Genomic DNA, 115,343 nt, shown 5'->3' on the forward strand with positions numbered 1-115,343 from the left:
GCGGTGCTGTTCGTGCCGATGTTCGTGCAGAGCCCCTACGTGCTGGTGGTGGTGATTGCGCTGTGGACCGGCACGCTGCTGTTTCTGTCCCTGCATTTGCGCACTGCGAACAACTACGCCTTGATGCTTGCCGGTTATACCTTGCCGTTGATTGCCCTGCCGGTGGTGAACAACCCGCTGGGGGTGTGGGACGTGGCCGAGGCGCGGACCGAAGAAATCTTTCTCGGCATCGCCGTGGCGGCAGTGGTCGGTGCCATGTTCTGGCCGCGGCGCCTGGCGCCGGTGTTCAATGATTCGGTGAGCAAATGGTTTACCGATGCATCGACCTACAGCCTGCGTTTCCTCAGTCGCAACGTGCAGCCGGAAGAAGTCAGTGCGTTGCGCGCATCGATGGTCGCCACCTTCAACTCCCTGGAGTTGATGATCGGTCAGTTACCCCACGAAGGTTCGCGTCCGCAGACGGTGCGCAATACCAAGGAGTTGCGTGGGCGGATGATTCATCTGCTGCCGGTAGTCGATGCCCTCGACGATGCGCTTTATGCCCTGGAACGACGTACGCCCGAGCTTGTGGACAAGTTCGCGCCGTTGCTGACGGCCACCACCGAATGGCTCGCGCACAAGGATGCCGACCTCGACCGCTGGCAAGCACTCAAGGATCAACTGGAAGCCCTGCAACCCGCCCCCGAAGCGCTGGATGACCGCAAGCAGCTGCTGTTCTCCAATGCCATCTACCGTCTCGGCGAGTGGATCGATTTGTGGCAGGACTGCCGCAGCCTGCAATACGCCATCCAGTGCGAAAGCCAGGACAGCTGGCGCGCGGTGTATCGGCACTGGCGGCTGGGGCGGCTGTCCCCGTTTCTGGATCGCGGCCTGATGTTGTATTCCGCGGCCTCCACCGTCACCGCGATCATCGTGGCCTCGGTGTTGTGGATACTGCTCGGCTGGACCGATGGCGGCAGCGCCGTGATCCTGGCAGCGGTGGCGTGCAGCTTCTTCGCCTCGATGGACGACCCGGCGCCGCAGATTTACCGGTTCTTTTTCTGGACGGCGATGTCGGTGGTGTTCGCCAGCCTTTATCTGTTTCTGGTGCTGCCCAACCTGCATGACTTTCCGATGCTGGTGCTGGCGTTTGCCGTGCCGTTCATTTGCGTCGGCACCCTGACGGTCAAGCCGCAGTTTTACCTGGGCATGCTGCTGACCCTGGTCAACACCTCGTCCTTCATCAGTATTCAGGGCGCCTACGACGCCGACTTCCTCAGTTTCGCCAACTCCAACCTCGCCGGTCCCATGGGGCTGTTGTTCGCGTTCATCTGGACCCTGATCGCCCGGCCGTTCGGGGCCGAGCTGGCAGCCAAGCGCCTGACCCGTTTCAGCTGGCGTGACATTGTCGGCCTCTCCGAGCCGGCCACGTTGTCCGAACATCGGCTGCTGGGCATAAAGATGCTCGATCGGCTGATGCAGCACCTGCCGCGCCTGGCCATGACCGGCCAGGACTCCGGCGTGGCACTGCGGGAAGTGCGGGTGGCGCTGAATCTGCTGGACCTGCTCGCCCATACGCCGCGGGTCCTCGGTGTGCCGCAGGTGTTGCTGCGCCAGGTAGTCGCCGAGGTTGGCGAGTACTTCAAGGCTTGTCTCAAGGCCGGTGAACGCTTGCCGGCACCGAGCCCGCTGCTGATGACCCTCGACCGCACGCGTCGCGCCCTCAGCGGTGCCGGCGATGACGAAACCCGTCGGCACCTGCTGCACGCCCTGAGCGGCCTGCGCCTGGCACTGTTGCCCGGCGTTGAATTCGTCGGTGCCGCCGAGCCCGAAGAACCGCTTCCCCATGGCATTGATGGAGCGCCTTTATGATCGGTGACCTGGATGTCAGCGGGGTGTTTCTGCCCACGCTGCTGGTGCTGATGGGCATTACCTATGTGTTGTACCTGTTGGTGCACGGGGTGCTGACGCGCCTGCACTTTTACCGTCTGGTCTGGCACCGGGCATTGTTCAACGTGGCCCTCTACGCCCTGCTGCTTGGCGCCGTGGACTCACTCAGTCGATACCTGATGACATGAAAAAACCCTTTCTAACCCTTGGTCGCGTGGTGTTGACCCTGCTGATCGTGAGCTTCGCCGTGGTCGTGGTCTGGCGCATGGTGATGTATTACATGTTTGCGCCCTGGACCCGCGATGGGCACATCCGTGCCGACATCGTGCAAATCGCGCCGGATGTATCCGGGCTGATCCAGCAAGTGGAGGTACGCGACAACCAGTTGGTCAAGCGCGGCCAGGTGCTGTTCAGCATCGATCCGGACCGCTTCAAGCTGGCACTGCGCCAAGCGAAAGCGGCTGTCGCCGACCGCGAAGAAACCCTGGCCCAGGCCCAGCGCGAGGCCAAGCGAAACAAAGGTCTCGGTAATCTGGTGCCGGCTGAGCAACTGGAAGAAAGCCAGTCGAAAGTGGCCCGCGCCCAAGTGGCCTTGATGGAGGCCCAAGTGGCGGTGGACAGCGCGCAGCTGAACCTCGACCGCTCGGTGATCCGCAGCCCGGTGGACGGCTACGTCAACGACCGTGCGCCACGGACCCAGGAGTTCGTCAGCGCCGGGCGTCCGGTGTTGTCAGTGGTCGACAGCAATTCGTTCCACATCGACGGCTATTTCGAAGAAACCAAACTGAACGGCATCCATATCGGCCAGAGCGTCGACATCCGGGTGATCGGCGACAATGCGCGCTTGCGCGGGCACGTAGAAAGCATCGTCGCCGGTATCGAAGACCGCGACCGCACCAGCGGCAACAACCTGCTGCCCAACGTCAACCCGGCCTTCAGCTGGGTGCGCCTGGCCCAACGGATTCCGGTGCGCATCGCTTTCGATGACGTGCCGGAAGATTTCCGCATGATCGCCGGGCGTACCGCCACGGTATCGATCATCGACGATCAGCAACGGGAGCCGGCGCAATGAGCAAGGCCTCGGGTTTGGCGGTCGCCGGTTTGGGTTTGCTGCTGTCGGCGTGCCAGATGGTCGGGCCGGATTATCATTTGCCCGAAGAGGCGGCTGTCCATCGTCCAGATATCCAGGGCGATCTGTCGGTCGATGGCAAAACGGTGGTGTCCGCACCGGTGCCAGCCGATTGGTGGCGCCTGTACAAGGACCCGCGACTCGACCAGCTGGTACAGCAGGCCATGGCCTCCAACACCGATTTGCGCGTGGCGGCAGCCAGCCTGTCGCGGTCTCGCGCTCAGGTGGATGAGGCTGAAGCGGCGGGCGGTTGGAGCGGCGGCGTGCAGATGGGCGCCCAGCGCTTGCAGGAGTCCGGCCAGGCGTTCCTGCTACCGGAAAAAGTGCCGGTGGCCAACATTGGCGATATTGGCATCAGCGCGTCCTATCAGTTCGACCTGTTCGGGACCTTGCAACGCGGTATCGAAGCGGCCAAGGCCAATGCCGATGCGACGCAGGCCGCCGCCGATACGGCACGCATCACCGTGGTGGCCGACGTGGTACGGGCCTACACCCAGGTGTGCGCGGCCAATGAAGAGCGGGAAATCGCCCAGCACTCCCTCGACCTGCAAGCGCAAAGCACCACACTGATCCAGCGCCTGCGCGATGCCGGGCGTGGCGACGAAACCCAGGTCACCCGCTCGCAAACCCAATTCAAATCCCTGCGCGCCGACATGCCGCGCTATGAGGCCTCACGTCAGGCCGGGCTGTATCGCCTGTCGATGTTGCTGGCCAAGCCGGTGGATCAACTGCCGGCCGGCACCGCCACCTGCGACGAGCTGCCGAAAATCGCGCAATTGGTCCCGGTGGGCGATGGCGCCGCGTTGCTCAAGCGTCGCCCGGATGTGCGGCAGGCCGAGCGGCGACTGGCGGCCGCGACGGCCGGTATCGGTGTCGCCACGGGTGAGCTGTACCCGAATATCAGCATCGGCGCGACCATCGGTACCGTCGGTATCCTCGACGATCTCGGCGACCCGTCGACCAACCGCTGGGGCTTCGGCCCGTCGCTGACCTGGAAGGTGCCGACCAACGGCGCCCGGGCGCGCATCCGCGAAGCCGAAGCGGTGACCCAGGCGACGCTGGCGCATTTTGATGGGGTGGTGCTCAACGCAATTCGTGAAACCCAGACCAGCCTTGCCCAATACACGGCATTGTTGCAACGCCGCGACGCCCTGGCCGATGCCGAGCAATCGGCCAAACTGGCGGCTGAACAGACCCATCGCTTCTTCCAGGCCGGCCGCGAATCATTCCTGGCGGACCTGCAAGCGACCCGCACCTACACGGATGTCACGGCGCAATTGGCCGCTGCCAACACCCAGGTGGCCGCCAGCCAGATCGATTTGTTCCTGGCGTTGGGCGGCGGATGGGAAAGCGGACGAACGCAAGCGTCGAACTCCGGCAAACCCTGAGGCCGTTGCTATGCTTTGAAGTGTTGGAAGGGCGCCTCGTGCAAAGCGCCCTTTCTTCGCACAAGGCTCGCGCAGGTCAGGGGGAAACCAACAATGAAAAACCCTTATGCTCTCGGCTTCTGGTGCGCCATCGTGGCGTTGGTGCTGCTGTCGGCCACCTATTTCTACGGCGTCATGCTGGCCCACCAGATCGACAAGGCTCTGGTGTTCCTCGACAGTGCCGTCGCACTGATAGCCGTGATGTCCGTTGCGGTGGTCGCCTGGGCGTCGGTCCAGAATCAGCGCATCAAAAAAAGACAACTCGAACAAGGCAAGACCCTGGTCCTGATCTGGGATACCAAGGTGGCGTTGCGTCGTGTCGAAACGGTGTTCGACCGTTATTTCTGGGGCAGTTACTGGCAACCGGGGCGCACGTTTCAGGAAGTCATGGGCGAATTGACCGGCACGCCGCTGGAAAAAAGCCTCGAAACCCTGAAAAAACAATGCCTGGCGCTGGACCGGCAAGTGGCTGACGACGGTCGGCACTGGCTCAGCAATGCCCGGGAGCTGGCCGATGTCGCTACGGCCATGGCCCGCGAACGCTATCAACTGGACGTCTGCGACCCACGCGCGGAAGTGACGGGCGGAGCGGTGATCAACCGCGACTTCGAAGTGCTGGTGTACACCTGGACGGCGCGGCTTAAAAGCTTTGATCATCAGCTGGATGAGATCGAAGTCCAGTATTCCTGATTTTGTGGTGGCTGTTCTGACGCCTTCGCGGGCAAGCCCGCTCCCACAGGGATCACGTCATACCTGTGGGAGCGGGTTTGCTCGCGAAGGCGATTGAATGCACAGCGAAAATTTCGAACCCTGCGCCCCCCCAAGACACTCTTTCACCTTTAATCATTGGGCCGTTCGTCGCGCCTGATGCTAATCTGCATTCCACTTTCAGCGCAGTCGAGCCGCAACCCGTCATGGGTTCAGGGAAGACGACCACACTTTCAACAACGGACATTGAACGGGTCATACATGAACAAATCAGCAGGCGTGCTACTGGGAATTGTTGTCGCAATCGGTGCCATTAGCGCAGGCGGAGCCTGGTTCACCGGCACCAGGCTCGAAGGTGTGCTCAATACCTCGATTGCCGATGCCAACAAGGAGCTGCAAGCGGCCATGGTCGGTTCCAACGGCACCGCGTCGCTGGAGCTGGTATCGCTGGAGCGTCATGTATTCAGCAGCACCGCGCACTATCGTCTCAAGGGCGAAGGTGAAATGTTCGGCGAAGCGCCGGTCGAACTGCTGTTTGTCGATCACATCGAACACGGCCCGTTGCCGTTCTCGCGGCTGATGTCGCTGAAGTGGCTGCCAGTCCTGGCGACCAGTCACTACGAACTGGAAAAGACCCCGCTCACCGAGAAGTGGTTTGCCGCCGCCAAGGACAAATCCCCACTGACCGGCGTGGTCAACATCGGCTATGACAATGCCACCAACGGCACCTTCGAGTTGCAGCCGCTGGAAATGGCGCTGGATGACAAGTCGAGCATGAAATTCTCCGGCCTGAGCATGGACGTCGACGCCAGCGCCAAGGCGCAGAAGGTCAAGGCCAATGGCTACATGGACAGCCTGAAAGTGACCACCGTTTCCGAAGACCAGGCACCGGTTCAGGTTGAGTTGAACGGCCTGACCCTGGCCAGCAACCTGACCAAAAGTACCTACGGCTTCTATGTCGGCGAGAACGTCCTTGAACTGGCCAGCGGCAAATCGACTTTTGGCGTCAAGCAGTCGGTGCTGGACTTCAAGAAGTTCGAGATGAAAAACCTGACGGAAGAAAAGGGCAGCAACGCTTCCGGGCGTGCCGATTACAAAGTTGGCGAAGTGTCCCTGAACGGCAAGACCATCGGTTCCGGTGCGCTGGCCATGAGCGTGAAGAACCTCGACATTCCGGCCACGATGTCGTTGATGCAGGTCTACCAGAGCAAACTGCAGCCATATGAGCGTGAGGCGGCCGAAGCGACGGCAGCGGGCCTGCCGGCACCGGAGCTGAAACTGACCGAAGCCGAAGAAGCGCTGCTCAAGTCCAGCCTGGAAAAACTGCTGGCGGCCGGGCCGCAAGTGGCTCTGGAAAACTTGTCGTTCAACACCGCCAACGGTGAGAGCCGCGCCAACATGGTGCTCGACCTGACCAAGCCACAAGCCATCGATCTGCCGACCGATCAGTTGGTCAGGCAGTTGATCGCATTGCTGGACTTCAAACTGCTAGTGTCCAAACCCATGCTGGTCGACGTGCTCACCGTGCAGTCGCAAATCGACGGTCAGACCGACGCCAAGCTGATTGCCGATCAGGCCACCGCCACTGCGGACATGTTCAGCAGCATGGCGGTCGGCAGCCAACTGGCAAAACTGGACGGCAACAACATCGTCACCAACTTGCGTTACGCCAACAATCAGGTGGACTTCAACGGCCAGAAAATGACCGTCGAAGAGTTTGCCGGTTTTGTCATGAGCAAGTTTGCGGATACTGGCGCCACCGAATAACGGCGGCCGTTTACCCGGAAAGGCCCGGCCTCTGCATTGCGCAGGTGCCGGGCGTTTTGCTGTCCCTAGGGGGCGTCACGAATCAGGCGCCATGCCTCTTCCCAGGGCAAGGGTTGTTTCATCCGCTCGGCAAGCATCGCCATGGCCCGGTCCATCTCGCAGGCTAGCGCTGCGGACACCACGCCATTTTTTCCGAACAGGCCGATGAAGGGCGGATCGTAGGGGTCGCCCTTGAACTCGACTTCATCCCAGCCCTCGGCGTGCCCGAGGTAGTCGTAGGTCTTGCCGAAATGCCAGGTCCAGAAAAACGGCACGTCGAGGTAATGCTCGTCCCCGCCCAGCATATTGGCCGCTGCGATCCGCGCCTGCTGTTGGGCCAGTCGCCAGTGTTCGATGCGCACGTATTGGTTGTTCAGCGGGAAGGTGGCGATATCACCAGCCGCCCAGAGGCCGTCGGCCACGCGCATTGCGCCGTCGACACGCAGCGACTGATCCTGCTCTTTCGCCAACCCGGTGAAGGCGGCGGTGGCTGGCGTGACGCCAATGCCGACCAGCACCAGATCGGCCGCCAGGCGTTGGCCGTTGTCCAGGTGTACGGCTTCGACCTTGTCCGTTCCTTCGATCTGCGCCGCATTGCCCTGGGTATGAAACATCACGCCATGGGCTTCATGTCGCGCGCGAATGGCCTTGCCGACCGTTTCGCCGAACTGTTTGGCAAAAGGCACTGCGTGGCGGGCCAGCACAGTCACGTCCAGGCCAAGCTGGCGCAGGGACGAGGCGGACTCCATGGCAATGAAACTGTCGCCGATGATCACCACCCGTTGGCCGGCGCTGGCGCTGTGCAGAATCTGCTGTGCATGGGCTCTGGAGCGTAAAACGAACACCTGCGGCAAGTCGGCGCCGGGCAGCGTCAACAGCTTGGGTATGCCGCCGGTGGCCAGCAGAGCGGCGTCGTAGGTCAGTGATTGGCCGTCAGTCAGCCGCAGTGTGCGGTTTGATGCGTCCAGGCTGGCCACTTCGCCCTGCAGGCGCTCGATCCGCTGCTCCCGGTAAAACGCCTCGTCGCGCAGCGGAGGGACTTCCTGCGGCGGCATTTCCCCGGCGATCACGTATTTGCTCAGCGCAGTGCGGTCGTATCCGGCATCGGCTTCGCGGTCGATCAACAGCACCCGGCCACCGAAGCCTTTCTCGCGCAACGCCGCCGCTGCCGCCGTGCCTGCCGCGCCAGCGCCGATAATGATGAAGGTTCGTGGATCGTCGGCCGGTGGCGTGTGGGCGTCCGATAATGGCTGGTCGCCGACCCAGATGTCGCCGTCACGGATTTCGAGGGGATAGCGCTTGAGACTGTCCAGGGCTGGCGGTTCGCACAGGCCGCCATCCTCGATCCGAAACTGCGCCTTGTGCCACGGACAGGTCAGGCGTCCGTTGCATACCGCACCATCAGCCAGCGGGGCGCCGGCATGCGGGCATTCGGCCTGATAAGCGCGAAGTTGCTCACCGGCCCGCAACAGTAGAATCTTGCTGCCCTGGACTTGCACTTCCAGACCCCGGTCTTCGGGCACATTGGTGACACGCGCAACGCGATGCAGAGTCATGATTGCTCTCCAGACAGACGTTTACTTATGAGTCTGGTGCTTATCGCGAGGTTCAGCCAATTCCCCCCTGCCACGGCGTGAACGGTCCGGCTATAGTTTGCACGCCGACGACGGCCCAACACGCACAAGGTGCTCCGGTATGACCCGATTGACCTCAATCAACGCTTGGCTCGCAGCCGCCGCTGTCGCCCTTTGCGTGCAGTTTCCGGCGCAGGCTCAGGAACGCTTCACCCTGAATATTCCCGGAGTTTCCGATGACCGTCTGTTCACCTCGGCCGCTGCGAGCGATTCCGCGGGCTGTGGCGGACACAACATTTCCCCGGCATTGAACTGGAACGCCGGCCCGGCTGCCACCCAAAGCTACGCCATCGTCATGCACGACCCGGACGGCCAGAAAGGCCAGGGCATCGATCAGTGGGTGCATTACGGCATCAAGGCCGGCACCCACCAGATCCCGGCCGGTGCCGGAAGCAAACCCGGCCTCGAGGGCGTTGGCGGTACCAACAGCCAAAACACCATCGGCTACATCGGCCCTTGCCCGCCTGTTGGCGACAGCGCGCACCACTACATCATCCAGATCTACGCCCTGGACCTGGCCCCGGACGCCTTGCCCGCCGGCCTGACCCGTGCGCAGCTGCTGGAAAAAATCAAAGGCCACGTCCTGAGAAACAGCAGCGTGGTACGGCGCTATCACCGCTAAAGGCTGATTTGCAGAAAACTGAAGTGCGCCGCATGGCGGGGATTTGGCATCCGCCCCCGAAAGCGCGCACTATCAGGCTATAGCCGATGCGTTGGAGGATGCCGTGGCAAAAAAAATCGACCGCATCGCCCAAATGCTCAACTGCCCGCAAAAGGGTGAAGAACTACGGCGAGCGATTACCGAGAGTCGCAAGGATTTTCTGCTGAACCAGCCGGAAGAGGATGTTGTTGAAGACGACGACCTTGAGGAGGAGTTTTTCGATGACGACGAGGACAATGATGAGTACGACGAGTTCGACTGGACGACAGAATGAAAAAAAACCGCCTTTGGCGGTTTTTTTGTGAGCCAGAACAGCACCGGTCGGAGATTCGTTGACCCTTATGCAGAGAATGGAACACTATAAGGTACTTTTTTTCGTACCTTTGGAGCCGTCATGGAGCAGCTACTTGCCAGCCGCTCGGTCAGCATCACCGAACTCAAGCGCAGCCCGAGCACTGTCATCGAGCAAGCGGGGTCCGAGCCTGTTGCCGTGCTCAACCACAATCGCCCAGCTGCCTATCTTTTACCGCAAGCGGCCTATCAACAACTGCTGGATCGGCTGCAGGCTGCCGAACTTCGTGAAGCCATTGCGGCCAGCCGCAATGATCCGCGTCCGGCCATTGCTGCCGATACCGTGTTTGCCGAGCTTGATGCGCTGATTGACGAGGTGGCAGCCGAGCAAGGCCGTTCATGAGGCAATTGCTTTTCACTGCATTGGCACGGGACGATCTGCTGCAAGTCGCTCGTTTTATCGCCCGGGACAACCCTGAACGGGCCCGGACGTTTGTGGGCGAGCTACGCAGGCAGTGCATACGATTGGTCGAACAACCGAACCTGGGTGCTTCAAGGGACGATTGCGCCAAGGGATTGCGAATGCTTCCCCATGGCCGATACCTGATTTTCTACTGTTTGATGGACGACGGAATCAAGGTCGAACGCGTACTGCATAGTGCGAGAGACATCGGCCGGCTGTTTGAAAAAAACAGCATTGATCATTAGGCATCAAGCCTCCAAACACCCACAAAAAAGCCCCAGACCCATAAGGCCTGAGGCTTTCTCGTTACAACGTATGGTGCACCAGGCGGGATTCGAACCCACGACCCCTGCCTTCGGAGGGCAGTACTCTATCCAGCTGAGCTACTGGTGCAGCGGGCGCCATGATACTCATATGCACTGCGGGCGTCCATGCTGCTGAATCGCCTGCGTTTTTTTAAAGCTGTAACGGGCGTTTGCTACGTTGATCAGAAAATACGGGCAAAAGCGTCGTTTTCGTTCTTTTTTTCGAACAGCCTATTGTCCTTTACCCCCTTTGATCCTAGGATTCGTTTGAGATTTCAAACGCTCTTGTCTGGGTGCTGAACCGCACGATTTGAATCAGTGCGCTATTTATGTGCTTCAGCCCGGTGAATGATTTCCCTGACGGCAGCCTATCGAGGCGCCTTTCTACAATCATAATTTGCTCCGCGCGTGCGCGGTGCTGTTAAGGAAAGCCGACATGCAGCTTAAAGACACCCAGTTGTTCCGCCAGCAAGCCTTCATCGATGGCGCGTGGGTTGATGCGGACAATGGTCAGACGATCAAGGTCAACAACCCGGCAACGGGCGAAATTCTGGGCACCGTGCCGAAAATGGGCGCTGCCGAAACCCGCCGTGCGATCGAAGCCGCTGACAAAGCGCTGCCGGCCTGGCGTGCACTGACCGCCAAAGAACGTGCGACCAAGCTGCGTCGCTGGTTCGAACTGATCATCGAGAACCAGGACGACCTGGCTCGCCTGATGACCCTGGAACAGGGTAAGCCATTGGCCGAAGCCAAGGGCGAAATCGTCTACGCCGCGTCCTTCATCGAATGGTTCGCCGAAGAAGCCAAGCGCATCTACGGTGACGTGATTCCGGGCCACCAGCCAGACAAGCGCCTGATCGTGATCAAGCAGCCAATCGGCGTGACCGCTGCAATCACCCCGTGGAACTTCCCGGCTGCAATGATCACCCGTAAAGCCGGCCCGGCCTTGGCCGCCGGTTGCACCATGGTGCTCAAGCCTGCTTCGCAAACGCCGTTCTCCGCCTTTGCCCTGGCCGAACTGGCCCAGCGTGCCGGCATCCCGGCTGGCGTGTTCAGCGTGGTTTCCGGCAGCGCCGGCGACATCGGCAGCGAACTGACCAGCAACCCGATCGTGCGCAAACTGTCCTTCACTGGTTCGACCGAAATCGGTCGTCAACTGATGTCGGAATGCGCCAAGGACATCAAGAAAGTGTCCCTGGAGCTGGGCGGCAACGCGCCGTTCATCGTGTTCGACGACGCGGACCTGGATAAGGCCGTCGAAGGCGCGATCATTTCCAAATACCGCAACAACGGTCAGACCTGCGTCTGCGCCAACCGCCTGTACATCCAGGACGGCGTCTACGACGCGTTCGCCGAAAAGCTCAAGGCGGCTGTGGCCAAGCTGAAGATCGGCAACGGTCTGGAAGCCGGCACCACCACAGGTCCCCTGATCGACGAAAAAGCCGTGGCCAAGGTGCAAGAGCACATCGCTGACGCCGTGAGCAAAGGCGCAACCGTACTGGCCGGTGGCAAGCCGATGGAAGGCAACTTCTTCGAACCGACCATCCTGACCAACGTACCGAACAACGCCGCCGTGGCCAAGGAAGAAACCTTCGGTCCATTGGCTCCACTGTTCCGTTTCAAAGACGAAGCCGACGTGATCGCGATGTCCAACGACACCGAGTTCGGTCTGGCCTCGTACTTCTATGCTCGCGACCTGGGCCGTGTGTTCCGTGTGGCTGAAGCCCTGGAATACGGCATGGTCGGCGTCAACACCGGGTTGATCTCCAACGAAGTCGCGCCGTTCGGCGGCATCAAGGCCTCGGGCCTGGGCCGTGAAGGCTCCAAGTACGGCATCGAAGATTACCTGGAAATCAAATACCTCTGCCTGGGCATCTAACCCCGCAAGAGTATTGCTTCAAGCGCAAAGGGCACGAGAGCGCTGTCCCTTTGCGCCGCTTCAAACCGGAATTTTCTCTGTGGTCGGGAACGCTGTGGCAGTCGATCATCGCATGCTGCCTTAGTTACCTCCCCACCGCTTAATCCTTGAACCACGCCGACCGATGAGCGGCGAATGAGGAATGTAATGAGCAAGACTAACGCTTCTTTGATGGCCCGCCGTACCAATGCAGTTCCACGTGGTGTTGGCCAGATTCACCCGATCTTCGCCGAGTCCGCGAAGAACGCGACCGTGACCGACGTTGAAGGTCGTGAGTTCATCGACTTCGCCGGCGGTATCGCCGTGCTGAACACCGGCCACGTGCACCCGAAAATCATCGCGGCCGTGACCGAGCAGCTGAACAAGCTGACCCACACTTGCTTCCAGGTACTGGCCTACGAGCCGTACGTAGAAGTGTGCGAAAAAATCAACGCCAAGGTGCCAGGTGATTTCGCCAAGAAAACCCTGCTGGTGACCACCGGTTCCGAAGCCGTGGAAAACTCGATCAAGATCGCCCGTGCCGCCACTGGCCGTGCCGGCGTGATCGCCTTCACCGGTGCTTACCACGGTCGCACCATGATGACCCTGGGCCTGACCGGTAAAGTCGTGCCTTACTCGGCCGGCATGGGCCTGATGCCAGGCGGCATCTTCCGTGCGCTGTACCCGAACGAACTGCACGGTGTGAGCATCGACGACTCGATCGCTTCCATCGAACGCATCTTCAAGAACGACGCCGAGCCGAAAGACATCGCCGCGATCATCATCGAGCCGGTTCAGGGCGAAGGTGGTTTCTACGTCGCTCCGAAAGAATTCATGAAGCGCCTGCGCGCCCTGTGCGACCAGCACGGCATCCTGCTGATCGCTGACGAAGTACAGACTGGCGCTGGCCGTACCGGTACTTTCTTCGCCATGGAACAGATGGGCGTTGCTGCCGACCTGACCACTTTCGCCAAATCCATCGCTGGTGGCTTCCCGCTGGCCGGTGTGTGCGGCAAGGCCGAGTACATGGACGCCATCGCTCCAGGCGGCCTGGGCGGCACCTACGCCGGTAGCCCGATCGCTTGCGCCGCGGCCCTGGCCGTGATGGAAGTGTTCGAAGAAGAGCACCTGCTGGATCGTTGCAAGGCGGTTGGCGAGCGTCTGGTAACCGGCCTGAAGGCCATCCAGGCCAAGTACCCGGTGATCGGCGAAGTCCGTGCCCTGGGTGCGATGATCGCTGTCGAGCTGTTCGAAAACGGCGACAGCCACAAGCCGAACGCCGCCGCTGTGGCATCGGTTGTGGCCAAGGCTCGCGACAAGGGCCTGATCCTGCTGTCCTGCGGCACCTACGGCAACGTTCTGCGCGTCCTGGTACCGCTGACCTCGCCGGACGAGCAACTGGACAAAGGCCTGGCGATCATCGAAGAGTGCTTCGCCGAGCTGTGATCACCTAATGTGACCTGATCGACAAGAAAACCCGCTTCGGCGGGTTTTTTCATGCCTCTGGAAACACATTCCGCGCATTAACGTTGTATCGAATGGCCTGCATTGGCTAAGGTTCCTGCATTGCCAGGGAGAGCTGTATGACAACTGTCATTTTACCCGCGGTTCCGAGAGTACTGATTGCCGAGGCCGACCCCTGGTCCCGGGATCTTCTCAAGGAAGTGTTGTTGAACGTACGCTGCGATGCGCGGCTGGATTTGTGCGCCGATGGCCAGCAAGCGCTGGAGCTATTGGCTGCCAACCCCTATGACCTGGTCATCGCCGATTGGGAGTTGCCGGGTGTCGATGGCCTGAATGTCCTGCGTAACATCCGCCAGCGCAAACGCAACCCGCCGCTGCCCTTCATCCTCATGAGCAATCGCAACGACAGTGCCAGCGTGCGCGAGGCCTTGCCGCTAGCGCCGGCCGCGTACCTGACCAAGCCCCTGAACATGGAAAGCCTGACCCAACGGTTGCAGGGGTTGCTGCTGCACGCGGGGGAAGAAGTCTCGTGCGAAGTGCCGGCGCTGGCGCCGGGCATGACGTTGTCGGTGTTTCTGGAGCGTCGACGGGAGTTGGCCGACGGCGCGCCGCTGATGACCGACGTGCAAGTGGCGGTCAAACGCAGCCTCAATCCCAATGGCCTCGACCTGACGGTGCTGGAGGACGAAATCCGCACCGATCCGCAGGTTACGGCGGTGCTGATTGCCGCTGCCAACAGCGCGGCCCAGCACCACGGCGCCGGCGTGCAAACCCTGTCCCAGGCGCTGCATCGCCTGGGCACCGGACAGAGCATGAACCTGATTCTCGGCCTCGCGCTCAAGCGCAGTGCCCGGCTCAGCGATCCGCAATTGGCCGACTATGCCGAGCGTTACTGGGAGCTGTCACTGCATACCGCCGAGTACGCGCGAACCCTGGCGCGTTTACTCGATCTGGATCAGGAGCGTTGCTATTGCGCCGGCATGCTGCATCGTCTCGGCGATCTGGCGTTGCTGCGCTGTCTGCAGGAATGGCAACAGGCTGGCGGCGAACTGGACGAGTTGGAAGAAGTGGGTGAAGCGCTGGTTGAATATGGCGCAGCCTATGGCTCGGCCCTGCGTACCCGCTGGCGTCTGCCGCTGGAGTTGCGGGAGCTGATTGCGGCGGCCTACCAGCTCGGTGGCGGGGTTTATTCCCGCGAGGCGCTGGTGATGAACATGGCGGCGCAGATGGCGCGCCTGACCGAGCATGAGGGCATCGAGGAGCTGGCAAAGAGCCGGACGGCGCGGTTGCTCAAGATCGGCTTGCCGGAGTTGATGCGGTTGCGCAAGAAGTAAGTACACCACCAACCCCTGTGGGAGCGAGCTTGCTCGCGATGAGAGTCTGACATTCAACATCAATGTCGATTGACAGTCCGCTATCGCGAGCAAGCTCGCTCCCACAGGGATCCAAGGTGATCCTGTCAGGCAGTAACAATCCTGTTCTTGCCCTCGCGCTTGGCCTGATACATCGCGGCATCCGCCCGGGAAAACAGGTCCTCCACGTTTTCGTCCGAAGCGCTCAGGCTGGTCAGGCCCTGGCTGACAGTGATGCCAAACGTCCGGCCTTCATGGTTGAAACTCAACCGTTGAATCTGCTGATGCAAGCGCTCAGCCACTTGCAGGGCCATTTGTGGCGTGCACCCGGGAAACACCGCAGCAAATTCTTCACCGCCAATGCGCCCGAACAGGTCGCGACGGCGCAGCGCTGCGCGGCCGCTTTCGGCAATGCGTTGCAGCACGTTGTCGCCTTCCTGGTGACCGTAGGTGTCGTTGATCGTTTTGAAGTCATCAATGTCCAGCATCAGAAACGACAGCGGCTCGCCCTGTTGCCGGGCGTGTGCGAACTCGCGGTGAGCGCATTCGAAGAAATGATGGCGATTGCTGCTCTGGGTCAGGGCATCGGTGGTGGCCAGGCGATGCAGTTCGGTTTCCACTTGCTTTTTGTGGGTGATGTCTTCGGCAATGCCGACGATGATCACCGGTTGCCCTGGCTCGGCCTGGCGATTGATGAAGCATTTGTCGCTGAGCCAGCGCACCTGGCCGTCAGCGGCAATGATTCGATACTCGCGGTCTTCGATGGCGCCTTTGTCCAGCACTTCGGCCAGGCTGCGTTCGGCATAGTCGAGGTCGTCAGGGTGAATGCTGTCGCGCCATTGATTGCAGTCGGCCAGCAACTGGTCGGCTGAACGGCCAAAAATCCGTTCATAGGCCGGGCTGACGTAAAGCACCCGGCGGGTTTCCCAATCGAATGCCCACAGCACCGCATTGACGCTTGCCAGCAAGGTGTTGAGCAAATGTTCCCGTTCGCTCAGGCGTGCGACTTCGCCTTGGGCATGCATCAGCGCCATCAGGGTCTGCGCGGTCTCGGGGCAATGTAACGAAGATGAGTCTTGCAGGTTCTTTTGGGCCATCGACACAAATCTCAAAGGGCATGTGGCCAACACCAAGCCCGCCGGGGATGGCGAAGTGTCTTTGAGATAAGGGTTTGAAGATGAAGTTCCCGCCTTTTGTGGAGAGAGAGCTTGCTCCCGCCGGGCGGTACTGGCGACGCGTTCTTGCGGTCATAAATCAATGTGGGAGCGGGCTTGCTCGCGAAAAAGGAGTGTCAGTCAAATCGATGTTGACTGGCACTCCGCCTTCGCGAGCAGGCTCGCTCCCACAGGTATTGCGGCTGCGCGCTGCGGTCAAACGGCGGCAGGGCGCAGGGAGTAGGTTTTCAGCTGATCGGCGAAGTCGCGCAGGGATTGAATCCCGCTGGCTTCGGCTTCGTGCACCCAATCCTTGATCGCCGCGAGCATGTCGTGGCCATTTGAGCTGGTCTTGACCCAGATCTGTTGCAGGGCCAGGCGTTTCTCGTAGATTACCTTCAGTGCCTGACTGTGCTCGAGCATGTTCTGGATGCGTACTTGGTGTTTGTCATCCAGCAGGCTGGTCTCTCGCGAAAGCAGGCGTTTGGCCCGGCGGAACTGGTGACGTACCGAGTGATCGACTTTTTCCAGCTCTTGCTTGACCAGTGGGCCGATCACCAATTTGCGGTACTGGGCCATGATCTGGAAGCGGTTGTTGAGGATCGCCATGGCGGTGTCCATGTCCAGGTTGCCCTTGCCTTCTACGCGATGGGCAATCGGCGCAACCCGTTGAACCTTGGCCAGGCGCAGGAAGCTGAAGACCTTGATCCATGCCCAGCCGAGGTCGAATTCCCACTTCTTCACCGACAGTTTTGCCGAATTAGGGTAGGTGTGATGGTTGTTATGCAGTTCTTCGCCGCCAATCAGGATGCCCCAAGGCACCAGGTTGGTGGCCGCATCGCGGCATTCGAAGTTGCGGTAGCCGATGGCATGGCCCAGGCCATTGACCACGCCGGCGGCCCACACCGGGATCCACATCATCTGGATGGCCCAGATGGTGATGCCGATGGTGCCGAACAGCAGCAGGTCGATAACGGCCATGATCGCCACACCCAGCAGCGGGAAGCGGCTGTAGAGGTTGCGCTCGATCCAGTCTTCGGGGCAGTTCTTGCCGTAGATGCGCAGCGTCTCGGGGTTTTCCGCTTCGGCGCGGTACAGCTCGGCGCCTTTGCGCAGCACCGTGGACAGCCCCTTGATGACCGGGCTGTGCGGGTCATCGACGGTTTCGCATTTGGCGTGATGCTTGCGGTGGATGGCCGTCCACTCGCGGGTGTTCTGCGCCGTGGTCAGCCACAGCCAGAAACGGAAGAAATGCTTGAGGCCCCCATTCAGCTCCAGGGAGCGGTGGGCCGAGTAACGATGCAGATAGACCGTAACGGCGATGATCGTGACGTGGGTCATCAGCAGGGTGACTGCTACCAGTGACCAGGCCGACAAGCCAAGTAAACCTTCGTACCACATAGGCTGTAGGGCCCTCGATAAAGAAAAAAACAGCCGTTGCATTATCACTAAGCCCACACAGAAAACCAGTCGCCCTTTCAGATAAGAGTGGCTGGATGTGTCTTTAAACTATAATTGCAGCCTTTTCGTATGGACATGGATTGCCAGATGCCTGCCACCTATCGCGATGCCTTGCGTGCAGCGCTGCTCTATCTGTTGCTTTCTGTGGTTTGGCTGCAGATCAGTGGCTATTTATTAAACAGTTTCTTCGATAGCTCGGAAGAGCTATTGCGGTGGCAACTGATCAACGGTTATGCCTGGGTGGTGCTAAGTGCCGGGTTGATCTTCATCGCCCGTGCGCGACTGCTTCGTTGCCTCGGGGTCGGCGCCAAACTGCGTGAGCGCAGCGAAGATCGCGAGCGTTTGCGTCAAGCCGCCGCTGTGTTCGACTGCACTCGCGAAGGGGTGTTGGTCACCAACTGCGAAGGCTTGATTGTCCATGTCAACCGGGCGTTCATGGAGATCACCGGCTATCAAAGTGAAGAGGTCCTGGGCCAGCGCCCCAGTCTGTTCAAGTCTGGCCGTCATCCAGCGGATTTCTACCGGGCCATGTTCGCCACACTCGACAGTGTGGGGGAGTGGAGCGGGGAGATCTGGAACCGCCGTAAAAGCGGTGAAATCTACCCGCAATGGCAGACTATCCGCGTCATTCGCGACGATCATGGGCGACGTAACCAATACGTGGCAGTTTTTTCCGACATCAGTGCGATCAAGGACTCCGAGCATGAGCTGATGCACCTGGCTCACCATGATCCGCTGACCGATCTGCCCAATCGGCTGCTGTTCACCGACCGAGTCGAGCAGGCCCTGAAATCGGCGCAGATCCACAAGCGTGGCTGCGCGTTGCTGATGATCGATCTGGACCACTTCAAGATGATCAACGACAGCCTCGGGCACACCATTGGGGATCATTTGCTCAAGGCCGTAGCCGGGCGCCTGAAAGGCATGTTCGACCCCGGTATTACCCTGGCTCGGCTGGGCGGCGACGAGTTTGCCGTGCTGGCCGAATGCTGTCCGCAGTTGGTCCAGGCGGCTGCGCTGGCGCAACGGATCATCAACGGACTGAAAGAGCCGTTTGCTATCGATGGACATCAGCTGTTCATCAACACCAGCATTGGCATCAGCCTGTTCCCCAGCGATGCCTTGAGCGTTGAACAATTGTTGCGTAACGCCGATTCGGCGCTGTTCAAGGCCAAAAGCACCGGTCGCAATGACTACGCGCTCTACACCGAAGAATTGACCGCCCATGCCCAACAACGCGTCGAGATCGCCTTCGAATTGCGCCGTGCCCTGGACCAGCAGGAATTGCAGGTTTATTACCAGCCGGTACACGACCTCAAGACCAGCCGCCTGATAGGTGTCGAGGCGCTGGTGCGTTGGCAGCACCCGCAGCGGGGGCTGGTGTCTCCGGCGGAATTCATTCCGGTCGCCGAACGAACCGGTCTGATTGCCGAAATCGATGCCTGGGTCATGGCGCAGGCGTGCCGGCAGATGTGTCAGTGGCAGCGGGACGGTGTGGTGTTGTCGTTTGTGGCGGTCAACGTTTCTTCGCGCCTGTTCGCCCGTCGCGAGTTGTATCAGCAGGTGGCGCAGGTGCTGCACGAAACCGGGTTGGAACCGGCCTGTCTGGAACTGGAAGTGACCGAAAGCGCGGTGATGGACGATCCGGAAGTCGCGCTGGAACAGATGCATCGCCTGCGCGAGTTGGGTGTACGCCTGGCCATTGATGACTTCGGCACGGGTTACTCATCGCTGTTGCGGCTCAAGCGCCTGCCGGTGCAAAAACTGAAAATCGACCAGGGTTTCGTCGCCGGATTGCCGTGGGACGAGGATGATGCGGCGATCTCGCGGGTGATCATCGCCCTGGCCCAAAGCATGGGCATGCAGGTTCATGCCGAAGGGATCGAGCAGGTCGAACAGGCGGCTTTCCTCCTCGAACAGGGCTGTGATCTGGGGCAGGGCTACTGGTTCGGGCGGCCGGTGCCGGCAGGGCAGTTGAACTGGGCCCATGTGCCGGTGATCGCGTAGGCGCCCAGTTCAGTTGATGCCCAAACCCTGTGGGAGCGAGCTTGCTCGCGATAGCGGAATATCAGCCGACATTTCTGGCGACTGACACTCCCTCATCGCGAGCAAGCCCGCTCCCACAGGTTTTTGGTGCGCTTGAAAGAGGGTGAATCGCCTCAAGCCCTTGTCTGCTCAATTAATGTTTTCTGGTTATATAAACATTCTTAAATAGTCTTTTTAAGAATATCAAGACCTCACTAGTATTGCTCCCAAGCCGCAAGCAGTGCCGACACTGCGGGGCAATCTCTCAGTTGAAGGAGCAGCAATATGAGCGCATCCCTGCGTAGCGTCGACGGTCAAGACGAAGCCACCATCCTGCGTGAAATCCAGAGTGCCCTGCGCGACCTGCGGTTTGGTGCCGTGGAAATCACTGTGCACAACGCACAGGTGGTGCAGATCGAACGCAAAGAAAAATTCCGTTTGCAGCAGCCAGGCAACAAGCCGGGCTGAAGGGGGTCGCAGCCCCTGTAGGCGCTGCCGAAGGCTGCGATCTTTGAACCGGCAACGCGATTCCAGAAATCCATAAAAAAAGCCAACAAACCAAGAATTCCAGGAGCTTTCACCATGTCGTCGATTCGTCATTTCGCTTTGGCCGCCCTGGCCAGCGCCCTTTTCGCCGGTTCTGCAGTTGCCAAGGACTACGAACTGCTCAACGTGTCGTACGACCCGACCCGCGAGCTGTATCAGGACTACAACGCCGAATTCGTGAAGTTCTGGCAAAAGGAACATGCCGGCGACACCGTGAAAATCCAGCAATCCCATGGTGGCTCGGGCAAGCAAGGCCGAGCGGTAATCGATGGCCTGCGTGCCGACGTCGTGACCCTGGCCCTGGCCGGTGACATCGACGAAATCGCCAAGCTCGGCAAGTCCCTGCCGGCTGACTGGCAAAAGCGCCTGCCGGACGCAAGCACGCCTTACACCTCGACCATCGTGTTCCTGGTGCGCAAGGGCAACCCTAAAGGCATCAAGGACTGGGGTGATCTGGTCAAGAATGATGTTTCGGTGATCACGCCGAACCCGAAAACCTCCGGTGGTGCGCGCTGGAACTTCCTCGCGGCCTGGGCCTATGGCCTCAAAGCCAATGGCGGTGACGAAGCCAAGGCCAAGGAATACGTGCAAACCCTGTTCAAGCACGTGCCCGTGCTGGACACCGGCGCCCGCGGCTCGACCATTACCTTCGTCAACAACGGTCAGGGCGACGTGTTGCTGGCCTGGGAAAACGAAGCCTTCCTGGCCCTGAAAGAAGAGGGCGGCGCCGACAAGTTCGACATCGTCGTGCCTTCACTGTCGATTCTCGCCGAGCCACCGGTGGCGGTGGTCGACAAGAATGCCGAGAAAAAGGGCAACGAGCAGATCGCCGAAGCCTACCTCAAGCACCTGTACAGCCCGGCCGGCCAGGAAATCGCGGCGAAGAATTTCTATCGCCCGCGTGACAAGGACGTGGCCGCCAAGTACGCCCAACAGTTCCCGAAACTGGAACTGGTGAGCATCGACAAGGACTTCGGCGGCTGGAAAACCGCACAGCCGAAATTCTTCAACGACGGCGGGGTGTTCGACCAGATCTACCAGGCGCAATAACCTGGCTTAAGCTGCATAACATGTGGGAGCGGGCTTGCTCGCGAAGGCGGTGTATCAGGCGGCATTAATGTTGACTGACACACTGCTTTCGCGAGCAAGCCCGCTCCCACAAGGATGGGTTTAGTTGATCGCTTTTTAACCAAGGACTTTTATGTCGCGTCGTATCTCCCCCGTCATACCCGGCTTCGGGCTGACGCTGGGCTACACCTTGGTGTACCTCAGCCTGATTGTGCTCATACCACTGGCGGCGATGTTCGTGCATGCCGCTCAACTCACCTGGGATCAGTTCTGGGCAATCATCTCGGCGCCACGGGTGCTGGCGGCGCTGAAGCTCAGCTTCGGCACAGCCCTGTGTGCGGCAATCATCAACGGCATCATCGGCACGCTGCTGGCCTGGGTATTAGTGCGCTATACCTTCCCTGGACGAAAAGTGATCGATGCAATGATCGACTTGCCGTTCGCATTGCCCACGGCGGTGGCCGGTATCGCACTGACAGCGCTGTACACCCCTACCGGCCTGGTCGGTCAGTTTGCAGCGGATCTGGGTTTCAAGATCGCCTACACCCCCCTGGGCATCACCCTTGCCCTCACTTTTGTGACACTTCCATTCGTAGTACGTACCGTACAGCCAGTATTGGCGGACATTCCTCGTGAAGTCGAAGAAGCGGCGGCGTGCCTGGGTGCGAAACCATTGCAGGTTTTCCGCCATATCCTGCTGCCGGCACTGCTTCCGGCATGGCTGACCGGCTTCGCTTTGGCCTTTGCCCGTGGGGTCGGCGAGTATGGTTCGGTGATTTTCATCGCCGGCAACATGCCGATGAAAACCGAGATTCTGCCGCTGCTGATCATGGTCAAACTCGACCAATACGATTACACCGGCGCTACCTCCATTGGTGTACTGATGCTGGTGGTTTCCTTCGTCCTGTTGCTGCTGATCAACTTGTTGCAGCGACGCATCGAAACCCCATAAGGAGGCGCACCCATGTCCCAATCGTCTATTGCTGCCGCTTCCTCGAACGCTGCCCGCCGTGGCAGTGCGACTTCGCGGCGAATCCTGATCGGCCTTGGCTGGCTGATTTTTGCGCTGTTCCTGTTGCTGCCGCTGTTCATCGTGGTGTCCCAGGGCCTGAAGCTCGGCCTTGGTGCGTTCTTCACCGCGATCTTTGAACCGGACGCGTTGTCGGCACTGAAACTCACGGTCATCGCCGTACTGATTTCGGTGCCGCTGAACTTGGTGTTCGGCGTCAGCGCCGCCTGGTGCGTGAGCAAGTACTCGTTCCGCGGCAAGAGCATGCTGGTGACGCTGATCGACCTGCCGTTCTCGGTGTCGCCGGTGATCGCCGGTCTGGTCTATGTGCTGATGTTCGGCGCCCAGGGCCTGTTTGGCCCATGGCTGCAGGACCACGACATCCAGATCGTCTTCGCTCTGCCGGGCATCGTGTTGGCGACGATTTTCGTCACCGTGCCGTTCGTGGCCCGTGAACTGATCCCGCTGATGCAGGAACAAGGCACTCAGGAAGAGGAGGCCGCGCGCCTGCTCGGCGCCAACGGCTGGCAGATGTTCTGGCACGTCACCGTACCCAACATCAAATGGGGCCTGATCTACGGCGTGGTGTTGTGTACTGCGCGGGCCATGGGTGAATTCGGTGCGGTGTCGGTGGTGTCCGGGCACATTCGCGGGGTGACCAACACCCTGCCGTTGCACGTCGAGATCCTCTACAACGAATACAACCACGTGGCCGCGTTCGCCGTGGCGAGCCTGTTGCTGATCCTGGCGCTCTTCATCCTGCTGCTCAAGCAGTGGAGCGAAAACCGTATTAACCGCCTGCGCGCCAGCGCCGCGGAGGAATAATTCATGTCGATCGAAGTGCGTAACGTCAGCAAGAATTTCAACGCGTTCAAGGCGCTGGACAACATCAGCCTGGACATCCAGAGCGGCGAACTCGTTGCGTTGCTCGGCCCGTCGGGCTGCGGCAAGACCACGCTGCTGCGGATCATCGCCGGCCTGGAAACCCCGGACAAAGGCAACATCGTGTTCCACGGTGAAGACGTTTCCGGGCACGACGTGCGCGATCGCAACGTCGGTTTCGTGTTCCAGCACTACGCCCTGTTCCGCCACATGACGGTGTTCGACAACGTCGCGTTCGGCCTGCGCATGAAACCGAAAAACCAGCGCCCGAACGAAAGCCAGATCGCAACCAAGGTTCACGAACTGTTGAACATGGTGCAACTGGACTGGTTGTCGGATCGCTACCCGGAGCAACTCTCCGGTGGTCAGCGCCAGCGCATTGCCTTGGCCCGGGCGCTGGCGGTGGAGCCGAAAGTGCTGCTGCTCGACGAACCTTTCGGCGCCCTCGACGCCAAGGTTCGCAAGGAACTGCGCCGCTGGCTGGCGCGTCTGCACGAAGACATCAACCTGACCTCGGTGTTTGTGACCCACGACCAGGAAGAAGCGATGGAAGTTGCCGACCGTATCGTGGTGATGAACAAGGGTGTGATTGAGCAGATCGGTTCACCGGGTGACGTCTACGAAAACCCGGCCAGCGACTTCGTCTATCACTTCCTCGGCGATTCGAACCGCCTGCACCTGGGCGAAGACAACCACGTGCTGTTCCGCCCGCACGAAGTGTCACTGTCGCGGCATGAACTGGAAGATCACCACGCGGCCGAAGTGCGCGATATCCGTCCGCTGGGCGCGACAACGCGGGTGACGCTGAAGGTCGAAGGGCAGAGCGATCTGATCGAGGCCGAAGTGGTCAAGGATCACGACAGCCTGATTGGGTTGGCGAAGGGTGAAACGCTGTTCTTCAAGCCGAAGGTCTGGCAGAAGGTTGCCAACATCTGAAGCAAAAGCATCGCGAGCAAGCTCGCTCCCACAGGGATTTGGGTTGGCCACAGCTATTGTGTTCGACCCTGATCCACTGTGGGAGCGAGCTTGCTCGCGATTGCTATCTAGACAGCAGCACGCTTCGGATTGATCCGCACTTCACCCGCCCGCGCCTCGATCTGCTCTTTGAGCTCATGCCGCATGCCCAGCATGAACGCCAGTTCCGCCACCACAAACAATGGCCCGACAATCAACCCGGTCACGTCATCGACAAAGGCCGGTTTGCGCCCTTCGTAGTGATGGCCGACAAACTGGATCGCCCAACCGATCACGAACATCGCCACGCCGCTGCCCAGCCAGACCAGCGTGCTTTGCTGTGCCAGCGCATGACCGGCCCAGACACTCAGCCCGAGCAACAGGGTCATCAATACGCCCAGGCGCAATTCCAGGCGCAGGTAAAACCACGCCGACGCCAGCGACAAGAGCACCGCCGGTGACAGCCACACGCCACCCAGCGACCACTGCGGCCGGGACAGCAACACCGCGACGGCGACCACGATCAGCGGAATACCGATAAAGTGCGATGCAATATTGCGCGGGTCACGGTGGTAGGCGGCGTATTGACTGAGGTGGTCGACGAGGCTTTTCATTGTTGTTCTCCTGTGGGGTGATTGATCATGCCCCGGGGCCACTTCCCGCTCTGTCAGCCAGGCGACAATCTCTAGGAGTTTTCATGGATATGCAGGTCTGGCGCCCACGCCTGATGAGCGGTCAGTGGTTCAGCCATTTGCCTGTTTCCCTACAGGATAGCCTGCTGTCGGCGGCCAGGCTGCGGCGCCTGTCGCCGGGCCAGCGGCTGTTCAAGCGTGGCGATCCGCCCTGCGGCCTGTACGCGGTGCTTGAAGGCGCGGTACGCGTCGGTGCCGTGAGCGAGCAGGGCAAGGAAGCCTTGCTGAGCCTGGTGGAGCCGCCGCACTGGTTCGGCGAGATCTGTCTGTTCGATGGCCAGCCACGCACCCACGATGCCTACGGCGTGGGCCAGTGCACACTGCTGCACATTCCCCAGAACACCTTGCTGGCGTTGCTCGACGAGCATCCGCAGCACTGGCGACAACTGGCGTTGCTGATGAGCCAGAAACTGCGCATGACCTTCATCAACCTCGAGCAATTGAGCCTGCTGCCGGCCCCGGCACGACTGGCGCACCGCTTGCTGATGATCGCCGAAGGCTATGGCGAGACCGCCCCGCCGCGGCGCGTCCTGCAACTGCCCCAAGAGCAGCTTGCCGCCATGCTGTCGCTGTCGCGCCAGACCACCAACCAGATCCTCAAGGAGTTGCAGGGGCAGGGGGTTATCGGGCTGAGTTACGGCGAAATCGAAATTCTCGATGCCGAGCGGTTGCGGACACTGGCCACAATCTGAAACTCGACGCATATCCCTTGTGGGAGCGAGCTTGCTCGCGATGACGGTGTGTCAGTCTCCAGGTATGTCGACTGAAAGTCCGCTATCGCGAGCAAGCTCGCTCCCACAGGGGGGCTGGGTGAATCAGAGATTTGTGGTCACCGAAAAACCTGTGGGAGCGGGCTTGCTCCGGGCGGCGTTCCGACGATGGGGCCAGACCAGCCAACTCACCTTCCGAATCCATCAGCGCAACCCATCCCGAAACTGCCCCGGTGTCATCCCGGTCCAACGCTTGAATGCGCGACTGAAGCTGCTGGTATCGGCAAACCCGAGCAGATAACTGATTTCGCTCAGCGACACCTGCGGGTCCCGCAGGTGCAACAGCGCGAGGTTTTCGCGGCTTTCGTTGAGCAGCGTATCGAACCGGCAGCCCTCGTCCGCCAGGTGCCGTTGCAGGCTGCGCAGGCTCAGGTGCAGGGCCTTGGCGATGTGTTCGGCGCTGGGTTCGCCTTCGGGCAGTTGTTCTTCAATGGCGTCGCGGACCTTGCGCTCCCACGTCAGCGGCTTGAGTTGCGCCAGGGTGCGCTTGAGCACGGTTTCATTGTGTTCGGCCAGTTCCGGGTTGGCGTCATCCAGGTGGCTGTCGAAGTCGATGAGGGCGAACTCAAGCCGATCCTCATCGGCACCGAAGTGCACGGGCGAGCGAAAGACTTTATGCCATTGGTGCGCGTCTGCCGGCTCCGGGCGGCGCAGGTAAGTCTCCAGCGGTGCGTAGTCGCGGCCCAGGCGATTGCGGCAGGTGCGCACGTAAATCGCCATGAACGCATCGATGGCTTCGAAGGCCGGGGCGGGATTGCCAGCGGGGATTTTCAGGCGGAAACGGTAGCGATCCTCGTCGCGGGTCAGTTCCAGCTCCAGGGCATCGCTGACCACCTGGTGATAGCGCACGATGCGCTCGAACACTTCCCGCAGGCTGCCGCTGGCCACCAGCGCATAACCCAGCGCATGGAAGGTGGTCGGGCTGACGAAGCGCGAAACCCGCAAGCCGATCGCCGGGTCGCCGCTGGCCTGCACCGCCAGATTCCACAGATGTGTGGTGCCCGACAGCGGGTAGCGCGCGTTCGGGTCGTCCATCAGTTGCGGGTCGAGTCCCGATTGCTGGCACAGGGCGGTGCTGTCAATGCCCAGGGCATCGAGTTGCTTGCGCAGGGCGCGGGTCCAGCTGGCGAGGGAGGTCGGTTCAGTCATGCTGATTGGCGCTTCCAGTCAACAGGTTGGCGTTCACGGCTACCGCATTGCGAGGTTCCGCAAGGCAGGATGCAACCATCAATAACCAGAGGATGGAAGCATGGACCGTACTTCTGCAAGCCCCCAACGACTGAATGCAGCCCAACGATCAGCCCATATCCGTGAAGTGGTGCTGGCCAGAGGTGTCGAATTGCGTGAAAAATACCCGATTCTCAAGCATCAGGACGCCCTCGGCGCAGGCATTCTGACCTTCGCCATCGCCGGTATGGTCGGTTCGGCGGCGCTCTACATGAGCGGGCACATGGCCTGGTGGGCGTGCCTGTTGCTCAACGCTTTTTTCGCCTCGCTGACCCATGAGCTGGAACACGACCTGATCCACAGCATGTACTTCCGCAAGCAGAAGGTGCCGCACAACCTGATGATGGGATTGGTGTGGCTGGCGCGGCCGAGCACCATCAATCCCTGGATTCGCCGCCATCTGCACCTCAATCACCACAAGGTGTCGGGCTCTGAGACCGACACGGAAGAGCGCGCCATCACCAATGGCGAACCCTGGGGTTTTGCGCGGCTGTTGATGATCGGCGACAACATCATGTCCTCGGTCATCCGCATGCTGCGCGCCAAGACCTTGGCAATGAAGTTCAGCATCATCAAACGCACGCTGAAGGTCTACGCACCGCTGGCGCTGATGCATTGGGGTGCGTGGTACGTGTTTCTCGGTTTCCATGCAGCGAACGGCGTTGCGCACCTGATGGGCGCGCCGATCGAGTGGTCGGCAACGATGTTGTCGGTGATGCAGGTCATCGACATCGCGGCCGTCGTGATCATCGGCCCGAACGTGTTGCGCACCTTCTGCCTGCACTTCATCAGCTCGAACATGCATTACTACGGTGACGTGGAGCCGGGCAACGTGATGCAGCAGTGCCAGGTGCTCAATGCCCCGTGGCTGTGGCCTCTGCAGGCGTTCTGCTTCAACTTCGGCAGCAGCCACGGGATCCATCACTTTGTGGTGAAGGAGCCGTTCTACATCCGCCAGTTGACCGTGCCGGTGGGGCACAAGGTGATGCGCGAGATGGGGGTGCGGTTCAATGATTTCGGTACGTTTGCGCGGGCGAATCGGTTTAAGCGTAGGGAAGAGTTGGTCGCGGAAAAGGGGCGTACGGCTCAGGCTTAAGGGTTGTCTGTAAGGGCCTCTTCGCGAGCAAGCCCGCTCCCACAGTGATTTGTGTTGAAAGCAAATTTTGCATTCACCGCAGAAACCTGTGGGAGCGGGCTTGCTCGCGAAAGCGTTGTATCAGGCAACATCAATCCGGCTGAAACGGCGACTCACTCAAGATCACCCCAGTCTCATCCACATACCGCTGCCAATGCTCGATCAAGGCACTGAGCCGTTGCGGCTGGCTCGACGCCAGGTCATGAATCTCCCCCGGATCACTGCCCAGGTCATACAGCTGCCAGGTCGCTGGCCCCACCGGTCCCGGGATGTACACCGCCTTCCATTGCCCCTGCCGAATCGCCCGCCGACCGAACAATTCCCACCCGGTCACGGTGTGCTCGTCATGCACGTGCGCCGTCTCGCCCGACAGGAATCCCAGCCACGACTTCCCGCGAACTTGCGCCACGGGTTTGCCGTGCCATTGCTTGCCCGGATGGCGCACGCCGGCCAGGTCGAGAATGGTCGGCGTGATGTCCATCACCGTGCCGAACCCATGGCTGATCTGGCCCTTGAGCGGCAGCTGCGGGTAATGCACCAGCGCTGGCACGCGAATCCCGCCTTCGGTGGTGAAGGCCTTGAACAGTCGCGACGGCGCGGTCGCAACTTGCGCCCAGTTCGGCCCGTACCAGACGTAGGAATTGGCCCGGCCGATGTTGTCGAGGCTGTTGTCGTAGTGCTGGTTGAGATAGGTCAGCAACTGCGGGCCGAATTTCGGAAAGGCCTCCAGCAACGCCCCTTCGGCGCCGTTATCGGACATGAACAGGATGAAGGTGTTGTCCAGTTGTCCCTGCTGGCGCAAGTAATCGACGACACGCCCGATGTTCCAGTCCATGCGCTCGACCATCGCCGCATAAACTTCCATGGCCCGCGCGGAAATCTGCCGCTGTTCATCACTCAACGCATCCCACTGTGCGCTCAGCTGGATCAGGGGATGCGGCTCGACATCGGCCTCGATCAATCCCAGCTTCTTGAGCTTTTCCAGACGATCCAGCCGCAGCACTTCAGGGCCGGCGTCATAGCGCCCGCGGTATTTTTCCACCACCTCGGCCGGTGCCTGCAGCGGCCAGTGCGGTGCGGAAAACGGCAGGTAGGCGAAGAACGGTCGGGTCTGGTCGCGCTCCTTGAGGTATTGCAGCAGCTTGTCGCCGAAGGCGTCGGAGGAATAAAAATCCTTCGGCAGTTCGTCGATGAACTGGTCGTCTTCGATATACAGCGCCGGCGTGGATTTCAGCAGTCGTGGTGTCGTTTCATCGTAGGTCGGCTCGAAGCCGTAATGGTTGGCCGCACCGGGCAACAGCGAAAACGAACGCTCGAAACCTCGGGCGTGGGGTGCCAATTCGGCGGTCAGGCCCAGGTGCCATTTGCCGCTCATCAACGTCTGGTAACCCGCCTCGCGCAGTAGCTCGGGCAGGGCGACCACGCGGTCGTTCAAGTGCCCTTCATAACCCGGTTTGCCGATCAGGTCCGGGGTCAAGGCTTCGGCCATGGTGCCGATGCCGGCGATGTGGTGATCGGTGCCGGTGAGCAGCATCGAACGGGTCGGCGAGCAGGTCGGTGCGGTGTGGAAATCGGTCAGGCGCAGGCCATTGTTGGCCAGGGCATCGAGGTTCGGTGTATTGATTTCGCCACCGAAGGCACCGATGTCGGAAAAGCCCAGGTCATCGGCCAGGATCACTAAAAAGTTGGGACGTTGCGGCATCAAGTGTTTCCTTTTTCAGTAGGCAATGAAGGACAGCGGCAGATCGCGGACCTGCACCGGCACGGGGGGCTGGTAGTGACCGTCGCTGGTGAGTTCGTGAAGCAGTTCTTCGCGCAATTGGTGGAAGTCGAAACTGCTGCGCTGGCGCGGATGGGGCAGGGCAATGTCGACCACTTGCTTGATCCGCCCCGGACGCGGCTCCATCACCACCACGCGGTCGGCGAGGAAGATCGCTTCCTCGACATCGTGGGTGACCAGCACCGTGGTGATTTTTGCTCGCGCGCGGATCGCCAGCAGTTCGTCCTGCATCTGCTGGCGGGTCAGCGCATCGAGGGCGCCGAAGGGCTCGTCCAGCAGCAGAATCCTTGGGCTGGCCACCAGGCCACGGGCGATGGCCACGCGCTGCGCCATGCCGCCGGAGAGCTGATGCGGATAGGCGCGGGCGAAGTCGCCCAGGCCCACCAGTTCGATGAAGTCATGGATACGCTTGTGCTTTTGCGCGGCGCTCAATGGCTCGTTGACCAGGCCCAGACCGATGTTGTCGGCCACGCTCAGCCACGGGAACAAACGGTGTTCCTGGAAGACGATGCCGCGCTCGCCACCGATGCCGGTGACGGCTTTGCCATCGACCCTTATCTGCCCGCGAAATTGCCTGTCGAGGCCCACCAGCAGCCGCAGCAAAGTGGATTTGCCGCAACCGCTGGAGCCGACGATGGCGACGAACTCGCCCTCGGCGATGTCCAGGTTGAATTCGCGAATGGCCTCCAGTTCGAAGCCGTCGACGTCGAAGGTCTTGCCCACGTGATTGAAGCTGACAATCGGTGCGTTCATGCGTGTCTCCAGCGAGTGGCGCGGATTTCCAGGCGTTGGCCAATGAGGTTGAGCAGGGCGCCGGTCAGGCCCACCAGCAGCATGCCGGCCATGATCAGGTCCATGCGCAGCAGTTGCTGGGCGCCGATCATCTGGCTGCCGATGCCGCCGTTGGACGGCATGAAATATTCGGCGCCGATGGTGCCGAGCCAGGCGTAGATCAGGCTCAGCCTGAGCCCGGCGAAAATCCCTGGCGCCGCCCCCGGCAATATCAGCCGGCGCAGGCGCTGGGGCAGGTTCAGGCGCAACACCTGCGCGGCCTCGTTGAGTTGTGGCGAGAGATTGGCGACGCTGCGTTGGGTGGCGATGAACAGCGGAAAAAACGCGGCGAGGGCGACGAACACCCACTTGGCCAATTCCCCCAGGCCGAACCACGCGGTGAGCAGCGGCACCCAGGCGAAAATGGCGATCTGGCGGAGGGCGGCGAGGGTCGGGCCGAGCACGCGTTCACTGGTGCGCGACAGTCCCAGCAGCAGGCCCAGAGCAAAGCCGAGCCCGCCACCGAGCAGTAACCCGCCAAGGGTTCGGCCCAGACTCAGGGCCATGCCGCCAATCAGCGTGCCGTCGAGCAGGCCATGCCAAGTGGTGTGCAGGACGGCCAGCGGGCTGACCAGAATGTTCCGGTCGATCCATTGCTGATCCGAGCTCAGTTGCCACAACGCCAGCAGCGCCAGCGGCAGCAGCCACGGTTGCAATCGCTGCCAGCCTTGATAACGCGGCCCGCGACGGATTTCGGCGGTGGCCGGGTGCGGCCAGTGCACCAGCTTCCTGTCCAGCAGGCCGATGCCGCGGTCCATCGCCACGCCGATCAAGCCGATCACCACAATGCACACGAACACGATGTCGAGCATGAACAACTGGCGTGCCCAGACCATCAGGTAGCCGATGCCTTCGCTGGACGCGAGCAGTTCGACAGCGAGCAGCGAGGTCCATCCGGCGGCCAGCGCAAGGCGCACACCGGCCATGAAGGCCGGCAGTGCGGCAGGCAGCACAAGACGGCGGATCAACAGGTGCCTGGGCAGGCGCAACACGGCGGCGACTTCGCGCAGCCTGGGTTGCGCGTCGCGCACGCCGACCAGTGTGTGCAGGGTCACCGGCACCACGATGGCCTTGATCAGCACCACCAGTTTCAGCACTTCACCGATGCCGAAAAACACCATGAACAAGGGAATCCAGGCCAGGGTCGGGACTTGCGCCAACCCGGCGAAGGTGGGAAATACCAGGCGCTCCAGTCGACGACTGAAACCCAGCGCAGCACCCAAAACTGCGCCAGCGCTGATCCCGGCCAGCAGCCCCCAGAACAAGCGTTGCAGGCTGATCCACAAATGGCTCCACAACTCGCCTTGGGACAACTCAACGGCGCTGCTCCAGACCAGGGTCGGTGCCGGCAGGATCTGCTCGCTCATCCAGTGGTTGCGGCTGGCGAGCCACCAGAGTGCAAACAGGCTGAAGGGCAGCAGCCAGGGCAAGAGCCGCTGGCTCAGTGTCGGCCAATGCCGTCGACCATCAAGCCGGGGTGAGGCCAGCGGCAGGCTCAGAAGGGAAACACGGGCCATGGGTGACCTCCGTTGTCGGGTTGCAATGCAAGCCTGCTTTTTGTGGGAGCGAGCTTGCTCGCGATGAGGGTGTGTCAGGCGACTTATGTGCTGGAGACACACCGCTATCGCGAGCAAGCTCGCTCCCACAGGGGTTAAGGTGTATGCGAAATTGATCTATAAAAATTCAAATAAATGCTATTGAGAGATAAGCGAGACCATTTAAGGCCTCGATCAGCCGCCGCATCCAATGCATTCGAAGAATATTTTCAATGCTGCCAAGGCATACCCGGCGGAGAGGTCCGCCGCTGTTGATATAGATCTATATGATCTAAAAATGTGAATTTATAGTATTTAAGTGTTGGTTCTGATTCGGCCTACTTTCGGCTCATCAACGCCCGTTGCCCCAAGGAGCCGCACCCATGAACCTTCCCTTCAAACGTGTCATCAGCCTGTTCGCCGCGCCGGCCCTGGCGGGGCTGCTGGCCTTCACGGCCAACGCCGGTGAGCTCAAGGAAATCCGCATCGCCGTGCCGGACCTGAGTGCCGGTACCCAGCACAGCGGTGGCGGTGTAGTGGATGTGTTGCGCGATCAACAGATCTTCGAAAAGGCCTTTGCCGATCAAGGCATCAAGATTCAGTGGAGCTTCTTCAAGGGCGCAGGCCCGGTGATCAACGAGGCGTTCGCCAACGGTCAGGTGGACCTGGCCTACCTCGGCGACCTGGCAGCCATCATCGGCAAGTCCAATGGCCTGGATACGCGATTGCTCAGCGCCTCGGCGCGCGGGGTCAAGCATTACCTCGGCGTGGTACCGGGTTCGGGGATCAAGACCCTGCAAGACCTCAAGGGAAAACGCGTGGCGATCTTCCGTGGCACGGCCAGCCAGTTGTCCTTCGATGCGGCGCTGGCCAGTCAGGGGTTGAGTGAGAAGGATGTGAAAGTCATCAACCTCGACTTCAACGCGGCGGTGGCGGCGCTGGCGGCGAAGCAGATCGATGCCTCGTGGGGTGGTTCCGGGCTTACCGCATTACAGGCCAAGGGATTGGCCGAGCTGCCTCTGACCACCAAGGACCTGGGCGGCGCCGGTAGTGTGCAGGCCGTGTTGGTGGGGACCGGGAAGTTCGTCGATGAGCACCCCGAGGCGGTCGCCACACTGCTCAAGGCTCAACAGCAAGCGGTGGCGTGGCTGACCCAGGATAGCAACAAGGATGCTTATGTTCAGTTGGTGTCGGGGTTGGCGAGTTACCCGCCGGTGATTCTCAGCCAGGACCTGAAGGATCAGAAATTGAGCGAGGTGTTCCCGTCGACACTTGATCCGGTGTTCCTTGGCAAATTGCAGGATGCGGTGGACCTGGCATCGCAGCAGAAGCTGATTCGCAAGTCGTTCAAGGTGACGGATTGGGTGGCGCCGGAGTTGGCTGCGGCAAAACTTTGAATTTTCAGTGAGCTCACTGGCCCCATCGCGAGCAAGCTCGCGATAGGGCCATCAAACCGCAACGCTGATCTGCTGCCTGTCCACCGCCACCAGCGTCTCGATCATCGCCCGCGCCGCCGGCGACAACCGGAACCCGGTGCGGCTGACAATCCCGCACCGCGCATTCATGCTCTCGATGTTCTGCGGCAAATTGCGCCAGTGCAGCAGCACCAGCGCACCCTGGGCAATGTCTTCGATGAACGCCTCTTGCGTGCCCACGCCGATGGCGTTGGATTGCAGCACCACCTTCACCAGCGCCGGAAAATGTTCGGTCTCGAGGGTCGGCGAAAAATCCACCCGCCCACTGAGATTCGCCAGCAGTTTGCGAATGCCTGGCGGGATCTTCGTGGTCGCCAGCGGGTAATCGAACATGTCGTTGGTCGACAGGCTCTCCTTGGCCAGCAGCGGATGCCCGGGGCGGCAGAAAAACACACCGCGCTTGGGCGTCAGCGCCTGGGTCTGGAAGTTCGGGTCGGACTCGAAGTGGCGGATGTCGGCGATGAAGAACTCGATCTCCTCACGGCTCAGGGCGCGGCTGAGTTTTTCCCAGTTATCCACTTCGAAGCAGGTGCGCACTTTCGGGTGCGCATTGATGAATTGTGCCACCGCATCCGGCACCAGTTTTACCGCCGGCGCCGGGCCGCAACCGAAGCGCAGTTCCCCGGCATCGAGCTTGGTCATCTGCGTCACTTCCGAGCTGAGCAGCGCCGCACCCTGCACCAGGCTGCGGGCATGTTGCAGCACCACCAGGCCCTCGGGGGTGGGGCGCAAATCCTTGTTGCCACGGTCCACCAACACGCAGCCGAACTCTTGCTCCAGCCCCTGGATGCTGCGGCTGAAGGCCGGTTGGGTAATGCCCATGGCCTCGGCCGCGCGCACGAAACTGCGGTGTTCGTCGAGGGCGATGAAGTAACGCAACTGGCGAAGATCCATATGCTTTTCCGGCATCCTAAAAATAGCTCGAAGGCATTTGCGACGAGGGTTGACTGAGGTTTTAAATGCAACCTCTTATTCCGTCAACGAAGCATGTTGATATCTATTAGATCTAAATTGAATATAGATAGAGCAATGTTTCGCGGCCGGTTCAACCGCAAGCAGTCTGATGAGGGTCTACCCATGAGCAATGCCGCTTTCGCAGTACAACCCGCTGTTCACACGCTTGAAATCCATCCGGTGGCCGGTCGCATTGGTGCCGAAATCCGTGGCGTACAGCTTTCCGGCGAGCTGGATGCCGCCACTGTTGAAGCCATTCAACAGGCGCTGCTGCAATACAAAGTGATCTTCTTCCGCGAGCAGACCCAACTCGACGATCAGCGCCAGGAGGCGTTCGCCCACCTGCTCGGCGAACCGGTGGCCCACCCGACCGTGCCGGTGCGTGAAGGCACGCGTTTTCTGCTGGAACTGGACGGTGCCGAGGGCCAGCGTGCGAGCTCCTGGCACACCGACGTGACCTTCGTCGAGGCCTACCCCAAAGCCTCGATCCTGCGCTCGGTGGTGGCCCCGGCTTTCGGTGGCGACACCCTGTGGGCCAATACTGCCACCGCCTACAACGGGTTATCGGAGGAGCTGCGTGAACTGGCCGACAAACTGGTCGCCGTGCACAGCAACGAATACGACTACGCCGGGACCCGGCCGGACGTTTCGGCGGAGAAGCTGGAGCGCTATCGCAAGGTCTTCACCTCGACGGTCTACGAGACCGAACACCCGGTGGTGCGCGTGCACCCGATCAGCGGCGAGAAGAGCCTGTTGCTGGGGCATTTCGTCAAACGCATCAAGGGCTATTCCCAGGCCGATTCGGCGCACCTGTTCGGGTTGCTGCAAAGCCATGTGATCCGCCAGGAAAACATCGTGCGCTGGCGCTGGAAGGCCGGTGACGTGGCGATCTGGGACAACCGCTCCACCCAGCATTATGCGGTGGATGACTACGGGACCCAGGACCGGATCGTGCGTCGTGTGACGCTCAAGGGTGAAGTGCCGGTGGGTGTGAACGGGCAGGTCAGCCAGACGGTGAAAGGGCCGGATATCGGCGGCGTCTGAGCCGACGCCTTCGCGGGCAAGCCCGCTCCCACAGGGGATCTCCAGTGTTCACACGGTCAGTGTGGGAGCGGGCTTGCTCGCGAAGGCGGCCTGGCAAGCAACAAAGAACTTTTTTTGATCGGGAACCCGCCTTATGAGTCCGTTGCATTTCGCCCCAACCCACTCTCCACAACGGCTCAAACGCCTGCCCCTGGCCCTGCTACTGGCAGGCAGTGCCAGCTGGACCCAAGGCTATGCGGCCGAGAGCGCCACCCCTGAAACCACCCCGGCAAAAACCGCCACGGCCGACAATACCCAACTGGCAACCGTGACGGTCACGACTCGCCGCCGCGAAGAAAGCTCGCAGGACGTACCCACCCCGATGAGCGTGGTCAGCGGCCAGACCCTGGAAGCCCAGCGGGTCTATCGCATCCAGGATTTGCAGCAACTGGTGCCCAGCGTCAACGTTGCCTACATGCATGCGCGCCAGTCCAGCGTGTCGATTCGTGGCCTGGGCAACAACCCGGCCAGCGATGGCCTGGAAGGCAGTGTCGGCCTGTACCTCGATAACGTATACCTCGGCCGGCCAGGCATGGCTGTGTTCGACCTGATGGACATCGAGCAGCTTGAAGTGCTGCGCGGTCCGCAAGGCACCTTGTTCGGTAAGAACACCACCGCCGGCGTGATCAACATCAGCACCCGTGCGCCGACCTTCACTCCGGAACGCAGCATCGAATCTTCGGTGGGCGAGGATGGCTATTTCCAGACCAAGGGCACGATTTCCGGCCCGCTGAATGACCAGCTCGCCGGGCGCTTTTCTGCGTATCGCACCCGCAGCGACGGTGATATCAAGAACGAATTCGACGGCCACGATTTGAACGGCGGCTCGCGCGATGGCTTCCGTGGCCAGTTGCTGTTCAAGCCGAACGAATCGTTCAACCTGCGCTGGATCGGCGACTACAACGAAGAAGATTCCAGCGCCGGCACCCGGGTGTTGTTCAACACCGGGCCGACCATCAATGGCACCAACCTTTACCAGACCCGGGCCAATGCCACGGGCGCGACACTGGTCGACGGCACCCACCGCAAGGTCAACCTGAACAACGACCAGCATGTCACCGTGCATCAGGGCGGCACATCGGTGGAGGCCAACTGGACGCTGCCGAGCGACTTCACCCTGACGTCCATCAGCGCTTACCGCTGGTGGAATTTCACCCCGCGCAATGATGACGGCCTGAATGCAACCGTCTTCTACAACGCCGGGGTTTCGGTGGAGGACAAGCAGTACTCCCAGGAGTTTCGCCTGGCGTCGCCTACCGGCGGGTTCTTCGATTACGTGCTCGGCGCCTATTACTTCGGCTCCGACCTGGACAACAAATCCTTCACCTTTTACGGGCCGCAAGCGGATATCTGGAGTGGCACGCCCACCGGTGCGCTGAACAACATCGACAGTGTCGGCAACGGTCATATCGAAACCAACAGCTTCGCGCTGTTCGCACAGGGCACCTGGCACCTGACCGAACGCCTGGATTTCACTGCCGGCCTGCGCGGCACCTATGAAGAGAAAAACGCCTGGGTGACCCGCAATGCGCCCGCCGGTGGTGCCACAGTCACCGGCGCGGCGGCCGCGGCACGACGTGCTCGTGCGGGGGCCTACGATTCCGGCGATCTGAACCAGTACAGCTCCAGTCCTTCAGGCCTGTTGAACCTCAGCTACCACCTCACCGAGGACCTGCTCACCTACGCCACGTTGTCCCACGGCGAAAAATCCGGTGGGGTCAACCTGGCCGTCGGTATGGCGCCGGTGGCCGGGGCCGACTCATTGCTGATCGGCACCGAGCGCGCCAACAACGCCGAGCTCGGTTTCAAGAGCACCCTGTGGGACCGTCGCCTGCAACTCAACGCCAACCTGTTCTGGACCCAGGTCAACGGCTATCAGACCAACGCCTATGACGACGTCAATCGCGTGCAATACCTGACCAATGCCGGTTCCGTGCGCTCCCGTGGCGTGGAATTCGAAAGCACCCTGATCCCGCTGCGTGGCCTGACGCTGAACATCAACGGTTCGTACAACGACGTCAGCTACCTCTCCTACAAGGATGCGCCGTGCCCGCCGGAAGTCAGCCTGGCGCCGGGCGCTCCGGCGTCTTGCGACCTCACTGGCCATCAAGTGGTCGGCGCCTCGAAATGGATCGGCAACGCCAACGGCGAATACAAGTGGAACCTGAGCAACGGCTTCGAGGAGTACGTCACCGCCAGCTATGCGTTCCGCTCCAAAGCGGTGGGCACGGTGGAAGACTCCGACTTCGGGCAGATCCCGAGTTATGCGGTGGTCAACCTGTCCACCGGCCTGCGCGGCGACTTCAACCAGGGGCAGTGGGACGTTTCGTTGTGGCTGAAAAACGCCTTCGACAAAACCTACTACACGACGCTGTGGACGGCCGCCAATGGTGGTTATGAAGGCCTGCTCGGTACGCCACGCACGCTGGGTGTGACCGGCCGATACGACTTCTGACGGCGAAAAAGCATGCTTCGAATGAATACTTTCAATGCCCGAAAAGCATCGGATTTTTTCCACTACGCCGGAGCCCTTGAACGACGGGCTCTGGCGGTGGATTGAGGGTTTTGTTTATTCGTATTGGTTCTAAATATAAGCTTAAACATTACTTTAAGAGCTAAGCGTTCAAGCCAATGATTGCTCTACCGGGGCGTCGTCGGGGGATGTTCAGCACGACGTTCCGGTTATCCGCAAAGAGACCGCAGGGAGTTAAACAATGGGCAATGTCCAGATCGCCGCCGGTGCACATGAGGTGCTTTGGCGCCAGGCACCCGGTGGCGAATTGGTCGACCTCGGCCGACCGCACCGGGTGCCCTTGGGGCAGTTGCGTTTGCAGCGAACCCCCAAAGGCGTCCTTCGCCGGCGTGAAGCAATCGTGCTGGGCGTGCTGGCGTTGCTGGTGCATGGCGCGGTGATCTATTGGGTCAATCAGCAACCGACCCCGGTGCTGCCGATCGTGCCGCCAGAAGTCCCGCCCATGACCATCGAATTTTCGCGTCCAGCGCCTCCGGTGGTCGAGCCGCCGCCACCGCAACCCGTACAACCCGTGATTGAGCCACCACCGCCTGTGGAGGATGAACTGGCGGTGAAGCCGCCTCCACCGAAGCCGGTTCCCAAGCCCAAGCCGGTCGCCAAACCGCTACCGAAACCGGCGCCAAAAGCCGTTGAGCAGCCACCGGCGCCGCCACAACCGGCAGCACCTGTCGCGGCCCCGGCGCCACCTGCACCACCGGCCCCTGCGCCCGTAACACCGGCCTCCGCCACCGCCGGCTACTTGAAAAACCCGGCGCCGGAATACCCGTCGCTGGCCCAGCGTCGCGGCTGGGAAGGCACGGTGTTGTTGCGCGTGCATGTGTTGGCCAGCGGCAAGCCCGGCGAGATTCAGATCCAGAAAAGCAGCGGTCGCGATGCGCTGGATGACGCCGCGCTGAACGCGGTGAAACGCTGGAGTTTCGTGCCGGCCAAGCAAGGTGATGTCGCCCAGGACGGCTGGGTCAGCGTGCCCATCGATTTCAAGATTCATTAAACAGAAACCAATTTCGCGCGAAACGTTTACACGAGGAATACATCATGACGTTACTGGCCTCTCCACTTGAATCCATCGAAAGCGCGGTGATCTGGCTGCTGGTGGTTTTTTCCGTCGCGACCTGGGGCCTGGCATTGCTCAAGGGCGTGCAGTTCGGTCGCCTGAAGGTACAGGATCGAAAGTTTCATCAGCAGTTCTGGGCCGCTTCGAGTCTCGACTCGGCGGCCGAACTGAGCGAAACCCGGCCCGGTGCGGCAGCCCGGGTGGCGCAGGCCGGTTATGCGGCCATCCAGGTGGGCGAGACGCCACAGGCGGCTGACTTGAGCCAGGCGATCAACCATCAGGATCGTCTGGAGCGAGCCTTGCGCCAGCAGATCGTGCGCGAGCGCCGGTCGCTGGAAACCGGGTTGGCCGTGCTCGCCAGTATTGGCAGTACCTCGCCGTTCATTGGCTTGTTCGGCACGGTGTGGGGAATCATGGAAGCGTTGAAAGGCATCAGCGCGGCGGGCTCGGCCAGCCTTGAAACGGTCGCCGGACCGATTGGCGCGGCACTGGTCGCCACGGGTGTGGGGATCGCCGTCGCGGTGCCGGCGGTGCTGGTTTACAACTACTTTTTGCGTCGCTTGAAACTGACGGCGGCGGACCTGGATGACTTCGCCCATGACTTCTACAGCCTGGCGCAGAAGAGTTCGTTCCGCGTGCTGATCCACCCGACGGCGCACAAGGTGGCAGCCCAGGGTAACGCGCAGAAAGTGAAGGAGGCGTCCTGATATGGCCTTCTCCACGCAAGACACCGATGAGGTGCTCAGCGAAATCAACGTGACGCCGCTGGTGGATGTGATGCTGGTGTTGCTGGTGGTGTTCATCGTCACCGCCCCGCTGCTGACCAACGCCATTCCGATCAACCTGCCCAAGACCGAAGCGGTGGCGCCGGTGGAGCAGAAGGACCCGTTGGTGGTGAGCATCGACGGTGCCGGCAAACTGTTTATCAACAAGGACGAGATACAACCGGACTTGCTGGAGTTCAGTCTCAAGTCGGCGAAGGCCAAGGATCCGGAGGTGCGCGTGCAGTTGCAGGCGGACGACGGTGTGAATTACGGCGAGGTGGCGCGGGCCATGGCATCGATTGAACGGGCAGGGATTACCAAGTTGTCGGTGATCACTGCGCGTTAACAGGTTTTCGTTTTCCGGGGCCGTCTCCTTGGCAGGGTGCGGCCCTTTTTTTTGCTTCAACTTTCGCGAACACACTGTTCTCTGTGGGAGCGAGCTTGCTCGCGATGGCGGTGGATCAATCGACATCGATGTTGAATGTCCGGGCCCTATCGCGAGCAAGCTCGCTCCCACAGGTTATATGTTTCATATTCGATATGGGTCTTAATAAATAGCTTCTTATTCCTTAACGAATATAACTCTCCTCCCTATACTCGACCGGGAACAGACACGCAGCAGGAGAGCTCCCCCATGCGCAACGAATCAATTCGCTACCTGATTGTGCCGGGCTGGCAAGGATCGCCAGAAGATCATTGGCAAAGCCACTGGCAGAGCAGCCTGCCGAACAGTGCGCGGGTGGAGCAGGCCGACTGGCTGACGCCGCGCCGTGAAGACTGGGTCGCGGCGCTGGCCGAGGCGATTGCCGCCGACAGCACGCCGGTCATCCTGATCGCCCACAGCCTGGGTTGCATCACCGTCGCCCATTGGGCGGCCACCGCGCCTGTGCAATTCCTGCGTCAGGTGCGCGGTGCCCTGCTGGTCGCACCGGCGGATGTCGAGCGCCCGGCCTGTGCACCGGCCTTGCGCAACTTCGCGCCGATCCCGACGGACCTGCTGCCATTTCCGAGCCAGGTCGTCAGCTCCGACAACGACAGCGCCGTCAGTGCGCCGCGAGCCCTGGAGCTGGCGCGCAACTGGGGTGCCGAGGCGGGGATTCTGGCGGGGGCGGGGCATATCAACGTGAAGTCCGGTCATCAGCGTTGGGAGCAGGGTTTTGCCTATCTCTATCGCCTGCAAAACCGCATGGAACACCACGCCCTGCGCCGCGCTTGAACACTTTCTTTATTTAACGCCCCCGTCTCCCGGCGGTTTTGGGCGGGAGTCTGCCATGAGCTTTGAAACCTTCGGTCAGCCACTGCTGACCTTTCCCGACGCCGAAAAAAGTCCCCTGAGCATCCGCGCCAAGGCGCTGGTGTTTGTCGACCCGCGTTCGCGGCAATTACGTGAAGACCTTGAGCAACTGGCCACGCGTTCAGTCTCGGTGCTGATCCGTGGCGAAACCGGCACCGGCAAGGAGTTGCTGGCACGTCATATCCACCGCGCCAGTGATCGCGGCGGTTTGTTCGTGTCGGTCAACTGCGGCGCCATCAGCCCGACCTACGCCGATGCCGAGCTGTTCGGCTATGCGGCGGGCAGCTACAGCGGTTCGGCGAGCAGTCGTGCCGGCTGGTTCGGTTCGGCCAACGGCGGCACGCTTTACTTGGACGAAATCGGTGACCTGCCGCTGCCGATCCAGATCAAGCTGCTCGCCGCCCTGGAGAACCACGAAGTCACCCGCGTCGGAGCTCAGCAGCCGAGCCCGGTGGATGTGCGGCTGGTCGCGGCCACCAGCATTGATCTGGCCCAGGCCATGGCCGCCGGAAAATTTCATGAGCGGCTCTATCACTACCTCAGCGAAGGCCCGCTAGAACTGCCGGCACTGCGCGAGCGTACGGGGGACATCCTGCCGCTGGCCGAATACTTCCTCGGCATCTACAGCCAGCGCCTCGACCTGCCGGTGCCGCTGATCAGCGAAGCCGCGCAACTTGTGCTGGAACGCCACAGTTGGCCGGGCAATACCCGGGAGCTGGAAAACATCATTCACTTCGCGCTGCTGGTGAGTACGGGCGACGAGATTCTGCCGGAGCATTTGAATTTGCCGGAACCCTCGATTTCGCTGGAGCAGATCGGGAGCCAGATCAGGCAGATTCTCGACAATGGCTCTGTTGCTGACAAGGCAGCCCTGAAACAACTGCTCAAAAACACCGCGCTTTTGTAGGAGCAAGCTTGCTCGCGATCCAGGCGCCAAGGTTTCCGGGCGGACGCCATCGCCGGCAAGCCGGCTCCTACAGGGAATAGTGTGCGAGTTAGAGCTGTACGAACAAAATGGAATATGAAGCTGAATAAACGTTATTGTTCGGGAATAAAAAATCCCGGTATTGTCCGCTTCACGCCAGCGATAGCACTTCACTGGCACTCTCATCTTCAAGCCGTCGCCACAAGCGACTGTGATTTTCGATAAGGACACTGCATGAAAAAGGTTCTGTTGTTCACCGCACTGGCGGCTGCCCTGACCGCGGGCCTGGCCCAGGCTGGCGAAAAACTGGTGGTTGCCGCGACCCCGGTTCCACACGCCGAGATTCTTGAACTGATCAAGCCAACCCTCGCCAAAGAAGGCGTGGACCTGGAAATCAAAGTCTTCACCGACTACGTTCAGCCGAACGTGCAGGTCGACCAGAAGCGTCTGGACGCCAACTACTTCCAGACCCTGCCGTACCTCAAGAGCTTCAACGAAGGCAAAGGCACTCACCTGGAAACCGTGATCGGTGTGCACGTCGAACCTTTCGGTGGCTACTCGAAGAAAGTCAAAACCCTGGCTGAGCTCAAAGACGGCGCGACCATTGCCATCCCGAACGAAGGCAGCAACAGCGGCCGTGCCCTGATCCTGCTGCAGAAGGCTGGCCTGATCGAGTTGAAAGACCCGAAAAACGCCCTGGCCACCCCGAAAGACATCGCCAAGAACCCGCACAACTTCAAGTTCAAGGAGCTTGAGTCCGCGATGTTGCCGCGTGTGCTGGATCAGGTCGACCTGGACATGATCAACACCAACTACGCGCTGGAAGCGGGTCTGAACCCGGCTAAAGACGCGCTGGTGATCGAAGGTGCCGACTCGCCTTACGTGAACTTCCTGGTGGCCCGTCCGGACAACAAGGACAGCGTTGCCATCCAGAAACTGGCCAAGGCCCTGACCAGCCCGGAAGTGAAGGCCTTCATCGAGAAGAAGTACAGCGGCGCGGTGTTGCCAGCGTTCTGATTCGCGAAGCACACCCCTTCAAGGTTTCAAACGCCGACGGCTGAATTAGCGTCGGCGTTTTTTTGAGCGTTCGATTTGCCTGTGGCGCGGGAGCTTTTGTGGCGAGGGGGCTTGCCCCCGTTCGAATGCGCAGCATTCGCCCAAGGGAGCGCGGGAGATCTGTTTAGGGCCGCTTCGCAGCCCAGCGGGGGCAAGCCCCCTCGCCACAAAGAGCCTGTTGACCATGGAGTTGATCAGGCCGGCCTGGCCTTCAACGCCCTGCGCAACGCCATCAGTAATTTCAGAATGTCCTGCGGATCCAGCCGTTGCGGCGGTTGTTCGTCTGCCATGTTCTCGTCCTTGTGAGATGTTGGCCGGGAGTCTGGCCAAAAGTGGTTCGTCCTTGGAGCTGTGTTTCGAAAAAAAGATCCTTCCTACGCCGCAAGGGAAAATAGACGTCTTCCTTCAACCCGGCAAATCACGCGCCGTTCAATCCGGCCAATACCATGCCGGCTCATCCAGCATGCGCTGGCCCACGATCCCGGTCTGGCCAAGATTTTTCTCCAGCACGATGCAGTTGCAGTCCGGGTCCTCCTGCAACGCCGAAATCAAGCGCCGGGCATGGGACACCACCCACACCTGGCACTGCGCCGAGGCACGGATGATCAGGCGTGCCAGCGCCGGCAGCAGATCCGGATGCAGGCTGGTTTCCGGCTCGTTCAGCACCATCAGTGTCGGCGGCCGTGGCGTCAGCAGCGCCGCGACCAGCAGCAGGTAACGCAAGGTACCGTCCGACAGCTCGGCGGCTGAGAGCGGCCGCAACAGACCTTCCTGAAAAAATTCGATGGCGAAGCGCCCACCTGGCAGAGGTTCGATGTTCAGTCGTGCGCCGGGGAAGGCGTCGCTGATCGCCGCCCGCAAGGCGTCGGGATCACCGATTTCGATGATCGTCTGCAAGGCCGCCGCCAGGTCGCGTCCGTCGTGATGCAGCACCGGCGTGCGAGTGCCCAGTTGCGGTTGACGCGCCGGGGCGTCGGCATCGCTGCGAAAATGATCGTAAAAGCGCCAGCGGCGGATGAACTCGCGCATCTCCAGCACTTCCGGCGAACCGCGCAGGCTGCCGACCTGATCGAACAGGCTGTCGAACGTCGGCGTGTGCTGCGCCAGCACATCCCACTTGCGCTCGGTGCGGGCACGGATCATCGGGCCGTCACGATCGACCAGTAGACTGGCCGGGCGGTAGAACGCGCCTGCCCACAGGCATTCGCGCTTGATCTGCGGGTCGAGGCTGAAATAGGACGGAATCGGCGAGCTGTGTCCAGGCAGCATGAAATGACCATTGGAATCGGGAAGGCCGAGGCTGATCGAGTAGCCGAAATCCTCTCCCGCAAACCCCAGGCGCAGGCGCTTGACGCCTTGGCGCACGGTGGGCTCGATGGCGACTTCGCCGGTGCGCATGCGTCGGGAGAGGGTTTCCGGGCCGGCCCAGAAGGTCGAATCCAGTCCGCCTTCACGGGCCAGGGCATTGACCACGCCGCCGTGGGCGGTTTCCGCCAGCAGGCGCAGCGCACGGTACAGGTTGGACTTGCCGCTGCCGTTGGGGCCGGTGATCAGATTCAGTCGGCCCAGCGGGATCACCAGTTTGTTGATCGAGCGGTAGTTGGCTACCGCGAGCGTGTTGAGCATGTGGGTTCCTGTGGCGGGGTCGCGCGAGGCCCATTGTCCGTTACGGGCAGGTGTCTAGCGCAAGTGTTCTGGACGTAAGGCAAGGAGAATTTTTTCTTCATAAGACGCTCGTGCAAGGTTGCTATCCTGTTCTAAGCTCTCTGTCGTGCTGTACATGAAAAAGGCCAAGGAGTTTGCATGGTGGTTCCCGGATTCAAAGTAGTCATGGCCTTGAGTGTCGTCACCCTGCTGACGGCTTGCGAGCAGAAAAAACCCGTGCAGGAATTCCTGCCACGGGTGTTCGTGCAAGTCGTCAAGCCGACGGACTACGCGGCCCCGGTTACCCTCACCGGTGATATTCAGGCGCGGATACAGACGGAGCTGTCTTTCCGTGTGGGTGGCAAGATCATCCAGCGTTCGGTTGACGTCGGCGATCGAGTGACCGCCAAGCAAGTGTTGGCCCGGCTCGACCCCAAGGACTTGCAGAGCAACGTCGACTCGGCCCAGGCCCAAGTGGCCGCCGAACAGGCGCGGGTGAAGCAGAACGCGGCGGCATTCGTACGCCAGCAAAAACTCCTGCCCAAGGGTTATACCAGCCAGAGTGAATATGACTCGGCCCAGGCCGCCTTGAACAGCAGCCAGAGCGCCCTGAGCGCCGCCCAGGCGCAGTTGGCCAATGCCAAGGATCAGTTGAGCTATACGGCGCTGATCGCCGATGCGCCGGGGATCATTACCGAGCGTCAGGCGGAAGTCGGCCAGGTGGTTCAGGCGACAATGCCGATCTTCAGCCTGGCCCGTGACGGCGACCGCGATGCGGTGTTCAACGTTTATGAATCACTGCTGGCCGAGAAGCCGAGCGATGACACCATTGTCTTGAGCCTGCTCGACAACCCGGCGATCAAAACCACCGGTACCGTGCGCGAAATCACCCCGGCGGTGTCGGCGCAATCCGGTACCGTGCAGGTCAAGGTCGGCCTCAACAGCCTGCCCGACGGCATGCAATTGGGTTCGGTGGTGAGTGCCACGGCCAAGGGGTCGGGCAAGTCGGTCATCGAGTTGCCGTGGTCGGCGCTGACCAAAAACATCAGTGAACCCGCTGTGTGGATTGTCGACGACAAGGGCAAGGCCCAGTTGCATTCGGTCACTGTCGGCCGCTACCTGACCGGCAAGGTCATCATCAGCGGCGGGTTGAAAGACGGCGACAAAGTCATCATCGCGGGCGGCCAACTCTTGCACCCTGACATGGAAGTCGAGATTGCCGAAGACACTTACAAGGATCTGACGTGGGGAGCCAAGCCATGAAGCCTTTATGGGCGTTGTCCATCGGGCTGGTGCTGAGCGCCTGTTCCAAAAGCGAGCCACCGCCGGCACCGGTACGGCCGGTGTTGTCGATCAAGGTCCAGACCTTGAACGAAGAAGACCTGGGCCGCTTCGCCGGCAGCATCCAGGCGCGTTATGAAAGCAATACCGGTTTCCGCGTGGGCGGGCGGATCGCCAGCCGTAACGTCGATGTCGGCACCGAAGTGGAAAAGGGGACGCTGCTCGCCACCCTCGATCCTTCCGATCAGCAGAACCAATTGCGTTCGGCCCAGGGCGACCTGGCGAAAATCCAGGCGCAACTGATCAATGCCAAGGCCAGTGCCCAGCGTCAACAAGCCCTGTTCGATCGTGGGGTCGGCGCGCAAGCGCAACTCGACGCGGCCAACACGGACCTGAAAACCACCCAGGCCTCCCTCGATCAGGCCCGGGCGGCCGTCAGCCAGAGCAAAGACCAATTGGGCTACACCGAGCTGCACGCCGACCATAAGGCCGTGGTCACCGCGTGGAGCGCCGAGGCCGGGCAAGTGGTGACGGCGGGTCAGCAGGTGGTGACCCTGGCGCAACCGGACATCAAGGAAGCAGTGATCGACCTGCCCGATACCCTCGTTGACCAGTTGCCCAGCGATGTGGTGTTTCAGGTCGCTGCGCAACTCGATCCGAGCATCAACACCACCGCCATCATCCGTGAAATCGAACCCCAGGCTCAAAGCGCAACACGCACCCGTCGCGCCCGCCTGACCCTGGCCGAAACGCCACAGGGCTTCCGCTTGGGCACGGCCATCAGCGTCACCCTGAGCACGGCGATCAAGCCGCGCATCGAGTTGCCGGTCACCGCGCTGCAGGAGGTCGATGGCAAGCCGCGCATCTGGGTGATCGATGCACAGAATAAAACCGTCTCTCCCCGCGACATCACCGTGATCAGCCGCACCGACAGCACCGTGGTGCTGGCCGGCGGCGTGAAGAACGGCGAGCGGGTGGTCAGTGCCGGAGTCAACAGCCTCAAACCGGGGCAGCAAGTGAAAATCGACGAGGACAGTCAATGAAAGGGCCTTTCAACCTCTCGGAATGGGCCCTCAAGCATCAGTCGTTCATCTGGTATCTGATGTTCGTCGCGTTGCTGATGGGTGTGTTCTCGTATTTCAACCTGGGGCGCGAAGAAGACCCGTCGTTCACCATCAAAACCATGGTGATCCAGAGCAAATGGCCGGGGGCGACCCAGGAGGAAACCCTCAAGCAGATCACCGACAGGATCGAGAAAAAGCTCGAAGAGCTCGACTCCCTCGACTACGTGAAAAGCTACACGCGCCCCGGCGAATCGACGGTGTACGTGTACCTGCGCGACACCACCAGTGCCAAGGACATCCCGGAAATCTGGTACCAGGTGCGCAAGAAGATCAACGACATCAAATACCAGTTCCCGCAGGGCATACAGGGGCCGTCGTTCAACGACGAGTTCGGTGACGTCTTCGGATCGATCTACGCCTTCACCGCCGACGGCCTGACCCTGCGTCAGTTGCGCGACTACGTGGAACAGGCGCGCATGGAAATTCGCGGTGTGCCGGGCCTGGGCAAGATCGAAATGGTCGGCCAGCAGGACGAAGTGCTGTACCTGAACTTCTCCACGCGCAAACTCGCCGCGCTGGGCATCGATGAGCGTCAGGTGGTGCAGAGCCTGCAATCCCAGAACGCCGTGACCCCGGCGGGTGTGATCGAGGCCGGGCCGGAGCGGATTTCGGTGCGCACGTCAGGGAAGTTCGCTTCGGAGAAAGACCTGGCCGAGGTCAACCTCAAGCTCAACGACCGTTACTATCGCCTGGCCGACATTGCCGAAATCAGCCGCGGCTACGTCGATCCGGCCTCGCCGGAATTCCGCTTCAACGGCAAACCGGCTATCGGCCTGGCGATTGCCATGCAGAAGGGTGGCAACGTCCAGGCATTCGGCAAGGCCTTGCACGCCCGTATTGACGAGTTGACCGCCGACCTGCCGGTGGGTGTCGGCATTTACAACGTGTCCGACCAGGCCGTGGTGGTCGAGGAGGCCGTCGGCGGCTTTACCAGCGCGCTGTTCGAGGCGGTGGTGATCGTGCTGCTGGTCAGCTTCGTCAGCCTTGGGGTGCGCGCCGGGCTGGTGGTGGCCTGCTCGATCCCGCTGGTGCTGGCGATGGTGTTTGTATTCATGGAGTACAGCGGCATCACCATGCAGCGGATTTCCCTCGGTGCACTGATCATCGCCCTCGGCCTGCTGGTGGACGATGCGATGATCACCGTGGAGATGATGGTCACGCGCCTGGAATTGGGCGAGACCAAGGAGCAGGCGGCAACCTTCGCCTACACCTCCACGGCGTTCCCGATGCTCACTGGTACGCTGGTGACGGTGGCGGGCTTCGTGCCGATCGGCTTGAACGCCAGCTCGGCCGGTGAATACACCTACACCCTGTTTGCGGTGATTGCCTGCGCGATGCTGGTGTCGTGGGTGGTGGCGGTTCTGTTTGCGCCGGTGATCGGCGTGCACATTCTCAGCACCAAAGTGAAGCCCCATGAAGGCGAACCCGGGCGCATCGGCAAGGCGTTCAACGGCGGGTTGCTGTGGTGCATGCGCAATCGCTGGTGGGCCATCGGCATTACAGTGCTGTGTTTTGTGCTGGCGCTGTTTTGCATGCGCTTTGTGCAGAACCAGTTCTTCCCGTCTTCGGACCGGCCGGAAATCCTGGTGGACCTGAACCTGCCGCAAAACGCCTCGATCGATGAAACCCGTCGGGCTGTCGATCGCCTTGAAGCCACGCTCAAGGACGACCCGGACATCGAGCGTTGGAGCACTTACATCGGGCAGGGCGCCATTCGCTTCTATCTGCCACTGGACCAGCAACTGCAGAACCCCTTCTACGCGCAGTTGGTGATCGTCAGCAAAGGCCACACCCGTGAGGCCATGATGCAGAAGCTTCGCGAGCGCTTGCGCAACGACTTCGTCGGCATCGGCAGTTATGTCCAGGCGCTGGAAATGGGCCCGCCGGTAGGGCGTCCGATCCAGTACCGGATCAGCGGCAAGGACATCGACCAGGTGCGCCGACATGCCATCGACCTGGCCACTGAGCTGGACAAGAACCCGCATGTGGGCGAGATCATCTACGACTGGAACGAACCGGGCAAAGTGCTGCGCATCGACATCGCCCAGGACAAGGCGCGGCAGTTGGGGCTGTCTTCCGAGGATGTGGCCAACCTGATGAACGGCATCGTCAGCGGCCAGTCGGTGACCCAGGTCGATGACGACATTTACCTGATCAACGTGGTCGGTCGTGCGGTGGATTCCGAGCGCGGAACGCCGGAAACCTTGCAGAACCTGCAAATCGTCACGCCGAACGGCACGTCGATTCCGCTGCTGGCGTTCGCCACGGTGCGCTACGAACTGGAGCAGCCGCTGGTGTGGCGTCGCGATCGCCTGCCGACCATCACCATCAAGGCGGCGATCCGCGACGAGATCCAGCCGACGGACCTGGTGAAAATCCTCAAGCCGTCCATCGACGCGTTCGCTGCCAAACTGCCGGCGGGCTACAAGGTCGCCACCGGTGGTACGGTGGAGGAAAGCGGCAAGGCCCAGGGCCCGATTGCCAAGGTTGTGCCGCTGATGCTGTTCCTGATGGCGACCTTCCTGATGATCCAGTTGCACAGCGTGCAGAAACTGTTCCTGGTGGCCAGCGTCGCGCCGCTGGGGCTGATCGGCGTGGTGATCGCGCTGGTGCCTACGGGTACGCCCATGGGCTTCGTGGCGATCCTCGGGATTCTCGCGTTGATCGGTATCATCATCCGTAACTCGGTGATCCTGGTGACCCAGATCGAGGAGTACGAGCAGAAGGGTTATGCGCCGTGGGATGCGGTGGTGCAGGCCACCGAACATCGGCGTCGTCCGATCCTGCTGACCGCAGCGGCGGCGAGCATGGGGATGATCCCGATTGCCCGGGAAGTGTTCTGGGGGCCGATGGCCTACGCGATGATCGGCGGGATCGTCATCGCCACCTTGCTGACGCTGCTGTTTTTGCCGGCGCTGTATGTGGCCTGGTACAAGATTCGCGAGCCGAAGAAAGAGGCTGTTTAAAAAGCGAGCGCTTCGCGCTCATCGCGAGCAAGCTCGCTCCCACAGGTGTACGCGGTCAACTGTGGGAGCGAGCTTGCTCGCGATGGCGTCGGGACTGACTACACAGCTTTACGCCACACACTCGCCAACCAAGGCTGCTGCTCCCGCGGCAGCCCGACCGGCCGGTAGTAATGCTCCAACTCCACAAAACCCGCCTCGATCAGCAACTGCTGCCAGGCCGCCAGGTCGTGATACGACCCATAACGCGGCCCGTTCCAGCCTTCCTGATTCTCACCCCGGGGATTGGAGCTGAACAACACCCCACCCGGTTTCAACGTTCCCCACAACTGCTTCAACACCCGTGGTAGTTCCTGACGCGGAACGTGAAACAACACCGCATTGGCAAAAATTCCGTCGAAACGCTCGGCCGGCAGATTGAGCTTCAGGAAGTCCTGCTGCCACACCTCGCAACCGCTGTCGTCCCGGGCCATCTGCGCGAATTTTTCCGAACCGTCGAGGCCGACGGCTGTGTGGCCCATGCGGGTGAAGGTTTGCAGATCACGACCGGGTCCGCAGCCGAAGTCGAGAATGTCGAAAGGCGCCTCACCCTGGATGTGCCGCAACAGGGCATCGATGTTCTGGCTGACGTCGTGATCGCGCGTCCCTTCACGGAAACTTTCGGCCACCGCGTTGTAGTGGCCCAGGGTGGTGGCGGTGATCTGTTCGAGGTCGTCGGGTGTTTGCTTCATGGTTGGCTGCGCAGGCAATTTGGATTCACCGAATATACGCCATGGCGCCGGGGGCTGCTGCGCAGCCCATCGCGAGCAAGCTCGCTCCCACAGATTTCCACGGTCAACTGTGGGAGCGAGCTTGCTCGCGATGGCGGTGGCACAGACAACCGATGATTAAAGTCAGACTCAGCCCTTTTTCATCCCCAAACACTCAATGGAGTGATCCACCATCGCCTTGGCAATCTCCAGCAAATGCCAGATCGAATACACCATCGCCCGGTCGGCCCCCTTGAGCTGGTCGCCACATTGAAACGCCGTGACCGAAGCACAGCGCAGCAGGTCGGCGACATAGAGTTGGGTGTCTTCGAAACTCACGTCCTTGCTGACGTTGTAGAAGCGCATTTCATCGGGTGGTGCGGGTTGCTTGCCGGTGAGGTGGAAATCGATGGCGCGGTAGAGCGCTGAGCGATCCCTGAGTGGATCTTCGGTGGAGGTTTCGGGCGGCGGATCGGGAACGGATTTTTTCATTGGTAAAACTCCTAGAGCTAATTGGAGCCAACCGATGTCGCGACTAAACGAGCAGGGGTGGCGGCTGCACGCAGGTTAGTCGACCGGTCTCTAGGCAACCCGGCGCACCCAAGGGTGCCCTGCGCACAGCCACCATAACTTTCAGGCAATGAAAACACCTGGAGTGAGGTTGCGCTGCGCGCCTAGAAAGATCCGGGCGACTAAACCCGATCACTGATGAGCAGTGACGGACCGAGACTAGCCACGGAAATTGTCAGGCGCAAGCGAGCGAAATGATCTAGGAAACGTCCTGCAAAAGAAAGGGATCAAGCCTGCAAAACCGCTGATTTCCCTGTACGAAAATTTCCCTCTGGAAGTCTGTGATCACCCGTGGCGAAGGCGTTTTTGTGGCGAGGGGGCTTGTCGGACCGCCGCACCGCCCCGCTGGGTCGCGAAGCGGCCCTGAAACCATTCAATGAAGTGCGTCACCTGTTACTTCATAGAGTTTCGGTCCGGCGAAAAAAGACCCAGTCTGTCCTCAGTCAAAGCGAAGGACCGTCAATACCGTGAACCCTCACCCCCACACCGCGACACCGACACTGTCGGTCATCGACCCGCGCGCCCTGGCAGTGCGCAGCGTCGGTTATTGCCGTCACCCGGACAGCCCGTTGATTGATCCGCGCATCACCCGGCAAGGCTTCGACGCGGCAGGACGTTTGGCCGAGTCCTGGGACCCACGGTTGTGGGGCACCTCGAAGCCGAACCTGACCACGGTCTACGGCTTGAGTGATCAGCCGTTGCTGACAGACAGCGTCGATGGCGGATGGCAGTTGAGTTTGCCCGATCAGGCGGGTTCGCCCTGTTGGTTCTGGGATGCTCGCGGCAGCCAGCGCCACACCGAGTTCGACGAACAACAGCGGCCGATCACCGTCACCGAACAGGCTGCGGGAGAACTGCCATGCGTGGTGGAGCGCTTGACCTATGGAGATTCCAGTCCTGCTTTCGCCGAGCACAACCAGTGCAGGCAGTTGATCCGTCATGACGATCCGGCCGGCAGTCAGATCTATCCCGAGTATGGAATGGCCGCTGGGGTGTTGCGGGAAGAGCGGCGCTTTCTTGCCGAGCTTGAAATCCCTGATTGGCCTCTCGAGCCTGATGCCCGCGATGAGTTGCTGGAAACCCGCCCGTTCATCACCCGCCACACCTTCAATCCCACGGGCGAGCTACGGCAGCAGACCGATGCCATGGGCAATCTCCGCACTTTCGGTTATGACCTCGCGGGCAAACCGAATGAGGCCTGGTTGAAAATGGCCGGGGAGGGGAAGCCGCCAAAACGATTGGTCAGCGCCATCCGCTACAACGCCCTCGATCAGGTCGAAAGTGAAACCGCTGGGAATGGCGTGGTGACCCGTGTCGAATACGCCGCGGATGACGGTCGCTTGCTCAGGTTGCAGGCCGCGCTCGGCAGTCAAAAGCCGTTGCAGGATCTGAACTACGTTTACGATGCGGTGGGCAATATCGTCGAGCAGCAAGACCTGGCCCAACCGGTGACCCATTTCAACAACCAGCGTATCGAACCGATTAACCGCTATCGCTACGACAGCCTGTACCAACTGGTCGAAGCCCGGGGCTGGGAGGTCAGCCAGCCGAGCCATGGTCCGGCACTGCCGGCGCTGTTGCCCACACCGCTGGACCCCAACCAACGGCGCAATTACACCCAATGCTTCGAGTATGACCGGGGTGGCAACCTGATCACCCGTCAGCACAGTGGGGCGCCATGTTTCTCGATGTTCACCTCGGGGCTGAGCAATCGAAGCCTCGCGCAACGGGACGACGGCTCGCTGCCAGGCGAGCCTGAAATCGCTTTGGGCTTCGATGCCTGCGGCAATCAACGGGAACTGCAGCGTGGTCAAGCCATGACCTGGGACCTGCGCAACCAGCTAAGTCAAGTCACCTTGGTCCAGCGTCAGACCGACCCCGACGACTACGAATGTTACCGCTACGACGGCCCCGGCCATCGCTTGCGCAAAGTCGGATTCACCCAAAGCAGCGGTCGCACCCTGCGCACCGAATTCCGTTACCTCCCCAGTCTGGAAATCCACCGGCAGGCCGATGGCGAAGAACATCACGTCATCAGCGTCGAAGCCGGGCGCAGCAACGTGCGGGCATTGCACTGGCCCCAAGGTGAGTACAGTGACCAACTGCGTTACAGCCTCAGCGATCACCTCGACTCCAGCACCCTGGAGCTGGATGACGAGGCGGGCTTGCTGACCCGGGAACACTATTACCCCTTTGGCGGCACGGCGTGCTGGGCGGGAAAAAGTGCCTTGGTGGCCAAGTACAAGACTATTCGCTATTCGGGCAAGGAACGGGATGCGACGGGACTTTATTACTACGGTTATCGGTACTACGCACCATGGTTGCAGCGATGGGTAAGTGCAGACCCGGCGGGTCCCATTAATGGCTTGAATATTTTTCTCTTCGTTTCGAATAATCCAGTAAATTTCAAAGACGTGGATGGGAGAGTTTATGAAGGGAAAAATGATCAATATGAAGAATTTGCTTCGTCGCGGGGTGTAATTCTTGCGCGGGGATTAGAACAGTTTCCATCGGATTTGGCGAATACCATCCGGGCGGGACTGAATGAAGTAGAGCAGGTGTATGCTGGCGCAGTAGAGGCTGTTGGGTCAGAGTTTGTTGATCATGCGAAAATATTGCAGAGTTATTTTGGTCAAGAGTACAAAACTGTAAAAAACAAAGTGTTGGATGCGTTCGTGCGAGGAAGGGAATTAGCAAAAAAGTATCAAGTGGCCGGAGGGGGAGATAAGTTTGTAGCTATTGATTTTTTCGATAAAAATGTTAAAGCCTCGGTTGTTCGTGGCGATGGCCTTGGGCGTATTTTTATTAATGGTGTTGATATCAAAGCAAGTACGATAGTCAGTTGGCTTGGGCATGAGCTTTCGCACTTGACCAATGTAAGCGGTTTTAACGCCGCTGGGGCTGGAACAAAAGACTATTTTTACTTGAATTCAACTTCTCCGCAAGTCCATTCAGAGCACTTGGTGCATGGGAGGCTTCCTGAGAGGTTCATTATTCCCTTGGGGCCTTCTTATGATAAAGTTCGGGCAAATTTCATTGGTGTAGTGGCGGAATATGAAAGCCGACCTGCTTCAGTGCTGGATATAAATTCTGCAGTTGAGTTATTTAATAAAAGTCCAAGTGTCAGAGCGAAAATCGCATCTGAAAATGCAGATAGTATTATATATTCAGCGATGGAGCTGAATGCTCGATTAGCCGATAGTTTGAAATCTCATAAGTAGATAAATAGCTGAGTTGGATGCGCGAAAAAACCTGACACCCGATTTTCATGAAAGTGCTGATAAACCACGGATATCCATACGGCGCGATTCATTGTGGGAGCGAGCCTGCTCGCGATGGCCAATTCACGGACACCGACCTGTAACTTCTTACAGTTTCGGTCCGGCGAAAAAAGGCCCAGTCTGTCCTCAATCAAAGCGAAGGACCGTCAACGTCATGAACCCTCATGCCGCGACACCCACGCTATCGGTCATCGACCCGCGTACCTTGGTAGTGCGCAGCGTCGGCCATTGCCGTCTTCCCGACAGCCCGTTGATTGATCCGCGCATCACCCGGCAAGGCTTCGACGCGGCAGGACGTTTGGCCGAGTCCTGGGACCCACGGTTGTGGGGCACCTCGAAGCCGAACCTGACCACGGTCTACGGCTTGAGTGATCAGCCGTTGCTGACAGACAGCGTCGATGGCGGATGGCAATTGAGCTTGCTCGATCAGGCGGGTTCGCCCTGTTGGTTCTGGGATGCTCGCGGCAGTCAGCGCCACACCGAGTTCGACGAACAACAGCGGCCGATCACCATCACCGAGCAGGCCGCGGGAGAACTGCCACGCGTGGTGGAGCGCTTGACCTACGGAGATTGCGGCCCTGCTTTCGCCGAGCACAACCAGTGCGGGCAGTTGATCCGTCATGACGATCCGGCCGGCAGTCAGATCTATCCCGAGTATGGAATGGCCGCTGGGGTGTTGCGGGAAGAGCGGCGCTTTCTTGCCGAGCTTGAAATCCCTGATTGGCCTCTCGAGCCTGATGCCCGCGATGAGTTGCTGGAAACCCGCCCGTTCATCACCCGCCACACCTTCAATCCCACGGGCGAGCTACGGCAGCAGACCGATGCCATGGGCAATCTCCGAGCTATCGGTTACGACCTCGCGGGCAAACCGGATGAGGTCTGGTTGCAAATGGCTGACTCTGGAAAACCGCCGCAACGCCTGGTCAGCGACATCCGTTACAACGCCCTTGATCAGGTCGAACGCGAAACTGCCGGCAATGGCGTGGTGACCTGTGTCGAATACGCCGCGGATGACGGCCGGTTGATCCGGCTGATAGCGGCGTTGGGGAACCAGCAGCCCTTGCAAGATCTGAACTATGTCTACGACCCGGTGGGTAACATCGTTGAACTGCAAGACCTGTCCCAACCAGTGACCCATTTCAACAACCAGCGTATCGACCCGATCAACCGCTACCGCTACGACAGCCTGTACCAACTGGTCGAAGCCCGGGGGTGGGAAGTCAGCACGCCGAGCCACGGCCCGACGCTGCCGGAGCTGTTGCCCACACCGCTGGACCCCAACCAGCGGCGCAATTACACCCAACGCTTCGAATACGACCGGGGCGGCAACCTGATCACCCGTCAGCACAGCGAGGCGCCGGGTTTCTCGATGTTCATCTCGGCGCTGAGTAACCGCAGTCTGGCGCAACGTAGCGATGGTTCGCTGCCGGGAGAGGGTGATGTTGCATTGGGTTTCGATGCTTGCGGAAACCAATTGGAGCTGCAACGCGGACTGGCCATGGTCTGGGGCATCCGCAATCAGCTGGACCGGGTGACCTTGGTCAAGCGAGAAAGCGAACCTGACGACTACGAGTGTTATGTCTACGACCGTCCCGGCCATCGCTTGCGCAAAGTGCATTTCAGTCAAACCAGTCACCGGACTCTTCGTGCTGAAGTTCGTTACCTGCCCGGCCTTGAAATCCATCACGAGACCAACGGCGAAGAGCGACATGTCATCAGCGTCGAAGCGGGCCGCAGCAACGTACGGGCACTGCATTGGCCCGAAGGTGGTCATGACGGCCAACTGCGCTACAGCCTCAGCGATCATCTGGGTTCCGGTACTTTGGAACTGGACGACGAGGCGGGCGTGCTGACCCGGGAACACTATTACCCCTTTGGCGGCACGGCGTGCTGGGCGGGGAAAAGTGCGCTGGTGGCGAAGTACAAGACTATTCGGTACTCGAGGAAAGAACTGGATGTGACGGGGCTTTATTACTACGGGTATCGCTATTACGCACCGTGGTTGCAGCGGTGGTTGAGCTCGGATCCGGCTGGAGACGTCGCGGGATCAAATCGGTATCAGATGGTAAAAAATAACCCCGTAGTCTTTTATGATGGCGAGGGATTAATCAATGAATCGATTGTTAATAGATGGGATCTGAATTATCAGGATTTTGTAGAAAAGAGATTGGAAGCACGGCTGAATGTTACAGGTGAGGATGGTGCTCGCTATGAATTTGTTTCGTCTGCTTTAAAGCATGATCTTAGGTCCATTGAGAGCGGGAGGGTCAACTCAAAAATTTCCAATGACGAGTTTTATAATCTCTATACCAAGGATGAGTGGAGCTTTATTCGTAATAAGCGGCCCTCCAAGGCGAAAGAGTACTATGCGGCCGATGTGGTTAAGTATCAGTACTCAGCAGTGTCGAAGCATAATGGATTTTTTGGTCATCTGCCTTCTGTTATCAGGCGTGCTGCTGTAACGAATGAAAACACTATAAAGCTTACGGAAAATTTGAAGAATGGGTCGAAGGAGATGATGGATGTATTTCTTGATAAAACCGAAAATGGTAAATCTACGAAAAGAATTGTTGATGTATTTGGAATGACTCCTTGGAAAGTTGAGCGAATTGACCAGCCTGCGATTGTCACTCTAGGCAAAGCATACCCATCACAACCCGATTTTTTAGTACATGTGAAACCTGCTGCCGGGTTACGCCGGTCAAGTGTTTGGCTGGAGCTTGAGAGCTTTAGAGCTTCGAAAAGTGAAGCCAGATCTCTAAATAGTAGTGGAGTGAGACGGCGTAGCTCACTTTAGGCGTGGGCTGATTTGCCAGTCATTCTCCAGCCAAGAGTCATTGCTGTCTCCCCGGTAAAACGCTGATTTCCCTTTATGAAAACTTCCTTCCAAAAGCCAATGATGAACTGTGGCGAGGGGGCTTGTTGGACTGCCGCCCCGCCCCGTTGGGTCGCGAAGCGGCCCTAAAACCATTCAATGAAGTGTGTCACCTGTTACTTCTTAGAGTTTCGGTTCGGCGAAAAAAGACCCAGTCTGTCCTCAGTCAAAGCGAAGGACCGTCAATACCGTGAACCCTCATCCCCACACCGCGACACCGATGCTATCGGTCATCGACCCGCGCGCCCTGGCAGTGCGCAGCGTCGGTTATTGCCGCCACCCGGACAGCCCGTTGATTGATCCGCGCATCACCCGGCAACGCTTCGACACGGCACGGCGTTTGGCCGAGTCCTGGGACCCACGGTTGTGGGGCACCTCGAAGCCGAACCTGAGCACGGTCTACGGCTTAAGTGGTCAGCCGTTGCTGACAGACAGCGTCGACGGCGGATGGCAGTTGAGCTTGCTCGATCAGGCGGGTTTGCCCTGTTCATTCTGGGATGCGCGCGGGAGCCAGCGCCACACCGGGTTCGACGAACAACAGCGGCCGATCACCGTCACCGAACAGGCTGCGGGAGAACTGCCACGCGTGGTCGAGCGCTTGACCTACGGAGATTCCGCTCCTGCTTTCGCCGAGCACAACCAGTGCGGGCAGTTGATCCGTCATGACGATCCGGCGGGTACTCAAATCATCCCCGCCTACGGGCTTGCCGGCGCCGTGTTGGTGGAAGATCGACGCTTCCTCGCTGATCTCGACACACCCGATTGGCCTTTGGACATCGAAGAACGCGAGGCATGGCTGGAAGCTCAATCGTTCATCACCCGCCACACCTTCAATCCCGCCGGTGAGTTTCAGCGACAAATCGATGCGATGGGGAACGTTCGCACCTTTGGCTACGACGTGGCTGGCAAGCTCAGTGGGGCCTGGCTGCAAATGGCTGACTCTGGAAAACCGCCGCAACGCCTGGTCAGCGCCATCCGCTACAACGCTCTCGATCAGGTCGAAAGCGAAACCGCCGGCAATGGTGTGCTGACCCACGCCGAGTACGCGGCCGATGACGGTCGCTTGCTCAGGTTGCAGGCCGCGCTCGGCAACCAGCCCCCCTTGCAGGACCTGAACTACCTCTACGACGCGGCGGGCAACATCGTCGAACTGCAAGACCGGTCCCAACCGGTGACCCACTTCAACAACCAGCGTATCGACCCGATCAACCGCTATCGCTACGACAGCCTGTACCAACTGGTCGAAGCCCGGGGGTGGGAGGTCAGCCAGCCGAGCCATGGCCCGGCCCTGCCAGTACTGCTGCCTACGCCGCTGGACCCCAACCAGCGGCGTAATTACACGCAACGTTTCGAGTACGACCGAGGCGGGAATTTGATCACTCGCCAGCACAGTGATACGCCGAGGTTTTCGATGTTCACTTCGGCGCTGAGTAACCGCAGTCTGGCGCAGCGCGGCGATGGTTCACTACCCGGAGAGACTGAGATTGCCATGGGTTTCGATGCCTGTGGCAATCAACGGGAGCTGCAGCGCGGCCAAGCCATGGATTGGGATATCCGTAACCAATTGAGCCGCGTGACGCTGGTCCAACGCCAAACCGAGCCCGACGACTACGAATGCTACCGCTACGACCGCCCTGGCCATCGCTTGCGCAAAGTGGGATTCACCCAAAGCAGCGGTCGCACCCTGCGCACCGAGGTCCGTTACCTCCCCAATCTGGAAATCCATCGCCAGGCCGATGGTGAAGAACATCACGTCATCAGTGTCGAAGCCGGACGCAGTAGTGTGCGGGCGCTGCACTGGCTGCAAGGTGCGCATAGCGACCAGTTGCGTTACAGCCTCAGCGATCACCTCGGCTCCAGCACCCTGGAACTGGATGACGAAGCGGGCGTGCTGACCCGGGAACACTATTACCCCTTTGGCGGCACGGCGTGCTGGGCGGGGAAAAGTGCGTTGGTGGCGCAGTACAAAACCATTCGGTATTCAGGTAAGGAGCGGGATGCGACCGGGCTTTACTACTACGGGTATCGCTATTATGCGCCGTGGTTACAACGCTGGATAAGTGCGGATCCTGCAGGGCCAGTAAATGGTCTGAATTTATATGGGTTTGTCTCCAATGGTGCAATATCAAGAAAAGATATTGATGGGCGAGTCTATGAAGGGAAGGATGATGAAGTCGAACACCGAGTTAAGTCGTTAGGCTACAACATGAGCGACCGCGGAATTTCCGGATTTTCGGAAGAGGAGCGAACAACCGTTATTGACGCGCTTTCGATAACCGAAAAGATATTTGGTAATGCTTTTGGGATGGCGCAAAAAGCGCCAGCTATTGCCAAGCAGGTCGTTACAAAAATGACAGGTGACGATGGCACTCATTTCGATCGTGTCGTTAGCGCATGGGGAAAAATTGCTGAATTGGCTAAGTTTTATCAGACTTCGGCAGGGCTGGATAAGCTCGTTAGGGTCGATAATCCATTCAATTCAAATGTTTTTGGCTTGGTTGTGAGTGGCGACACTCATGGACGCATTTTTGTTCAGGGGAACAAACTCAAAAAAGATGCTGTGTTTGGTTTTTTCTTGGCTCATGAAATTAGTCATATTGGTGCTGTGTCTGGATTTTCTGTTGAGGGCCCTTTAACTACAGATTATTTATATTTAACAAAGGACCATAAGCAGCAAGCCAGTTCTGCAAGTGATATCGCTCTGGGGAAATTAAGTGCGGATAGTTTTAAGTCATGGCCAAAAGAGACAGAACTTAATTTTGTGAGGAAGGTAATTGAGTTGGCGGGAGGAAAGCATGAGTTGGTCGGGGCGGTGGCGGTATTCAATAGCCAACCAAAGGTACGCTCTGAGATGCTTTCGAATACCGCCGATGTGGTTGCACGTTCGGCCTACGTGTTGAACGATGTTTTCAGGCAGGCCATGGCTAAACGTAAAGCAAACACGCCCATCGGCTCGTAAGTGGGGGGGACACTGGCATACTCGCAGGCTGGGATCTTTTGATCCTGGCTCAGTCCTGCTTCATCCCCAAACACTCGATGGAGTGATCCACCATCGCCTTGGCAATCTCCAGCAAATGCCAGATCGAGTACACCATCGCCCGGTCAGCCCCCTTGAGCTGGTCGCCACATTGATACGCCGTGGCCGAAGCACAGCGCAGCAGGTCGGCGACATAGAGTTGGGTGTCTTCGAAACTCACCTCCTTGCTGACGTTGTAGAAGCGCATTTCATCGGGTGGTGCGGGTTGTTTGCCGGTGAGGTGGAAATCGATGGCGCGGTAAAGCGCTGAGCGATCCCTGAGCGGTTCTTCGGTGGAGGTTTCGGGGGGATCGGGAACGGATTTTTCCATGAGTGTTACTCCTATTGCTGCATGGGAGCCATCACTTATCGCCTACTAAACGATTGGGTGGCGGCTGTACGCAGGTTAGTAGGCCGGTCAATAGGAAAACCGGTGCACCCGAGGGTGCCCCACGCACAACCACCATATTCTGCACGCGGCAAAATTTGCCGGACATGAGCATGGAATCGCTATGCGCCTATTGTTCCGGGCTACTAAACCCGATCACTGATGAGCAGTGACGGACCGAGACTAGTCACCGGATTTAGCAGGCCCAAGCGAGCGAAATGATCTAGGAAATGTCCTGCAAAGGAAAGGGAACGAGCCTGCAAAACCGCTGATTTCCCTGTACGAAAACTTCCCTCCGAAGACCAATGATGACCTGTGGCAAGGGAGCTTTTGTGGCGAGGGGGCTTGTCGGACCGCCGCACCGCCCCGCTGGGCTGCGAAGCGGCCCTGAAACCATTCAATGAGCTGAGTCACCTGTAACTTCCTACAGTTTCGGTCCGGCGAAAAAAGGCCCAGTCTGTCCTCAGTCAAAGCGTAGGACCGTCAATTCCGTGAACGCTCATCACCACGCCGGGACACCGGCGCTGTCGGTCATCGACCCGCGCACCCTGGCAGTGCGCAGCGTCGGTTATTGCCGTCACCCGGACAGCCCTTTGATTGATCCGCGCATCACCCGACAACGCTTCGACGCGGCGGGTCACTTGATCGAGTCGTGGGACCCACGGTTGTGGGGCACCTCGACGCCGAACCTGACCACGGTCTACGGCTTGAGTGGTCAACCGTTGCTGACGGACAGCGTCGATGCCGGATGGCAGTTGAGCTTGCCGGATCAGGCGGGTTCGCCCTGTTCGTTCTGGGATGCGCGCGGGAGCCAGCGCCACACCGGGTTCGACGAACAACAGCGGCCGATCACCGTCACCGAACAGGCTGCGGGAGAACTGCCACGCGTGGTCGAGCGCTTGACCTACGGAGATTCCGCTCCTGCTTTCGCCGAGCACAACCAGTGCGGGCAGTTGATCCGTCATGACGATCCGGCGGGTACTCAAATCATCCCCGCCTACGGGCTTGCCGGCGCCGTGTTGGTGGAAGATCGACGCTTCCTCGCTGATCTCGAAACACCTGATTGGCCCTTGGACCTCGATGAGCGCGAGACATGGCTGGAAGCTCAATCGTTCATCACCCGTCACACCTCCACTCCCGGCGGAGCGCTTCAGCGACAAATAGATGCGATGGGTAACGTTCGCACCTTTGGCTACGATGTGGCGGGCAAATTGAGTGGGGCCTGGCTGCAAATGGCTGACTCTGGAAAACCGCCGCAATGCCTGGTCAGCGACATCCGCTACAACGCCCTCGATCAGGTCGAAAGCGAAACTGCCGGCAATGGCGTGGTGACCCGTGTCGAATACGCGGCGGATGACGGTCGCTTGCTCAGGTTGCAGGCCGCGCTCGGCAATCAAAAGCCGTTGCAGGATCTCAACTATGTCCATGACCCGGTGGGCAACATCGTCGAACTGCAAGACCTGGCCCAACCAGTGACCCATTTCAACAACCAGCGTATCGACCCGATCAACCGCTATCGCTACGACAGCCTGTATCAACTGGTCGAAGCCCGGGGTTGGGAGGTCAGCCAGCCGAGCCATGGTCCGGCCCTGCCAGTACTGCTGCCTACACCGCTGGACCCCAACCAGCGGCGTAATTACACGCAACGCTTCGAGTACGACCGAGGCGGGAATTTGATCACTCGCCAGCACAGTGATACGCCGAGGTTTTCGATGTTCACTTCGGCGCTGAGTAACCGCAGTCTGGCGCAGCGCGGCGACGGTTCCCTGCCGGGAGAGGGTGACATTGCATTGGGTTTCGACGCCTGTGGCAATCAACGGGAGCTGCAGCGCGGCCAAGCCATGGACTGGGATATCCGTAATCAGTTGAGCCGCGTCACGCTGGTCCAACGCGAAACCGAGCCCGACGACTACGAAAGCTACCGCTACGACCGCCCTGGCCATCGCTTGCGCAAAGTGGGATTCACCCAAAGCAGCGGTCGCACCCTGCGCACCGAGGTCCGTTACCTCCCCAATCTGGAAATCCATCGCCAGGCCGATGGTGAAGAACATCACGTCATCAGTGTCGAAGCCGGGCGCAGTAGTGTGCGGGCGCTGCACTGGCTGCAAGGTGCGCATAGCGACCAGTTGCGTTACAGCCTCAGCGATCACCTCGGCTCCAGCACGATGGAACTGGATGACGACGCCGGTGTACTGATCCAGGAACACTATTACCCCTTTGGCGGCACGGCGTGCTGGGCGGGGAAAAGTGCGTTGGTGGCGCAGTACAAGACCCTTCGTTATTCGGGGAAAGAGCGGGATGCGACAGGGCTTTATTACTATGGGTATCGGTATTACGCGCCTTGGTTGCAGCGCTGGGTTAATCCGGACCCTGCGGGGGATATTGATGGATTGAATATATTCAGATTTACGAAAGGAAATCCCACCTCTGGTATCGATATTGATGGATTGCAATACGCTGAATCCACTCTGGAAACTGCATACCCAACTTCTAGTGCGGGGGGGGAATTCAAAATACAAAGATGGGGTAGTGATCAAGAGTGGCGGGCGATAGGGGCTGCTTTTTCTGATATGACATTGCTCACAAATGTTCCGGAAATAGATATGACCGAATACGTCAAGAGTTTTGATGCGTTGACCGATTTCGAAAAAATATCTATTAGGCTTTGGGCTGGCGTTTCAACTAATCACGTTTATCATGACGCTGCAAGTGATGCGGGTTATGGCGACCCTATTAACTACGAGATAAATATTCGTTTGGCAAAATCACTCCCTTTGCCTTCAAGAGTTCAGGCTGTATATGAAGATGTGCAAACAGGAATATCTCGACTCCCAAAGTATCCAGCTACCCTGCTACGTACAGTTGAACATGGCCCTCTTCGTCTCTCGCCTTGGGGGACAAATATAAATATTGGGGATGTAGTATCCAACGGTCCTTTACTCATGGCCGCGTCGGAGTCTAACAATTACGCTGGGTTTCTGACTAACACGCCAGCCCTAAAGGATACTACGGAGCTTGCCCACTATTTAATTGACTCACAAACAGCCAGCCCATTGGTATGGAATATAGCTTCTCCCTCACGAAATGAAGGTGAGTGGTTGTTCTCGCCAAATAGCGACTTTCTGGTCACGGAAATAGTACGAGTAACGCGAGTTAAAGATGCAGAGGGCAACTCAAAAGAGGGCTTGGCGAGAACTGGTGTTGTATTGAAGGAAATAAAAAGTAAGAAGGGTTCTGTGAAAAATATATTCACAGGCGCCCGTATTGCACGTTAGATAATAACTTTGCGTTGATTGTAAGGTCGTATAAATAGTTGTTTAGAACTGCACACTGCAGAGGCGCTCACTCAGGCCTCTGAGATACCCATCGTTTGCGCAAAGTGAGATTTGCCCACAGCTGCGACCGAACTCTAATCTACCGGGTCTGGAAACCCACCGCCAGGTCGACGGTAATTGATCATCTTTTATTCAACCCTCGCGCCAACCGATCCCCACCCAATTGAATCACCGCCACCAACGCCACCAGCAGCACAATCACCGTCAACATGATCTGGCTGTCAAACCGCTGATACCCATACCGATAGGCAATATCCCCCAACCCGCCCGCACCAATCGCCCCGGCCATGGCCGAGGAGTTGATCATCGTCACCAGCGTAATCGTGAACCCGCCGACAATCCCCGGCAGTGCTTCCGGCAACAACACATGCCAGACGATGTGCCAGCGCCGGCAACCCATGGCTTGCGCCGCTTCGATCAACCCATGATCGACCTCGCGCAAGCTGACCTCGGCAATGCGCGCAAAGAACGGCGTGGCCGCGATGGTCAACGGCACCACGGCCGCCCAGACGCCGTAAGTGGTGCCGACGATGAGCCGGGTGAACGGAATCAACGCCACCATCAAAATCAGGAAAGGAACCGAGCGAAACAGGTTCACGAATGCACCCAAAACGCGGTTCAGCGCCGGGGCTTCGTAGATGCCGCCCTTGGAGCTGGTGACCAGGATCACCGCCAGCGGAATGCCCGCCAACAGCGCGATCAGCGACGACACGCCGACCATCAGGAACGTGTCGATAAAACCCTGCAGCAAGCGATCAAACCACATAACCCAGTACCTCCACCTGTTGCGCCCAATGGTTGGCGCGTTGACGCAATTCTTCGGCATCGAGTGGGGAGCCCGTCACCGCCAACAGCAGTTGCCCAAGGGCGTGACCTTGTATCCGTTCCACACCACCTTGCAGCAATCGAACCCGGCCACCCAGGGCACCGAACAGCGCTGCCAGGTCCGGCTCGTCGCGTTGGTTGCCGGTGAACTGCAAGCGCAGGACTACAGCTGCATCCGGCGCGCTCGATTGCGGCTGCAAACGGCTTTGCAACTCTTCCGGCAATGCGTGTTGCAACGGCGCCAGAAGTGTCTTGCTGACCTCATGTTGTGGATTGCCGAAGACTTCCCACACCGGGCCTTGCTCGACGATGCGCCCGTGTTCGAGGACGACTACGCGATCACAGATCTCGCGGATCACCGCCATCTCGTGGGTGATCAGCACAATGGTCAGGCCCAGGCGTTGATTGATCTCGCGCAGCAGGCCGAGGATCGATTGCGTGGTCTCCGGGTCCAGTGCCGAGGTGGCTTCGTCGCACAGCAGGATTTGCGGGTCATGCACCAGCGCCCGGGCAATGCCCACGCGCTGTTTCTGCCCACCGGACAATTGCGCCGGGTAAGCTTTGTGTTTGGCCTGCAAGCCGACCAGTTCCAGCAGCTCACGGACCTTTTGCTCGCGTTGTTCCCTGGGCACGCCGGCGACTTTCAGCGGCAACTCGACGTTCTGCCAAACGGTCTTGGCCGACATCAAATTGAAGTGCTGGAAGATCATGCCGATGCGCCGACGCAGCGCCACCAGGCGGTCTTCGTCGAATTCGCCGATATCGACCTGATCGATCAGTACCCGACCACTGCTCGGTTGCTCCAGGCGATTGATGGTGCGAATCAGCGACGACTTGCCGGCGCCGCTGCGACCAATGATGCCGAACACTTCGCCGCGCTGGATCGCCAGGTCGATGCCGTGCAACGCGGCCACCGGGCCTTGCTGGCCGTTGTAGGTTTTACCCAGGCCGATGAAGCGCACGTGGGCATGGTTGAGTTCGGGATGCAGCTCGGTGCGCTCGGCGCTGTGCGGCTCTGGAGTCTCCAGTCGCCGTTGGATGGCGGCGGTCATGCTCAGCTTTCCCAGCCGGCTTGGTAGAGCTTGCCGTGAGCCTTATCCAGTGCGGCGCGCACCGCGGGTGAGTGCTGGTAGATGTCGACGAACTTGATCAGGCGCGGGTCGGTTTTGCTCTTCGGCTGGATCACGAATTGAATCACGTACTCCTTGTGATCGAGGCCGTCGAACAGCAGCGCGGAGCCCGCGTCGAAGGTTTTCGACAAGCGAATGTAGGCCGGGTAGCCCTGCACCAGATCGGCATCGTCATAGGCACGTACCAGTTGCACGGCTTCGACCTGGAGGATCTTGATGTTCTTCGGGTTGGCGATGATGTCTTCTTCGGTGGCCTTGTAGCCGACGCCGGGCTTGAGGGTGATCAGGCCGGCCTTGGCCAGCAGTTGCAAGCCTCGACCGCTGTTGATCGGGTCGTTGGCGATGGCCACGCTGGCGCCTTGCGGCAGTTCGTCGAAGCTTTTGTATTTTTTCGAGTAGAGGCCTACGTTGTTGATGATCCCCGGCGCGAACGGCACCAGGTCGAAACCCGAGGCGGCCTTGGCGTTTTCCAGGAACGGGATGTGCTGGAAGTAGTTCACGTCGATGTCGCCGGCGGCGAGGCTGACGTTCGGCGCGATCCAGTCGGTGAACTCCACCAGCTCGACTTTCAGGCCTTGTTTGGAAGCCTCTTCGACGGCGGCTTCAAGGGGAATGGCGAAAGCGGCGGTGGTGCCGATTTTCAGTGGCGCGTCGGCGGCGAAAACCGCAGAGCTGAACAGGCCGAGGGCCAGGGCCAGTGCTTTGACTGGGTGAGAGAGGTAGTGCTTTTTCATGGTGAGTTATCCAGTCAGTGCATAAGGTTTGTGTTGTTTGGTCGGGCCTCTTCGCGAGCAGGCTCGCTCCCACAATGGATCTCGGGTGTTCACACAATCCCTGTGGGAGCGAGCCTGCTCGCGAAGCTTTTTAGCGGCGGTAAGCCGAGCCGGTATGTTGCTCAGGCAGATGCGCCTCCTGCTGAAACAGCTTTTCGCGCAAGGTGCCGCTGTCGTACGCCGTCTTGTACGACCCCCGCCGCTGCAACTCGGGAATCACCAGCTCGATGAAATCCACATAGCTTTCCGGGGTGACGATGCGGGTCAGGTTGAAACCATCCAACCCGGTTTCGGCGATCCAGGATTCCAGCTCATCCGCCACTTGCTGCGGTGAGCCGACCACGGTGATGTAGCGGCCACCGAGGGCGTGTTGCTCCAGCAATTTGCGGCGGGTCCAGTCGTTTTTTTGCAGGTGTTTGGTGGCGGACTGGATCGCGTTGCTCTTCACGTACTGGATCGGCTCGTCGATTTCATATTGGGAAAAATCGATCCCGGTGGACGCCGAAAAGTGCGCCACGCCGGCCTCGGCACTGGCGTAGCTCAGGTATTCGGCATGCTTGGCCAAGGCCAGCGCTTCGGTGGCGCCGACGATCACGTTCAGGCCCATGAACACCTTGATGTCCTCGGGATTGCGCCCGGCTTCGACGGCACTGGCACGGACCTTGTCCACCTGCACCTTGGTCGATGGTTTGTTCTGGCCACTGATGAACACGCACTCGGCATGCCGCCCGGCGAACAGCAAACCGCGATCCGAACTGCCGGCCTGGAACAGCACCGGTGTGCGTTGCGGCGAGGGCTCGCAGAGGTGATAACCCTCGACCTGATAGAACTCGCCCTTGTGCTCGACCTTGTGCACTTTCTCAGGCTGCGCATAGATCCGCTGCTGCGGATCGTTCAGCACCGCGCCGTTTTCCCAGCTGCCTTCCAGGAGTTTGTAGAGCACCTCCAGGTACTCGTCGGCCTGGTCGTAGCGACGGTCATGCTCGACCTGTTCGCTCAGGCCCATGGCCTTGGCGGCGCTGTCGAGGTAGCCGGTGACGATGTTCCAGCCGACCCGGCCACGGCTGAGATGATCCAGCGTCGACAGGCGTCGGGCGAACAGGTACGGCGCTTCGTAGGTGAGGTTGGCGGTCAGGCCGAAACCGAGGTTTTTCGTCACCGCCGCCATCGCTGAAACCAGCAACAGCGGGTCGTTGACCGGCAGCTGGATCGATTCTTTCAGCGGCACGTCCACCGAATTCTGGTAGACGTCGTAGACCCCGACGATGTCGGCGATGAACAGGCCGTCGAACAGCCCGCGCTCGAGCAATTGCGCCAGTTCGGTCCAGTATTCGATCGTGTTGTAGCGGGTGGACGTGTCGCGCGGGTGCGTCCACAAACCGTGGTTGATGTGCCCGATGCAGTTCATGTTGAAGGCATTGAGCAGGATCTTCTTTTTAGCCATTCAGATGGTCCCCCGCAGTGGCGGGTTTTCATCGTTGAGGTAGTAGTTGCCCACGGCATGGTACTTCCAGCGCACTGGGTCGTGCAGGGTGTGCACCCGCGCGTTGCGCCAGTGGCGGTCGAGGCCATGTTCGATCAAGGTCGCCTGGCTGCCGGCCAGTTCGAACAGCGTGCTGCCGGCGGCCAGGGAGATTTCTGTGCTCAGGGCGCGGGCTTCGGCGACGGCAATCGATGCGGCTGCGACGGTCTCGGCCTGGGTGTCGGCCTGGGCTTTGTCGAGGTATTCACCGGCACGCTCCAGCAGCGCCTCGGCGGCGTGCAGGCGAGTGCTCAGGTGGCCGAAGCTCTTGAGTGTCAGTGGATCGTCCGTGGCTTTTTCGTGGGTGGCGTCGATCCACGGCCGGGTTTTGCTGCGCACGAAGTGCAGCGCATCCTCATACGCAGCGCGGGCGATGCCGGTGTCGATGGCGGCATGGAGAATCTGCGCCAGCGGACCGACCGGGGTCGGGCGCTCGAAGGCGCTTTGAAAGGGGATGACATCTTCGGCCGCGACGTAGACATCTTCGAACACCACCGAACCGCTGCCCGTGGTGCGCTGGCCGAAGCCGCTCCAGTCGTCAATTACGGTGAGGCCCTTGCTGTTGCGCGGGACGAACGCCAGTTGCTGCACACCGTTTTCATCCACCACCGAGGTGGGAATGCGCTGGGCGTAAATCGCACCGGTGGCGTAGAACTTGCGGCCATTGATGCGATAGCCGCTGCCGTCGTGGGTCAGGCTGGTGATGCGATCGTGGGCGGTTTTGGTGCCGAGTTCGGCGAGGGCATTGCCGAAGCGCTGGCCGGCCAGCACTTCGGCATAAAGACGTTTTTTCTGCTCATGGCTGCCGTTCACGCGCAGCACTTCGAGGGCATAAAAATGGTTCTGCGGAATTTGCCCCAGCGAGCCGTCGGCCTGGGCGATCAGGGCGATGACCTTGGCCAGGGTGACGTTGGAAACACCGGCGCCGCCATATTCCTTTGGCACGCTGATGCCCCACAGGCCCGAGCGGGAAAACACTTCCAGTTCCGGGTGTGGCAGACGGCGTTCACGGTCGCGTGTGGCGCTGTCACGTTTGAAATCTTCAGCCAGATCGCTGGCGACAATCAGGGCTTGCTCATCGCTGGTAATGACCGCGACGGGGTGAGAAATGCTCATGTGCTTCTCCAGATGTCTGGTCGTTAAATCCAGGAATGACGGTTAGGCAGCGTGCCGTTGAGGCGATAGGCGCCGATGGCGTGGTATTTCCAGCGCACCGGATCGTGCAGCGTGTGCACCCGGGCATTGCGCCAGTGGCGGTCGAGGTTGAACTCGGCGAGGGTGGCGCGGCTGCCGGCCAGTTCGAACAGCTTTTCGCTGGCCAGCAATGAAATCTCGGTGGTCAGCACTTTGGCTTCGGCCACGACAATCGAGGCGCGGGCGGCGGACTCGGCGGTGAGCGGTGCGGCGCTGACTTCATCGAGCACCTGCCCGGCCTTGCGCAGCAGCGCTTCGGCGGCGTGCAGTTCGATTTTCAGTTTGCCGATATCGGCGATTACGTACAGGTCATCGCTGGCCCGCTCGACCTTGGCATCGATCCACGGCCGTGCACGGGTTTTCACGAAGTCGATGGCGTCGTCGATGGCGCCCCGGGCGATACCGGCGTCGATGGCCGCCTGAATCAGTTGGGAGACGGCGCCCTGGATGTTCGGTGTGTCGTTGATCCGCCAGTTATCCACAACAAGTTCGGGGTCGACCTGCACGTTGTTGAGCAAAATCGTGCCGCTGGCGGTGGTGCGCTGACCAAAGCCGGACCAGTCATCGACGATGCGCAGTCCCGGCGTGCCGCGACGGATGAACGCCAGCACTTGTTTGCCGTCGTCGTTCAATGCCTTGACCGCAACCCAATGGGCGAACAGTGCACCGGTGGAATAGAACTTCTGGCCGTTGAGAACACCGTCGGCGGTGAGGCGTGCCTTCAGTTCCAGGGTGTTTTTGGTGCCGCGCTCCGGCCCGGCATTGCCGATGCGCCAGCCATCGAGGACGCTTTTGAACAGCTGCCTTTTCTGCGCTTCGGTGGCGCTGCCGAGGATCAGGTTAAGAATGCCGAACTGGTTTTGCGGGATCTGCCCAAGCGCCGGGTCGGCGGCGGAAATGATCGCGAAGACCTCGGCCAGGGTGACGAACGAAACCTGCGGGCCACCATACTCGCGGGGGATGGAAATGCTGCCCAGGCCGCTGTGGGTGAACAGTTCGATTTCAGACCATGGAAGCTTGCGCAACTGGTCGCGTTTGGCCGCTTGCAGGCGCGCGACGTGCGCCAGTTCGTGGGCTGCCTTGATGGCTTGGGCGTCATTGCGCAAGATTTGTGCGGGCAACAACAACGGGGCGATGTCCAGGTCACTCTGGACGATTGCATCTGCCAGATTGGACATCAGTGCCACTCCTTGGCTGCTCGCAATGCCCTGGCGATCTGCACTGGGGTGATTGTGTTCCGGACCATACCTACCTCACATCTCATGGAAGCGCCGCTTGTGGCCGCGCATGAAAACAAGAATGTCCGGTGGTCCGGTTTATATACCCTAAACGTGTATAAATATTTTATGAACTAACTTTTAGGAATATGGATAGAAGGGTGGCTATTTCGCTGTCGCCAAGATCGCAGCCTTCGGCAGCTCCTACAGGGTTTTGGGCTGCCGAAGGCTGCGATCGACATCATCGTCTGTGGGCTTCGGCGGCCTTGAGGTGCTGTTTCTTCGGGACTTTCAGATAAGGATTGGCGCAGCCGATCTTCAGCGTGCGGGCCGGTGCCCAGCGGGAGTTGTTGCCCACCCTGTCGAGAATGCAGTACGTCACCTCCAGCCGCAGATCTTCGCCGGCTTCGAGGATGATGGCCGGCGGTATCCAGACCTGGATTGGCTGGCCCACATCGGCGGACTTGAGCGGTGGCAGATCCATGCGCACATCGCCCCAGCGCAGGGTGATCTCGTCGTCGACGGCCATGTTCAGGTACGGCTCGATGGTCAAGGGAACACCGCGTTTGACCTGGCTCGGATTCACCCCCTGACGGCGAATTGCCTCGGGAATGCTCACCGGTGCCAGGCACTGGTTTTCATCGCCGCACAGCGCCGAGGGTTGGCCGCCCGGACAGTCGAGTTTGATCTGCACGTTTTGACTGGCCGATACCGCCGGCCCCCGGCCAATCTGCATGACCCGGTAGTGAATGCGCGAGGTGCCGTTGGCGACAAAACTCTCAGGCACCCGCAACTGCACCGGTCGGCCGACATCACTGGCCGTCAGCACGCGGGAAGCCACGTAGCAGTTGTCCCAGAACAGTTCGACCAGGTCTCCTGCGTCCATGGCGGGGTAGGGTGCCACATCGATCAGCAGGTGCGCTGCGCAGGTGACGTTGATGCCGGCCTTGTTCGATTGCGCCAGGGTCGGGGCTGCAAGCCCGGATTTGTTCGAGGTGCTATTCATGAAGTCTCCTTGAAGTCTTGCAACGAAGTCCGTTTCTGGAATATCAAAAACCAATAATCGAACAGATAAACCATTCATTACTTTGAGCGGGAATAATGAGTTTAATGTGATGAGTGTCGCTGGCTGGAGACTAGATAAGAGTCAGGGGGATCCGCTGTCAATAAGATTTGTTAGTTATGGTGGTTGTGTGGCGCTATTCAGAAAGTTCCTACGGTTCTAAGTAATTAAACCGTGCCTGTGCGTCGAAGTTTTCTGCTGAAAGTGAGTGAATACGGGCGAATTGGTGCAAGTCGTGGGCACCGTCTTACGACGGAGGATCTGGTTGAATTGGCATTGCTTAATTATCGTGAAGCATATATTTGTACCGTGCACGCGTACAGGATATGCATGTTTGATAGGTGGGTTTTGTTTGGTATTAATGAAAGGTCTTTCGAGGGGTGTCACTTCCATCCATGGAAGTTTACCGTTTTTGCGCAGGGCTGTTAGTTATGAGCGTTATTCAGGAACTTGCTCAGGAATTGCCGGGTTCGCTCTTCTTTCGGGTTGGCAAACAACGCCTTCGCTTCGCCTTGTTCGACGATCACGCCCTTGTCGAAAAACACCACACGGTTGGCCACGTCCCGGGCAAAACCCATTTCGTGGGTGACGATCACCATGGTGCGCTTCTCTTCGGCCAGGCCGCGGATGGTCGCCAATACCTCGCCCACCAGTTCCGGGTCGAGGGCTGAGGTCGGCTCATCGAACAGGATCACTTCGGGCTCCATCGCCAGCGCCCGGGCAATCGCCACGCGCTGTTGCTGGCCACCGGAGAGGCGACGCGGGTAAGCGTCCTCCTTGCCCGCCAGACCGACCTTGGCCAAGAGTTTTTTACCCAGGGCTACGGCGTCGGCGTGCGGGGTCTTCTTGACCACGATCGGGCCTTCGATGACGTTTTCCAAAGCGGTGCGATGGGGGAACAGGTTGAAGTTCTGGAACACGAAGCCCACGTGCTGGCGCAAACGTCGCACCAGGCTCTGCTGCTGGTTCAGGGGACGGCTGGTATCGATCTCGATATCGCCGACCTTGATCCGGCCGCTGGTGGGTTCTTCCAGAAAATTCAGGCAGCGCAGGAAGGTGGTCTTGCCCGAACCGCTAGGGCCGATGATCGCGACCACCTCGCCTTCCTTGACCTCAAGATCGATGCCATTGAGCACGACTTGACCCTTGAACTGCTTTGTCAGTTTTTCCACGACAATCATTGGGTCAGGACTCCTGGTCGTGCCGATTGACCCGCGCTTCCAACTGGTTCTGCAGGTGCGACAGCACCGTGGCCAGGACCCAGTAGATCAGTGCGGCGGCAAGATACATGGTGAAGATTTCGAAGGTACGGGCGGTGATCAGTTGCGCCTGGCGGAACAGCTCCGGTACCTGGATGGTAGCGGCCAGCGCCGTGTCCTTGACCAGCGAGATGAAGCTGTTGCCCAGCGGCGGCAAGGCGGTGCGCATGGCCTGTGGCAGGATGGCCCGGCGCAGGGTTTGCGCGCGGGTCATGCCGATACTGGCAGCGGCTTCCCACTGGCCGCGCTCGATGGAGCTGATCGCGGCACGCAGGATTTCGCAGGCGTAGGCGGCCATGTTCAGCGAGAAGCCGATCAGGGCCGCCGGCAGCGGATCAAGTTCCAGACCCAATTGCGGCAAGCCGTAATAGATCACGAACAGTTGCACCAGCAACGGCGTGCCGCGAAAGAACGACACGTAGATGCGGGCGATCCAGCTCACCAGTTTGAAGCGCGACAGGCGCATCAGCGCCAGGCCGAACCCCATCACCAGGCCGAAAAACATCCCGCCCAGGCTGAGGATGACCGTGTAGTACGCGCCCTTGAGCAGGAAGGGCGCGGAGTCCAGTGCGAGTTGGAAAGCTTCTTCCATTATTGAGTGACGTCAGCGTTGAAGTATTTTTCCGAGAGTTTTTTCAGGGTGCCATCGGCGCGCAGCTTGTCGATCGCCTTGTTCACCGCGGCCAGCAGTTCAGGCTCGCCTTTGCGCAGGGCAATGCCGGCTTCCTGACGGGAGAACGCGTCACCGGCGGCGGTGGTGTCCTTGGCTTTCTTGGCGTATTCCAGCGCGGCCAGGCGGTCGATCAGAATGGCGTCGATACGGCCGACACGCAGGTCCTGGAACTTGGTCGGATCATCTTCGTAGGTGCGGACATCGGCAGTTGGTACGTTGGTTTTCACCCACTCTTCGTAGTTGGTGCCCAGGCCCACGCCGACTTTCTTGCCACCCAGGTCGGCAGCGGTCTTGATGTTCAGCTCGGGGGCCTTCTTGGTCAGCACCAGTGCCTGGATACCGGAAACGGTGTACGGCTCGGAGAAGTCATACTTCTTCTTGCGCTCTTCGGAGATGGTCACCTGGTTGATCACTGCGTCCAGGCGCTTGGATTCCAGGGCCGCGAGGATGCCGTCCCATTTGGTCGGTTGCAGTTTGACCTTGACGCCCAGCTCTTTGGCCAGGGCTTCGGAGAACTCGACTTCGAAGCCGGTCAGTTTGCCGTCGGCATCGACAAAGCTGAACGGTGGGTAAGTGCCTTCCAGGCCAACGTTGATCACGCCGGCGTCTTTGATTTTTTGCAGTTGCTCACCGGCAACGGCTTGGCCAATAAGGCCTGCGCTCAGTGCCAGGCCCAGCGAGCCCACCAGCAGATTGCGACGTAGTGCGGAAAAATTCATGACAAGCCCCTGTGTTTTCTTATGGAAGACGCTTTAGGAAAGTTGGCAAATTCGGGAGTTCAGCGACAGCGCTATCCTGCCTTAAAGCAGCGTATGCGTCTCTCGGGAAATTCGCCTGTAGCATGACTATATGATGGCGTTTTTAGAATGGAAAATAATAATTATTCTTCTGGTTATTCCATTTTTGAATAGCTTGCGTTTTTACTGTAGGAGCGAGCCTGCTCGCGATGGTCGTCAACGATAACGCTGGCAACCTGACACCCCGCGGTGCCCTGTCGTCCATCGCGAGCAAGCTCGTTCCTACAGAAAATCCTTATAGGCAAACAACGCCGGCGCCCCGCCAGTGTGCAGGAAGATAATCGGACCTTCGTCGAAACGCTGACGCCCGATCCCGTCCAGCAAGCCCGCCATGGCCTTGCCAGTGTAGACCGGGTCCAGCAGCAAGCCTTCCTGACTCGCCAGCAGCTTCACCGCCGCCAGTGTTCCGGCATTCGGCTCACCATAACGCGGGGCGAAGTATTCGTCCCACAACTCGACCTTGAAAGCGTCCGGCAGGTCCACGCCCAGCAGCTCGGCAGTGCGTTCGGCCAGGCCTTGTACCTTTGGCCGCTGGTCTTCATCGCTGCGCGAGACCGTCACGCCGATTACTGGCAGATCCGGCAGTGCTTCACTCAAGGCCAGTGCCAGGCCGCTGTGGGTACCGGCACTGCCCGAGGCCAGGACCACGGCGGCGAACGTCAGGCCGGTGTCCTTGATCTGTTCGGCCAGTTCCAGCCCGGCACGTACGTAACCGAGTGCGCCTAGCGCGTTGGAGCCTCCGATCGGCACCAGGTACGGCTTCTTGCCGTTGTTGCGCAGTCTGTCGGCCAGGGCTTGCAGTTGTTCGTCGGCGTTGTCGAGGTTTTCCACCAGTTCGACCTTGGCATCGAACAGGTCGAGCAGCAGGCGGTTGCCGTTGCCGGTGTAATTGTTGTCATCGGTGCCGAGGGGGTTTTCCAGAAGGGCTACGCAGCCCAGGCCCAGTTTCGCCGCAATGGCGGCCGTCTGGCGTACGTGATTCGATTGCAACGCGCCGGCGGTGATCAAGGTGTCGGCGCCCTGGGCCAGCGCATCGGCGGCCAGATATTCGAGTTTGCGCAGCTTGTTGCCGCCCATTGCCAGGGGCGTCAGGTCATCGCGCTTGACGTACAGGTCGCGACCCAGCCAGGTCGACAGGCGTTCGAGTTTTTCCAGGGCGGTGGGTTGACCGAGCAGGTCGAGGCGGTTAAAGCGGGCGAGCTGTTGTTTGATCATGGGGTCCGTACTGGCCGTGGAAGATCTCAGGACTATAGGCACGCGAAAAAGGCTGGGCAACCGTCAATTGCTTATAGCCAATCGTAATGAGCACAGCATTATTGGTTCTTAATTTGCCCCGCTGCCCTTGCCGTAAAGTAATCGCCGTCAGTGCGGCCAGACAGTCCGGTCGCCCGTGAGGAGTTTTTACCGTGAGTGAGCGTTCCAGCCATTGGCAATTGCAGACCATCGTCAGCCAGCTGCGCACCGCGCGTGAGCAGTGGCGAGCGCAAAATGGCCGGGCCAGTACCGAGCAGGGCGGTCGCGAGCTGCCCTCCCGGGCGGCCATGGCAGAGATTCTCGAAGCCTTGTGCGGTGCGCTGTTCCCGATGCGCCTGGGGCCGGTTGACCTGCGCGAAGAGAGTGAAGACTTCTACGTCGGTCACACACTGGATGTGGCGCTGAATGCGCTGTTGGCCCAGGCGCGACTCGAATTGCGCTATGCCGCGCGCCACAGTGCCCAGGCCGATACCGAAGTCGAAGCCAAGACCATCCAGATCATCCAGGACTTCGCCCTCGCCCTGCCGGGGTTGCGCAGCCTGTTGGACACCGACGTACTGGCGGCCTATCACGGCGACCCGGCGGCGCGCAGTGTCGATGAAGTGCTGTTGTGCTACCCGGGGATCCTGGCGGTGATTCACCATCGGCTGGCCCACCATTTGTACCGTGCCGGGCTGCCGTTGCTGGCACGTATCAGCGCGGAAATCGCTCACTCGGCCACGGGCATCGACATTCACCCCGGCGCGCAGATCGGCCGCAGTTTTTTCATCGACCATGGTACCGGCGTGGTGATCGGCGAAACCGCGATCATCGGCGAGCGCGTGCGCATTTATCAGGCCGTGACCCTGGGGGCCAAGCGCTTCCCGGCGGACGAAGACGGCCAGTTGCAGAAAGGCCAGCCTCGGCATCCAATTGTCGAGGATGACGTGGTGATTTATGCCGGGGCGACGATCCTGGGGCGGATCACCATAGGCCAGGGTTCGACCATTGGCGGCAACGTCTGGCTGACCCGCAGCGTGCCGGCGGGCAGCAACCTGACCCAGGCGAATCTGCAGCATGAAGATGGGGCGCAGAAGTAGGTCTTTGAATCTCCTTTGACTGGTCTGGCCTCATCGCGGGCAAGCCCGCTCCCACAAGGTTTTCTGTCGTTTACAGCTTTTGTGTTCAACCAGGTCCACTGTGGGAGCGGGCTTGCCCGCGATTGGATTTCAAGTCGAATCGAGTCGCCAATCCCGCACCAGATCCTCCCTTGAGCTAGCGTATTAACACTACCGCCGAGCCCTGCGATTAGTCCTTAGCCCCCTATCCATGTTTAACTTGAACGTTCATTCAAGTTAAACCGGCGGTTCGCTGCCCGCTCACAACAGGAGGCTTGCCTTTGCTGAGTCCGATTTCTACAGCCACGTTTTACCCCTTCGAGGTGCACCGTACATGAGTGCATCGTCCATCCCTCCAAGCGGCCTGGTCCGCATGAATCCGCCGGTGTTCTGGTTCTCGGCGAGTTTCATTCTGTTGTTTGGTGTCGTTGTCATTGCCATGCCCGAGCAGGCCGGTGCCTGGTTGCTGGCGGCGCAAAACTGGGCGGCCAACACGGTCGGCTGGTATTACCTGTTGGCGATGACGCTGTATCTGGTCTTCGTGGTGGTCACCGCCTTGTCCGGCTACGGCAAGATCAAGCTCGGTGCCGACCACGACGAGCCCGAATTCAGCTATTTGTCATGGGCCGGCATGCTGTTCGCCGCGGGGATCAGCATCACCCTGTTTTTCTTTTGCGTGTCCGAGCCGCTGACCCACATGCTGCAGCCTCCCCAGGGCGAGGCCGGCACTGCGGACGCGGCGCGTCAGGCGATGCAGATTCTGTTTTTACACTGGGGTTTGCATGGCTGGGGCGTGTTCGCCTTTGTCGGTATGGCGCTGGCCTATTTCGCCTATCGCCACAACCTGCCGCTGGCCCTGCGCTCGGCGCTGTATCCGCTGATCGGCAAGCGCATCAATGGCCCCATCGGCTACGCGGTGGATGGCTTCGGCATCATCGCCACGGTGTTTGGCCTTGGTGCCGACATGGGCTTTGGCGTGTTGCACCTCAATTCGGGCCTGGACTACCTGTTCGGCATCGCCCACACCCAGTGGGTTCAGGTCGGCCTGATCACCCTGATGATGGGCGCGGCGATCATCGTTGCGGTGTCGGGCGTCGACAAGGGCGTGCGGGTCATGTCCGACATCAACATGCTGCTGGCCTGTGCGCTGTTGCTGTTCGTGTTGTTCGCCGGCCCCACGCAGCACTTGCTCAACACCCTGATCCAGAACCTCGGCGATTACCTCGGCGCCTTGCCGATGAAGAGCTTCGACCTCTACGCCTACGACAAACCCAGCGACTGGCTGGGCGGCTGGACGGTGTTCTATTGGGCCTGGTGGATCGCATGGTCGCCGTTCGTGGGCTTGTTCATCGCGCGGATATCCCGTGGCCGCACCATCCGCGAATTCGTCTTCGGCGTGCTGCTGATTCCGCTCGGTTTCACCCTGGCGTGGATGTCGATCTTCGGCAACAGCGCCATCGATCAAGTGCTCAACCACGGCATGAGCGCGCTCGGCCTGTCGGCTATCGACAATCCGTCGATGACGCTCTACCTGCTGCTGGAAACCTACCCGTGGTGCAAAACCGTCATTGCGGTAACGGTGTTCATCAGCTTTGTGTTCTTCGTCACCTCCGCCGACTCCGGCACCGTGGTGCTGTCGACGCTGTCCGCCAAGGGTGGCAATCCCGATGAAGACGGGCCGAAATGGCTGCGGGTGTTCTGGGGCGCAATGACCGCTCTGGTGACCAGCGCGCTGCTGTTTTCCGGCAGCATCGATGCGTTGAAGTCGGCGGTGGTCCTGACTTCGTTGCCGTTCTCGTTGATCTTGCTGTTGATGATGTGGGGTCTGCACAAGGCGTTTTATCTGGAGTCGCAGAAGCAGATTGCGCAGATGCATTCGTTGGCGCCGGTCTCGGGTTCTCGGCGTGGCAAGGGCGGCTGGCGGCAACGCCTGAGCCAGGCCGTGCATTTTCCGTCGCGCGACGAGGTTTATCGCTTCCTCGATACCACGGTGCGACCGGCCATTGAGGAAGTGTCGGCGGTGTTCCGCGAAAAGGGGCTGCACGTGGTCATGCACCCGGACCCGGCCCATGACAGCGTCAGCCTGGAAATCGGCCACGGCGATCAGCATCCGTTCGTTTATCAGGTGCAGATGCGCGGCTATTTCACGCCTTCGTTTGCCCGTGGCGGCATGGGTTCCAAGCAACTCAACAATCGCCGTTACTACCGGGCCGAAGTGCACTTAAGCGAGGGCAGCCAGGACTATGACCTGGTGGGCTACACCAAGGAGCAGATCATCAACGACATCCTCGACCAGTACGAGCGGCACATGCAGTTCCTGCATCTGGTGCGTTGATCGCGGGCAGGGCGCCGGGGCTTTTCAGCTCTCGGCGCTCAGCACCATGAACAACACCAGCGCCGCCACCGGGATGCTGAACACCATCGTGCCGATCCCCAGCTCCGTACTCAACGACTGGCCGGCGGTCACCACGCCGATGGCGCCGTTGATCACTGTCAGTGCCAGCCACAGGATCACGAAACTGTAGGTGAGTGTCTGGCGGCTGAAGCCGATTTTCTCGCCGATGAACAGCATCATCGCGAGCAGGACCAGGCCGAAGGTGATGATGATGGTGGTGTGCATGGCTTCTTCCATCCTTGCGATCGTTATCGCTTCTTCGTTGCTTTGGCGACTGTGTTCCTGTCGGCCCGGATCACACAAGCCTGTCGCTGTTCTGTTCGATTGTGCGGGCAGAATGAATTTCTGTGAAACGTTTCAGCATTTAGTCGAATCCCGGGTTTTCTGGCGTTGATCCGGGCGTATGCTGGGCGCCTGGCGAAGCAGTCGATACCAGATTCAAGATAGACAAGAGAGGATTCGATGACTTACACCGCTGCCGAAAACCGCTACGACTCCATCCCTTACCGCCGCGTGGGCCGCAGCGGCCTGGTGCTGCCTGCGCTGTCGTTGGGCCTGTGGCACAACTTCGGCGATAGCACGCCGATCGATACCCAGCGCGCGTTGTTGCGCACGGCGTTCGATCTGGGGATCAACCATTTCGACCTGGCCAACAACTACGGTCCGCCCTATGGCAGCGCCGAAATCAACTTCGGCCGTTTGCTGCGTGAAGACTTCAAGCAGTACCGCGACGAGTTGATCATCTCCAGCAAGGCCGGTTGGGACATGTGGCCGGGGCCTTACGGTCAGGGCGGCGGTTCGCGCAAGTATGTGCTGGCCAGCCTCGACCAGAGCCTGCAGCGCTTGGGCGTGGACTATGTCGACATCTTCTATTCCCACCGTTTTGACCCGGACACGCCACTGGAAGAAACCGCCAGTGCGCTGGCCACCGCGGTGCAGCAGGGCAAGGCGTTGTACATCGGCATCTCGTCTTATTCCGGGGTGAAGACCCGCGAAATGGCGGCGTTGCTCAAAGAGTGGAAAGTCCCGCTGCTGATCCACCAACCGGCCTACAACCTGCTCAATCGCTGGGTGGAAAAAGACCTGCTGGACACCACTGACGAACTCGGCACGGGCGTGATTGCGTTCACGCCGCTGGCGCAGGGATTGCTGACCGACAAGTACCTCAACGGCGTGCCGGCGGATGCGCGGGTCAATCGTCCGGGGGGTGGTTCGTTGCAGGCATCGCACTTGTCCGAGGCCAACATCGCCCAGGTGCGCGCACTCAACGAAATCGCCAGGCGTCGTGACCAGAGCCTGGCGCAACTGGCGCTGGCGTGGACCTTGCGCGATCCACGGGTCACTTCGGCATTGATTGGCGCGAGCCGGCCGGAGCAGATCATCGAGAACGTCGGCGCGTTGAAGAACCTGAGCTTCAGTGCAGAGGAGCTGGCGGAGATTGACCGGTATGCCCAGGAGGGTGGGATCAATCTTTGGGAGAAGCCTTCGATGGCTGAGTAAGAGTCAGGCGCCGGGTCTTCTGGTGCCTGTCCTGGCCTCATCGCGAGCAAGCTCGCTCCCACAGGTTGGTGGTCGACACAAATCCAATGTGGGAGCGAGCTTGCTCGCGATGAGGCCTGAACAGGCAATGAAAATGTCAGGGATTCACCGAAAAAAACGGCACATCCCCCAACACCGTCGCCCGCTGCATCACCCGCCGCGCCGGCCGGTAATCATCCACGGCGTAATGCTGGGTCACGCGGTTGTCCCAGAACGCAATGTCGTCCTGCTGCCAGCGCCAGCGGATGGTGAATTCAGGCCGCGTGGCGTGGGCAAACAGAAACTTCAGAATCGCCTCGCTTTCGGTTTCCGACAATTCGTTGATCTTCGAGGTGAAGCCTTCGTTGACGAACAGCGAGCGGCGACCGCTCACCGGGTGTGTGCGGATCACCGGGTGCGACAGGGGCGGATTCTTGCGCCGTGCTTCCTCCCACTGGGCCAACGCTTCGGGCGTGTTGCCATAGCGCTCCAGCGGGAACGAACGGGTGAAATCGTGGGTGGCGGTCAGGCCTTCGAGCAAGGTTTTCATCGGCGCCGAGAGGGCTTCATACGCGGCAATTCCACTGGCCCACAAGGTGTCGCCGCCAAACTCCGGCAGCAGCTTGGCGCTGAGCACCGCGCCCATGGCCGGGGTCGGCAGGAAGGTCACGTCGGTGTGCCAGATCGCGTTATCGCGCACGTCAGTGACGGCGGTGTCGAGGATCAGCACTTGCGGCTGTTCCGGCACATTGGGGTAGATCGGGTGAATGTGCAGGTCGCCGAAATTCGCGGCGAATCGCGCCTGTTGCTGTGGCGTGATCGGCTGGTCGCGAAAGAACAGCACCTGATGCTTGAGCAAGGCCTGCTCGATGGCGTCGCGTTGTTCCGCGCTCAGCGGCTGGCTGATGTCGACGCCGCTGATCTGCGCGCCGAGGGCCGAGCTTAAGGGGACAATGGTTGGGTGGCTCATGGTGGTTCTCATTGATCCGGGGTGTCGAGCTTTTGTGGGAGCGAGCTTGCTCGCGATAGCGGACTGTCAGGCGACACAAGTGTTGAACGTGCAACCGCCATCGTGAGCAAGCTCGCTCCCACAGGGTACTCACAGGGCAATTATTCAGTGGGCCTGGCCGTGCCACGGCACCAGTTTGCGCTGCAATTTGCGCAGGCCCATTTCCATCGCGAAAGCGATCAGTGCGATCACCAGAATCCCCAGGACCACCACATCGGTGACCAGGAACTGCGCGGCGGACTGCACCATAAAGCCAAGACCGCTGGTGGCGGCGATCAATTCGGCGGCGACCAGTGTCGACCAACCGACACCGAGGCCAATGCGCACCCCGGTCAGAATGTCCGGCAAGGCACTCGGCAAAATCACGTGGCGGATCAACTGCACGCGAGTGGCACCCAATGACTGCGCGGCACGCAATTTGGCCGGGTCGACCGTGCGCACGCCAGTGGCGGTGGCGATGGCAATCGGGGCGAAGATCGCCAGGTAGATCAGCAGCACTTTCGACAGTTCGCCGATGCCGCACCAGATCACGATCAGCGGCAGGTAGGCCAGCGGTGGAATGGGCCGGTAGAACTCGATCAGCGGGTCGAGCACGCCACGGGCGATACGGTTGGCGCCGATGGCGATGCCCACCGGTACGGCGGTGAGTATCGCAAAGCCGAGGCCCAGGCCGATGCGGCTCAGGCTCGCGCCGAGGTGCTGCCACAGCGTTGAGTCCATGTAACCGGAGGTCGCCAGCAGCCAGCCTTTTTGCAGCACGGCGGAGGGCGGCGGCAGGAACAGCGGCTCGATCAGACCGGTCGCGGTCACGGCCCACCAAATGACAATGAGCGCGGCCAGTGTCAGCACGCTGATCCAGCGAGTGCTCAAGCGGCGTCGTGCGGCAGGCACAGGAGTGCCTGGCTTGATCGCGGCGACGGGGATTTCGTAACTGCTCATGCGCGCTCCTGCCGCTGGGCGGCGCTGCGTTGGGAGAACACTTTGGCGAGCACGTGTTCGCGGGTTTCGATAAAACGCGGATCGGATTTGATTGAGCGGGCCGACTCACCGGCGGCGTAACGCTGACCGAAGTCGAGGCTCAGGCGCTCGACGATTTGCCCCGGGTTCGGCGCCAACAGAATCAGGTCGGTGGCGAGGAACACGGCTTCTTCGATGTCGTGGGTAATCAGGAACACCGGCTTGGCGGTGCGTTGCCAGACTTGCAACAACAGCTCTTGCATCTGCTCGCGGGTGAAGGCATCCAGGGCGCCGAAAGGTTCGTCCATCAACAACACGCGCGGGTCGGCGGCGAGCGCGCGGGCCAGGCCGACACGCTGCTTCTGGCCACCCGAGAGCTGCCAGATGCGGCGCTGGTCAAAACCTGAAAGATCGACCAGGGCGAGCATTTCCCGGGCACGCGCTTCGCGTTTGTCCCGGGCAATACCGGCCAGCTCCAGGCCGAAGCCGACGTTGGCCAGTACGTCCTGCCAGGGCAGTAGCGCGTCGTCTTGGAACACTACGCCGCGCTCGGCGCTCGGGCCTCTGACGGGCACGCCGTCGAGGGTGATGCGCCCGGCGCTGGGTTCGACGAAACCGGCAATCAGGTTCAACAGCGAAGTCTTGCCACTGCCGGACGGGCCGAGGGCGACCAGCAATTGCCGGGGCCCGAGGCTCAGGGAGATATCCGCCAACACCGGTTCCGGGTTGCCGGGGTACTGTGCGCTGATACGCTCCAGTTGTAGCAAAGCCATCGCAGTCAACTCCCGATCAATTGGTGATGAACTTGGCGCTGACGTACGGCGCGTAGTCCGGCAGCACGGCCTCGACTTTGCCTTGTTCCTTGAGGAACGCGGCGGTGTCGGTGATGGCTTTGGTCGTCGGCGCGCCGAGGGTGAGCACCTGGTCAGCCGCCAGCGGGTAGACGTTGCCTTGCAGCAGCAGCGGAATATCGCTGGCCTTGGCGCCAGACAGTTTTACCAGCTTGTCGACGTTGCCCTGGTTGGCGAGCCAGGCTTGTGGGTCTTTGCGGTAATCGGCATAGGCGTCGAGGGTGACTTTGGCGAACGCGGTGACGATCTGCGGATGCTTCTCGGCGAAATCCTTGCGCACGATCCAGGCATCGAAGGTCGGAGCACCGAACTTGGCCAGTTCACCGGAGGTGATCAGGACCTTGCCGTTTTCCTTGGCCACGCCGAGGGCCGGGTCCCACACGTAAGTGGCGTCGATGTCACCGCGTTTCCAGGCGGCGATGATCGCCGGTGGCGCCAGGTTGAGAACGGTGACTTTCGAGGGATCGATGTTCCAGTGCTTCAGTGCAGCGAGCAGGCTGTAGTGGCCGGTGGATACAAACGGCACGGCGATTTTCTTGCCGATCAGGTCTTGCGGGGTCTTGATCCCGGAGCCGTCGCGGGCGACCAAGGCTTCGGCGGCGCCGATCTGGGTGGCGATGAGGAAGGTTTCCACCGGGACTTTGCGAGTGATGGCAGCGGTCAGCGGGCTGGAACCGAGGTAGCCGATCTGCACGTCGCCGGAGGCGATGGCGGCGATGATATCGGCACCGTTGTCGAATTTGCGCCAGCTGATATCGGCCTTGGTGGCCTTTTCGTAAGCGCCGTCGGCCTGGGCGACTTTCGCCGGGTCAACGGTGGTCTGGTAGGCGACGGTGACGTCGGCCGCCTGGGCAAAGAAACTCGCGGTAGCCAGAGTTGCGGCCGCCAGCAAGCGTAGAGGGAAAGTCAGTTTCATCAGAAAGCTCCTTGTCAGGCGACCGAATGTCGGCGTGATAAAGAGACTAAATGATCTAAGAATTCGAAAATAAATAACTTATTCGAATTAGCTTATGAGAGGAAAACTTGAGGAGCGACCACTACGTGGTCATCGCGAGCAAGCTCGCTCCCACAGTGGATCTTCGGTGTGAGCACAATCGTGCAAACACCACTGAACCCTGTGGGAGCGAGCTTGCTCCGGGCGGCGTTCCGACGATAAGGTCCGAAGGACCTTCAGTTGCTGATCGCCAGAATGCTCGCCTGGTACGCCCCGACAAACACATCGAAATCACCGACCTCGTTCTGCTCCAGCTCAGCCTGTTGAGCCAGCGATGAACGCGCCCGCTCTTCAAACTGCGCTTGCTCTTCAGCCGCCAACGGCTCGCGGCGGAAGAACTCGGCATGCGCCTGGCTTTGGCGCAGGGAGAACTGGGCAAAGCTCTCCTTGTGCTCGGCCATGGCCGCCAACACTTGTGCCGATGGCGTCAGGGACGGGTCCCGGACCTTGGCCATCTGGGCGTCCAGCGCCTTGCTGTGGGCATCGCCGCCATGGCTCTGGTCGAGCAACGCGGCCAGCGGAGCGATTTTTTCCAGCAGCTCACCGGCCCATTCCTTCAGGTCAACCGGCTGGCCGTCGCGTTGCAGTTGCAGGCCTGGACGACGACCTTCCTTGACCACGCTGAGGAAGTTCGAGGTCGCGTTGCCGCAACTGGTGTTGGTCAGCAGCGGGCTGTCGTTGAGCGCGCAGTACAGCAGGAACGCATCGAGGAAGCGCGACTCGGTAAGGTCGATGCCCATCGGCAGGAACGGATTGATGTCCAGGCAGCGCACTTCGACGTACTGGATGCCCCGGGCCATCAGCGCCTGGATCGGCCGCTCGCCGGTGTAGGTCACGCGTTTCGGGCGGATGTTGGAGTAGTACTCGTTTTCGATCTGCAGGATGTTGGTATTGAGCTGCACCCACTCGCCATCCTGGTGGGTGCCGACTTCGACGTACGGCGCATACGGCGTGGCCACCGCTTTGCGCAGGCTGTCGGTGTAGCTGGCCAGATCGTTGTAGCACGGCGTCAGGCCGGCCTGGGCGTTGCTCTGGTAACCCAGGTCGCTCATGCGCAGGCTGGTGGCGTACGGCAGGTACAGGGTGTGCGGGTCCAGCTGTTCCAACTGATGCGAACGACCGCGCAGGAAGCCGGCATCCAGCGCTGGCGACGCACCGAACAGGTACATCAGCAGCCAGCTGTAGCGGCGGAAGTTGCGGATCAGCGCGATGTAGGACGACGACTGGAAATCGCGGTCGCTACCGACAAAGCCTTCGGCCTGCCTGAGCAGCGGCCAGAGTTTTTCCGGCAGGGAAAAGTTGTAGTGGATGCCGGCAATGCATTGCATGGTCTTGCCGTAACGCAGGGCCAGGCCCTTGCGGTACACGTACTTGAGCTGCCCGATATTGGACGTGCCGTAATAGGCGATCGGGATGTCTTCCTCGGCCGGCAACGGGCACGGCATCGATGGGCTCCACAGGTACTCGTTGCCGAGCTTGCTGTAGGCAAAACGGTGAATGCTGTCCAGGCTTGCCAACGTGTCCGCCGGGTCGGGCAGGGCTGGAGTGATGAACTCCAGCAGCGACTCGGAGTAGTCGGTGGTGATCTGTTCGTTGGTCAGCGCGGAACCCAATTCTTCCGGGTGCGGCGTTTGCGCCAGGCGACCTTCGCCGGTCACGCGCAGGCATTCACGTTCGATGCCGTGAAGGCACTGTTCGAGCAGAGAGAGGTTAGCGCGCTCGCCGAGCAGGGCCAGGCGGCGGTTGAGAAGTTCGCTCAAGTTGGATTCCTTCACGCGTCAGTCGCCCCAATATGGGGGTGGGCAAGACGGTCTACAAGGGTGAAGTTAAAACTGGCGTTTTCGCCTCGTTTTTGAGCCTGACAGGCCATATGCCGATTTTCAAGAATTGCACGTTCCCTGTGGGAGCGGGCTTGCCCGCGATGAGGGAGTGTCAGTCACCATTTATGTGGTCTGACACACCGCCATCGCGGGCAAGCCCGCTCCCACAGGTTGCATTGCGCTGAAATTAACTCAAATTGATGACGACTAGCTACAGGACAGCGAACGTGCCTTGTGCTTTTGCGACCAGTTTGTCGCCCTGCATCACATCGGCTTCGACAACCAAGGTGCGGCGACCCGGATGGATCACCCGCGCCGTGCACATCACCTCGCCGTCAGAGACGGCGCGGATGTAGTTGATCTTGCACTCGATGGTCGCGCTCTGCTGGTCAAAGCCGTGGGTGCTGGAGCAGGCCAGCCCCATGGCAATGTCCACCAGGCTGAACAAGGCCCCGCCGTGGAGCTTGCCGCCGCGATTGCGCAGTTCGGGCTCCAGTGCCAGGGCGACTTGCGCCACCCCGGTTTCCAGACTGTGCAAGCGGCAGCCCAGCAGCTTGAAAAACGCGCTTTCGGTCAGCCCGGCGGGAATGTCCATCAGCGTTTCTTCAACTGCTTGGCATTGGCGAACAGCGAAGCCATGGCGTTGTTGCTCGGTGCTGCTGCCGTGGTTTCCTTGCGCGGTGCAGTGTTCTGGGATTGGCGGGGCGCCGACCCCGGACGCGCGCCGCGAGCGCCGTCGATTTTCTCGCCCGGGGTGTCGCTCATGCGCATCGACAGGCCAACGCGTTTGCGCGGGATGTCGACTTCCATGACCTTCACTTTCACCACGTCACCGGCCTTCACCGCTTCGCGCGGATCCTTGATGAACTTCTCCGAAAGCGCGGAGATGTGCACCAAACCGTCCTGATGCACGCCGATATCGACGAAGGCACCGAAGTTGGTCACGTTGGTCACCACGCCTTCGAGGATCATGCCCAGTTGAAGGTCCTTGAGGTCTTCGACGCCTTCCTGGAACTCGGCGGTCTTGAACTCGGGGCGCGGGTCGCGGCCGGGCTTGTCCAACTCCTGCAGGATGTCGGTGACCGTTGGCAAGCCGAAGGTTTCGTCGGTGAATTTTTTCGGGTCCAGGCGCTTGAGGAAGCCACTGTCGCCAATCAGCGAACGAATATCGCGATCGGTCTCGGCGGCGATACGCTGCACCAGCGGATAGGCTTCCGGGTGCACCGCGGAGGCATCCAGGGGATTGTCTCCGTTCATCACGCGCAGGAATCCGGCGGCCTGTTCGAAGGTTTTTTCGCCCAGACGTGCGACTTTCTTCAGCGCAGCGCGGGTCTTGAACGCACCGTGCTCGTCACGGTGGCTGACGATGTTCTGCGCCAGGGTCGCGTTGAGACCGGAGATGCGCGCCAGCAACGCCACGGACGCGGTGTTCACGTCGACGCCGACGGCGTTCACGCAGTCCTCGACCACGGCATCCAGGCCACGGGCCAGTTTCAGCTGCGACACGTCGTGCTGGTACTGGCCGACACCGATGGATTTCGGATCGATCTTCACCAGCTCAGCCAGCGGATCCTGCAGGCGACGGGCAATCGACACCGCACCACGGATCGACACGTCGAGATCCGGGAATTCCTTGGAAGCCAGTTCCGACGCCGAGTAAACCGATGCACCGGCCTCGGAGACCATGACTTTGGTCATCTTCATCGCTGGGTATTTTTTGATCAGCTCGGCGGCGAGCTTATCGGTCTCGCGGCTGGCGGTACCGTTGCCGATGGCGATCAGGTCCACCGAGTGCTTGGCGCACAGGGCGGCGAGTACGGCGATGGTCTGGTCCCACTTGTTGTGCGGCACGTGCGGGTAAACCGTGGCGTGATCCAGCAGCTTGCCAGTGGAATCAACCACCGCCACCTTGCAGCCGGTGCGCAGGCCAGGGTCGAGACCCAAAGTGGCGCGCGGGCCGGCCGGGGCCGACAGCAGCAGGTCGTGCAGGTTGTGGGCGAAGACGTTGATCGCTTCGGTTTCCGCGCCATCGCGCAGTTCGCCCAGCAGGTCGGTTTCCAGATGGGTGTAGAGCTTGACCTTCCAGGTCCAGCGCACCACTTCGCCCAACCATTTGTCGGCGGCGCGGTTCTGGTTCTGGATGCCGACATGCTGGCCGATCATGCCTTCGCACGGGTGCATGGTGCCCGGCAGTTCGTCGCCGACTTTCAGCGCGGAGCTGAGGATGCCTTCGTTGCGGCCACGGAAAATCGCCAGCGCGCGGTGCGACGGCATGCTTTTCAGTGGTTCGTCGTGTTCGAAGTAGTCGCGGAACTTGGCGCCTTCCTCCTCCTTGCCGGCAATCACGCGGGCACTGAGGGTGGCTTCCTGCTTGAGGTAGTTGCGCAGCTTGTCCAGCAGGCCGGCGTCTTCGGCGAAGCGCTCCATGAGGATGTACTTGGCGCCTTCGAGGGCTGCCTTCACGTCGGCCACGCCTTTTTCAGCGTCGATGAAGCGTGCGGCTTCGGTTTCCGGGCTCAGGGACGGGTCGTTGAACAAACCGTCGGCCAGTTCGCCGAGGCCGGCTTCCAGGGCGATCTGGCCCTTGGTGCGGCGCTTCTGCTTGTACGGCAGGTACAAGTCTTCGAGGCGGGTCTTGGTGTCGGCGAGCTTGATGTCGCGTTCGAGTTGCGGCGTCAGCTTGCCTTGCTCTTCGATGCTGGCAAGGATGCTGATGCGCCGTTCGTCGAGTTCTCGCAGGTAGCGCAGGCGCTCTTCCAGATGACGCAATTGCGTATCGTCGAGGCTGCCGGTCACTTCTTTCCGGTAACGGGCGATGAAGGGAACGGTAGAGCCTTCATCGAGTAGCGCGACGGCCGCTTCGACCTGTTGTGGGCGTACACCGAGTTCCTCGGCGATGCGGCTGTTGATGCTGTCCATAAAACCACCTGACAAATTGTGAAAGCAGGCTCGCAGGCGCAAGGATAAGGGCTCGGCGAGTCTGGTTGAGCGGCCTGGCCTGCGCCGCTACCTGGATCAAAAGGTATCCCGTTGACCCGTGAAATCGAACAATTACTGCCGACGCCATGAAAATAAATGGCGTCTGTCTGTAGTACCTGTCTGATGTTGCCTGACACAAAAGGCCGCGCATTATAACCAGCGTTCTGTCGTTCGGGGGCATCAGGGGTTGCGGGTGCAATGGCCGGTTTTCTGGCACTAAAGGAAAAATCTGCTAACAATGCACACGGTGCGTATAACGGCAGCTACGCCATAATGCGCGCCGAGATCAAAGGAGCATCCAATGAGCAGCACTGCACAAACTGCTGAAGGCGAGAAAATTCTTATCGTTGACGACGATCCGGGGCTGAGCAGCCTGCTGGAACGTTTTTTCGTCAGCAAGGGCTACCGCGCCCGCGCCGTACCGAACACCGAGCAAATGGATCGCCTGCTGGCGCGCGAAGTGTTCAACCTGGTCGTCCTCGACCTGATGCTGCCCGGCGAAGACGGCCTGACCGCCTGCCGCCGCCTGCGCAACGCGAACAACCAGATTCCAATCATCATGCTCACCGCCAAGGGCGACGAGCTGAGCCGTATCAAGGGCCTGGAACTGGGCGCCGACGATTACCTGGCCAAGCCGTTCAACCCGGACGAGCTGATGGCTCGCGTCAAGGCGGTATTGCGTCGCCAGTCGGCCCCGGTGCCAGGCGCCCCGGGCAGCGAAGACGAAAGCGTGACCTTCGGTGACTACGAGTTGTCCCTGGCCACCCGCGAGCTCAAGCGCGGTGAAGAAGTGCACATGCTCACCACCGGCGAGTTCGCTGTGCTCAAGGCCCTGGTGATGAATGCGCGTCAGCCGCTGACTCGCGATAAACTGATGAACCTGGCCCGTGGCCGCGAGTGGGATGCCCTGGAGCGTTCCATCGATGTGCAGATTTCCCGTCTGCGCCGGATGATCGAGCCCGATCCTTCCAAACCGCGTTACATCCAGACAGTCTGGGGCGTGGGTTACGTGTTTGTTCCGGATGGTACCGCCACCAAGTGATTGGCGATTTGTAGGAGCGGGTCGTGCGGACTTCGGATCATTCGATCCTGTCCGCAGACTCGCAAACCGCAATATGCGAGCATCGCTCTCTCCTGCAAGTGTTTAACGGTTATCCATGAAAACCCCCGTTTGGTTCCCCCAGAGCTTCTTCTCCCGCACCCTTTGGCTGGTGCTCATCGTCGTTCTCTTCTCCAAGGCGCTGACCCTGGTTTATCTGCTGATGAACGAAGATGTGCTGGTGGACCGCCAGTACAGCCACGGTGTCGCCCTGGTACTGCGCGCCTACTGGGCGGCTGATGAAGAGAACCGCGCCAAGATTGCCGATAGTGCACCCCTGATTCGGGTAGTGGGCGCCGGTGTCCCGGAAGGCGAGCAACATTGGCCATACAGTGAGATTTACCAGCGACAGATGCAGACCGAGTTGGGGCCGGACACCGAAGTGCGACTACGCATGCATTCTCCCCCGGCATTGTGGGTTCGTGCTCCGAGCCTGGGTGAAGGTTGGCTGAAAGTGCCGTTGTATCCGCACCCGTTGCGTGGCCAGAAAATCTGGAATGTGCTCGGCTGGTTCCTTGCTATCGGTCTGCTGTCAACGGCGTCTGCGTGGATCTTCGTCAGCCAGCTCAATCAACCTTTGAAGCGTCTGGTGTATGCCGCGCGGCAACTGGGCCAGGGGCGCAGCGTGCGCTTGCCAATCAGCGATACCCCGAGTGAGATGACCGAGGTTTACCGCGCCTTCAACCAGATGGCCGAAGACGTGGAGCAGGCAGGTCGCGAGCGTGAGCTGATGCTGGCCGGGGTTTCCCATGATTTGCGCACACCCTTGACCCGCTTGCGTCTGTCCCTGGAGTTGATGGGCGATCGCACCGACCTGACTGACGACATGGTGCGCGATATCGAAGACATGGACGCGATTCTCGATCAGTTCCTGGCGTTCATTCGCGACGGGCGCGACGAGTCGGTGGAGGAGGTTGACCTGAGCGACCTGGTCCGCGAAGTCGCTGCGCCGTATAACCAGACCGAAGAAAAAGTGCGGCTGCGCCTGGAGCCGATTCAGCCGTTTCCGTTGCGTCGTGTGTCGATGAAGCGACTGCTGAACAACCTGATCGGCAATGCGCTGCATCATGCCGGCAGTGGCGTGGAGGTGGCGGCATACGTGTCCGGGGACATCAGCGCGCCGTATGTGGTGCTGAGCGTCATGGACCGTGGTGCCGGGATCGATCCGTCGGAACTGGAAGCGATCTTCAACCCGTTCACCCGTGGTGATCGTGCCCGGGGCGGGAAGGGCACCGGGTTGGGGCTGGCGATCGTGAAGCGGATTGCTTCGATGCATGGCGGGAATGTTGAACTGCGCAACCGCTCGGGCGGTGGACTGGAAGCGCGGGTGCGCTTGCCGTTGGGGTTGATGTTGCCGCGGGATGCCGTTTAAAACCTGATTTTTTCAGTGGGCTGATCGCCCCTTCGCGGGCAAGTCGGATCGCCGCACCGCCGCTCCCACGGTGATTTTGGCTAGCCGAAATATCGCTATCAACCCAAAACCCTGTGGGAGCGGGCTTGCCCGCGAAGGCGGCCTTCCAGCCGCCACAAAAACCAGGGTTAACCCTTACCCTTGGTCCGGGTCATATTCGGCCCGCCATTCTTCTCCAGATGCTCAATGATGATCCCCGCCACATTCTTGCCAGTGGTGGTCTCGATCCCTTCAAGCCCCGGCGACGAGTTCACTTCCATCACCAGCGGCCCGTGATTGGAGCGCAGGATGTCCACACCCGCCACCGCCAACCCCATGACCTTGGCTGCGCGCAACGCCGTCATGCGCTCTTCCGGCGTGATCTTGATCAGGCTCGCGCTTCCACCGCGATGCAGGTTGGAGCGGAACTCGCCGGGTTTGGCCTGGCGCTTCATCGCTGCAATCACCTTGTCTCCGACGACGAAGCAGCGAATGTCTGCACCACCGGCTTCCTTGATGTACTCCTGGACCATGATGTTCTGCTTGAGGCCCATGAACGCCTCGATCACCGATTCTGCGGCGGTCGCGGTTTCGCACAGCACCACGCCGATGCCTTGGGTGCCTTCCAGCACCTTGATCACCAGCGGCGCGCCGTTGACCATTTCGATCAGGTCGGGGATGTCATCGGGGGAGTGGGCAAACCCGGTCACCGGCAAGCCGATCCCGCGACGGGACAGCAATTGCAGCGAACGCAGCTTGTCCCGCGAGCGGGCAATGGCCACCGATTCGTTGAGCGGGAACACCCCCATCATTTCGAACTGGCGCAGCACGGCGCAGCCATAAAAGGTCACGGACGCACCGATCCGTGGAATCACCGCATCGAAACCTTCCAGCGGCTTGCCGCGGTAGTGGATCTGCGGCTTGTGGCTGGCGATGTTCATGTAGGCGCGCAGGGTGTCGACCACCACCATTTCATGGCCGCGTTCAGTACCGGCTTCAACCAGGCGGCGGGTGGAATACAGACGCGGGTTCCGCGACAGCACAGCGATCTTCATGCAACACCTGTGGAGGAGGTAGATACCGGGAACACCGGCTTGTCTTGTACATACTTGATGCCCGGATTGACCACCAACTGGCCGTGGATCAGGGCTTTGGAGCCGAGCAGCAGGCGATAACGCATGGATTTGCGGCAGGCGAGCGTGAACTCCACCCGCCAGACCCGATCACCGAGGGCCAGGGTGGTGCTGATCACGTATCGCACCTGCGCGTGACCGTTTGAGCTTTTAATGGTTTTCATCGTCACCAACGGTGCTTCGCAGCGTCGGTGGCGCAGTTGTACGACGGAGCCCAGGTGGGCGGTAAAACGCACCCACTGCTCACCCTCGCGCTCGAACAGCTCGATGTCGGTGGCGTGGAGGCTTGAGGTGCTGGCACCGGTGTCGATTTTTGCCCGAAGGCCGGCGACTCCCAAATCCGGGAGCGCCACCCACTCGCGCAGACCGACAACGGTCAAATGGTCAAATGTCTTCAAAAGTGCTCAACCGGTAGAAACCGCTCGGGCCGCATGCGGCCGGATTCGCGGTATTCACGCAGAATAATGATTAAAAGGCGACAGATATCTACGGCCCGGATTTCCAGCCTCGCAAGGAGGTTATGGAATGTCGGTATTGTAATCCGAGCCGGTGAAATTCTTGGTACGTCAGAAACGGTAGTACAGTTCACCAATATTTCAGAATGAGGAAATTCCATGGCACAAAAAAACGAAGAGGACGACAAAGTCCGCCTCGATAAGTGGTTGTGGGCTGCACGATTCTACAAGACCCGTGCCCTGGCCAAGGCGGCGATTGAAAGCGGCAAGGTGCATTGCCGAGGCGAACGCTGCAAGCCGGGTAAAGAGCCACGGGTCGGCGACGAGTTTGTGATCCGCACCGGTTTCGAGGAGCGCACGGTGGTGGTCCAGGCGTTGTCGATCGTTCGCCGTGGCGCACCGGAGGCGCAGATGCTGTACGCCGAAACGCAAGCCAGCATCGCCAAGCGCGAAAACGCCGCCGCCGAGCGCAAGGCAGGCGCCCTGGGCGTAAGCACCGATGGCAAACCGAGCAAGAAACAGCGACGGGATCTGTTCAAGTTTCGTGGCAGCAGCAACGAATGATTGACCGGGGCCGTCGATCACTCAAACAGGCAAAGACTTGTAATTGTGCTTGTGCGTAGCCATATGGGGTAATTCGCCTACCCTTTATGAGCCGTTGGCAGTGCCATTCGTCGTAAAGCGCACACAGTCTCCGTCCTGTAAGCCATAACCAGACAGCAAGGCGCTATGGCCAAGGCGCGACCTCGAATTCTGTCATCACTTTTGTCACCACTTCAGATACCCAGACTTATGACTGACCTACCGGATAACGACTTCACCCAACGCTTCATCTTCGATGACAGCGACACCCGTGGCGAGCTGGTCTCGTTGGAGCTCAGCTACGCCGAAGTCCTGGCCAAACACGCCTACCCGCAGCCGGTCGCGCAACTGCTCGGCGAGCTGATGGCGGCCGCATCGTTGCTGGTCGGCGCGATGAAGTTCGATGGCTTGCTGATTTTGCAAGCCCGTTCCGAAGGCCCGATCCCGCTGCTGATGATCGAGTGCTCCAGCGAGCGCGAGATCCGTGGCCTGGCCCGTTACGAAGCGGACCGTATCGCACCTGACGCGACCCTGGCCGACCTGATGCCGGACGGCGTGCTGGCATTGACCATCGACCCGACTCAGGGCCAGCGTTACCAGGGCATCGTCGACCTCGACGGCGCCACCCTGTCGGAATGCTTCACCAACTATTTCGTCATGTCCCAGCAAGTCGGCACGCGTTTCTGGCTGTACGCCGACGGCCGTCGCGCCCGTGGCCTGTTGCTGCAACAGCTGCCTGCCGACCGTTTGAAGGACGAAGACGAGCGCGCCGCCAGCTGGCAGCACCTCACTACCCTGGGCGGCACGCTGACCGCCGATGAACTGCTGGGCCTGGACAACGAAACCGTGTTGCATCGCCTGTACCACGACGAGCAGGTGCGCTTGTTCGATGTGCAGAAGTTGCGCTTCCGTTGCAGCTGCTCGCGCGAACGTTCGGCCAATGCACTGGTCAGTCTGGGTGTGGAAGATGCGCAGCAATTGGTGGTCGAGCACGGTGGCAACATCGAAATCGATTGCCAGTTCTGTAACCAGCGCTACCTGTTCGATGCCGCCGATGTCACCCAATTGTTCGCCGGCGCGGGTGTCGAGACGCCGTCAGATACCCGTCACTAAAACGGTTCAGCGCAGGTAAATTCACTGGCTACCGCCGGATTAACGCCGTTACGACAGGAGGGGCCTACTTTTTTTGGGCTTTTCTGGCATAATCCGGCCCACTTTTTTCGCGGTAGTAGTGCACGACTTTCTACTACAAAAACGTTTGGAGCACTCGGCCACTGGCCGACGGGGAACCTCATGACGCAAGCCAACAATGCCGTGTACACCGATCTGAGTGTTGATGATCTGGTTAAAGAAGCCCTCAATCGCGGTGAAGGCGAGCTTGCCGATACCGGCGCACTGGTTGTTCGTACCGGTCACCGTACCGGCCGTTCGCCAGTCGATCGTTTCATCGTTGATGAGCCGAGCACCACGGGCGCCATCGCCTGGGGCCCGATCAACCGCAAGTTCCCGGCCGACAAGTTCGACGCCCTGTGGGACCGTGTTGAAGCTTTCAACAACGCGCAAGAGCATTTCGTTTCCCACGTGCATGTAGGTGCGGCTTCCGAGCACTACCTGGCCGTGAAGATGACCACCCAGACTGCCTGGCAGAACCTGTTCGGCCGTTGCCTGTTCATCAACCCGGCTCAGTACAACCCGGCGGGTCGTGACGAGTGGCAGGTCCTCAACGTTGCCAACTTCGAATGCGTGCCAGAGCGTGACGGCACCAACTCCGACGGCTGCGTGATCATCAACTTCGCACAGAAGAAAGTGCTGATCGCCGGCATGCGTTACGCCGGTGAGATGAAGAAAGCCATGTTCTCGGTGCAGAACTTCCTGCTGCCGGCTGCCGACGTACTGCCAATGCACTGCGCCGCCAACATCGGCGAAGAGGGCGACGTGACCCTGTTCTTCGGTCTGTCCGGTACCGGCAAGACCACCCTGTCCGCCGATGAAAGCCGTTACCTGATCGGTGACGACGAACACGGCTGGGGCGAAGGCGTGGTGTTCAATATCGAAGGCGGTTGCTATGCCAAGTGCATCGACCTGTCCGAGAAGAACGAGCCGGTTATCTGGAAAGCCATCAAGCACGGCGCGGTATTGGAAAACGTCGTTATCGACGATGCCAAGCACGCCGACTACGCCGATGTCAGCCTGACCCAGAACAGCCGCGCCGCCTACCCGCTGGAGCACGTTGCCAAGCGCTCCGAGAAGAACCTCGGTGGCGAGCCGAACGCTGTGATCTTCCTGACCTGCGACCTGACCGGCGTGCTGCCGCCAGTGTCGATCCTCAACGAAGAACAAGCGGCCTACCACTTCCTGTCCGGCTACACCGCACTGGTGGGCTCGACTGAAATGGGTTCGGGCAGTGGCATCAAGTCGACCTTCTCCACCTGCTTCGGCGCACCGTTCTTCCCGCGTCCGGCCGGCGAATACGCTGAACTGCTGATCAAGCGCATCCGCGGCTTCGGCTCCAAGGTCTACCTGGTCAACACCGGCTGGACCGGCGGTGGCTACGGCGTCGGCAAACGCTTCAACATCCCGACCACCCGTGCAGTGATCGCAGCGATCCAGAGCGGCGCGCTGATCGGTACCGAGACCGAGCACCTGGACACCATCAACCTCGACGTGCCACTGGCCGTACCGGGCGTTGAGACTGGCCTGCTGAACCCACGCAACACCTGGACCGACAAGCCATCCTACGACGAAGCCGCCAAAGCACTGGCCGGCCTGTTCATCGAGAACTTCAAGAAGTTCGAAGTGAGCGACGCGATCAAGGCTGCGGGTCCGAAGATTTAACTTGGCTGTCTAGTATTGCTCCGCAAAGGGGCAAACAATTAAAAAACGCTCAATGCATCATTGAGCGTTTTTTTATGTCTGAATTATTAATGTCTTATTCGCTCTCTGGTAGGGCGCTTATTACATTTTTAACCTTCCATAATCGCCATCTGATCTTGTTTGCTGTTAGAACTTACAGTAGACGCTGATCTGTGTTTGCGTCTCTAATTTTATGGTCGCCCATTTTCTGGGTGGCGTAAAAATGGAGATAACATAATGACGGATTTAATGAAGCGCCCAGGTGAACTTGATCAAAGTTATGGTGAAAAGGGTATTTGCAATCTTCAGATAGATGGATATTTAAACGCTATGGCGGAAGGGAGGAACGGGTATCAACATTTTGTTTATGTCGCCGGCACGACTCGACTAAGGCCTGGGGAGTCGAAGAAGTACTTTTTAGCACGCCTTACAGAGGGTGGTAAGCTTGATGCATCTTTTGGGGGTGGTGTAATTACCGGTGAATTCTCACCTGGTTTTGATTCGCAAGTATTCAGTTTAGCAGTGCAGAAGAATGGAAAAATTGTAATCTCGGGAGATTTTGATTATCGGTCAGCAGCGTTAGCAAGATTCGATATGGACGGAAGTCTTGATGATGGCTTTGGGGAAAATGGGGTAAAAATTCTTGATCCTTCTAAAGTTTATGAAGCTGATAAGGAAAAATTCATACCTGAAAGCAGTGTCAGGTCATCAGGCGCCTTCGGTCAAGCGAACATGGTTTTGTTGGCGGATGGCAAGATTTTGCTGGTCCATACTAATCGAAAGGGGAATCGGCATCAGCTTATTCGCCTTGAAGCCAATGGAGATCTCGACCTCAGTTTTCAAAAGGAAGGTTTCATAGATATTACTGCGCCTGCACCTTGGCGAATGATGCGAGTTACGGGGTTAGGTATCCAGGAAACGAGGGGGGGTGAAAAACTTATTGTGTCTGGTTATTGCACCAAGTTGACTGAAGATGGCCAAGATACTATTTCAGCTGGAATTTTTGCGCGTTACGATATGAGTGGCTTCAAGGACGAGAGCTTTAAAGGAAAAGGGTTTTTTGTACTTGAGCACATCAAAGAGTTAGAGATTTTGGGGATCACTATTCTTCCAACTGGGAAAATTTATGGCTTTGGAAGAACGCCTCCACCTCATCTCGGCGGTGGTACTCTATCGGATGCAGTAATAGTAAGGCTTGGAGAGGATGGCAGTCCTGAAGTCTATAAAGTTATTGCAAAACAAAATGAGCTTGAATTTTATTCAGGTGCAGTGCAAAAAAAAGATAATAAAATAGTTGTGGCAGGAACTTGGTATAGCCCGCGCGGGGATCTGGGGGTTGTGGGTCGCTATCATGAAAATGGCACGCCGGATGTCGAATTTGGTCATGAATCGTCGTTAGATGGAATAATCTGGTTCCCCGATGTCGGTTATGGGCGGTGTGCCAGGATCCAAGAGGATGGATTAATTCTCGTTAGCGGCGCTGTTAATTATCAAGGTCATTCTAGTGCGGCAGTCCTACGTTACATGAGTTGATGATTCATGATGTTTAACTCTTGGTCATTACACGTCGAATGAAGTATCGATAAGTAGTGAGGGCAATATTCTTTGCTTTTCGCCAAAATAGTTCGACCTTTGCACTGATGATACGGGTTGATTTGGTATCCCGCAGTTGTGCTCCATCTCATCGGCGCGACACATTTTTATTGTGGCGCCGTGCCGCCCCTCGGGGCGGCCTTTTTCGTGCGCGTCGTTTCAGGTTTTCAGATTCAGGACAAACGCCCCGACCAATACCAGCACAAGCCCCAGCGCCTGACCGAAATAAACGACGCGTTTGCCCCCCCACCGCGCGGGCATTGAGCCCCACCAGAAAATCCGTGCCGCCCCCACAGCAAGGCGGCCAACAACCCCCATCAACACGTCCCCGCGATTTCCTTATCGTGGACGTTACAAGCCTTCCAGCGCCTGCGTGTCCCAGTGTTGGGCCTTGATGGCTCGGTAGAGCATGCCGATGGTCAATGGCACCTTGTCGCCGCGCCCCTTAGCTTTGCGCTTGAGAAATACATCGTAGCCGTCGGGCTGGAAATAGCGATAGCTGTCGAAATCCACGAAGTCGATGGCGAAGTGGTTTTCCAGGGTTTCGATCAAATGCTGTGCATCGGCACCGTTGCAGCCCAGGTCGAAGTTGATCGAGGTGTTGAGGCTGATGGTTTTGCGCTCGGGCAGACCGATTTCTTCGTGCAGCAGTTGCATGAGTTGCTGCATTGGGTGGTCGTCAGGGAAATTGGGGGCGAGGTTCATTGGAAGGCGCTCCGATAGGCTGGGACGTGAGTCAGGCTCAACTGTTTTGCTCTCTCGGTATTTTTCGAGTGCCTGTTCTCGCGAGATAAGCGGCTTGTTGAGGTTTGTCGGAGAAGTATCGAATCCGGCGAGGCGCAAGCTAGCCAAGTAATTTGAACGACTGACCTTTTCGTAATGAGCTTGTTTTTGTTTGAAGGTCAATTTACTCATGGGAATTACCAAAATGAATGTCAGGGCCATCTTTGTCTGGCATGAATCACCCTTACCATTTCAACTGCATTTTCTGTGATCAGATAGATCATGACGTAGTTGGCGGTCGCAACAATCTCCCGCGTTCATGGGACTTTGCCTTTTCTGTAAAGAGTCGGACGCTGACGAGCGTTTTCAGCTTTCAACTCGAAAATTTCGTCGAGGGCAATCGCCGCTTCAGGGTTGTCCAGAGTGATGTGGTCCATGATTTTGCTTCGGTCATCAAGCGCCGTCTGACGCCAGACTACCTTCATCAACGCGCCCGCTGACGTATGGCATCACGTTTGGCGGCGAATATTCGGCGGGCCTCCTCATCGCTCACCGTCGGTCTTGAATCATCAAGCCCAATTTGGACCTGCTCCTTGAACCATTCCTCGTATGCGGCGGCATCGTGTGCCTGTTTCAACGCCTCGGAACGATCGGGACGCGTGTAGGTTTTGATTTGGAGTGGATCATAGTTCGATGCGTCCACATCGAAGGTGGTGATGCCTACGTCTTGCAGATAAGTCACCAGCGTTTCAAGTCGTTTGAACAGTCGTACCTGTCGACTACGTTGCGCTGTCAGGGAGCATTGTTTGTTCCCGTACGGAATTTGAATCGACCACCCTCCCGGATTCGCAACGATATGCGCGCTGTTTACCGAGCCTTTCTCAACCAATCGTATGAGGGTGCTGTGATCGATAGTTTCGGCTGTCATGAGAGTGAGTCCATGGGTGAACAATGGCTCACATGCTACGCAATCAATAATAGTTTGCAATGTTCGGCTCCTATGTGTTGTGGCAGAAAAACATCATTGATCAGGCAGGCCCCTCCTACTTGGGAACGGAACCTGCTTGAACGAGCGCGTTAAGCGGGGGCTTTCCAGTTGAGCATGCGTTGCTGGGCAACCTTGAGCAGGTCGCAGCCGTCCTGGGTTAGCAGGTAGAGGGCGTGGGTTATGTGCGGGATGTCTTCGACATCGCCGTCCTTGAAGCTTTGGCAGTGCAGGGTTTGGAGGAGCTCGCTGGAAGCTCGGATGCGTTGAAGTGCGGCTTCGAGGATGTCTTGGGGGTTGGCTTCTGTGTCGATGATCAGAGGCTGTGAATCGGTGAGATTGGTGTGGAGTGGGAGATAGCGTTCGTTGGTGAACGGGTTCCATTTGTTCATTTTATGTATTCTCAAATGCTTTGGATGAAACCACCGCCATCGTGACCAAGCGATGGGAGGCGGACTGTGTTCGGGTTGGTCAACCGGGAGAACACACAAAACCGGCACGCTCGAAGGCGTCCCAAACACAGCCACCATAAAGCGTGCAGACACTTGAGTGCCGGCAGCATACAACGGACGCGTTTATGTGTTCCATTCGGGTGACCAAGCCCGAGTCGCTGATTTGGCAGCGACAGCCCGGACTATAGGATTGAGTGACTGGTCATCGATAGCCGACAAGGTGTCTTGTTTTGTAGGACCTTGCCGAAGCTTTCATAGGTCGTTGCTGACGGCGTTGTCCACAGTGGACCGCGTTATCGTTTTTCGCGAGCAGGCTCGCTCCCACAGGGGATCGTGTTCTTCAGATGGTGAGGTTCGGCAAGCGCTGGCGGGCGATGTCGAGCAGGTCGTTGCCGTCCTGGGTCAGCAGGTACAGGGCGCTGACGATATTGGGGATGTCGCTCGCTTCGGCCTGTTTGAAGCAGGTGCAATAAAGGGTTTCGAGCAGGTCGCTGGCGGCGCGGATGCGTTGTCGGGCGGCGTCGAGGATCTCGTAGGGATCGGCCTCGGTATCGATGACCAGCACCGGGGTTTCGCTGTAGCGGGTCTTTAGCGGGTGGTAGCGGGCTGTCAGTGAGTCGGGGTTTTTCATTGAGTGCGTCCTGTGCGAAATCGGCAAGTGTTCCCGGCAGGCCGAGACACTGTTTTCAGCCGCGCTGGAAACTATAGGAGGGTATGGCGTTGGGGGACAAGACGGCCGAGATCGACAGGCTTTGTAAGGGTTTTGTCATATTTGGAGGAAGGGGACTACAGGTTGTTGCTGGGTTTTCAACGTGAAATGGCGAGAGGTAAAAATGCCTACAGCGTTATCAGCTGGTTCGCAGTAAATCTCGGTAGAGGGTGCCTCGGACAATGTCGGGCGTTTCGAGTTTTACAGTGGCTGTGCTGGCCGCTTCCCGAGCAAGCCCGCACACAAGGGGTGTGAGTCGTGTGGGTGGTTCAGACTGGCGAGGTTATCTCGAGGCTGCCGAACGACCCATACAGACTTACTCGGTCATGACCTCTGGCGCTTGGCGCGAGGCTGCTTCCAGATCCATCAAGCCTCTACCGTAGGCTTCACTGTTGGCATAGAGGCCAGTCCGGTTCGCCGTCGCCAGCAGATGCTCGCGCACTTGCTGCGCAGTGAGCTCGGGGTAACGACTTTGCAGTGCCGCCAATGCTCCGCTGACCAGCGCGGCAGCAGGCGAGGTGCCAGCCGTCTGGATGTAGGTGCCATCCTTGTTGGTTGTCAGCAGGCCTTGCCCTGCACCGGAGTCGCCACCCGGTACAGCAATGCACCAGGCTGCCGCCACGCCACAATAGTTGGATTTGGCATTGATGGCGCTGCCGTCGTTTTTCAACGCAACCACCGCGATCCAGCCTTTTTCCAGTTCGGGTATGGCGACAGGCAAGCCGGGTTCAGCCAAGGGTTCTCGTTTCAGTTCATTGCCGGTAGGGAAAACAAAGACGGCGCCGTCCTCCACCAGTTTGCGCGCGGTCACCAGAGATTGCGGCATGACTTGCTTGTAACGCGCCTCGTTGATTTCGGTCGCAGGAATGGCGTTGGCCCACGAGTTGTTGAGGATGCGCGCGCCCTTGTCGAAACCTGCTTGCCAGGACTGAGCGATTTCACCATCGAAGAAAAAGGGTTCGTTATCGTCGCCGAAGCGATAGGGGATCAGCTGTGCGTTGAACGCGACGCCGTGCATGCCCTGATCATCCTTGTTGGCTGCGAGGATGCCGGCCATCTGGGTGCCGTGGCCGACCCGATCAAAAGTGCCGACCTGATTCTCCACATAGTCAAAACCCGGATCGCGCAGCCTTCCTCGAAACTCCGGCAGGCTGCTGTTCAGACCCGAATCGATCAGTGCGACAGCTACACCCTGGCCGGTGCCGCCGCGGGCATAAAGACTTGATGCGTTGACAATCGCCAGACCTTTTTGGGCCTGATACTCCGGCGTTTCAAAGGCTGCCGTGTCCAGGGAAGGCTGCTCCGGGACGGTCAGGCATCCGTTCAAAAGAAGGGGAAGTGCGAGGGTGCAGGCAAGCGGAAAAAAGTGTTTTTGGGACATGGTCGTTCCTTGATAAAAATCCGCGTATCTCAGGCTCCCCGCATGATGGATACCTGGCGGAAGTTGATGGCGGTAAACCATACCGGCTGATGTAAGGCCGAGATCAGTGGGCAAAGTGCCTCCTGTGTTTCAACCTATGGCCAGGGATCGGTGGGTTGGGACGCTGTATCATCCCGTATCGTTTTCGCCCCCGACCTTTTCTCGACTCGCTGCAATCGCCGGCTAGGCTTTTGATTCCGCAGCGGTCAATGGAGTGACAGCTTATGCACAACACCCTGGAACAGGTTTTCGGTTATCCACAGTTCCGACCCGGTCAGGAGGCGGCTGTCAGTGCCGTGTTGGCCGGGCGTTCGGCGGCGGCGATTTTCCCCACCGGTTCCGGCAAGTCCCTTTGCTACCAATTGCCGGCGCTGTTGCTGCCGCACCTGACGCTGGTGGTCTCGCCGTTGCTGGCGTTGATGCAGGATCAACTGGCGTTCCTGCAACGCCACGGCATCTCGGCGGGCAGTATCGATTCGGCCCAGAGCCGCGATGACGCCAGCGATGTCATGGCTCGGGCAAAATCCGGCGAACTGAAGATTCTGATGATCTCGGTGGAACGCCTGAAGAACGAACGCTTCCGGCATTTTCTGCAGCAAGTACCGATCTCGCTGCTGGTGGTGGACGAGGCGCATTGCATCTCCGAATGGGGGCACAACTTTCGCCCGGACTACCTCAAGCTTCCCGACTATCAACGCCAGTTCAATATCCCTCAGGTGCTGCTGCTGACCGCAACGGCGACACCCAAAGTCATCGCCGACATGCAGGCGAAATTCGCCATCGCCGCCGACGATGTGGTGACCACCGGTTTCTATCGCCCGAACCTCAATTTGCTGGTGGAGCCGGTTCGTGGAGCGGACAAGCGCCGACGCCTCGTCGAGTGGATGAGCCAGCGTGCGGACCAGCCGAGCATCGTCTACGTCACCCTGCAGAAAACGGCGGAACACATCGCCGAACACCTGAACCACAACGGCATTCAGGCCGAGGCCTATCACGCCGGGTTGCCCCATGATCAACGGGAAGCGATTCAGCGTCGCTTCATGGGCGGGCAGTCCAATTGCATCGTCGCCACCATCGCTTTCGGCATGGGCATCGACAAAAGCGACATCCGCAATGTGGTGCATTTCGACTTGCCCAAATCCATCGAAAACTACAGCCAGGAAATCGGTCGCGCCGGGCGTGACGGGCAGCCGTCGGACTGCCTGGTGTTGGCCAACCGCGACAGCCTCAACGTGCTGGAGAACTTCGTCTACGGCGACACCCCCGAGCTCGATGGCATCCGTTGCGTGCTGGACGAGATGCTTGCCGCAGCACCCGAAGGGCAGTGGGAGTTTCTGCTGGGGCCGTTGGCGGATCAGAGCAATATTCGGCAATTGCCGCTCAAGACCTTGCTGGTGCAACTTGAATTGCGCGGGTTGATCGCCCCGCGTTACGCCTACTACGCCGAGTATCGCTTCAAGTATCTGGAGGAGCCCGAGGCGTTGTTGGCGCGTTTTGAAGGCGAGCGCAGGGATTTTGTCGCTGCGATCATCCAGACCTCCAGCCGCGCCCGGACCTGGGCTACGGTGAATTTCGAGGCGTTGCACGAGCAGCATCAGGCCGAGCGCAGTCGGGTGGTGAAGGCGCTGGACTACTTCCAGGAGAAGGGTTGGGTGGAGCTCGAAAGCAAGCAGATGACCGAGGTCTACAGCGTGCTGCAAAGCGGGTTCGACAGCGCCGCGTTGAGCGAAGAGCTGCACCGTTATTTCACTCGGCATGAACACACCGAGATCGCGCGGATTCACGCGATGCTGGATCTGTTCGCCACCGACCGTTGCCTGGGCTATCGCCTGGCCGAGTATTTCGGCGACCACAATGCTCCGCAGCAATGTGGCCATTGTTCGGTGTGTCATGGGCAGATCGCGCGGCTACCGGCGCCACCGGAATTGCCGGCGCTTGTGGATAAAAATTTCGAGGCGTTGTGTGGCGACTTTATCCACAGGCACGAGCAGCACACGGGCAACGTGCCTTCGGCTGAACGCGTGACGCGGTTTCTGTGCGGGATCAGCGTACCGCTGTTCACCAAACTGAAGGTGCGGGCGATTTCCGGGTTTGCGGCGCTGGAAGATTATCCGTACGCCGGGGTACGCAGTTGGGCCGAAGCGCACCTCTAACCCGTTAAACCGTAGCTGCCGAAGGCTGCGATCTTTTGATCTTTAACGTGAAGATCAAAAGATCGCAGCCTTCGGCAGCTCCTACAGGGCTCATCCATCCGCTGAATGTTGCTCATCACAGGAATAAATTTCAAAAATGTGCAGTGGCTGACTATGGTGATGGCTGTCTTCGGATCGCCAACAAGAGAACAAAACATGAGCCAGACACCGTCGAATATTCAGCGCGCCGCCGTCATCGGCGCGGGCACCATGGGCCGTGGCATTGTCATGTGCCTGGCCAACGCCGGAGTGGCCGTGCAGTGGGTCGACAACAATCCGCAAATGCTGGAACAGGCAATGGCAACCGTGGCGGACACCTATGCCCACAGCGTGCGTCAGGGTCGCATTGATCAGGCAGAAGCCGACGCCCGTTTCGCGCGGGTAACGGCGGCCGATGGTTATGTGACCATCCGCGATGTCGACCTGGTTATCGAAGCAGTGTACGAAAACCTTGAGCTCAAGCAGAAAATCTTCCGTGAACTTGATGGCCTGCTCAAACCTGAGGCGATTCTGGCGAGCAATACTTCGGCGCTGGACATCGACGCCATCGCGGCCGTCACACGCCGGCCACAGCAAGTGCTGGGCCTGCATTTCTTTAGCCCGGCGCACATCATGAAGCTGCTGGAAATCGTCCGTGGCGCGCAGACTGCTCCGGCAGTCCTCGACGCGGCGCTGGCGCTCGGCCAGCGCATGGGCAAGGTCAGTGTAGTGGCGGGCAATTGTGACGGTTTCATCGGCAACCGCATGCTCAATACCTATGTGCTCGAGGCGCGGAAAATGCTGCTGGAAGGTGCTTATCCCTACCAGGTGGACGCAGCGCTGCAAGGGTTCGGTTTCGCCATGGGGCCGTTCCGCATGTTCGACGTGGTGGGCGTCGACCTGCAGTGGCGCGCGCGGCAACTGTCCGGTGTCGGGCAGGACGCGCCTGAAGTTCAGGTGGATAACCGACTGTGCGAGATGGAACGTTTCGGCCAAAAGAGTGGCAACGGTTATTACCATTATGAACCGGGCAGCCGTCAGGCCGAGCACGATCCGCAGGTCGATGCACTGGTGCTTCAAGTCAGTGAAGAACTGGGGTTTGCGCGTCGCGAGATCGGCCCCGAGGAGACTCTCGAGCGCTGCTTGCTGGCACTGGTCAACGAAGGCGCGAAGATCCTGCAGGAAGGCATTGCCGGATCGGCTCGGGATATCGATCTGGTCTACCTCAACGGTTACGGTTTCCCGGCGGACAAGGGCGGGCCGATGGCCTGGGCTGATCAGCAGGGGCTGGCGGATATCCATCGGCGCCTGATGGATCTTGAGACGCTTCAGGGCGATCACTGGAACCCGGCGCGGTTGATTGGCGAATTGGCGGCAGCGGGCAAGGGGTTTGCTGACAAGTGATTGATGTGGCGCCTGCAAGGGCGCCTTCGCGAGCAAGCCCGCTCCCACAATTGATTTTCGGTGAACACAGATTTTGTGTACGGCAGAGATCCACTGTGGGAGCGGGCTTGCTCGCGAAGAACGATAACGCGGTTTTCGCCTTAGACTGGCGAACCAACTCCAGGAATCAACGCCAATGCCCCAACGCACCGATTACCCCCACTTCCAGCCCATCACCACCCGCTGGCACGACAACGACGCCTACGGTCACGTCAACAACGTCACCTATTACAGCTTCTTCGATACGGCGGTGAACACTTACCTGATCGAAGTCGGCGGCCTGGATATCCATGACGGTGAGGTGGTGGGGTTCGTGGTGAGCTCCTCCTGTGATTACTTTGCCTCCATCGCGTTCCCGGACCGTATCGAGGTCGGTCTACGCGTGGGCAAGTTGGGCAACAGTTCGGTGCAGTACGAACTGGCCGTGTTCAAGCAAGGCGAGGATGAAGCCTGTGCGGCAGGGCGCTTCGTCCATGTGTTTGTCGATCGTGCGTCGAATCAACCCGTGGCGATTCCTGTCGGGTTACGCGGGGCGCTGGAGCGTCTGGTGGTTCAGTAAGGCAAAAAAAATCGCAGCCCTTGGGCTGCGATTTTTGTTGTACTGATCAGCGAGGCGCTCGAGGCCTTAGTCGCGATAGTACTTGTGGTGGTGCTTGCGATGGCCATAGGCATGACCGCGGCCTGGATGGCCGTCACGGTAGTAACGACGATCACCATGGCCGCGATACGAACGACGATCGTCGTCGTCATCATTATCGTATTCTTTGCCCATGTAGTTACCCAGCGCGCCACCGGCACCGCCACCTGCTGCGGCGCCGATCAGGCTGCCGGTGGTGCCGCCCACGCTGCGGCCGACCACGTTACCGCCCGCTGCACCCAACGCACCGCCAATGGCCGCTTCGCCACGGCTGTGTTTGTTTGCGCCGACGGCACTACCACCCGCGCCGCCCAGGGCTGCGCCGATGGTGGAACCTGTACTGCCGCCTAACGACTGACCGACGACCGAGCCTAGAACCCCGCCCAATGCGCCGCCTACACCGGCTTCGGTGGTGCCGCCAGCAGACGCGATACCGCTGACCAGGCCAAGGGACAACAAGAGAATCGAGGAGAACTTCATGGAGGAACCTCAAGGGGATGACGGCGCGATCCTGAGGCTCTGGAATGGGCGTGACAATCGAAATCCGACGAATAACACGACTTGTATACATTATTGCAAGTTGCTGTTTTTTGGGCGGAACTTAACGTTTTTTTGCCGGTCTTTTACTACTTCGCAAAGGCCGTTTTCATGAGGAAACGGCCTTTTTTGTGGGCGAATGGAAAGTGCAGAATTCGGAAAGTTTGTTGTTTGATCTATCGCATTCGCGAGCAGGCTCGCTCCCACATTGGATCTTCAGCGAACACAAATTTTGTATACGGCAGAGATTCAATGTGGGAGCGGGCTTGCTCCGGGCGGCGTTCCGACGAAGAGGCCGGTTCAGACGATGCGTTAAGCAGACCTGGCCATGATCAACCCGGTCTCGCTCGCCGCTTCCAACCGGATCGCCACGAACTTCGATGTCGGGGTATGGCTGCCATCGCCGGTGCTTTCCAGCGGCACCAGCGGATTCACTTCCGGGTAGTACGCCGCCGCTTGCCCGGCCGGGATGTCGAATGCCAGCAGTGTGAAGCCCTTCACCCGACGTTCAACACCATCGTCCCAGAGCGAAACGATGTCAGCCTTTTGCCCCGGTTTGAAGCCCAGGCGAATGATGTCGGCCTCGTTGACGAACAACACGTCGCGTTGTCCCTTCACCCCGCGATAGCGGTCATTCAGGCCGTAGATCGTGGTGTTGTACTGATCGTGGGAGCGCATCGATTGCATGATCAGGTCCGGCAGCACACCGGTGGCGCGGGTGCGTTCGTGCACCAGGTCTTTGGGCAGTGCGTTCGGGCGGAAGTTGGCCCGGCCCGAGGCGGTGCTCCACTTGCGTGCGCCGGCACTGTTGCCCAGGTAAAAACCGCCGGGATTCTTGACCTTCTCGTTGAAGTCGCTGAAACCGGGAATGGTCTCGGCGATCAGGTCGCGGATGCGGCTGTAGTCGGCCACCAGCCAGTTCCAGTCCACCGGGTGGTTGCCCAGGGTCGCCGCTGCAATGCCGGCCAGGATCGCCGGTTCCGAGCGCATCTGGTTCGACAGCGGCTGCAGCTGGCCATTGGAGGCGTGGACCATGCTGAACGAGTCTTCGACGGTGATCGCTTGCGGGCCTTCGTTCTGGATATCGATGTCGGTGCGGCCCAGGCACGGCAGGATCAACGCGTCCTTGCCGTGGGTCAAATGGCTGCGGTTGAGCTTGGTGCTGATCTGCACGGTCAGGTCACAGTTTTGCAAAGCCTGGAACGTGCGCGGGCTGTCCGGCGTGGCCTGGGCGAAGTTGCCGCCCAGGCCGATGAAGACTTTCGCCCGGCCTTCGGCCATGGCATGGATCGCCTCGACCACGTTGTGGCCATTGTGGCGTGGCACCTTGAACTGGAAGCGGCGCTCCAGGGCATCGAGAAAGGCTGCCGGCGGACGTTCGTTGATGCCCATGGTCCGGTCACCCTGCACGTTGCTGTGACCCCGCACCGGGCACAGGCCGGCACCCGGGCGGCCAACGTTGCCGCGCAGCAGCATCAGGTTGGCGATCTCCTGGATGGTCGCCACCGAATGGCGATGCTGGGTGATACCCATGGCCCAGCACATGATGACGTTCTTGCCCTTGGCGTACATGCGCGCCGCTTGCTCGATCTCGACCAGGGGCAGGCCGGACTGCTCGACGATCTGCTCCCACGGGGTGTCGTCGATGGCCGCCAGGTACTCCATCACATTGACGCTGTGCTCATTGAGGAAGTCATGGTCGAACACCGCGGGTGCGCCGGATTTCTGTGCGTCGCGTTCCCACAGCAAGAGAAATTTCGCCATGCCGCGCATGATCGCCATGTCGCCACCGAGGGCCGGGCGGAAAAACGCGGTGTTGGTCGGTTTGTCGCCGTTGGTGAGCATTTCGATCGCGTGTTGCGGGTGCTGGAAACGTTCCAGGCCGCGCTCCTTGAGCGGGTTGATGCACACCACTTGCGCACCGCGTTTCACCGCTTCACGCAGCGGTTCGAGCATGCGTGGGTGGTTGGTGCCGGGGTTCTGGCCCCAGACGAAAATCGCATCGGCGTGTTCGAAGTCGTCGAACGTCACGGTGCCTTTGCCGACGCCGACACTTTGCGACAGCGCCACACCGCTGGCCTCGTGGCACATGTTCGAGCAGTCAGGGAAGTTGTTGGTGCCGTAGGCGCGCACGAACAGCTGGTACAAATAAGCCGCTTCGTTGCTGGCACGGCCCGAGGTGTAGAACTCGGCCTGGTCCGGGCTCGACAAGCCGTTCAGGTGTTTGGCGATCAGCGCGAAGGCGTCGTCCCAACTGATCGGTTTATAGCGGTCCGTTTCGGCGTCGTAGCTCATCGGCTCGGTCAGGCGACCCTGGTATTCGAGCCAGTAGTCGCTCTGCTCCAGCAACGAAGTGACGCTGTGTCTGGCGAAGAATTTGGCGTCGACACGGCGCTTGGTCGCTTCCCAATTCACCGCCTTGGCGCCGTTCTCGCAGAACATCACCATGCCCTTTTCCGGAGAATCGCCCCAGGCGCAACCCGGGCAGTCAAAGCCACCGTTCTGGTTGGTCTTGAGCATGATGCGCAGGTTTTTCAGTGCGTTGTCGCTGGTCAACCAGGCCTGCGCCACGCTGATCAGAGCGCCCCAGCCACCGGCAGGACCTTTGTAGGGCTTGTAGCGAGGGACGGGGGTCTGGTCGGCTTGACGGTGTTGACTCACGCTTGATTCTCCAACGTTGGGCTGTAGACCCGCGGCGCATTCTTCTGTGGCAGATGGATAAGGTTGAGGTTGTGGCGCCGAGCCCATTGCACGGCAAGGCCCGTGGGCGACGACAGGCTGACCAGGGTCTGGATGCCGGCGCGCAGGACTTTCTGGATCAACTCGAGACTGCAGCGGCTGGTGACAATCGCCAGCCCGCCGGCGGTCGGGATGTTCTGGCGGACAAGGGCACCGATCAGTTTGTCGAGGGCGTTGTGTCGGCCTATGTCTTCACGGCCCATCAGCAACTCGCCCTGATCGTTCATGAACACCGCTGCATGCACTGCACCGCAATGCTGGCCCAACGGCTGGAAGGCACCGATGCGCTGGCGCAGGCCATCGAGCCATTCAACGGGTGGCAGCGGGGCGCCGGGCAATACCTGAAGGTCCGGCAAGGCCTGCTCGACCGCTTCCACGCCGCACAGCCCGCAACCGCTGGTGCCGGCCAGTTGCCGACGCTGCTGCTTGAGGTTCCAGAAGGCGCGATTGGCGATGGTCACTTGCGCGTATTGCGCCGAGCCCGAGCCGGTCAGTTGCAGGTCGTAGATGTCCGTGGCGTCCTGGATGATGCCGCTGCCCAGGCTGAATCCGACAATGAAGTCCTCCAGATCCGTCGGCGTTACCAGCATGACCGCCTGGCTGATGCCGTTATAGGCAATCGCCAACGCGACTTCCTCGGCCAGCGCGGTGCTGTCCGATTCGACGCTTTCCGTTTCGGTGGGGCGGAAGTTGCTGTAGCTGTACGTCTGGCTGGCGGCGGGCGCGGGCGTTTCGAGGGCAGGCGCCGCGCAGACAGGGCGCTTGGTGTTCATGGCATCACCCACGGTTTGATCAGCTTTAAGACTAGGCGCGGCAAACTGTCGCGTCTAATCGCTAATACTGATCTACCGATAGATGCCGTCGATCAAGCGCTCGTCAGTGATTGCTGATAGATCGCGAAACAGGCTTCCGCCAGGGCTGAGCGGGGCGCGCTGCGACGCATGATCAGCCCCAGGCGGCCAAGGGTCTGGGCGTTCTCGATCGGTTGCAGGCGCAAGTGTTCGGTCAGCCCTTCGAGGCCGCCGTCCAAGGGCATCACGGCGCAACACAGGCCGCCGTGCACGGCTTGAAGCAGTTGATGGACGGCGTCGGTCTGCAGCAAGGGTTGCGGGGTGAGGCCGCGGCTATGGAAGTTATGGTCGATGGACTGGCGAAAGTGCATGCCGCTGGTGAGCATGCCCAGTGGCAGTTCGATCAATGATTCCCAGCTCAGCGGCGCCTCGCCAAAGGTGAAGAAGCGTTGGTCGTAGAGCAGGCCCATGCGGGTTTCACTGAAGGCCAGGGAGTCGAAATGTTCGGCGTCCAGGCGTTCCAGGTAGGAAACACCGAGATCCAGGCGATTGTTCGCCAGTTGTTCGAGGATCTGCTCCGAACTCAAGGCTGAAAGCTCGAAGCGCAGGTTCGGGTGTTCGGCGTGCAGGCGTTGCAGCAGCGGCAGCGGATCGAAGCTCGACAACGGCACCATGCCCAGGCGCAACGTGCCGACCAGATTGCCGCGACAGGCGGCGGCCTCGGCATACAAGCCGTCATAGGCCGCCAACACCGTGCGCGCCCAGGCCAGCACCCGCTCGCCCGGCGCGGTGAAGCCTTCGAAGCGCTGGCCGCGATTGACCAGCGGCAGGTCGAGTTCTTCTTCGAGGCTGCGCAGGCGCATGGACAGGGTCGGCTGGGTGATGTGGCAGCGTGCGGCGGCCTGGCCGAAATGGCGGGTTTCGTCGAGCGCGATGAGGAATTTCAGCTGCTTGATGTCCATCTTCGCTCCTGGGCGCGGGAAGGGGCGGATTCTATCGCAAGCGGGGTCATTGGTCGGGTTGGATTCGCAAGTGACGGCCGTGGTCTAGGCTTTTGCGTCTGGAACCCCAAACCCAAGGAGAGTGCACCATGAGTCTTTTGAGTTTTGTGAAGGAGGCAGGCGAAAAACTGCTGGATTTGCTGACGCCAGGCAACGCCAATGCCAGTGAGCAGTTGAAGGAGCACATCAGCAAGGTAGGCCTGGGCAACCCGAATGTGCAGGCGACGGTCGATGGTGACAAAGTGACCGTGACCGGCGAGGTGGCAAGCCAGGAAGAGAAGGAAAAAATTCTGTTGGCCGTGGGCAATATTGCCGGGGTTGGCAGCGTGGATGATCAGATCACTGTGACCGGGCCGGTGGTGAAGGCCGCGGTGTTTGTCACCGTCGTGAAGGGCGACACCCTCAGCGCGATTTCCAAGCGCGTGTACGGCGATGCGAACAAGTACAACAAGATTTTCGAAGCCAACAAACCGATGCTGTCGCACCCGGACAAAATCTACCCGGGGCAGTCGTTGCGGATTCCTGAGTAAGTCGTCAAACCGCGTGATGGCCATCGCGGGCAAGCCACGCTCCCACAGGATCTGAGCCGTTTCACAAAGGACGCGAACGACGCAGATCCTGTGGGAGCGTGGCTTGCCCGCGAAGCAGGCGCCTCGGTATCAAAGTCCTGCGATCAAATCCCGATAATCCCCGACCGCCGCAAACTCCGCCGTGTCCTTCGGCCCCTTGCGACTATCCGGCTCGCGCACCGCCAGCAAATGCGCCACGCCAAAATCCCGCGCACTGCGCAGGATCGGCAAGGTGTCGTCGATGAACAGGCTGCGCGCCGGATCGAAATCGATATCGGCTTGCAGCGCATCCCAGAACTGCGGGTTTTCCTTGGGGAAACCGTAGTCATGGGAGCTGATCAGGCGCTCGAAGTAGGGCGCCAGTTCGATTTTTTCCAGCTTCAACGACAGCGCATCCCGATGGGCATTGGTGATCAGCACCACGCGCTTGCCGGCCCGTTTGATCGCCGTCAGAAAGGTGTCGGCATCCGGGCGCAGGGCGATCAGGTGCGCGGTTTCCAGTTTCAGGTCGCGCACCGACAGCTTCAGTTCGGCACTCCAGAAGTCCAGGCAGTACCACTGCAACTGGCCGGCATTGCGCTCGAACAACGGCTGCAATTCCATCTCGGCCATGGCCCGGCTGACCCCGTGCAATTCGGCGTAACGCTGGGGCAGGTGTTCCATCCAGAAGTGGTTGTCGAAATGCAGGTCCAGCAACGTGCCGTCCATGTCCAGCAGAACGGTATCGATGTCGGACCAGGGTAATGAAGGCATGGCAACGTCTCGGGCAGTAGATAGATTTCTGGCGTAAACAAACGGGAAAGCCGCGTTATAGTAGCGCGTTCACGCCAAGGAGCTTTGCATGCGCCAGAAACCCACCATACTCGCCCGCGAAATTGTCGCCACCAGTCGATTGTTCTGCGTGGAGGAGCTGAAGCTGCGCTTTTCCAATGGCGTGGAGCGTACGTATGAGCGCCTGGTTGGCAAAGGGGCCGGGTACGGCGCGGTCATGATCGTGGCGATGCTCGATGCCGAGCATGCGGTGCTGGTCGAGGAGTATTGCGGCGGCACCGATGAATACGAAATGTCTTTGCCCAAGGGTTTGATCGAGCCCGGTGAAGACGTGTTGGCGGCGGCCGAGCGTGAGCTCAAGGAAGAGGCCGGGTTCGGCGCACGACAGCTGGAGCACCTGACCGAGCTGTCGCTGTCCCCCGGTTACATGAGCCAGAAGATTCAGGTGGTGCTGGCCACCGACCTCTACGAAGCGCGCCTGGAAGGCGACGAACCCGAGCCGATGCGGGTGGACAAGGTCAATCTGCGTGAACTCTCGGCGCTGGCGCAAAACCCGCAATTTACCGAAGGCCGTGCCTTGGCGGCACTGTACCTGGCCCGTGATCTGTTGACTCAGCGCGGAGCGTTCCAGTCATGAATTTCCCGCATCCGTTGATGGCTCCGGTCATCGAGCTCGCCCTGCGGGCCGGTGATGTGATCCTGCCGTTCTGGCGTACAGGCACGGCCGTCACGGCGAAGGCTGATGATTCGCCGGTGACCGCTGCCGACCTGGCCGCGCACCACCTGATTCTGGCCGGACTGACGGCGCTGGATCCGCACATCCCGGTGCTCTCCGAAGAGGACGCCAACATTGCGCAAAGCGTGCGGGCCGGATGGCAGCGCTGGTGGCTGGTCGATCCGCTGGATGGCACCAAGGAGTTCATCAGCGGCAGCGAAGAGTTCACCGTCAACATCGCCCTGATCGAAAACGGTCGGGTGGTGTTCGGCGTGGTGTCGATGCCGACCAATGGTCGTTTCTATGTCGGCGGCGCCGGCCTCGGCGCGTGGCGTGGGGATAAAGGTGGTACGCCAGTGGCGATCAAGGTGCGTGATGCGCTAGCGCCGGGTGAGTCGTTCACCGTAGTGGCCAGCCGTCGCCATTCGAGCCCGGAGCAGGAGCGTTTGCTGGCCGGGTTGAGCGCCAGTCTTGGCGAGCTGCAACTGGCCAACATCGGCAGTTCGCTGAAGTTTTGCCTGCTGGCTGAAGGGGCCGCGGATTGCTATCCGCGCCTGGCACCGACTTCGCAGTGGGACACGGCGGCCGCCCAAGGCGTACTGGAAGGTGCGGGCGGTGAAGTGCTGGAGTTGAGCGGAGAGCCGTTCAGCTATCCGGCGCGGGAATCGCTGTTGAATGCGTTCTTTCTGGCGTTGCCGGCGAAGGCGGCGTGGCGGGAGAAGCTGCTGGAACTGGCACGCGCATAAGATCGTTCCCGCGCGCTGATGCAAAATCCTTGTGGGAGCGAGCTTGCTCGCGATGGCGGTGGG

General features: G+C 59.9%; 97 protein-coding genes, 1 tRNA gene and 1 pseudogene (1 of these 99 only partly in view). 52 read left to right on the forward strand and 47 right to left on the reverse strand.

Translation table 11 applies throughout. The annotated features are described in order from the left end of the window. From KW841_RS09660 to KW841_RS09685, 6 genes are all read left to right on the forward strand, one after another. Positions 1 to 1,851, forward strand: partial view of an FUSC family protein gene (locus KW841_RS09660; RefSeq protein WP_218475554.1) — the 3' portion only. It extends 222 nt beyond the left edge of the window; the window shows 1,851 of its 2,073 coding nt (coding positions 223-2,073); the start codon falls outside the window, past its left edge; the stop codon is at positions 1,849 to 1,851. Continuing rightward, positions 1,848 to 2,057, forward strand: a complete 210-nt coding sequence (locus KW841_RS09665) for a DUF1656 domain-containing protein (protein ID WP_007975639.1) — start codon at positions 1,848 to 1,850, stop codon at positions 2,055 to 2,057. The genes KW841_RS09660 and KW841_RS09665 overlap by 4 nt, the downstream gene beginning before the upstream one ends. Beyond that, complete coding sequence (locus KW841_RS09670; RefSeq protein ID WP_217836838.1) at positions 2,054 to 2,941, forward strand: HlyD family secretion protein; 888 nt, start codon at positions 2,054 to 2,056, stop codon at positions 2,939 to 2,941. The genes KW841_RS09665 and KW841_RS09670 overlap by 4 nt, the downstream gene beginning before the upstream one ends. Continuing rightward, positions 2,938 to 4,386: an efflux transporter outer membrane subunit gene (locus KW841_RS09675; protein WP_218475556.1), complete on the forward strand. Its 1,449-nt coding sequence runs from the start codon at positions 2,938 to 2,940 to the stop codon at positions 4,384 to 4,386. Before KW841_RS09670 ends, KW841_RS09675 begins: the two co-directional genes overlap by 4 nt. A 93-nt stretch (positions 4,387 to 4,479) precedes the next feature. Next, a complete protein-coding gene (locus tag KW841_RS09680; RefSeq protein ID WP_102702586.1) occupies positions 4,480 to 5,115 on the forward strand; it encodes an NADH:ubiquinone oxidoreductase subunit N in 636 nt (211 codons plus the stop codon). A 279-nt stretch (positions 5,116 to 5,394) separates the two neighbouring features. After that, the gene (locus tag KW841_RS09685; RefSeq protein WP_218475558.1) at positions 5,395 to 6,900 is read left to right on the forward strand and encodes a YdgA family protein; all 1,506 of its coding nucleotides are present in this window, start codon (positions 5,395 to 5,397) and stop codon (positions 6,898 to 6,900) included. 65 nt (positions 6,901 to 6,965) lie between these two features. Here KW841_RS09685 and KW841_RS09690 read toward each other — a convergent pair whose 3' ends face one another. Then, the gene (locus KW841_RS09690; protein WP_218475560.1) at positions 6,966 to 8,495 is read right to left on the reverse strand and encodes an apoptosis inducing factor family protein; all 1,530 of its coding nucleotides are present in this window, start codon (positions 8,493 to 8,495) and stop codon (positions 6,966 to 6,968) included. Between the two features lie 139 nt (positions 8,496 to 8,634). On the opposite strand from KW841_RS09690, the gene KW841_RS09695 reads away from it, so the two are divergent. The 4 genes from KW841_RS09695 (at position 8,635) to KW841_RS09710 (ending at position 10,233) form a co-directional block, all read left to right on the forward strand. Next, on the forward strand, positions 8,635 to 9,195 hold the full coding sequence (locus KW841_RS09695) for a YbhB/YbcL family Raf kinase inhibitor-like protein (RefSeq protein ID WP_218475562.1): 561 nt from the start codon (positions 8,635 to 8,637) through the stop codon (positions 9,193 to 9,195). A gap of 43 nt (positions 9,196 to 9,238) precedes the next feature. Further along, the gene (locus KW841_RS09700; protein WP_256357768.1) at positions 9,239 to 9,508 is read left to right on the forward strand and encodes a hypothetical protein; all 270 of its coding nucleotides are present in this window, start codon (positions 9,239 to 9,241) and stop codon (positions 9,506 to 9,508) included. 120 nt (positions 9,509 to 9,628) lie between these two features. Then, entirely contained in the window at positions 9,629 to 9,928 is a 300-nt protein-coding gene (locus tag KW841_RS09705) for a type II toxin-antitoxin system Phd/YefM family antitoxin (protein ID WP_116582514.1), read from the forward strand. Next, a complete protein-coding gene (locus KW841_RS09710) occupies positions 9,925 to 10,233 on the forward strand; it encodes a type II toxin-antitoxin system RelE/ParE family toxin (RefSeq protein WP_218475564.1) in 309 nt (102 codons plus the stop codon). The genes KW841_RS09705 and KW841_RS09710 overlap by 4 nt, the downstream gene beginning before the upstream one ends. 71 nt (positions 10,234 to 10,304) lie before the next feature. Here the strand turns inward: KW841_RS09710 and KW841_RS09715 are convergent. Beyond that, positions 10,305 to 10,381, reverse strand: a tRNA-Arg gene (locus KW841_RS09715). Between the two features lie 348 nt (positions 10,382 to 10,729). Here KW841_RS09715 and gabD point away from each other — a divergent pair. The 3 genes from gabD to KW841_RS09730 all read left to right on the forward strand — a co-directional run bounded on the left by gabD (position 10,730) and on the right by KW841_RS09730 (position 14,988). After that, a complete protein-coding gene (gene gabD / locus KW841_RS09720) occupies positions 10,730 to 12,172 on the forward strand; it encodes an NADP-dependent succinate-semialdehyde dehydrogenase (RefSeq protein WP_218475566.1) in 1,443 nt (480 codons plus the stop codon). Between the two features lie 186 nt (positions 12,173 to 12,358). Continuing rightward, positions 12,359 to 13,636, forward strand: a complete 1,278-nt coding sequence (gene gabT, locus KW841_RS09725; protein WP_007975624.1) for a 4-aminobutyrate--2-oxoglutarate transaminase — start codon at positions 12,359 to 12,361, stop codon at positions 13,634 to 13,636. A 137-nt stretch (positions 13,637 to 13,773) separates the two neighbouring features. Then, positions 13,774 to 14,988 carry a response regulator gene (locus tag KW841_RS09730; RefSeq protein WP_218475569.1) on the forward strand — a complete coding sequence of 405 codons (1,215 nt, stop codon included), beginning with the start codon at positions 13,774 to 13,776 and terminating at the stop codon, positions 14,986 to 14,988. A gap of 125 nt (positions 14,989 to 15,113) precedes the next feature. On the opposite strand, the gene KW841_RS09735 is transcribed toward KW841_RS09730, so the two are convergent. Both KW841_RS09735 and desA read right to left on the reverse strand, forming a co-directional pair. Beyond that, a complete protein-coding gene (locus KW841_RS09735; RefSeq protein ID WP_218475572.1) occupies positions 15,114 to 16,103 on the reverse strand; it encodes a sensor domain-containing diguanylate cyclase in 990 nt (329 codons plus the stop codon). A gap of 273 nt (positions 16,104 to 16,376) precedes the next feature. Then, positions 16,377 to 17,561 carry a delta-9 fatty acid desaturase DesA gene (gene desA, locus KW841_RS09740; protein ID WP_218475574.1) on the reverse strand — a complete coding sequence of 395 codons (1,185 nt, stop codon included), beginning with the start codon at positions 17,559 to 17,561 and terminating at the stop codon, positions 16,377 to 16,379. A gap of 147 nt (positions 17,562 to 17,708) precedes the next feature. Between desA and dibA the strand changes: the two genes are divergently transcribed. The 6 genes from dibA (at position 17,709) to KW841_RS09770 (ending at position 24,087) form a co-directional block, all read left to right on the forward strand. Beyond that, positions 17,709 to 19,628 carry a phosphodiesterase DibA gene (dibA, locus tag KW841_RS09745; RefSeq protein WP_218475576.1) on the forward strand — a complete coding sequence of 640 codons (1,920 nt, stop codon included), beginning with the start codon at positions 17,709 to 17,711 and terminating at the stop codon, positions 19,626 to 19,628. A 303-nt stretch (positions 19,629 to 19,931) separates the two neighbouring features. Beyond that, positions 19,932 to 20,114 carry a sulfur starvation response protein OscA gene (oscA, locus tag KW841_RS09750; RefSeq protein ID WP_007975618.1) on the forward strand — a complete coding sequence of 61 codons (183 nt, stop codon included), beginning with the start codon at positions 19,932 to 19,934 and terminating at the stop codon, positions 20,112 to 20,114. 114 nt (positions 20,115 to 20,228) lie between these two features. Beyond that, positions 20,229 to 21,242, forward strand: a complete 1,014-nt coding sequence (locus tag KW841_RS09755; RefSeq protein ID WP_218475578.1) for a sulfate ABC transporter substrate-binding protein — start codon at positions 20,229 to 20,231, stop codon at positions 21,240 to 21,242. A gap of 151 nt (positions 21,243 to 21,393) precedes the next feature. Next, positions 21,394 to 22,212 carry a sulfate ABC transporter permease subunit CysT gene (cysT, locus tag KW841_RS09760; protein ID WP_007972956.1) on the forward strand — a complete coding sequence of 273 codons (819 nt, stop codon included), beginning with the start codon at positions 21,394 to 21,396 and terminating at the stop codon, positions 22,210 to 22,212. Between the two features lie 12 nt (positions 22,213 to 22,224). Beyond that, positions 22,225 to 23,094: a sulfate ABC transporter permease subunit CysW gene (gene cysW, locus KW841_RS09765; RefSeq protein WP_007972954.1), complete on the forward strand. Its 870-nt coding sequence runs from the start codon at positions 22,225 to 22,227 to the stop codon at positions 23,092 to 23,094. Between the two features lie 3 nt (positions 23,095 to 23,097). Continuing rightward, positions 23,098 to 24,087 (forward strand): sulfate/molybdate ABC transporter ATP-binding protein, encoded by a 990-nt coding sequence (locus KW841_RS09770; protein WP_218475580.1) that lies wholly within the window; start codon positions 23,098 to 23,100, stop codon positions 24,085 to 24,087. A gap of 107 nt (positions 24,088 to 24,194) precedes the next feature. Here the strand turns inward: KW841_RS09770 and KW841_RS09775 are convergent, their stop codons facing one another. After that, the gene (locus KW841_RS09775; RefSeq protein WP_218475582.1) at positions 24,195 to 24,719 is read right to left on the reverse strand and encodes a DUF962 domain-containing protein; all 525 of its coding nucleotides are present in this window, start codon (positions 24,717 to 24,719) and stop codon (positions 24,195 to 24,197) included. An 83-nt stretch (positions 24,720 to 24,802) separates the two neighbouring features. Between KW841_RS09775 and KW841_RS09780 the strand changes: the two genes are divergently transcribed. Beyond that, positions 24,803 to 25,489, forward strand: coding sequence for a Crp/Fnr family transcriptional regulator (locus KW841_RS09780; protein WP_218475584.1), 687 nt, complete (start codon positions 24,803 to 24,805; stop codon positions 25,487 to 25,489). A gap of 222 nt (positions 25,490 to 25,711) precedes the next feature. Here the strand turns inward: KW841_RS09780 and KW841_RS09785 are convergent, their stop codons facing one another. Further along, on the reverse strand, positions 25,712 to 26,716 hold the full coding sequence (locus tag KW841_RS09785) for an AraC family transcriptional regulator (RefSeq protein WP_218475587.1): 1,005 nt from the start codon (positions 26,714 to 26,716) through the stop codon (positions 25,712 to 25,714). Between the two features lie 100 nt (positions 26,717 to 26,816). Between KW841_RS09785 and KW841_RS09790 the strand changes: the two genes are divergently transcribed. Next, positions 26,817 to 27,890 carry a fatty acid desaturase gene (locus KW841_RS09790; protein WP_218475589.1) on the forward strand — a complete coding sequence of 358 codons (1,074 nt, stop codon included), beginning with the start codon at positions 26,817 to 26,819 and terminating at the stop codon, positions 27,888 to 27,890. A 130-nt stretch (positions 27,891 to 28,020) separates the two neighbouring features. On the opposite strand, the gene KW841_RS09795 is transcribed toward KW841_RS09790, so the two are convergent. Genes KW841_RS09795 through KW841_RS09805 form a run of 3 tightly spaced genes read right to left on the reverse strand, consistent with a single transcriptional unit; the run spans position 28,021 to position 32,057 of the window. Continuing rightward, positions 28,021 to 29,631 carry an arylsulfatase gene (locus tag KW841_RS09795; protein WP_218475591.1) on the reverse strand — a complete coding sequence of 537 codons (1,611 nt, stop codon included), beginning with the start codon at positions 29,629 to 29,631 and terminating at the stop codon, positions 28,021 to 28,023. Between the two features lie 15 nt (positions 29,632 to 29,646). Next, positions 29,647 to 30,462 (reverse strand): ABC transporter ATP-binding protein, encoded by an 816-nt coding sequence (locus tag KW841_RS09800; RefSeq protein ID WP_218475593.1) that lies wholly within the window; start codon positions 30,460 to 30,462, stop codon positions 29,647 to 29,649. Then, entirely contained in the window at positions 30,459 to 32,057 is a 1,599-nt protein-coding gene (locus tag KW841_RS09805) for an ABC transporter permease (protein WP_218475595.1), read from the reverse strand. Before KW841_RS09805 ends, KW841_RS09800 begins: the two co-directional genes overlap by 4 nt. Before the next feature lie 401 nt (positions 32,058 to 32,458). On the opposite strand from KW841_RS09805, the gene KW841_RS09810 reads away from it, so the two are divergent. Further along, on the forward strand, positions 32,459 to 33,472 hold the full coding sequence (locus KW841_RS09810) for an ABC transporter substrate-binding protein (RefSeq protein WP_007972938.1): 1,014 nt from the start codon (positions 32,459 to 32,461) through the stop codon (positions 33,470 to 33,472). A 51-nt stretch (positions 33,473 to 33,523) separates the two neighbouring features. Here KW841_RS09810 and KW841_RS09815 read toward each other — a convergent pair whose 3' ends face one another. Further along, the gene (locus KW841_RS09815) at positions 33,524 to 34,444 is read right to left on the reverse strand and encodes a LysR family transcriptional regulator (RefSeq protein WP_218475598.1); all 921 of its coding nucleotides are present in this window, start codon (positions 34,442 to 34,444) and stop codon (positions 33,524 to 33,526) included. A 183-nt stretch (positions 34,445 to 34,627) separates the two neighbouring features. Between KW841_RS09815 and KW841_RS09820 the strand changes: the two genes are divergently transcribed. From KW841_RS09820 to KW841_RS09855, 8 genes are all read left to right on the forward strand, one after another. Then, positions 34,628 to 35,548 (forward strand): TauD/TfdA family dioxygenase, encoded by a 921-nt coding sequence (locus KW841_RS09820; RefSeq protein ID WP_218475601.1) that lies wholly within the window; start codon positions 34,628 to 34,630, stop codon positions 35,546 to 35,548. A 133-nt stretch (positions 35,549 to 35,681) separates the two neighbouring features. Further along, the gene (locus KW841_RS09825; RefSeq protein WP_218475604.1) at positions 35,682 to 38,042 is read left to right on the forward strand and encodes a TonB-dependent receptor; all 2,361 of its coding nucleotides are present in this window, start codon (positions 35,682 to 35,684) and stop codon (positions 38,040 to 38,042) included. 259 nt (positions 38,043 to 38,301) lie between these two features. After that, positions 38,302 to 39,111, forward strand: coding sequence for an energy transducer TonB (locus KW841_RS09830; RefSeq protein ID WP_104451245.1), 810 nt, complete (start codon positions 38,302 to 38,304; stop codon positions 39,109 to 39,111). Positions 39,112 to 39,155: 44 nt separating this feature from the next. Beyond that, positions 39,156 to 39,881 carry a MotA/TolQ/ExbB proton channel family protein gene (locus KW841_RS09835; protein ID WP_218475606.1) on the forward strand — a complete coding sequence of 242 codons (726 nt, stop codon included), beginning with the start codon at positions 39,156 to 39,158 and terminating at the stop codon, positions 39,879 to 39,881. Between the two features lies 1 nt (position 39,882). Continuing rightward, positions 39,883 to 40,284, forward strand: coding sequence for a biopolymer transporter ExbD (locus tag KW841_RS09840; RefSeq protein WP_102701888.1), 402 nt, complete (start codon positions 39,883 to 39,885; stop codon positions 40,282 to 40,284). A 288-nt stretch (positions 40,285 to 40,572) separates the two neighbouring features. Beyond that, positions 40,573 to 41,154 (forward strand): alpha/beta hydrolase, encoded by a 582-nt coding sequence (locus KW841_RS09845; protein ID WP_218475609.1) that lies wholly within the window; start codon positions 40,573 to 40,575, stop codon positions 41,152 to 41,154. A 55-nt stretch (positions 41,155 to 41,209) separates the two neighbouring features. Further along, on the forward strand, positions 41,210 to 42,139 hold the full coding sequence (locus KW841_RS09850) for a sigma 54-interacting transcriptional regulator (protein WP_218475612.1): 930 nt from the start codon (positions 41,210 to 41,212) through the stop codon (positions 42,137 to 42,139). A gap of 252 nt (positions 42,140 to 42,391) precedes the next feature. Further along, a complete protein-coding gene (locus KW841_RS09855) occupies positions 42,392 to 43,174 on the forward strand; it encodes a MetQ/NlpA family ABC transporter substrate-binding protein (protein ID WP_007972924.1) in 783 nt (260 codons plus the stop codon). 468 nt (positions 43,175 to 43,642) lie between these two features. On the opposite strand, the gene KW841_RS09860 is transcribed toward KW841_RS09855, so the two are convergent. Continuing rightward, positions 43,643 to 44,839: an AAA family ATPase gene (locus KW841_RS09860; protein WP_218475615.1), complete on the reverse strand. Its 1,197-nt coding sequence runs from the start codon at positions 44,837 to 44,839 to the stop codon at positions 43,643 to 43,645. A gap of 177 nt (positions 44,840 to 45,016) precedes the next feature. On the opposite strand from KW841_RS09860, the gene KW841_RS09865 reads away from it, so the two are divergent. The 3 genes from KW841_RS09865 to KW841_RS09875 are packed head-to-tail and all read left to right on the forward strand — an operon-like array spanning position 45,017 to position 50,228. Next, a complete protein-coding gene (locus KW841_RS09865; protein WP_218475617.1) occupies positions 45,017 to 46,120 on the forward strand; it encodes an efflux RND transporter periplasmic adaptor subunit in 1,104 nt (367 codons plus the stop codon). Beyond that, the gene (locus KW841_RS09870; RefSeq protein WP_218475621.1) at positions 46,117 to 47,181 is read left to right on the forward strand and encodes an efflux RND transporter periplasmic adaptor subunit; all 1,065 of its coding nucleotides are present in this window, start codon (positions 46,117 to 46,119) and stop codon (positions 47,179 to 47,181) included. The genes KW841_RS09865 and KW841_RS09870 overlap by 4 nt, the downstream gene beginning before the upstream one ends. Further along, positions 47,178 to 50,228 carry an efflux RND transporter permease subunit gene (locus KW841_RS09875; protein ID WP_218475623.1) on the forward strand — a complete coding sequence of 1,017 codons (3,051 nt, stop codon included), beginning with the start codon at positions 47,178 to 47,180 and terminating at the stop codon, positions 50,226 to 50,228. The genes KW841_RS09870 and KW841_RS09875 overlap by 4 nt, the downstream gene beginning before the upstream one ends. Before the next feature lie 98 nt (positions 50,229 to 50,326). On the opposite strand, the gene KW841_RS09880 is transcribed toward KW841_RS09875, so the two are convergent. Together KW841_RS09880 and KW841_RS09885 are read right to left on the reverse strand one after the other, a co-directional pair. Continuing rightward, on the reverse strand, positions 50,327 to 50,956 hold the full coding sequence (locus KW841_RS09880) for a bifunctional 2-polyprenyl-6-hydroxyphenol methylase/3-demethylubiquinol 3-O-methyltransferase UbiG (RefSeq protein WP_218475625.1): 630 nt from the start codon (positions 50,954 to 50,956) through the stop codon (positions 50,327 to 50,329). Positions 50,957 to 51,124: 168 nt separating this feature from the next. Next, a complete protein-coding gene (locus KW841_RS09885) occupies positions 51,125 to 51,466 on the reverse strand; it encodes a DUF6124 family protein (protein ID WP_218475628.1) in 342 nt (113 codons plus the stop codon). Positions 51,467 to 52,011: 545 nt separating this feature from the next. Between KW841_RS09885 and KW841_RS09890 the strand changes: the two genes are divergently transcribed. The 3 genes from KW841_RS09890 to KW841_RS09900 all read left to right on the forward strand — a co-directional run bounded on the left by KW841_RS09890 (position 52,012) and on the right by KW841_RS09900 (position 60,659). Beyond that, entirely contained in the window at positions 52,012 to 54,765 is a 2,754-nt protein-coding gene (locus KW841_RS09890) for an RHS repeat-associated core domain-containing protein (RefSeq protein ID WP_218475631.1), read from the forward strand. Between the two features lie 214 nt (positions 54,766 to 54,979). Further along, entirely contained in the window at positions 54,980 to 57,622 is a 2,643-nt protein-coding gene (locus KW841_RS09895; protein ID WP_256357769.1) for an RHS repeat domain-containing protein, read from the forward strand. Positions 57,623 to 57,890: 268 nt separating this feature from the next. Then, entirely contained in the window at positions 57,891 to 60,659 is a 2,769-nt protein-coding gene (locus tag KW841_RS09900; RefSeq protein WP_218475634.1) for an RHS repeat-associated core domain-containing protein, read from the forward strand. Between the two features lie 49 nt (positions 60,660 to 60,708). On the opposite strand, the gene KW841_RS09905 is transcribed toward KW841_RS09900, so the two are convergent. After that, positions 60,709 to 61,047, reverse strand: coding sequence for a DUF6124 family protein (locus KW841_RS09905; RefSeq protein ID WP_218475637.1), 339 nt, complete (start codon positions 61,045 to 61,047; stop codon positions 60,709 to 60,711). A 548-nt stretch (positions 61,048 to 61,595) separates the two neighbouring features. Here KW841_RS09905 and KW841_RS09910 point away from each other — a divergent pair. Beyond that, positions 61,596 to 64,379 (forward strand): RHS repeat domain-containing protein, encoded by a 2,784-nt coding sequence (locus tag KW841_RS09910; RefSeq protein WP_371319502.1) that lies wholly within the window; start codon positions 61,596 to 61,598, stop codon positions 64,377 to 64,379. A 181-nt stretch (positions 64,380 to 64,560) separates the two neighbouring features. On the opposite strand, the gene KW841_RS09915 is transcribed toward KW841_RS09910, so the two are convergent. The 11 genes from KW841_RS09915 to KW841_RS09965 all read right to left on the reverse strand — a co-directional run bounded on the left by KW841_RS09915 (position 64,561) and on the right by KW841_RS09965 (position 76,107). Then, the gene (locus tag KW841_RS09915) at positions 64,561 to 65,205 is read right to left on the reverse strand and encodes a methionine ABC transporter permease (protein ID WP_102701880.1); all 645 of its coding nucleotides are present in this window, start codon (positions 65,203 to 65,205) and stop codon (positions 64,561 to 64,563) included. Continuing rightward, positions 65,195 to 66,316 carry a methionine ABC transporter ATP-binding protein gene (locus tag KW841_RS09920; protein ID WP_218475639.1) on the reverse strand — a complete coding sequence of 374 codons (1,122 nt, stop codon included), beginning with the start codon at positions 66,314 to 66,316 and terminating at the stop codon, positions 65,195 to 65,197. Before KW841_RS09920 ends, KW841_RS09915 begins: the two co-directional genes overlap by 11 nt. Before the next feature lie 2 nt (positions 66,317 to 66,318). Continuing rightward, positions 66,319 to 67,128, reverse strand: a complete 810-nt coding sequence (locus tag KW841_RS09925; RefSeq protein WP_218475641.1) for a MetQ/NlpA family ABC transporter substrate-binding protein — start codon at positions 67,126 to 67,128, stop codon at positions 66,319 to 66,321. A 130-nt stretch (positions 67,129 to 67,258) separates the two neighbouring features. Continuing rightward, complete coding sequence (locus KW841_RS09930) at positions 67,259 to 68,611, reverse strand: LLM class flavin-dependent oxidoreductase (protein ID WP_218475643.1); 1,353 nt, start codon at positions 68,609 to 68,611, stop codon at positions 67,259 to 67,261. Next, complete coding sequence (locus tag KW841_RS09935) at positions 68,612 to 69,805, reverse strand: SfnB family sulfur acquisition oxidoreductase (protein WP_218475645.1); 1,194 nt, start codon at positions 69,803 to 69,805, stop codon at positions 68,612 to 68,614. It abuts the gene before it with no gap. 23 nt (positions 69,806 to 69,828) lie between these two features. Then, the gene (locus tag KW841_RS09940) at positions 69,829 to 71,061 is read right to left on the reverse strand and encodes an SfnB family sulfur acquisition oxidoreductase (protein WP_218475647.1); all 1,233 of its coding nucleotides are present in this window, start codon (positions 71,059 to 71,061) and stop codon (positions 69,829 to 69,831) included. A 280-nt stretch (positions 71,062 to 71,341) separates the two neighbouring features. Further along, a complete protein-coding gene (locus tag KW841_RS09945) occupies positions 71,342 to 72,106 on the reverse strand; it encodes a hypothetical protein (protein WP_218475649.1) in 765 nt (254 codons plus the stop codon). Between the two features lie 482 nt (positions 72,107 to 72,588). Then, a complete protein-coding gene (gene tcyN / locus KW841_RS09950) occupies positions 72,589 to 73,344 on the reverse strand; it encodes an L-cystine ABC transporter ATP-binding protein TcyN (protein ID WP_007972898.1) in 756 nt (251 codons plus the stop codon). Positions 73,345 to 73,348: 4 nt separating this feature from the next. Then, positions 73,349 to 74,014, reverse strand: a complete 666-nt coding sequence (tcyL, locus tag KW841_RS09955; RefSeq protein ID WP_007983131.1) for a cystine ABC transporter permease — start codon at positions 74,012 to 74,014, stop codon at positions 73,349 to 73,351. Further along, positions 74,014 to 74,814 carry a cystine ABC transporter substrate-binding protein gene (gene tcyJ / locus KW841_RS09960; protein WP_102700214.1) on the reverse strand — a complete coding sequence of 267 codons (801 nt, stop codon included), beginning with the start codon at positions 74,812 to 74,814 and terminating at the stop codon, positions 74,014 to 74,016. Before tcyJ ends, tcyL begins: the two co-directional genes overlap by 1 nt. 300 nt (positions 74,815 to 75,114) lie before the next feature. Then, positions 75,115 to 76,107, reverse strand: coding sequence for a D-cysteine desulfhydrase (locus KW841_RS09965; RefSeq protein ID WP_102700215.1), 993 nt, complete (start codon positions 76,105 to 76,107; stop codon positions 75,115 to 75,117). A 191-nt stretch (positions 76,108 to 76,298) separates the two neighbouring features. On the opposite strand from KW841_RS09965, the gene epsC reads away from it, so the two are divergent. Continuing rightward, a complete protein-coding gene (gene epsC, locus KW841_RS09970) occupies positions 76,299 to 77,225 on the forward strand; it encodes a serine O-acetyltransferase EpsC (protein ID WP_007972891.1) in 927 nt (308 codons plus the stop codon). A 391-nt stretch (positions 77,226 to 77,616) separates the two neighbouring features. Next, entirely contained in the window at positions 77,617 to 79,578 is a 1,962-nt protein-coding gene (gene betT, locus KW841_RS09975; protein WP_218476184.1) for a choline transporter BetT, read from the forward strand. 24 nt (positions 79,579 to 79,602) lie between these two features. On the opposite strand, the gene KW841_RS09980 is transcribed toward betT, so the two are convergent. Further along, a complete protein-coding gene (locus KW841_RS09980) occupies positions 79,603 to 79,863 on the reverse strand; it encodes a hypothetical protein (RefSeq protein WP_218475651.1) in 261 nt (86 codons plus the stop codon). A 237-nt stretch (positions 79,864 to 80,100) separates the two neighbouring features. On the opposite strand from KW841_RS09980, the gene mgrA reads away from it, so the two are divergent. Beyond that, positions 80,101 to 81,138 carry an L-glyceraldehyde 3-phosphate reductase gene (gene mgrA, locus KW841_RS09985; protein ID WP_218475653.1) on the forward strand — a complete coding sequence of 346 codons (1,038 nt, stop codon included), beginning with the start codon at positions 80,101 to 80,103 and terminating at the stop codon, positions 81,136 to 81,138. 136 nt (positions 81,139 to 81,274) lie between these two features. Here the strand turns inward: mgrA and tauD are convergent, their stop codons facing one another. The 7 genes from tauD to KW841_RS10020 all read right to left on the reverse strand — a co-directional run bounded on the left by tauD (position 81,275) and on the right by KW841_RS10020 (position 89,706). Beyond that, positions 81,275 to 82,126 carry a taurine dioxygenase gene (gene tauD, locus KW841_RS09990; RefSeq protein WP_218475655.1) on the reverse strand — a complete coding sequence of 284 codons (852 nt, stop codon included), beginning with the start codon at positions 82,124 to 82,126 and terminating at the stop codon, positions 81,275 to 81,277. Between the two features lie 144 nt (positions 82,127 to 82,270). After that, positions 82,271 to 83,104 (reverse strand): taurine ABC transporter permease TauC, encoded by an 834-nt coding sequence (gene tauC, locus KW841_RS09995; protein ID WP_218475658.1) that lies wholly within the window; start codon positions 83,102 to 83,104, stop codon positions 82,271 to 82,273. Next, positions 83,101 to 83,895 (reverse strand): taurine ABC transporter ATP-binding subunit, encoded by a 795-nt coding sequence (tauB, locus tag KW841_RS10000; protein ID WP_218475662.1) that lies wholly within the window; start codon positions 83,893 to 83,895, stop codon positions 83,101 to 83,103. Before tauB ends, tauC begins: the two co-directional genes overlap by 4 nt. A 16-nt stretch (positions 83,896 to 83,911) precedes the next feature. Continuing rightward, the gene (gene tauA / locus KW841_RS10005) at positions 83,912 to 84,889 is read right to left on the reverse strand and encodes a taurine ABC transporter substrate-binding protein (RefSeq protein ID WP_218475665.1); all 978 of its coding nucleotides are present in this window, start codon (positions 84,887 to 84,889) and stop codon (positions 83,912 to 83,914) included. Between the two features lie 254 nt (positions 84,890 to 85,143). Then, positions 85,144 to 86,727, reverse strand: coding sequence for a glutamate--cysteine ligase (gene gshA / locus KW841_RS10010; RefSeq protein ID WP_218475667.1), 1,584 nt, complete (start codon positions 86,725 to 86,727; stop codon positions 85,144 to 85,146). A gap of 271 nt (positions 86,728 to 86,998) precedes the next feature. Further along, a complete protein-coding gene (locus KW841_RS10015; RefSeq protein ID WP_007972875.1) occupies positions 86,999 to 87,382 on the reverse strand; it encodes a PaaI family thioesterase in 384 nt (127 codons plus the stop codon). Next, positions 87,382 to 89,706: a Tex family protein gene (locus KW841_RS10020; RefSeq protein WP_102673947.1), complete on the reverse strand. Its 2,325-nt coding sequence runs from the start codon at positions 89,704 to 89,706 to the stop codon at positions 87,382 to 87,384. The genes KW841_RS10015 and KW841_RS10020 overlap by 1 nt, the downstream gene beginning before the upstream one ends. Before the next feature lie 361 nt (positions 89,707 to 90,067). Here KW841_RS10020 and ompR point away from each other — a divergent pair, with 361 nt between their 5' ends. Both ompR and KW841_RS10030 read left to right on the forward strand, forming a co-directional pair. Next, positions 90,068 to 90,808, forward strand: coding sequence for a two-component system response regulator OmpR (ompR, locus tag KW841_RS10025; protein ID WP_007972873.1), 741 nt, complete (start codon positions 90,068 to 90,070; stop codon positions 90,806 to 90,808). A gap of 115 nt (positions 90,809 to 90,923) precedes the next feature. Beyond that, on the forward strand, positions 90,924 to 92,237 hold the full coding sequence (locus KW841_RS10030; protein WP_218475669.1) for an ATP-binding protein: 1,314 nt from the start codon (positions 90,924 to 90,926) through the stop codon (positions 92,235 to 92,237). Between the two features lie 167 nt (positions 92,238 to 92,404). On the opposite strand, the gene rimK is transcribed toward KW841_RS10030, so the two are convergent. Beyond that, on the reverse strand, positions 92,405 to 93,310 hold the full coding sequence (gene rimK, locus KW841_RS10035; protein ID WP_007972871.1) for a 30S ribosomal protein S6--L-glutamate ligase: 906 nt from the start codon (positions 93,308 to 93,310) through the stop codon (positions 92,405 to 92,407). Then, positions 93,307 to 93,768, reverse strand: coding sequence for an ATP-dependent zinc protease (locus tag KW841_RS10040; protein ID WP_218476187.1), 462 nt, complete (start codon positions 93,766 to 93,768; stop codon positions 93,307 to 93,309). Before KW841_RS10040 ends, rimK begins: the two co-directional genes overlap by 4 nt. Positions 93,769 to 94,002: 234 nt before the next feature. Between KW841_RS10040 and KW841_RS10045 the strand changes: the two genes are divergently transcribed. The 4 genes from KW841_RS10045 to KW841_RS10060 all read left to right on the forward strand — a co-directional run bounded on the left by KW841_RS10045 (position 94,003) and on the right by KW841_RS10060 (position 98,811). Next, on the forward strand, positions 94,003 to 94,407 hold the full coding sequence (locus KW841_RS10045; protein ID WP_218475671.1) for an RNA-binding S4 domain-containing protein: 405 nt from the start codon (positions 94,003 to 94,005) through the stop codon (positions 94,405 to 94,407). A gap of 228 nt (positions 94,408 to 94,635) precedes the next feature. Continuing rightward, the gene (hslO, locus tag KW841_RS10050; RefSeq protein WP_015093022.1) at positions 94,636 to 95,538 is read left to right on the forward strand and encodes an Hsp33 family molecular chaperone HslO; all 903 of its coding nucleotides are present in this window, start codon (positions 94,636 to 94,638) and stop codon (positions 95,536 to 95,538) included. Between the two features lie 180 nt (positions 95,539 to 95,718). Beyond that, on the forward strand, positions 95,719 to 97,260 hold the full coding sequence (locus KW841_RS10055) for a phosphoenolpyruvate carboxykinase (RefSeq protein ID WP_218475673.1): 1,542 nt from the start codon (positions 95,719 to 95,721) through the stop codon (positions 97,258 to 97,260). A 255-nt stretch (positions 97,261 to 97,515) separates the two neighbouring features. Beyond that, positions 97,516 to 98,811, forward strand: coding sequence for a hypothetical protein (locus KW841_RS10060; RefSeq protein WP_218475675.1), 1,296 nt, complete (start codon positions 97,516 to 97,518; stop codon positions 98,809 to 98,811). Positions 98,812 to 99,222: 411 nt separating this feature from the next. Here KW841_RS10060 and KW841_RS10065 read toward each other — a convergent pair whose 3' ends face one another. The 7 genes and pseudogenes from KW841_RS10065 to KW841_RS10095 all read right to left on the reverse strand — a co-directional run bounded on the left by KW841_RS10065 (position 99,223) and on the right by KW841_RS10095 (position 103,121). Continuing rightward, positions 99,223 to 99,576: a DUF1493 family protein gene (locus KW841_RS10065; protein WP_218476190.1), complete on the reverse strand. Its 354-nt coding sequence runs from the start codon at positions 99,574 to 99,576 to the stop codon at positions 99,223 to 99,225. A gap of 66 nt (positions 99,577 to 99,642) precedes the next feature. Next, positions 99,643 to 99,816 (reverse strand): annotated as a pseudogene (locus KW841_RS10070) (YhfG family protein); the annotation flags it as partial. Positions 99,817 to 99,911: 95 nt separating this feature from the next. Then, positions 99,912 to 100,079: a hypothetical protein gene (locus KW841_RS29655; RefSeq protein ID WP_256357770.1), complete on the reverse strand. Its 168-nt coding sequence runs from the start codon at positions 100,077 to 100,079 to the stop codon at positions 99,912 to 99,914. Next, positions 100,079 to 100,522, reverse strand: coding sequence for a hypothetical protein (locus tag KW841_RS10080; RefSeq protein WP_218475677.1), 444 nt, complete (start codon positions 100,520 to 100,522; stop codon positions 100,079 to 100,081). Before KW841_RS10080 ends, KW841_RS29655 begins: the two co-directional genes overlap by 1 nt. Before the next feature lie 149 nt (positions 100,523 to 100,671). Further along, entirely contained in the window at positions 100,672 to 100,971 is a 300-nt protein-coding gene (locus KW841_RS10085) for a hypothetical protein (RefSeq protein WP_218475679.1), read from the reverse strand. A 400-nt stretch (positions 100,972 to 101,371) separates the two neighbouring features. Continuing rightward, complete coding sequence (locus KW841_RS10090; protein ID WP_218475681.1) at positions 101,372 to 101,662, reverse strand: hypothetical protein; 291 nt, start codon at positions 101,660 to 101,662, stop codon at positions 101,372 to 101,374. A gap of 394 nt (positions 101,663 to 102,056) precedes the next feature. Beyond that, the gene (locus KW841_RS10095) at positions 102,057 to 103,121 is read right to left on the reverse strand and encodes a S8 family peptidase (RefSeq protein ID WP_218476192.1); all 1,065 of its coding nucleotides are present in this window, start codon (positions 103,119 to 103,121) and stop codon (positions 102,057 to 102,059) included. A 263-nt stretch (positions 103,122 to 103,384) separates the two neighbouring features. Here KW841_RS10095 and KW841_RS10100 point away from each other — a divergent pair, with 263 nt between their 5' ends. The 3 genes from KW841_RS10100 (at position 103,385) to KW841_RS10110 (ending at position 107,333) form a co-directional block, all read left to right on the forward strand. After that, positions 103,385 to 105,313 (forward strand): ATP-dependent DNA helicase RecQ, encoded by a 1,929-nt coding sequence (locus tag KW841_RS10100; protein WP_218475683.1) that lies wholly within the window; start codon positions 103,385 to 103,387, stop codon positions 105,311 to 105,313. Positions 105,314 to 105,508: 195 nt separating this feature from the next. Beyond that, positions 105,509 to 106,735 carry a 3-hydroxyacyl-CoA dehydrogenase gene (locus KW841_RS10105; RefSeq protein ID WP_218475685.1) on the forward strand — a complete coding sequence of 409 codons (1,227 nt, stop codon included), beginning with the start codon at positions 105,509 to 105,511 and terminating at the stop codon, positions 106,733 to 106,735. 175 nt (positions 106,736 to 106,910) lie between these two features. Further along, positions 106,911 to 107,333 carry a thioesterase family protein gene (locus KW841_RS10110; protein WP_218475688.1) on the forward strand — a complete coding sequence of 141 codons (423 nt, stop codon included), beginning with the start codon at positions 106,911 to 106,913 and terminating at the stop codon, positions 107,331 to 107,333. A 66-nt stretch (positions 107,334 to 107,399) separates the two neighbouring features. Here the strand turns inward: KW841_RS10110 and KW841_RS10115 are convergent, their stop codons facing one another. The 4 genes from KW841_RS10115 to KW841_RS10130 form a co-directional block, all read right to left on the reverse strand. Next, entirely contained in the window at positions 107,400 to 107,891 is a 492-nt protein-coding gene (locus tag KW841_RS10115) for a glycine zipper domain-containing protein (protein WP_104451204.1), read from the reverse strand. A gap of 369 nt (positions 107,892 to 108,260) precedes the next feature. Then, on the reverse strand, positions 108,261 to 110,609 hold the full coding sequence (locus KW841_RS10120; protein ID WP_218475690.1) for an FdhF/YdeP family oxidoreductase: 2,349 nt from the start codon (positions 110,607 to 110,609) through the stop codon (positions 108,261 to 108,263). Continuing rightward, positions 110,606 to 111,460, reverse strand: a complete 855-nt coding sequence (gene fdhD / locus KW841_RS10125; protein WP_218475693.1) for a formate dehydrogenase accessory sulfurtransferase FdhD — start codon at positions 111,458 to 111,460, stop codon at positions 110,606 to 110,608. Before fdhD ends, KW841_RS10120 begins: the two co-directional genes overlap by 4 nt. Positions 111,461 to 111,552: 92 nt before the next feature. Continuing rightward, the gene (locus tag KW841_RS10130; RefSeq protein ID WP_218475695.1) at positions 111,553 to 112,440 is read right to left on the reverse strand and encodes a LysR family transcriptional regulator; all 888 of its coding nucleotides are present in this window, start codon (positions 112,438 to 112,440) and stop codon (positions 111,553 to 111,555) included. A gap of 128 nt (positions 112,441 to 112,568) precedes the next feature. On the opposite strand from KW841_RS10130, the gene lysM reads away from it, so the two are divergent. Beyond that, on the forward strand, positions 112,569 to 113,009 hold the full coding sequence (gene lysM, locus KW841_RS10135; protein ID WP_007972838.1) for a peptidoglycan-binding protein LysM: 441 nt from the start codon (positions 112,569 to 112,571) through the stop codon (positions 113,007 to 113,009). 129 nt (positions 113,010 to 113,138) lie between these two features. Here the strand turns inward: lysM and yrfG are convergent, their stop codons facing one another. Continuing rightward, complete coding sequence (gene yrfG, locus KW841_RS10140; RefSeq protein ID WP_015093038.1) at positions 113,139 to 113,801, reverse strand: GMP/IMP nucleotidase; 663 nt, start codon at positions 113,799 to 113,801, stop codon at positions 113,139 to 113,141. Between the two features lie 88 nt (positions 113,802 to 113,889). Here yrfG and nudE point away from each other — a divergent pair, with 88 nt between their 5' ends. Continuing rightward, the gene (gene nudE, locus KW841_RS10145; protein ID WP_007972833.1) at positions 113,890 to 114,456 is read left to right on the forward strand and encodes an ADP compounds hydrolase NudE; all 567 of its coding nucleotides are present in this window, start codon (positions 113,890 to 113,892) and stop codon (positions 114,454 to 114,456) included. Next, positions 114,453 to 115,280: a 3'(2'),5'-bisphosphate nucleotidase CysQ gene (cysQ, locus tag KW841_RS10150; protein ID WP_218475697.1), complete on the forward strand. Its 828-nt coding sequence runs from the start codon at positions 114,453 to 114,455 to the stop codon at positions 115,278 to 115,280. Before nudE ends, cysQ begins: the two co-directional genes overlap by 4 nt. Positions 115,281 to 115,343 lie beyond the last annotated feature (63 nt).

The sequence above is a fragment of the Pseudomonas sp. PDM28 genome, assembly GCF_019219115.1.
Lineage (GTDB): Bacteria > Pseudomonadota > Gammaproteobacteria > Pseudomonadales > Pseudomonadaceae > Aquipseudomonas > Aquipseudomonas laurylsulfatiphila.

Coding starts and splice junctions, on each gene's coding strand:
- KW841_RS09665 (WP_007975639.1), top strand. CDS start 1,848: ATGATCGGTGACCTGGATGTCAGCGGGGTGTTTCTGCCCACGCTGCTG.
- KW841_RS09670 (WP_217836838.1), top strand. CDS start 2,054: ATGAAAAAACCCTTTCTAACCCTTGGTCGCGTGGTGTTGACCCTGCTG.
- KW841_RS09675 (WP_218475556.1), top strand. CDS start 2,938: ATGAGCAAGGCCTCGGGTTTGGCGGTCGCCGGTTTGGGTTTGCTGCTG.
- KW841_RS09680 (WP_102702586.1), top strand. CDS start 4,480: ATGAAAAACCCTTATGCTCTCGGCTTCTGGTGCGCCATCGTGGCGTTG.
- KW841_RS09685 (WP_218475558.1), top strand. CDS start 5,395: ATGAACAAATCAGCAGGCGTGCTACTGGGAATTGTTGTCGCAATCGGT.
- KW841_RS09690 (WP_218475560.1), bottom strand. CDS start 8,495: ATGACTCTGCATCGCGTTGCGCGTGTCACCAATGTGCCCGAAGACCGG.
- KW841_RS09695 (WP_218475562.1), top strand. CDS start 8,635: ATGACCCGATTGACCTCAATCAACGCTTGGCTCGCAGCCGCCGCTGTC.
- KW841_RS09705 (WP_116582514.1), top strand. CDS start 9,629: ATGGAGCAGCTACTTGCCAGCCGCTCGGTCAGCATCACCGAACTCAAG.
- KW841_RS09710 (WP_218475564.1), top strand. CDS start 9,925: ATGAGGCAATTGCTTTTCACTGCATTGGCACGGGACGATCTGCTGCAA.
- gabD (WP_218475566.1), top strand. CDS start 10,730: ATGCAGCTTAAAGACACCCAGTTGTTCCGCCAGCAAGCCTTCATCGAT.
- gabT (WP_007975624.1), top strand. CDS start 12,359: ATGAGCAAGACTAACGCTTCTTTGATGGCCCGCCGTACCAATGCAGTT.
- KW841_RS09730 (WP_218475569.1), top strand. CDS start 13,774: ATGACAACTGTCATTTTACCCGCGGTTCCGAGAGTACTGATTGCCGAG.
- KW841_RS09735 (WP_218475572.1), bottom strand. CDS start 16,103: ATGGCCCAAAAGAACCTGCAAGACTCATCTTCGTTACATTGCCCCGAG.
- desA (WP_218475574.1), bottom strand. CDS start 17,561: ATGTGGTACGAAGGTTTACTTGGCTTGTCGGCCTGGTCACTGGTAGCA.
- dibA (WP_218475576.1), top strand. CDS start 17,709: ATGCCTGCCACCTATCGCGATGCCTTGCGTGCAGCGCTGCTCTATCTG.
- oscA (WP_007975618.1), top strand. CDS start 19,932: ATGAGCGCATCCCTGCGTAGCGTCGACGGTCAAGACGAAGCCACCATC.
- KW841_RS09755 (WP_218475578.1), top strand. CDS start 20,229: ATGTCGTCGATTCGTCATTTCGCTTTGGCCGCCCTGGCCAGCGCCCTT.
- cysT (WP_007972956.1), top strand. CDS start 21,394: ATGTCGCGTCGTATCTCCCCCGTCATACCCGGCTTCGGGCTGACGCTG.
- cysW (WP_007972954.1), top strand. CDS start 22,225: ATGTCCCAATCGTCTATTGCTGCCGCTTCCTCGAACGCTGCCCGCCGT.
- KW841_RS09770 (WP_218475580.1), top strand. CDS start 23,098: ATGTCGATCGAAGTGCGTAACGTCAGCAAGAATTTCAACGCGTTCAAG.
- KW841_RS09775 (WP_218475582.1), bottom strand. CDS start 24,719: ATGAAAAGCCTCGTCGACCACCTCAGTCAATACGCCGCCTACCACCGT.
- KW841_RS09780 (WP_218475584.1), top strand. CDS start 24,803: ATGGATATGCAGGTCTGGCGCCCACGCCTGATGAGCGGTCAGTGGTTC.
- KW841_RS09785 (WP_218475587.1), bottom strand. CDS start 26,716: ATGACTGAACCGACCTCCCTCGCCAGCTGGACCCGCGCCCTGCGCAAG.
- KW841_RS09790 (WP_218475589.1), top strand. CDS start 26,817: ATGGACCGTACTTCTGCAAGCCCCCAACGACTGAATGCAGCCCAACGA.
- KW841_RS09795 (WP_218475591.1), bottom strand. CDS start 29,631: ATGCCGCAACGTCCCAACTTTTTAGTGATCCTGGCCGATGACCTGGGC.
- KW841_RS09800 (WP_218475593.1), bottom strand. CDS start 30,462: ATGAACGCACCGATTGTCAGCTTCAATCACGTGGGCAAGACCTTCGAC.
- KW841_RS09805 (WP_218475595.1), bottom strand. CDS start 32,057: ATGGCCCGTGTTTCCCTTCTGAGCCTGCCGCTGGCCTCACCCCGGCTT.
- KW841_RS09810 (WP_007972938.1), top strand. CDS start 32,459: ATGAACCTTCCCTTCAAACGTGTCATCAGCCTGTTCGCCGCGCCGGCC.
- KW841_RS09815 (WP_218475598.1), bottom strand. CDS start 34,444: ATGGATCTTCGCCAGTTGCGTTACTTCATCGCCCTCGACGAACACCGC.
- KW841_RS09820 (WP_218475601.1), top strand. CDS start 34,628: ATGAGCAATGCCGCTTTCGCAGTACAACCCGCTGTTCACACGCTTGAA.
- KW841_RS09825 (WP_218475604.1), top strand. CDS start 35,682: ATGAGTCCGTTGCATTTCGCCCCAACCCACTCTCCACAACGGCTCAAA.
- KW841_RS09830 (WP_104451245.1), top strand. CDS start 38,302: ATGGGCAATGTCCAGATCGCCGCCGGTGCACATGAGGTGCTTTGGCGC.
- KW841_RS09835 (WP_218475606.1), top strand. CDS start 39,156: ATGACGTTACTGGCCTCTCCACTTGAATCCATCGAAAGCGCGGTGATC.
- KW841_RS09840 (WP_102701888.1), top strand. CDS start 39,883: ATGGCCTTCTCCACGCAAGACACCGATGAGGTGCTCAGCGAAATCAAC.
- KW841_RS09845 (WP_218475609.1), top strand. CDS start 40,573: ATGCGCAACGAATCAATTCGCTACCTGATTGTGCCGGGCTGGCAAGGA.
- KW841_RS09850 (WP_218475612.1), top strand. CDS start 41,210: ATGAGCTTTGAAACCTTCGGTCAGCCACTGCTGACCTTTCCCGACGCC.
- KW841_RS09855 (WP_007972924.1), top strand. CDS start 42,392: ATGAAAAAGGTTCTGTTGTTCACCGCACTGGCGGCTGCCCTGACCGCG.
- KW841_RS09860 (WP_218475615.1), bottom strand. CDS start 44,839: ATGCTCAACACGCTCGCGGTAGCCAACTACCGCTCGATCAACAAACTG.
- KW841_RS09865 (WP_218475617.1), top strand. CDS start 45,017: ATGGTGGTTCCCGGATTCAAAGTAGTCATGGCCTTGAGTGTCGTCACC.
- KW841_RS09870 (WP_218475621.1), top strand. CDS start 46,117: ATGAAGCCTTTATGGGCGTTGTCCATCGGGCTGGTGCTGAGCGCCTGT.
- KW841_RS09875 (WP_218475623.1), top strand. CDS start 47,178: ATGAAAGGGCCTTTCAACCTCTCGGAATGGGCCCTCAAGCATCAGTCG.
- KW841_RS09880 (WP_218475625.1), bottom strand. CDS start 50,956: ATGAAGCAAACACCCGACGACCTCGAACAGATCACCGCCACCACCCTG.
- KW841_RS09885 (WP_218475628.1), bottom strand. CDS start 51,466: ATGAAAAAATCCGTTCCCGATCCGCCGCCCGAAACCTCCACCGAAGAT.
- KW841_RS09895 (WP_256357769.1), top strand. CDS start 54,980: ATGAACCCTCATGCCGCGACACCCACGCTATCGGTCATCGACCCGCGT.
- KW841_RS09905 (WP_218475637.1), bottom strand. CDS start 61,047: ATGGAAAAATCCGTTCCCGATCCCCCCGAAACCTCCACCGAAGAACCG.
- KW841_RS09915 (WP_102701880.1), bottom strand. CDS start 65,205: ATGTGGTTTGATCGCTTGCTGCAGGGTTTTATCGACACGTTCCTGATG.
- KW841_RS09920 (WP_218475639.1), bottom strand. CDS start 66,316: ATGACCGCCGCCATCCAACGGCGACTGGAGACTCCAGAGCCGCACAGC.
- KW841_RS09925 (WP_218475641.1), bottom strand. CDS start 67,128: ATGAAAAAGCACTACCTCTCTCACCCAGTCAAAGCACTGGCCCTGGCC.
- KW841_RS09930 (WP_218475643.1), bottom strand. CDS start 68,611: ATGGCTAAAAAGAAGATCCTGCTCAATGCCTTCAACATGAACTGCATC.
- KW841_RS09935 (WP_218475645.1), bottom strand. CDS start 69,805: ATGAGCATTTCTCACCCCGTCGCGGTCATTACCAGCGATGAGCAAGCC.
- KW841_RS09940 (WP_218475647.1), bottom strand. CDS start 71,061: ATGTCCAATCTGGCAGATGCAATCGTCCAGAGTGACCTGGACATCGCC.
- KW841_RS09945 (WP_218475649.1), bottom strand. CDS start 72,106: ATGAATAGCACCTCGAACAAATCCGGGCTTGCAGCCCCGACCCTGGCG.
- tcyN (WP_007972898.1), bottom strand. CDS start 73,344: ATGATTGTCGTGGAAAAACTGACAAAGCAGTTCAAGGGTCAAGTCGTG.
- tcyL (WP_007983131.1), bottom strand. CDS start 74,014: ATGGAAGAAGCTTTCCAACTCGCACTGGACTCCGCGCCCTTCCTGCTC.
- tcyJ (WP_102700214.1), bottom strand. CDS start 74,814: ATGAATTTTTCCGCACTACGTCGCAATCTGCTGGTGGGCTCGCTGGGC.
- KW841_RS09965 (WP_102700215.1), bottom strand. CDS start 76,107: ATGATCAAACAACAGCTCGCCCGCTTTAACCGCCTCGACCTGCTCGGT.
- betT (WP_218476184.1), top strand. CDS start 77,617: ATGAATCCGCCGGTGTTCTGGTTCTCGGCGAGTTTCATTCTGTTGTTT.
- KW841_RS09980 (WP_218475651.1), bottom strand. CDS start 79,863: ATGCACACCACCATCATCATCACCTTCGGCCTGGTCCTGCTCGCGATG.
- mgrA (WP_218475653.1), top strand. CDS start 80,101: ATGACTTACACCGCTGCCGAAAACCGCTACGACTCCATCCCTTACCGC.
- tauD (WP_218475655.1), bottom strand. CDS start 82,126: ATGAGCCACCCAACCATTGTCCCCTTAAGCTCGGCCCTCGGCGCGCAG.
- tauC (WP_218475658.1), bottom strand. CDS start 83,104: ATGAGCAGTTACGAAATCCCCGTCGCCGCGATCAAGCCAGGCACTCCT.
- tauB (WP_218475662.1), bottom strand. CDS start 83,895: ATGGCTTTGCTACAACTGGAGCGTATCAGCGCACAGTACCCCGGCAAC.
- tauA (WP_218475665.1), bottom strand. CDS start 84,889: ATGAAACTGACTTTCCCTCTACGCTTGCTGGCGGCCGCAACTCTGGCT.
- KW841_RS10015 (WP_007972875.1), bottom strand. CDS start 87,382: ATGGACATTCCCGCCGGGCTGACCGAAAGCGCGTTTTTCAAGCTGCTG.
- KW841_RS10020 (WP_102673947.1), bottom strand. CDS start 89,706: ATGGACAGCATCAACAGCCGCATCGCCGAGGAACTCGGTGTACGCCCA.
- ompR (WP_007972873.1), top strand. CDS start 90,068: ATGAGCAGCACTGCACAAACTGCTGAAGGCGAGAAAATTCTTATCGTT.
- KW841_RS10030 (WP_218475669.1), top strand. CDS start 90,924: ATGAAAACCCCCGTTTGGTTCCCCCAGAGCTTCTTCTCCCGCACCCTT.
- rimK (WP_007972871.1), bottom strand. CDS start 93,310: ATGAAGATCGCTGTGCTGTCGCGGAACCCGCGTCTGTATTCCACCCGC.
- KW841_RS10045 (WP_218475671.1), top strand. CDS start 94,003: ATGGCACAAAAAAACGAAGAGGACGACAAAGTCCGCCTCGATAAGTGG.
- hslO (WP_015093022.1), top strand. CDS start 94,636: ATGACTGACCTACCGGATAACGACTTCACCCAACGCTTCATCTTCGAT.
- KW841_RS10055 (WP_218475673.1), top strand. CDS start 95,719: ATGACGCAAGCCAACAATGCCGTGTACACCGATCTGAGTGTTGATGAT.
- KW841_RS10060 (WP_218475675.1), top strand. CDS start 97,516: ATGACGGATTTAATGAAGCGCCCAGGTGAACTTGATCAAAGTTATGGT.
- KW841_RS10065 (WP_218476190.1), bottom strand. CDS start 99,576: ATGAACCTCGCCCCCAATTTCCCTGACGACCACCCAATGCAGCAACTC.
- KW841_RS29655 (WP_256357770.1), bottom strand. CDS start 100,079: ATGAAGGTAGTCTGGCGTCAGACGGCGCTTGATGACCGAAGCAAAATC.
- KW841_RS10080 (WP_218475677.1), bottom strand. CDS start 100,522: ATGACAGCCGAAACTATCGATCACAGCACCCTCATACGATTGGTTGAG.
- KW841_RS10085 (WP_218475679.1), bottom strand. CDS start 100,971: ATGAACAAATGGAACCCGTTCACCAACGAACGCTATCTCCCACTCCAC.
- KW841_RS10090 (WP_218475681.1), bottom strand. CDS start 101,662: ATGAAAAACCCCGACTCACTGACAGCCCGCTACCACCCGCTAAAGACC.
- KW841_RS10095 (WP_218476192.1), bottom strand. CDS start 103,121: ATGTCCCAAAAACACTTTTTTCCGCTTGCCTGCACCCTCGCACTTCCC.
- KW841_RS10100 (WP_218475683.1), top strand. CDS start 103,385: ATGCACAACACCCTGGAACAGGTTTTCGGTTATCCACAGTTCCGACCC.
- KW841_RS10105 (WP_218475685.1), top strand. CDS start 105,509: ATGAGCCAGACACCGTCGAATATTCAGCGCGCCGCCGTCATCGGCGCG.
- KW841_RS10110 (WP_218475688.1), top strand. CDS start 106,911: ATGCCCCAACGCACCGATTACCCCCACTTCCAGCCCATCACCACCCGC.
- KW841_RS10115 (WP_104451204.1), bottom strand. CDS start 107,891: ATGAAGTTCTCCTCGATTCTCTTGTTGTCCCTTGGCCTGGTCAGCGGT.
- fdhD (WP_218475693.1), bottom strand. CDS start 111,460: ATGAACACCAAGCGCCCTGTCTGCGCGGCGCCTGCCCTCGAAACGCCC.
- KW841_RS10130 (WP_218475695.1), bottom strand. CDS start 112,440: ATGGACATCAAGCAGCTGAAATTCCTCATCGCGCTCGACGAAACCCGC.
- lysM (WP_007972838.1), top strand. CDS start 112,569: ATGAGTCTTTTGAGTTTTGTGAAGGAGGCAGGCGAAAAACTGCTGGAT.
- yrfG (WP_015093038.1), bottom strand. CDS start 113,801: ATGCCTTCATTACCCTGGTCCGACATCGATACCGTTCTGCTGGACATG.
- nudE (WP_007972833.1), top strand. CDS start 113,890: ATGCGCCAGAAACCCACCATACTCGCCCGCGAAATTGTCGCCACCAGT.
- cysQ (WP_218475697.1), top strand. CDS start 114,453: ATGAATTTCCCGCATCCGTTGATGGCTCCGGTCATCGAGCTCGCCCTG.